This is a genomic window from Sorangium aterium (genome assembly GCF_028368935.1).
Classification (GTDB): Bacteria; Myxococcota_A; Polyangia; order Polyangiales; family Polyangiaceae; genus Sorangium; species Sorangium atrum.
This window is the reverse complement of the sequence record NZ_JAQNDK010000005.1, coordinates 748,897-864,239: the sequence shown is the minus strand read 5'-3', so window position 1 is coordinate 864,239 and position 115,343 is coordinate 748,897. Positions and strand designations below refer to the sequence as shown.

Genomic DNA, 115,343 nt, shown 5'->3' with positions numbered 1-115,343 from the left:
GCGCGCTGTCCGCGCGGATCGCGCGGGGCGAGCTGGTCGTCCCCTCGCGCTGACGTCCGCGGCGGCGGAGCGTCAGCGCGCCGCGCTCACCACTTCACCATGACCTTCGACGGGTTGACCTCCGCGGTGACGCGCGGAACGTCGACGAGCACGTCGAGGAAGTCGCTGCCCGGCTGGCTCAGATCGAGGTTCGCCGCCTTGGGCTCCACGCGCGCCACAATGGCGTCGGCGTTGACGGCGCCCACGTCCTCCGGCGTCCCCGTGATCCGCACCTGCACGACGGCCGGCGCGACCGTCGCGCGCGGGATGCCGATCACCTCGACCTTGCGCTCGAACGTCCGCGTGGCGAGCTCGCGCCCGATCTCCAGCGTCGCCATCACGCTCTCGAAGCTGTACGTCACGAGCTTCGGCGGCCGCTCGAGCGCCAGCTGCCGCTGGTAGGTGCCCTCCGTGAGGCCGCTGATGTCGAACGGCGCGGTGCGCGCGAGCTGCATCACGTCGACGACCGAGCGCGGGCCGCGGGCGCTGACCATCGGCGGCTCGACCGAGATCATCCCCTTCACGAGGAACCCCTGCGCGGCGTCCCCGGTGCGGGGTACGTGCACCGGGATGGCCCGGGTGACGACGTCGTCCCAGCCAAGCTCGATCGTCGACGGGTACATCTGCTCGACCATCAGCCCGGCCGGCACGTGGAACATCGAGGCGTCGAGATCGATGTGCGTCACCGTGCCGTTACGGAGATCGAGCCGCAGCGTCCCGAGGCTCTCGGCGCGCAGATCGTCGAGCTGCGTCCGGGAGCCCCGCACCGTGACCGCCACCTCGTTCGGGATCTGGGTCATGAGCTGCCGGTTGCTCGACTCGGGCGGGAGGATCGAGACGACGCTGAGCATGAGCGTGCGCTGCGCGTTCTCCGCGCCGTGGATGAAGGCGTAGAGGCACAGCGCGAAGGTGATCGAGAGCAGCTTGAGGCCGAGGTTGTCGAGCAGCGCCGAGCGGAGCGCCTCGCGGATGCCGGCAAGCGTCATGGCTCATCTCGCGGGGGCATCCCCTCCGCGCTCCCCTTGGATGCGGCGGTCGCCGCGACCTGCCCGGTCGGGACGAAGGTGCGCTGTGACGGGACGGGAGAGTCGGTCGCGGCCGCCGCGGGGACGTCGACCATGGCCGGCCGGCCGCGCTCGGACGGGCGATCCGCGTCCTGCGGCCCGGCCGTCCCCCCCGGGCCCCGCGCCTCGGCGCCGGCCCCGGCGCGCAGGTCGGCGCTGGATCCCATCGCGGCGCGCGCCTCGGCGCCCGAGCGCATCGGCGTGGACGTCGACATCCGCGCCATCGGCCGCGCGTCGGGGTCCACGGCCGCCTTGATCATCGAGGACGTCTTCGAGACCGGCGCTGCAGGTTTGGCCTCGATCGGCGCAGGCTTCGCGGCGGCGGGCTTACCGGGCTCGTGCGCCTGCCCGGCGCCTTGCGTCGCGCCCACGGCGGGGCCGCGCGCCGCCGGCGTGGGGAGGCTCGCGCGGCCGACCTGGGCGACCTTCTTGGCGAAGCGCCGCCTGCGCGACGAGCGGCCGAAGAGCCCGAGCAGCGCGTGCCGCAGCGACTGGCCGTCGAGGTTCGAGACGATGTTGCCGCTGAAGCAGAAGCTGATCGTGCCGCGCTCCTCGCTGACGACGACGACGACCGCGTCGGTCTCCTCGGTGATCCCGAGCGCGGCGCGGTGGCGGGAGCCGAGGCTGGCGTCGAGGATCTTGGTCTCCGGCATCGGGAAGAAGACGCCGGCGCGCGCGATCTTGAGATCGCGGATCAGCACCGCGCCGTCGTGCAGCTTGTTCACCGACTCGGGGACGAACAGCGAGACGAGCAGCTCTCGGGTGACGACCGAGTCGATGTGGATCCCCTCGCTCTTCACGAACTCCAGCACGTTGGCGTCCTGCTCGAAGGCGATGATCGCGCCCATGCGGTGGCGGGCGAGCTCGGTCGCGGCGGCGACCACCTCGTCGATGACGCGCGACTGCTGCTCGCGTCCGCTCGTGAACCAGTTGCTGCCGCCCACGCGGATGAGGGCGCGGCGGATGTCGTTCTGGAAGACGACGACCACGATGAGGATGATCGAGGAGAGGAGCCAGGAGAGGAGGTTGAGGAGCGTGGTCAGGCCGAAGATCTTCGCCCCGAGATAGATGAGGAAGACGATGCCGAGCCCGAGGCCCATCTGCATCGCGCGGGTCCCGCGCAGCACGAGGAGCGCGCGATAGACGACGTAGGCGACGATGAAGATGTCGAAGAAGTCCCGGATGACCTGCGTCGCCGGCCTCACCGAGAAGAGGCGGAGGAACCCTTCAACCATCGCCGCGCGCCCCCTGGGCGACGGGGCCATCCGTGCGCCGACGGTCGCCGGCGCCCGCGCGCTCGATCGCGCGCATCACGTCGAGGGCCTGGCGCACGGGGAGGACGTCGTGGACACGGACCGCCGCGGCGCCGCGCGCGACGCACGCGAGCGCGGCGGCGACGGTGCCGCCGAGGCGGTCGGGGGGCGGCGCGAGCGGCGCTTCCCCGCCGTCGCCTCGCCCCGCGGCCTCCGAGGCCGCGGCGCGCGCCAGGAACGACTTGCGGCTTGGCCCGACGAGCACGGGAAAGCCGAGGGCGCAGAGCTCGCGCAGCCGAGCGCACAGCTCGAGCGACTGCCGCGCGTTCTTGGCGAAGCCGAGGCCCGGATCGAGGACGAGCTCGCCCTCCGGCAGGCCCGCCTCGATCGCCCGCGCGGCGGCGCTCGACCACTCGCGGGCCACGTCGGCTACGACGTCGCCGTAGGCGTCGTCGGGGTACGCGGAGAAGCCGGCCATCGCCGACATCGGTCCGCGGCTGTGCATGAGCACGAGCGACGCCCCGCGCCGAGCGCAGAGCGCGCCGAGCTCCGCCGCGCTGTCGAGCGAGATCGAGTTGACCACGGCCGCGCCGTCGTCGAGCGCGCGCGCCGCCACGGCGGGAGAGGTCGTGTCGATGGAGACCACCGCTCCCCTCCTCACCGCGTCGCGCACGCTCCCGCCGATGCGCGCGATCTGCTCGTCATCCGGCACGGGCCGCGCGCCCGGCCGCGTCGACTCCGCGCCGATGTCGATCATGTCTGCCCCCTCGGAGAGCATCGCATCGATCTGCGCGAGAGCCGTATCTTCATCCGCAAAGCGACCGCCATCGGAGAACGAGTCCGGCGTGCGGTTCAGGACCCCCATGATCACCACGCTCCTGCGGCGTTCGAGCAGCATGCGCAGCGGGGACATTTCCTGTGGGTAGCAACTTTTGCGCCGAACGGCAATTGTCTGCTCGAATCGATGTTTTCCAGGAGCAATTGGAACATCGCGAGGGTGGTCCGGCGCCTTGCGCTCCCGCCAATGCCGGGTGGGCCGACGGGCGCGCGCCGGCGTTGGACGGCGCACCGGCGTCCACATTCGCTTCGGGCGCCGGCTTCCCGGCGGCCGCCCCGCCCTCGGGCGGGGACTCGGAGCGGACCATGGGGAAGAAAGGGAACCGAGGGAACGGACGGAACGCAGAGAACCGAGGCAATCAAGCAAGGGGGCGGCGTGCCCGGGGGCCCGCGCTCCGCGCGCCGCTGACTCGGCCTTGCTTCTTTGCTAGGGTCCCGCCTACACATCGACATCGGCGGCCCCTCGCGGTCGTCCGGTGGAGGCGGGGCGACGCGCGAGCGTGCCCTGTCAACCGTTTCTCAGGCTGCACCAGCGGACGATACCGAGCGGTTCCATGCTGCGCACGCGTATCCGGGCAGGTCCCCTCGCCGGCTTCGTCTTGAGCGCCCTCTTCGCGGCGTGCTTCGCCGTGCTCGGCGTTGGCGAGCTCTTCATCCCTGCGCTCAGCCCCGAGATGGGCAAGCCTGCGCCCGTGACGCTGCGCGTCCCGTACGGTCCACGGATCGTGCGCGACACGCACGACGGGAGCTTCACGCTCTCTTACGAGCACAGGCGCGTGATCGTGCCGCGCGGCACGTTCCTCTCGGAGCACAACGAGGATCACAACGCCGCGATGGCGTACGAGACGGTGCGGCGGATGAGGCGGCCCGGGCTCGGCGCGCGCCTCGCGAGCATGTACGCCATCTACCTCATCGTCTGCCTGATGCTGACGGTCTACCTGCGTCGCTTCGGGCAGAACCGGGTGCGGCTGCTCCGCACGCAGGTGGGCATGTTCGTCCTGATGACGGGCTCGCTCATCGTCGCGAAGCTCCTCCTGCTCTTCACGGCGCTGCCCGAGTTCTGGATGCCGGTCGCGGCGCTCCCGCTCTGGGTGGCGATCGCGTTCGATCGGCGGACCGCGTTCCTCGTCGAGGTCGGGGTGGCGTTCATCGCGTCGTCGCTGCTCCGGTTCGACGTGGTGCTCCTGTCGGTGCTGCTCGTGCGCGGCATCGCCGCGACGATGTTCTTCTTCAAGCGCAAGGGCTCGCGGCAGCTGCTCGTCGCGGGCAGCCTGGCGGGCATCGCCGGCGCGATCGGGTTCATCGCGCTGACCGTGCTGTTCGAGGGGAGCTTCGATCTCGGCGCCGATCTGAAGCGCTGGCTCGGCTCCAACGTCCTGGCCTGCGTCGGCGGGGGGCTGCTCGTCGGCGTGCTCGGCCGGAGCCTGAGGGAGCCGGCCGAGCGGGCGATGGGGCACGTGCCCCGCGACAAGCTGCTCGACCTCACCGACCTGGAACAGCCGCTGCTCAAGAAGATGGCGGCGGAGGCGCCGGGCAGCTGGGAGCACGCGCGCGCGATGGCGAACCTCGCCGAGGCCTCGGCCGCGGCGATCGGCGCCGACGCGCTGCTGACGCGCGTGGGCGCCTACTACCACGACCTCGGCAAGACCGTGCAGCCCAAGTACTTCATCGAGAACCTCCCGCACGGCGAGCGATCGCCGCACGAGGAGCTCGAGCCGGAGGTGAGCGCCGACGCGATCATGGCGCACGTCGTGATGGGCACGAAGATCCTGCGCGAGGGCAACATCCCCGAGCCGGTGGTCGAGTTCGCGTACACCCACCACGGCACGCAGGTCGTCGAGTATTTCTGGCACAAGTGCGTCGAGCACGGGAACCCGAAGGATCTGACGCAGGAGCACTTCCGCTATCCCGGCATGAAGCCGCAGACGAAGGAGACGGCCATCCTGATGCTCGTCGACTCCATCGAGGCGGCGTCGCGGACCATCTGGCCGCCCGAGCACAAGAAGTTCGAGGAGATGATCCAGCGGGTGATGTTCTCGAAGCTCGCGTCTGGCCAGCTCGATCAATCCGGGCTGACGATCGAGGACCTGCGCATCATGACGAGCCGGATGGCGTCGACGCTTGTCAACATGTACCACGGGCGCATCAAGTACCCGTGGCAGCGCGAGAGCGATCGCGCCGGGCACACGCCTGCGCCGCCGACGGTCACGCCGCACCCCACGCGCCCCGCCACGCCCACGCCCGTCCCGGCGTCCAGCGCGCCGGGTCGGGACGGCAGCGCTGCCCCGCCCTCCTCGAGCACACGGGGCGCCGCCCCCTCGCCCTCTTCGAGCGCGCGGGGCGCTGTCCCGCCGCCCCCCTCGAGCACACGGGGCGCTGTCCCGCCACCCCCCTCGAGCACACGGGGCGCCGTCCCGCCGCCCTCCTCGAGCGCACGGGGCGCTGTCGCGCCCGTCGTCGTCGACGAGGCCGGAGGGCCCGTGAAGGACGAGAGCCCGGCGGAGTCCGTGCGGACGCCGAGGAAGACGCACTGAGCAGGCCGGGCGCGCCGCGCGCTCCCGCGGAGGCCGAGCGGCCTGCTCCAGGAAAGGACGGTCCGATGCCTCCCACGATCGAGCAGAGCTTCATGAAGGCCCTCTTCCACGGCATCATCGCCGAGGACATCATCTTCCCGTATCCCGAGATGCCGGCGGAGGACCGGGAGACGACGTCGATGATGCTCGACAGCGTGCGGCGGTTCTTCGCGTCGAGCGTCGACAGCGGCCGGATCGACAGGGAGCACGCCATCGATCCGGACCTCCTGGCCGAGATGAAGAGGCTCGGCCTGATGGGCCTGCAGATCCAGGCCGAGCACGGCGGCGTCAACCTCAGCAACATGGCGTATGCGCGCGTGATGCAGGAGATCGGCGGGCTCGACGCGTCGATCGCCGTCACCCTCGGCGCGCACCAGTCGATCGGCTTCAAGGCGATCCAGCTCTTCGGGACGGAGGAGCAGAAGCAGCGGTATCTCCCGAAGCTCGCGACCGGCGAGTGGATGGCGGCCTTCGCCCTGACGGAGCCGGGCGCCGGCTCCGACGCCGCGGCGATCAGGACGCGCGCCGAGATGTCGGCCGACGGCTCGTACTACACGCTGAACGGGTCGAAGATCTGGATCACGAACGGAGGCTTCGCCGACGTCTTCACGGTGTTCGCCCGGACCTCGGCGCTCGAGGAGGGGAACAAGCCGAAGCTCACCGCCTTCATCGTGGAGCGGAGCATGGGCGTGAAGAACGGGCCGAACGAGCAGAAGCTCGGGATCCGCGGCTCGTCGACGACGGAGCTCTTCTTCGACGACGTGAGGGTGCCGCGCGAGAACGTGCTGGGCGAGGTCGGCAAGGGCTTCAAGGTCGCCGTCGAGGTGCTCAACAACGGGCGCCTCGGGCTCTCGGCGGGGTGCGTGGGCGCGTGCAACACGCTGATCCGGATGGCGCTCGACCGGGTCCAGGAGCGGCGCGCGTTCGGCCGGAGCATCGGCGACTTCGGGCTCATCAAGGACAAGATCGCGACGATGCTCGCGCACACGTATGCGCTCGAGTCCATCACGTACCTGACGGCGAGCCTCGTCGACGCCAAGGTCCCCGACTTCTCGATCGAGAGCGCGATCTGCAAGGTCATGGGGAGCGAGACCCTCTGGTTCGTCGTCAACGAGACGCTCCAGATCGCGGCCGGCATCGGCTACATGGAGGAGTACCCCTACGAGCGCCACCTGCGCGACGCTCGGATCAACATGATCTTCGAGGGGACGAACGAGATCCTGCGCTGTTTCATGGCGCTCTCCGGGATGAGCGGCCCGGGCAAGGCGCTCGCGGACGTCGCGAAGGCGATGCGAGAGCCCATCAAGGGCTTCGGGCTGCTCAGCGATTTCGCGCTCCGCAAGGCGCGGTCGGTGCTCGGGCGCGAGCGGATGTCGAAGGCGCACCCGCTGCTCAGCCGGGAGGCGGTGATCTTCGAGGACTGCACCGCCGAGCTCGCCACCCACAGCGAGGACATGCTCCGGAAGCACGGGCGGGAGATCGCGGAGATGCAGTATGCGCAGCGCCGCATCGCGGAGATGGCCATCGATCTCTACTGCATGGCCGCGTGCATCTCGCGCACGACCCGGGCCATCGAGCGGCGCGGGGAGGACGGCGCGCGGCGGGAGATCGATCTCACGACCGTGTTCACCGGCATGGCGCAGAAGCGGCTGCGGCAGCACGTCGCCGACTTCCAGAAGAACGACGACGAGCTGCGCAAGGCCATCGCGGTGCGAGCGTATGCGGATCGCGCCTACCCCTTCGACATCCTGTAATCGCAGGCTGCCGCACCTCGACAGACATCGATTCACCTCACGTCGCATCAAGCCACACATGCGCCATGCGCGTTTCAGCGCAGTACGCTCATTCGTTGTGAGCTGCGCTCTGTTTCGGGACGTTTTCGGCTCACCGTCCGGACGGATTGCTCTATAGTTTGATCAGGCGTAGTATTGGGGGTGGGCCCTTCGACAGGAATCGGGTGATCACTTGTCCCAGGCTAGAGCAGTGGGTGGCAGGTGCGGAGCCATGAACGAGACTGCTGAAGGTCGTGCCGTGATGGACAAGTACCGTCTCGAGCGCAGGCTCGGAGGCGGTGGGATGGGTGATCTGTGGCTGGGCTTCGATATCAAGCTCAGGAGGCGGGTCGTCATCAAGTTCATCCGCAGCTTCGCGGCGACGGAGCCCGAGCTCATCGCCCGCTTCGAGCGCGAGGCCCGCGCGTCCGCGCGAGTCCGGAGCCCCTACGTCATCGAGACCTACGATTACGGCGTCGACCGCGGCTGCGCGTTCATCGTGATGGAGTACCTCGAGGGAGAGGACCTGAATCGCCGCCTCGAACGCGAGGAGCGGATCCCGCTCGCGCAGGCGACGACCTTGTTCACGCAGCTCGGCAAGGCCCTCGACGCGATCCACGCCGCGGGGGTGATCCACCGGGATCTGAAGCCGGGGAACATCTTCATCACGTCTTCGGCCGGCGACGATCTGGTCAAGGTCCTCGATTTCGGCGTCGCGAAGTCGTCCTGCTCTCGCGATCGGATCACGAAGACGGGCATGGTCCTCGGGACGCCGAGGTACATGAGCCCCGAGCAGACCATGGCGCCCAGGCAGGTCGATTACAGGAGCGATCTCTGGTCGATGGCGGTGATCCTTTACCGCGCGATCACCGGCCAGTGTCCTTTCGCGGGCGCCAACATCAATGAGCTGGTCAGGCACATCTGCCAGACGTCGTTCCCGAAGGCGTCCGAGCTCGCGCCGGAGCTCCCGCCCGGGATCGACGCGTTCTTCGCCCGGACGTTCGAGTTCGAGCCCGAGGCGCGGTTCCAGTCGGGCAAGGAGATGATGGAAGCGTTCTCCGCGATCGTGCAGGCGCCGGCCTCCCTGCCGTCGTCGGAGTCGCTGCGCGCGATCCCGGTCCCGCCGCCGTCCGAGCGGAGCGCCATCGTGAAGCGGAGCGCGATTGGCGCGGTCGCGGCCCCGCTCCGCTGCGCGATGGATGATCAGACGACCATGGCCGCGATGCTGGCGACGCCGGCGAACGATCTCGGCAGCACCACGGCGACGGACGCGGCCGTCGAGCCCGCCTCCGCCTCGTGCGACCGGCAGAGCGAGGTCGTGCTGGACAGCCGCGTCCTTCCGCCGCTGCGGGTCCCCTGGATGGTCGCCGTCGGCCTGCTCATCGCGGCCGCCTGCGTCGTTGGCCACAGCGTGGCTCAGGGCGCGCCGTGGTCGCTCGAGGCCGCGGAGAGCCCGGCGCCCATGGGACCTTGATCTCGAGGGGCGCCGCGACGCCGCCGTGACGCTCGCATCACCGGCCATCGCCAGGGCGCGTCGGCGCCGCTACCGCGCGCTGGTCGTGGGCGCCTCGGTGATACTGGACGTCCACTTGAGCTTCGGGGCGCCCTCGTCGATCCAGCGGTCGCGCACCCGGCGCGCGAGCTCGGGGTGCTGGGTCGACTTCACGGCCATCGCGGCCACGAGGCATGTCCCCGGCCACGACTCGTAGACGGCGATCGCTCCGACGTACTCGTCGCTCACGAGCACCGAGTCGACGCTGCCCTCGAGGACCTTGAACACGAGCGGCCGCACCTCGCCGTCGATCTCCTGCGTCGTGCGGATGATCTGCGCCTCCCCGAGCCGCACGCCATAACCGTCGGCGAGCGGCGCGTTCTTCGCCCAGAACTCGTCGAGGCAGCTGTCGGGGTCGCTCGGCCCTGAGGTGGTCGTGTACACGACCGACAGGGCGGCGTAGTGCTCGTCGCCGTACCGGAAGGTCGCGCGCGTCGGGTAGGTCAAGATCCGCACCCTGCGCCAGCTCTTCCAGTCGACGAGCGGTACGTCGAGCGTGTTGAACCGGTCCTGCCGCCTCCCCCACGGCTCGGCCAGCAGCCGCTCTAGCGCGGCCCGCTCGGGGTCTGCCGCGTCGCCCCCCGGGTTCTCCCGGGTGACCGACGCCGGCGTCGGAGGCAACCCCGGCGGCCTCGTCGGGGGGGTGCTGCTGCAGGCGACGACCGCGAGGGACGCGACGAGCGGGACTACCGGCGCGGCCCTCCGGCGTGTGGACGAGCGCGCAGTCGACCTGGAGCAGGGCATGAGCAACACGAGCCTCGGCGGGCGGCCTCATCGACGGCGGTCACGCGGGCGGATCCCGCGGCGCCGCTACAATCCGACCTCGCGCATCGCGATTTTATTCTTGTCGAAGACGCCCAGACCGAGCTCGCCCGCGATGCGGATGTACGAGGGTTCACGGCTCGCCTCTTTCAGCGTGGGCAGCCCGTTCTCCTTGCGCCACGCCTCGACCACGCCCCAGCCGATCACATCCATCGCGACCGGATCGGTCGTGGCGTAGACCGACTCGTGGAGGACACGCCGCTTCGGGTTCTTGTCGAGCGGGCCCTGGTCGTAGATGAGCTTGAAGCCGTCCGTGATGTGCAGGCGGACACGGCTCTTCACGACGTCCTGCCCGTAGAGCTCCGCGATCTGCGGACTCGCGGTGTGCTCATGGAAGGAGTGCGGGTTGATCGTCGTGCCGTGGGTGATGTTCTTGAGGCAGCCGGTATAGCCGCAGATCGAGTGGTCCTTGATCAACGAGACGTTGATCACCGCGGTCGCCTCGGTGAACGGGCGCACGAACTTGGTGGGGATGCCGCAGACCGAGATGCTCGGCATCACCGCGTCCTTGTTCTCGTGAACCGCGGCGCGGATCCCGGCCGGGAACTCGGCAGCAGGCTTGGCGCTGCGGTCGGCGCAGCGGGTGCCAGCGAGGAAGGACGGGTACTGCTCGAAGATCTCCACGTTCTCCGCTGGGACGCCCGCCGCGATCACCCCGCGCACGATCTCGAGCACGAGCTCCTTGTTGGTGGCCATGGTCGCCCCCTTCTGGCCGGCGATCCCGTTCGTCTTGATCGCCACGCGGTCGTCCTTGTGGACGAACCGCGCGAAGGCGGCCCCGAGGTCGGCCTTCCCGGTGAGCTCGGCCATCGCCCGCTCGAGCATCACCTTCGCCGCGGACGCGTCGGGCCAGAGGCCGTTCGGCTGCATCGAGTTCGACTTCGTGACCTTCACGATCTTCCCCGGAATGGAGAGCGGCGTGAAGCCGGGGGGCGGCGTGGCCGCGAGGCTCAGGGGCTCCTCGGCGAACGCCGCGCGCGAGCCGAGGAGCGCGGCGCCCGCGGCGCCGGCGACGAGCCCGCCGAGGAAGCCTCGGCGCGAGCGCCCCGCGGGGCCGGGATCAACGAAGCGACGGGGATCGTGGGGCATAAGACCTCGTGGTGAGCGCCTTGCGGCGGTGGTGGATGCCGCCGGTCGCGGGGCGCCCGGGGCGGTGATGGTAGCCGAGCTTCTCGCTCGAGACACGGCGCTCGGCCGCCCGCCGGCGAGGTCGACCACGCCGCGCCGGCCGCGCCGCGCGCCTCCGCCATGGCGGCGCCAGGCCCCGGAGCGCCTGGCACCCGGGATTTGCTCGGGTTTCCAGGCGAGCGCGCGCCGGCACGCCGTTCGCCAGGCGACCACGCCGAGGAGACGAACGCCGCTCGCTGGTGCGCGGAGGGCGACGTCCTTGGCATGGGAAGGAGACGCGGAACGATGCAAACGACATCGAAGGGGACAGGCTCGCACGCCGGGCCGTCGGATGCAGTGCAGGACGACGAGGGGTGTCGCCCGTGGCGAGAGCGAGCGCTGGCAGCGCTGAGGGACTCGGCCTGGACCGCGCTGGGCGGCAAGGTCGCGGCCTACGTTGCGGGGTTCTTCGCGCTGGCGCTCGTGGGCTCCGGGCATGCGCTGAGCCTGCTCCCGGCCCGCCCGGCCAACCCGGGCAGCCCGGCAGACCCGACCGCAGGGCTGGCGATGGTCGCCGGCGATCCAGCGCCGCTCGGCTCCACCGGAAGCCCCCCGCCCCAGGCCACCTCCGAGCCGGCCGCCAATGCGGGGGCTGCAGCGGTAGAGCCGCCGCCGCCCAGCGATGGCGGGACGGGCGCTCCCGCTGGCGTGACCGCAGACGGAAAGGTCGTGCTGAACCTCGCGACCGAGGCGGACCTCATGCGCCTTCCGGGCGTCGGTCCAGCGAAGGCGGCCGCGATCCTGGCGCTCCGCGCCAAGCTCAAGCGCTTCCGGAAGGTCGATGACCTGCTCCGGGTCAAGGGGCTGGGCCGGCGGTCGCTGAAGCGGCTGAGACCGCTCGTGCTCGTCGATCCGCCTTGACGCTGGACGCGCGCCGCAGCGCAGCGGCCCGCTCGCCTCTTCGGTCGAGCCGCCTTTTCGGTCGAGCCGTCCAGACAAGGAGTCTGCAAGGACCGGTCAACGCGCCGAGCGCGAGATGTCGAGTCACGGGGCGCTCGCTGTCTTCGGTATCCCCGCAACGCGGTTGCGCGCGCGACTCCAGGCATCGCGGGCGTTGCGCGCGACGACTCCTGGGACCGGCGCGGTCTGGCGAGCTCTCGCGCGGATGCCCCCTTGCCCCCCCGGGGCGCTCGGGCACACTGCGCCGCGATGCACGTCCACTTCGTCGCCGTCGCGGGCACCGGCATGGGTGCGCTGGCGGGGCTCTTCAAGGCCGCGGGGCACGACGTCTCGGGCTCCGACGTCTCGTTCTACCCGCCCATGGGGCCGGCCCTCGAGCGGTGGGGCATCCGCCTCCTGACCGGGTTCGATCCCGCGCACCTCGACCCCCGGCCCGATCTCGTCGTGATCGGCAACGTCTGCCGCCCGACGAACCCCGAGGCCCGCGCCGCGATCGACGGAGGCATGCGGGTGACCACGATGGCGCACGCGCTCGCGGATCACATGCTCGCCGGCCGCTCCGCACTCGTCGTGGCCGGCACGCACGGCAAGACGACGACGAGCTCGATGTGCGCGTGGATCCTCCACGAGGCGGGCAGGGACCCTGGCTTCCTCATCGGCGGCCTGCCGAAGAACTTCGAGGCGAGCTTCCGCCTGCCCCGGAGCGCCTCCTCGGCGAGCGACCGCCGCGGCCTGCCGCTCCTCGGCGAGGCGGGCGCGGGTCGCCGCAGGACGCCGTTCGTCGTCGAAGGCGACGAGTACGACACCGCCTTCTTCGAGAAGACGCCGAAGTTCTGGCACTACCAGCCCGAGGTCGGCGTCGTCACGTCGATGGAGCACGATCACATCGACATCTACCCCGACGCCGCGTCCTACGAGGCGGCGTTCCGCGGGTTCGTCGAGCGGATCCCGGAGGCCGGGCTCCTCGTGGCGGCGGCGCACGATCCGCGGGTCGTCGAGGTGGTGTCGCGCTCGGCGCGCGCAGAGGTCGCGTGGTTCGCGCTCGAGGGCGACGACACGCACGGGCAGCCGCCGCACTGGCTCGCCGCGCCCGCGGAGGCCGGCGAGAGCGGCCAGTCGTTCGATCTGTACGCCGGCGGCGTCCTGGCCGGGCGCTTCGCCCTGCAGATGCCGGGGCACCACAACGTGCGCAACGCCATCGCCGCGATCGCGGCCGCGGCGCAGGGCTTCGGCGTGCCGCTCTCGACCGCGACCACGGCGCTCGCCGGCTTCACCGGCGTCCGGCGCCGGCAGGACCTCCTCTTCGAGGCGCGCGGGGTCCGCGTCTACGACGACTTCGCGCACCACCCGACCGCGGTGGACGAGACGCTGCGCGCGCTCCGGTCCAGGCACCCGGGAGGCGCGCTGTGGGCGGTGTTCGAGCCGCGCAGCGCGACCGCGTGCCGCGCCCTCCACCAGGAGCCTTACGCGCGCGCGTTCGACGCGGCCGACCGCGTCGTGCTGGCGCCGCTCGGGCGCCCCGACATCGCCGCCGGCGAGCGGCTCGATCTCGACAGGCTGGTGCACGACCTCGAGCGCGGGGGCAAGCGCGCGGAGGCGGCGGGCTCGGTGGACGCGATCGTCGCCGCGATCGCGCGCGACGCGCGGGAGGGCGACACGATCGCGCTCCTGTCCAACGGGGCGTTCGGCGGCATCTACGAGAAGCTCCGCGGCGCGCTGTCGGCGGGGGCGCGATGAGCGGGCGCGGATCAGCCGAGCTGCTCGAGCTCTCCGCGATCGCGCTGCGCGTCGCCGAGGAGGCAGCGGCGCTCGTCCAGGCCGGGTTCCGGGCAGGGCCGCGCGGCCTGCACGTGGAGGAGAAGGGGCCGCACGACCTCGTGACCGAGTTCGACCGGGCGAGCGAGGACCTGCTCGTCGCGCGGCTCGACGCGCTCACGCCCGGCGTCGCCGTCGTCGGCGAGGAGCGGAGCGCCGCGCGCCGCGAGGAGCCGCGCGGCGGGCTCGTCTGGTACGTCGATCCGCTCGACGGCACGACGAACTTCGTCCACGGCCACCCGTTCTGGTGCGTGTCCGTCGGCCTGATGGATGACGACGTGCCCGTCGCCGGCGCCGTCGTCGCGCCCGCGCTCGGGCTGCGCTGGACGGGCTTCCGGCCGCGCGAGCCAGGCCCGCGCGACGCTGCTCGCGCGCCGGTGAGCACGGCGGCGATCGACGGAGAGGCGCGCCGCAACGGCGAGCGATGCGCGGTCAGCGCCACGGCGTCGCTGCAGCGCGCGATGGTGGCGACCGGCTTCCCGCCGATCCGCGACCGGGCGCCGGACAACAACTTCGACGCCTTCATGACCGTCAAGCGCAACGCTCAGGCCGTGCGTCGTTGCGGCAGCGCGGCCATCGATCTCTGCATGGTCGCGGACGGAACCTACGATGCGTACTGGGAGCGCCGGTTGCATGCATGGGACGTCGCCGCCGGAAGCGCGATCGTGCGCGGCGCGGGCGGCGTCGTCACCGCGCTCGACGGCGGTTTGCCGAACTACCATACAGGCAACATCGTGGCGTCGAACGGCCTCGTCCATGCCGCCATCGTCGCGCTGTTCTCCCACCCGGGCCCGCCGACCTGCTAGGCGCCGGCCAGCTCGGGGCTACCCGTACGCCGTCAGGCTCTCATGCCTGACCCGTGCATGACTCGCGAGCGAATCGAGCGAGATCCGTGCGCGATTCATGCATGACCCGTGCGAGGCGAAGCGAGCGGCGTGAACGGCGAGCGACGTGCGACGTGCGACGTGCCGTGCGACGAGTGGCGAACGGCGAGCGTCAAGAGTCAAGAGCGTCAAACGGCGAGCGCGCCCATCCAAACATGAGCAAAACATGAGGACGTGCGGAAGAGCGGTTGACGGAGCCGCCCAGTGAACTATCCTATGGTTGTTCCCTCTGCCGACTTCGTGAGGCGCTGGACGATTGAATCCCGAGTAAGCAAGAACCAGGGAGCCAACAACGATACCGTGGTGAGCTAGGCCCGGAACCATTCACCGGGAAGCCTGAAGCGGTACTTAGGCTCCCACCTAGCAGCTATGCTAGGGGTTCAAGTCCTTCGGCCCACGTCCTCGGCGGTACGGAACATCTCTCTCCTGCGGGCCGTCCAAGCGGCCCGCAGTTTTTTGATGTCCTCGACATGCGCCCGGCGACCGGCGCACCGCGGCGTCACCTGACGGCGGGGGGTACCCCGCCTGGGCGCGGCGCTCGCGGCATGGAGCGCGGCCCGAAACAAGGCCGAGCACACCGCACAAGGAACGGGAGCCCGGGGGGCGGCTCAGGCGGGGCACGCGGAGCACGGCCCGGCTTTTGTTTCCGTTCTCATCCCCCTTCCGGTAGCTTCGGGCCTGCGATGGATACGAGATCCCCTCGATCTGCAGGTGCGCAGCACGGCGAGCAGCGCCCGCTCGTCGGCGCAGCGCGGTTTGGGTCGTCAGGCCACCTCGCGCGCCGCCTCCCCGGCAGCTCGCGCTTCGTCCGGCGCCTGGCCTTGACGCTCGCGATCCTCACCGTGCCCGGGGCCGCCCTGGCAGCGGTGACGATCAAGGGCCGGACCACGGGCATGCCCAAGCTCCTGAACCCGGTCTGGAACGAGGCCAAGGACCCGAAGACGAACCGGTACACCTTCCGCGAGCCGTCCCCGACCGTCCGCGCCGATGTCCGCGCGCTCTTCGGCTACGCGCCGAAGGAGCTGTGCATCGCCGCGCTCGGCGAGAAGGGCGCGCCGCTCAAGACGCCGCGCTCGATCGTCATCGCGGGCGGCCGCACCTCCCCGGTGACGGTCGTCGTCGCCGAGGGCCAGCAGATCCAGTTCGAGAACCAGGACCCGTTCCCGCACAAGATCTACGACGTCGGCAACAAGGGGCTCCAGCCGGTCGAGATCGCCGCGGCCAAGACCCGCGCCTGGACGCCGCCAGGCCCCGGCAAGTACGAGCTCCGCGACCAACTCGCCCCGAGCGTCCGGTCGTGGATCGTCGTCGAGCCGAAGGCCGTGGCCATCGCCTACCCGGATCGCCAGGGCAACTTCGCCATGGAGATCGAGGCCGGCACGTACACGCTGCAGGGCTACTTCAACGGCGAGCCGGTCGGGAAGGCCATCGAGGCGATCGTGAAGCCCGGGCCGGACGAGCAGTTCATCAAAGACGCGGTCGTCGTGGGCGAGACCGGCGGACCGAGCGCGGAGGCTGGAAAGTAGGCCATGCTGCTGTCGCGTTTCTGGTACGGGGTGCTCGCGCTCGCGCTCGGCGCCGCGGTCTTCGTCCTCTTCGTCGCCGCGCAGCTCTACAACCGCTCGAGCCACCGCGCGATGAGCGAGGCGCTCAGCGCCGACTCCAGCGCGGTCGAGTGGTTCCTCAACGACGACGCCCGGAAGCGCTCGAGCGCGCTCATCCGGGTCGCGCTGAACCCGGCCCTGCGGACCGCGCTGGCCAAGTCGTCGACCGAGGCCAAGCCCGGCGCCGAGCTGCGCGAGAAGGCCCGCACCGCGCTGCGCACCGCGACCGCGGAGGTGCCCCCGGACCTCAAGTTCGATCACGTGTGGGCCGTCGACGCGGCCGGGCGGGTGATCGCGTCGGTGGACTTCGAGCACCGCGAGGACTGGGAGCTCGGCGGCTACCCGCTGGTCGCCGACGCCCTCCACGGCTGGATCCGCGATGACGCGTGGGTCTGGAAGGGCCGCATCCTCCGCGTCGTGGCGCGCCCCGTCGAGCAGGACGTCAACGGCGAGCCGGTCGGCGCCGTGATCGGCGCCAAGATCATCGACGACACCTTCGCCCGCGCCGTCACGAAGCGCACCGGCGCCGCCGTCGGCTTCTACGCCGAGGGGGCGCGCGTCGCCTCGGGCGCGCCCGAGGGGTTCGACAAGGCGAACCTCGACCAGATCACGCAGGATCTGAAGCTGCTCGACGACAACAAGGACTACGTCGAGAAGGGGCGCTCCGAGGTCCGCGTCATCGGCCAGCACCTCGGCGTCGTCTACGCGCGGCTGCCCGGCGAGGCGTGGGAGCTCGGCGCCGGCTACGCGGTCGGCCGCCTCGCGGCGTCCGTCGACTCGCCGCTCAACTTCCTCGACAAGGCGAACAACGACGACAAGAGCGAGGTGCCGACGGTGCTGATCCTGGCCGGCGTCCTCGGCATGGCCGCGATCGGGCTGGTGCTCTCGTTCCTGGAGCACACGCGGCCGCTCCATGTCTTCCGCGGCGAGGCGGCGCGCTTCGCCAAGGGGGAGGTCGACGTGCTGGCGCCGAGCCGCTTCCGCGGCGCGTACCGGAAGATCGCGGCCGACATCAACGACGGCGTCGAGAAGGTGGCCGCGAAGGGCGGCGCGCCCCGGAAGGCCGCCGACCTCGAGCAGGTGCTCGGCCCGATCCCGACGCAGCCGGCGATGAGCGCGTTCTCGGTGCCGCTCGGCCCCGGCGAGCCGCGCCCCGACTCGCGCCCCTCCTACCCGAAGCCCATGGTGAGCCCGCGCGGCCCGACGCGGCGGCCCGGCTCGCACCCGCTCAGCGGTCCGCCGCCGGCCCGCGACTCCGTGGAGCCCGTCGAGGCGATCGAGGAGGTCTCGGACGCGGGGATGGCGATCTCCGCCCTCGAGCCCGCGGGCGCTCCCGGGCGCCCGCCGCCGCGGCGCCCGCCGCCGCCGCCGCCGCCCAGGGCGCCGGGGGCGCCCGCCCTGCCGAACCCGGTCCCCGAGGCGGCGAGCGCGCCGGCAGCGCCAGCGCCGCAGCAGGACGGCGCGGGAGATCCGGACGAGCTCACCGAGTGGAACGCCGTCTACGAGGAGTTCCTGTCGGTGAAGCAGCAGTGCGGGGAGCCCACGAACGCGCTCACCTTCGAGAAGTTCAAGGGGACCTTGCAGCGCAACAAGGACGCGCTCGTGGCTCGCCACAACTGCTCGCGTGTTCGCTTCACGGTCTACGTGAAGGACGGCAAGGCGGCGCTCAAGGCGTCTCCGGTGAAGTGAGGCCGCGCGGCGGGGATCGCCGCGCGGCGGGGACGGGGGGTCATGAGACGAGGATCTGCCGGCGCCGCGGGCGCCGCGTTCGCTGCGATGGTGGCCGCCGGCGCCGCGCGCGCGTCGTCGGGGCTCGACTCGCCTGACATCGGGGTGCTCCAGCTCGGCCGCGGCGGGGCGTGGGTCGCGCGGGCGGACGATCCGCTCGCCGCGTACTTCAACCCGGCTGGGCTCGCCGCGCAGCGGAGCGGCGCCCACGGCGGCGTCCACTTCATCCAGCTGGCCCAGTGCTTCACGAGGCTCGGCCCCGGCGGCCGCCCCGTCCCGCCGAGCGCCACGACGGCGATCCCGGCGCCCGGCAGCGACGGCGGCCCCGACCCCGAGGTGTGCGCCGAGGGCGGCCTGTTCCCGAACCCGCAGCTCGCGGCGACCCTGCGCTTGAGCGACGCGCTCGCCCTCGGCGTCGCGGTGCTCGGCCCGCACGGCGTCGGCGAGCGGGCGTGGCCGGAGTCGCTCCGGTACACGCACCCGAGCTTCGGCGACATGACGCAGCCGTCGCCCCAGCGGTACCTGCTCACGTCGCTCGACGCCCTGATGTTGATGCCCACGCTGTCGGTCGGGTTCACCCCCGCGGAGGGGGTCTCGCTCGGCGCCGGCTTCATCTGGGGCACGGCGGCCATCGATTTCGTCAATTTCAGTGAGGCCCTCTCGGGCGGAGGCGGCGACGACTTCAAGGCGCACGGCGATCTGCGCACGCGCGCGAAGGCGACCGACCTCTTCATCCCAGGCTTCGTCCTCGGCGCGCGCTGGGCGGCGGCGGCTCACCTCGACCTGGGCGCATGGTTCAAGTGGCAGGACGCCGTGCGGGCGAAGACCGATCTCACCATCGAGTCTCGCTACTGGACGCCGGCAGGGGCCAAGGACGAGGACCCCTGCAAGGGCGAGGCGCCGAAGTGCAACGTCACCGAGGAGCAGAACGCCGGCGATCTCACGATGCGGATCCCCATGGAGGCGAAGCTCGGCCTCCGGTACCACAGGCCCCGCGCCGGCGCGCGGAGCGCGGCGAGCGCGCGCCGCGCCTCCGCCGCCGAACCCCGCATCCGCGATCCGATGGCGGATGACGTCTTCGATGTGGAGCTCGATTTCACCTGGGCCAACAACAGCGCGGTCGACGCGATCGAGGTCCGGTTCCGCGAGGGCATCCCCGTCCGCGGCACGAGCGTGGGCACGGTGCCTCCCAACGCCGACGTCCCGCACCGCTGGCGTGACGTCCTGGGGGTCCGGCTCGGCGGCGATTACGTCGTGCTCCCGAGCCTCCTCGCGCTGCGCGCAGGCGGCTTCTTCGAGAGCAAGGGGCAGGACGACGCCGATCTGAACCTCGACTTCCACCTCGGCTACCGGATCGGCGTCGGGGCCGGCGTGACCGCGCGCGTCGGCCCTGTCGACATTTCAGCAGCGTTTCAGCACACGTCGTTCGGTGCGCTGGACAACGGCGGGAACGGGCGCCTCAAGGCCGTATCCGGCGCTGCGCTGAGCGGCTACCGCAGCATCCAGAGCGTCAACGGCGGCCGCTTCGAGAGCAGCCTGGACGAGTTCGGTCTGAGCGGAACCATGCGCTTCTGAGCGGGCGGCTGCTCGGGCGCGGCTCCGACGTACCTCCGGCGTGGCTCCGGCGTGCCCCCGGCATGGAGGAGCGGAGCGCAGGACGCGCGGAGCTGCGGCGCAGCGGCGGCGCGCCGGGCCGCCGGGGCGGTCGACGCGGAAGGCGGTCGCGCCTATAAGATGCCTCCATCATGAGTGAATCGAACGTCCGCAACCTGGTCATCATCGGCTCCGGCCCCGCCGGGCTCACCGCCGCCATCTATGCGGCGCGCGCCAACCTGAAGCCGCTCCTCATCGAGGGCTTCAGCGCCGGCGGCCTGATCCCGGGGGGCCAGCTCATGTTCACGACCGACGTCGAGAACTACCCCGGCTTCCCCGAGAAGATCACCGGCCAGGAGCTGATGCAGCGCTTTCGCGACCAGGCCGCGCATCAGGGCACGGAGATCGTGACGGCGGACGTGACCAAGGTCGAGCTGACGGGCCACCCCTTCAAGATCTGGGTGGAGGACACGCTCTACCTGACGAAGGCGGTGGTGGTCGCGACGGGCGCGCGCGCCAACTACATCGGCCTCGAGAGCGAGGACAAGCTCAAGAACAAGGGCGTCAGCGCCTGCGCGGTCTGCGACGGCGCGCTCTTCCGCGGCCAGGACGTCGTGGTCGTCGGCGGCGGCGACACGGCGATGGAGGAGGCCACCTACCTGTCCGGGCTCTGCAGCAGCGTCACGCTGGTGCACCGCCGCGACGAGTTCCGGGCGTCGAAGGCGATGGTCCAGCGCGTGGTCGAGAACCCGAAGATCAAGATCCTCTACAGCCACGTGGTGGAGGAGGTGCTCGACGTGAAGGCCGATATGGTGACGGGCGTCCGCGTGAAGAGCACGAAGACCGGCGACAGCCACCTCGTGCCGGCGGCGGCGATGTTCGTCGCGATCGGCCACACGCCGATGACCGATCTCTTCGTCGGGCAGCTCGACACGCACCCGAACGGCTACCTGAAGACGGTGCCGGGCTCGACGCGCACCAACATCCCGGGCGTCTTCGCCGCGGGCGACGTGCAGGACTGGAACTACCGCCAGGCCGTCACGGCCGCTGGCACGGGCTGCATGGCCGCCCTCGACGCGGAGCGCTGGCTCGCGCAGCAGGGCGGCCACTGAGGGGGCGACCATGGTCGAAGCGCTGCGCGAAGAGCTCGCCGATCTGACCGCCTCGGTTCGGGCGTTCCTGGAATGGCACGCAACGACCGGCGCAGACGGAATGCCGGGCCACCCTGCAGCGCTCCACGAGGCGCTGGGTGCGGCCTCTTCGGAAGGCGCTCCGCCGGCGCCTCGGCGGCCGGAACGCGGCTTCTCCGGGCTGGATGCGCCCTCGCCACCGGTGGCGCGAGGGGGCAGCGACGCGGCTTTCTCGCCGCCGCCGCGCGGTGGCGCCGCGGGCGCCCCTCTGCCGCCTCCGGAGCAGCGCGGAGCCGCCGCGAGCGCCTCCTTGCCGCATCCGGAGCAGCGCGGGAGCGCCGCGAGCGCCTCCCCGCGTCCTGAGCAGCGCGGCGGCCTCGAGTCGCAGGGGGCGTGGTCGCCGACGCAGGCGCAGCGGGGTCCCGAGCCGTCGCCCCGGCCTGCCGTGAGCGCCGCACCGGCGCCTCGCGCGGAGACGGCTGCGCGCGCGAGCGCAGCGCTGCCGGACACGAAGGAGGAGCGCGTGGCGCGCCTCGCGCTCCTCGCGGAGGAGGTCCGCACCTGCCAGAAGTGTCCGCTCCACGAGGGCCGCACCCACACGGTGTTCTCGCGCGGCGACCCGAGCTCGGAGGTCGTGTTCGTCGGCGAGGGGCCAGGGGCGGAAGAGGACCTGCAGGGGCAGCCGTTCGTCGGCGCGGCCGGGCAGCTGCTCGACAAGATGATCGCGGCGATGGGGTACCACCGCGACGAGGTCTACATCTGCAACATCGTGAAGTGCCGGCCGCCGAAGAACCGGAAGCCGGAGCCGGCCGAGATGGCGGCCTGCAGCCCGTACCTCACGGCTCAGCTCGCGCTGATCAAGCCGAAGGTGATCGTGGCGCTCGGCGCCACCGCGGTGCAGGGGCTGATCGGCACGAGCGAGGGGATCACGAAGCTCCGCGGCACGTGGAAGCTCTACAAGGGCTCGATCCCGATCATGCCCACGTTCCACCCGGCCTACCTGCTGCGCCAGCCGGGCGCGAAGCGAGAGGTCTGGAGCGATCTGAAAGAGGTGATGCGCCACCTCGGCAAGAGCGCGCCCGACAGAGGCTGAGGTGGCCGCGTGCGCTTCCGGGCGCGGGCAGGCAGCGGCGCAGGTACCCGCCGCTGTTGGCGCGGGCGCCGAGCCGCGCGCGCCCGGCGAATCGAGCCCGGCCGAGCAGCCCTCGCTGCTGTCGGTCGTGCGCTGCGCGCTGGTGCTCCTCGGCGCCCTGCCCTGGTGCATCGCCCTCGCGCGGAGCCGCGCGCCGCTCGGAGAGCTCGGCGCAGCGCTCGATCGTGTCTTCGCGCCGCTGTGCCACCGGATGCCCGAGCGATCCCTCACGCTCGACGGCGTCGTCATGCCGCTCTGCAGTCGCTGCGCTGGCATCTTCGCCGGGTTCGCCGCGGGCGCCGCGATCGCGCGCCCTCGCCTGGCGATCACGGCATGGCGCCCGATCCTCATCGCCCTCGCCGCGCTGATGGCGGTCGACGTGGCGACCCAGGACCTCGGGCTGCGCCCCGTCTGGCATGCGAGCCGCCTCGCCACGGGCGTGGCCTTCGGCTACGCCGCGTCCGCGGCGTTCCTCGCGCAGATCGCTCGCCGCCCGCTCTGAGCGCTACTTGCGGCCGCCCATGGCCCTGCACTCGTGGATGGGGCCCTTCGTGGCATTGCGAACGCAATCGCTGTACGCGGCGAGGCCATCCTTCCACTTGCCCGTGTCCTGGAGCGCCGAGCCCAGGTAGAGGTAGGGCAGCGCGTCGCTCGGATCGGCCGCGATGGCCGCGCGGGACGCCTCGATCGCGTCCTTGTACCTGCCGCGGTTGAGGAAGCTCAGCGCCTCCTTCTTCAGCTTGCCCGCGTCCTCGGCGCCGGCTGCCGGCGCCTCGGCCTTCTCCGCCGCCGCCTTCTCTGCCTCGGCCTTCTCCGCCGCAGCCTTCTCTGCCTCGGCCTTCTCCGCCGCAGCCTTCTCTGCCTCGGCCTTCTCCGCCGCAGCCTTCTCTGCCTCGGCCTTCTCCGCCGCAGCCTTCTCTGCCTCGGCCTTCTCCGCTTCGGCGGCCGCCTTCACCGGATCGGGAACGGCACCTGCCCCCTTCGCAGAGGGCTCCATCAGCGCCGACTCGGTCTGCGCGGGCGTCTTCGCCCGTCCTGGAGTGGGGGCACCCGCGGCGGCCAGGAGCTTTGTCTCGACGGGCGCTGGCTTCGGAGCCGGCGCGGCCATCGCGACCGGAGCAGGCGAGGACGGCTTGCTCGAGAACACCGCCTTGGCGACGACCGCCACGGAGATCACCCCGGCGAGCCCCGCGACCGCCGCGACGATCCGACGAAGGCGCGCGCGCCGGGCGAGGGTCTCGGGCGACAGCTGATGAACCACCACGAGGCGCTCGTCAGCGTGATCGTCGGGGCCGCTGGCCACCTCGGCGAGAGGCGGGAACGACTCCTCCTCCTCGCGGCGGAAGAACGCCGCCGTGGGCGAGGAAGGGTCGATCAGATCGAGCGCATCCGAGTCGGGCGCCAGCTCATCGGACGGGGACGCAAGGGCACCCGGCTGGTTCGGGGCGCCGGCTTGTCGAGCCACGATCAACAGGTCGTGATCCAGCGCCTTGTCAGGGTCCGCGTCGTCCGTACCACCTGGAACGGCGCGCTGCGCGGTGAGTGCCTCGGACGCCGGCGCAAGTGCGGCGACCGGCGCGGCCGCTGCGACCGGCGCGGCCGCTGCGACCGGCGCAGGCGCGGCGACCGGCGCTGCCGCAACGACCGGCGCAGGCGCGGCAACAACCGGCGCGGCCGCAACGACCGGCGCAGGCGCGGCGATCGGCGCTGCCGCAACGACCGGCGCAGGCGCGGCAACAACCGGCGCGGCCGCAACGACCGGCGCAGGCGCGGCAACAACCGGCGCGGCCGCAACGACCGGCGCGGCCGCAACGACCGGCGCGGCCGCAACGACCGGCGCGGCCGCGGCCACCTCCGCTACGATCGGTGCAGCGGGCGCCTCGAGAGCCGGCGACACGGCGGGAGCATCGTCCTCAGCGGCAGCCGCCGGCGCAGGAGCGGCGGAACACTCAGCTTCCTCGGCGACGACGTCCGAGCCGTTCGCGATCGGCCTCGCGGAGTCCCTTGTCGCGACGGCCTGCCCCTCAGGCGCCGCCGACACCCGCGGCTGGGAGGCCCGGGGACGGAGACTCCGGCCCCTGTTCGCGCGGGCCGATCCAAGAAGTCGCTTCGACATGTCCGAACCATCCTCCCGTGATTGTCACGCCCCCGATGGCGCAGGGGACCGGCGACTCGCCCTATTCATGATCCAGGCCGACCCCAACGGCGAGCGCTCAGCCGCGCATTTCCGTGCCTTCGCAGCACCATCGCGTGTGCCGGATCGTGCCGCGGTCACCCCAGCCAACCCTACCCGCGCTCGAACGAGCACACACGCGATCTCGCCCCGCCGCCTTTGACAGCCCCTCCGAAAAAATGCGCACCGAGCGCACCCGCTGCCCGATGTGGCCGGTGCGCCCCGAAGGCACGGCGGTCCAGGCGATGGGGCCCCCCGGCGCCATGCACGTCAGCCTCCACCGAGCTGCACCGGCCGCCCCGCGACCGGGGCAGCGCGGAGCAGGACGAGCGTGTCGAGCTTCTTCTTCGCGTCGGAAGCCATGACCGTGCCCGCCAGGTTGTGCGCCATCTCCCAGGGGACCTCGTCGTCCGCCGAGAAGAAGGCCACCGTCGCGCTGCACGCGGCGATGTCCTTCGTGAGCTGCTCGCCTGTGTTCGAGAGGTCCGGGCCGGCGAGCCCCTTGCGCTGCTTCTTGCCCAGGCCGCCGCCGAACGGCCAGATCGCCGTCGCGAGGTCCTTCAGCACCATCGTGCTGACGGCGCAGGAAGGCGGCTTCGACGCGCGCCCCTCGGGCACCACCGTGATCTCCTTCGGGAGGTCGTCTCGCCCGTCGGTCTTGATGACGACCTTCGGCGCGCCGGCCGCGCCGAGCTCCGTCACGACGGCGGCGACCGCGCTCGGCTTCGCCCTCTTGTCGGCCAGCAGCGTCACGGGCTTGCCCTCGATCGGCAGCTCGCGGATCACCTTCGTCAGCTTCTCGGGCCCCTCCTTCTGCGCCAGATCCACGCGCTGGCCACCGATGTAGGGGCCCATGGAGTCGACGAGCAGCTCGGGCATGCCCTTCGGCTTCGGCGGCTCGACGGGCGCCTCGACGCTCGGGGCCGCCGTCACGGCCGCGCCAGGCCCCGAGGGCTTCGGCGCGCTCTCGCACGCCCCCGCGGCGAAGATCAGGCCGGCGGCGACCGCGAGGCGCGGCGAGGCGCTGAAAAGGAGGCAGGAAGCTCTCATGACGTGGCAGTGTAACCAACCGGCCTGGCTCCGCGCACCTCCGCTGTGCGAGAGTCCGCGCGATGGCTTCCCCGCTCGTCGAACGGCTCGCGCAGCTCGGCTCGTCCGCCCGAACCGCCGTCGAGGACGAGCGGGGGCAGACCCCCTTCGCGGCGCTGCTGGAGCGAGCCCTCCGCGTCCGCGGCGCGCTGCTCGCCGGCGGCGCGGGGCGCGGCGCGGGTGAGGCCGACAACCCGAGCTCGCTGGAGGGGGAGCGGATCCTGCTCCTCGTTTCGCCCGGCGCGGCGTGGGTCTCGGCGTTCCTCGGCGCGCTCCTCGCCGGCGGGATCGCGCTGCCGCTGTCGGCGCTCTATCCGCCCGCAGAGCTCGAGTGGCTCGCGAGCGACGCCGGCGTGCGGCGGATCATCACCGACGGCGATCTCGCCGCCGTGGCCGCCCCGATCGCGCAGGGCCGCGCCGTGCTCCGCGTGGAGGATCTCGAGCGCGCCGCCCCGGGGCGCGACGCGGCGATCTCCGACATCGCCGCGGACGATCCGGCGCTCCTGCTCTACACGAGCGGCACGACCGGCAAGCCGAAGGGGGCGCTGCTCACGCACCGGAACCTGGCCGTGCAGGCGGAGCTCCTGCGCGCGGCCTGGGGCTTCTCGGATCACGACATGCTGCTGCACGCGCTGCCGCTGCACCACCTCCACGGCGTCGTCATCGCGCTCATGACGTCGCTGCTCGCGGGCGGCGCGACCAGGATGCTGCCGCGCTTCGACGCCCGGCGCGTCGCCGCCGAGATCGAGCGCCGCTCGGTGACGTCGTTCATGGCGGTGCCGACCATGTACCAGCGGCTGTTCGAGCACGTCGACCGGGGCGGCGCGCCCGGCTTCGCCGCCGGGGCGCAGGCCCTGCGGCTCGCGACGAGCGGCTCCGCGGCGCTGCCGGTGACGCTCGCCGAGCGCTGGCGCGACCTCACCGGCACGATCCCGCTCGAGCGCTTCGGGATGACCGAGATCGGCGTCGGCATGAGCAACCTGCTCGATCCAGGCGCGCGGCGGGCAGGCTGGGTCGGCTTCCCGCTGCCGACCGTCGAGGCCCGCATCACGGACGACGCGGGCAACGCGTGGGCGCCGGGGGAACGACCGCCGGGCGACCCGCCAGCGCCGGGCGGCAGCGCCGCGGTCGCGCGAGGCGAGCTCTGGATCCGCGGGCCCAGCGTCTTCAAGGGATACCTCGGGCGCGAGGACGCCACGGCCGCGGCCTTCCAGGACGGCTGGTTCCGCACCGGCGACGTCGCGGAGCGCTCGGCCGACGGGTGCTTCCGGCTCCTCGGGCGGACCTCGGTCGATATCCTCAAGAGCGGCGGATACAAGCTGTCCGCCCTCGAGATCGAAGAGGCGTTGAGGGAGCACGGCGCGATCGCCGAGGTCGCGGTGATCGGCGTCCCTGACGAGGCGTGGGGAGAGCGCGTCGTCGCGGTCGTCGTCGCCGCGTCCGGGCGAGAGGCGGAGTGCGCCACCGGACCGCTCCGCGCCTGGGCGAAGGAGCGCCTCGCGCCCTACAAGGTCCCACGCGAGTCGATCGTCGTGCGGGCCCTGCCGCGCAACGCGATGGGCAAGGTCGTCAAACCAGAGCTCGTGAAGGCCATCGCCGCGGGGATCGCCGTCGATGAGCGCGGCCCGCTCGCGCGGTAGACGCGCGGTGGAGACGCGGTAGAGACGCGGTAGTCGCCGCTTGACCGACGCGCTCGGCTCCGGCCTACTCGACGCCAATGCAGACTGCCAGCCCCATGGTCCAAGCCCAAGCCGCGTACGGCGGCCTCGCGGTTCAACCGTTCTCGCACCCCACGTACACGATCAAGCGGCCTTTCTGGTCGCTGCTCGGCCGCAAGTTCCACGTCTATGCGCCCGACGGCTCCCTCGTCTGCTTCGTCAAGCACCCGCTGCTCAAGCTGCGTGAGGAGTTCACCCTCTTCGCGGACGAGTCGGAGTCGCAGCCGCTGCTCACGATCCGCTCGCGGCAGGTCATCGCCCTCAACCGGTGCCTCGACGTCCTCGACGCGCGCACCGGCGAGCGCGTCGGCACCATCCGCTCGCGCGGGCTCAAATCGATCGTCCGCGACACCTGGGACATCCTCGACCCTGCGGATCAGCCGGTCGGGCTGATGCAGGAGGACGGCGCCGCGCTGCTCCGCCGCATGTTCCCGCTCCTCGTCGGGAAGTGGCACATCGAGCTCCACCAGCAGGAGGTCGCGAAGGTGAAGCAGGTGTTCCGGTTCTTCGTGAAGGAGTTCACGCTCGACCTGTCGATGAACCAGGGGCGACTCGACGCCCGGTTCGCCATCGCCTGCTCCCTGCTCGCCCTCATGGCCGAGACCGCACGCGAGTCCCGCTAAGCCCGCCGCGGCCTCGGGCGAGGCCCGCTGATGCCGCGGCCGGCGCGGTCGGCGGTCGCGCGATCGCCGAAACTTGGCCCATTTCCGCGAGCTCTGCGAGGGTCCCGCGCGATGCGCCTCGATCCTGTCTCCCGCCTCGACTCCGCCTCCGAGGAGGGCCGACCGACGTCCCCCCCTGCGCCCCCGTGCGGCACGGCCCGCTTCGCCCCGAGCGGGCAGGGCGCCGACTCCGAGCGCGAGCTCAGGTCACAGCGCTTCCTCTGGGCGAGCGCCCCGGCGGCGCCCGACGGGCAGCTCCGCGCGACGATCGAGGAGGCCGTCGAGCTCGCGCTGGCCCTGCGCGGCGCGCTGCCGCCGCGGGTCCAGGCAGGCGCGCCGGTCGAGGTGGTGATCGCGGACCAGATCTTCCGCGCCAGGGCGCTCGGCGCCGCGGGCCTCGCCGTCGCCCTGCCGCGCCTCGCGGGCGGGCGCGCAGCCTCGCCGCGCGCGATCCACCCGGACGACAGCGCGACGCTCCTCGCCTGGCTCGGCGCGGCGCGCGAGGCGCCCGTCGCGCTCGTCTTCGACGCGGACGACAGGTCCGCGCAGGTGCTCGCGCCGGTGCCCCTCGCGGATCTCGTCGAGAGGAGCGCGTGCGACGGGTACGGCGCCATCTCCTCCGTGTCCCCGCGCGGGCAGGCGCGGAGCCTCGCGGCGCGCGGGGAGGAGCGCCCCGTCGGGCCGGCGCAGCCGAGCGCCGCAGCGAGATCTCCGGTCGAGGCGCTCCAGGCCGAACCGACAGCGCTGGACGACGCGCGCCCGGCCGGACCGACAGCGCTGGACGACGCGCTGCAGGCCGGGCCGACAGCCCCGGACGAGGCGCTCCGGGCCAGGCCGACGGCCCCCGAGACGCACCGAGCCGCTGCGTCGCCCGCCTCCGCCGAAGGGCGGACGGAGGGGCGGCTGCGCGGCGTGCTGCCCCCCCGCTCCTCGAGGATCCGCCGCGCGGACGCGCCGGCGGCCGTCGCCGGGAGAGGCGCCGTCGCGGCGCGGGCGCCGGGCGCGAGCACGCCGCCCGCCGCGGACGAGGCGGCCGCGATGGCGCCCGCCAGCGCCGAGCCGGTCGCGCCGGCCGCCGAGCCCGCCGCGCCGCACGAGGAGCACGGCGCAGGGACGACGCTCAGGCCGCCGCGAGGGGCGCACGAGGCCGCGCCGAGCGCGCCGAGCGCGCCGAGCGCTGACGCGGCCCAGGCGGACGCCGACGCGCCCCCGGAGGCGCGGCGGGAGCGGAAGGCGCCGCGCGACCGGGTCCTCAGCGCGGCGGAGTGGCGCGCGCTCGCCGTCGAGCTCGACAACGCCCGCGGCCCGAAGCCGGTCCGGGTCATCGAGCAGCTGTTCGCGACGCACTACACGCCGCTGCTCGGCGCGACGCTCGCCGGCGAGACGGACGCTGCGGTGCGCGGCGTCGTCGACAGCTGGAGGACCAGCTTCGAGCACAGCTACCGCGAGGCGTTCTCGGCGCTGCGCGTGACCGGCAAGCGGCCGCCCATGGTGTTCGATGCGCCGGACATCGCCGCCCGCATCGCCCGGCTCAACGGGGCGCGCGGGGTGAAGCTCCTGCTCGTGGACGCGATGCGCTTCGACCTCGGCGAGCGGGTCGCCGCGCACCTGAGGGAGATGATGATGGATCGGGCCATCCTGGTGGAGCGATCGCTGCTCTGGGCGGCGCTGCCGCCGACGACGACGGCGCAGATCTCGCTGCTCGCCCGCGGGCCGGACGGGCTCCGCGAGACGATGCCCCCGAGCGAGGCGGAGCCCGCCATCGCCCGCGGGCGCGCGGTGGCGACGCTGCGGCGCGAGCGGGTCGGGTCGCGCGAGCTGATGAAGCTCGACCTCGTGGAGGCGCGCCTGCGCGCCGCGGGCCCGCCGCTCGCCGAGCGGATCGAGGCCATCGCGGAGGAGGTCGCCGACGTGGTCGCGCGGTTCATGGCCAGCCTGCCGCCGCGGACGCTGCTGCTCGTGTTCGGCGACCACGGGTTCCGCATGACGCCGATGGGAGACGGCAGCGCGACCGGCCCGGCGTCGCAGGGCGGAGGCTCGCCCGAAGAGGTGCTCGTCCCGGCGCAGGCGTGGCTCGTCGGCGGCGTGCACTGAGGCCCTCGACGGCGATCCTCCCATCCCGGACCGCGATCCTCCCATCCCGGACCGCGATCCTCCCCTCCTGAACGGCGCGGCGGTGTCGCGCCATCGCATGAGGGCTACGGGGATAAGGCTGCTCCGGGCGAGAGAAAGGCCGTGAGCGCCGGGAGGACGAGCGCCGGCTCCTCCAGGTGGGGCGCGTGCCCGAGCGGCACCATGTGCAGCGTGGCGCGGGGGATCGCCGCGGCCGCGGCGATGCCGATCGGCGCCGGGAACACGTCGTCGCGCTCGCCCCAGAGCACCAGCGTCTCCGCGTCGATCTCGCCGAGCCGCGGGAGGCGATGGGGAACAGCGCCGAGGGCGGGGAACAGCGCGTTGAACGCGGCGACGGGCGCGACCCGGCCATCGGGCACGGCGTAAAACTCGCTGTGCAAGGCGGCCAGACGCTCGCCGAGCGGGGTGGGCCGCGGCGGATGGCTGCGGCGGAAGAGCGCGGGCCCGAGCACCCGCGCCAGGCGCTCCGGCGGGGCGCGGAAGTAGGCGCGGCTCCACGCGGTCATGACGGGACCGACCCCCATCGCGCCGATGAGCACGAGCCTCCGCGGGCGCGCGCGCTTGCGGAGCGCGATCTCCGCCGCGACCAGCGCGCCGAGGGAGTGGCCGACGAGCGCGGCGTCGCCGAGATCCAGCTCGAGGAGGAGCTCCTCCACGGGATCGGCGAAGAAGCGGAGCCCTTCCTCGAAGCCCCCGCCCTCGAAGGGCGGAGACGACGCGTGGCCGAAGCCCGGCAGATCCACAGCGACGACGCGGTGGCGCCGCGCGAGCTCGGGGAGCAGCGGGAACCACGTCGTCGCGGCGTTCCCGCGGCCGTGCAGGAGGACCACCGGCGAGCCGCTGCCGCCCTCCAGGTAGCGGAGCGTCGAGCTCAGCGCGGCGCGGCGGTGCACCGCGAACGGGGGCGCGCCCGCGGTGAGCTCCGCAAGGATCGCGCTCTCGACCGGGCCAAGGCGGGAGACGACGGCGTGGACGTTCGTCACAGGCGCATGCCGTAGCGCGATCGAATCGGCGCGGGAATGCCGCAGCCCGGAAGCAGCCCAGAACCAGAAGGACCGCGAGGCGAGGGCTGCCGTCGCGCCCCCTGCTTCAGTCCTTGCCGTGCCCGGGGCCGAGGATGAGCTGCATCTTGGCCACGGGGTCGAAGCCCTCCACGTGCGGCGGATGGTGACACTGCGTGACGCAGCTCTGGGGCGGGGGCGAGAGCACGATGAGCCCCTTCTTGTCGGGATCCTTCGCGTGCAGCGAGCCGGGACCGTGGCACTCCTCGCACTGCACGTTCTGCAGCGAGGCGTTGTGCGTCACCGTGGAGCCGCCCGGCTTGCCGTACCCGGTCACGTGACAGCTCACGCAGTCCAGGTTGAACTCCTTGAAATCCTGCTGCAGCGTGGCGTAGGCGCGCGCGTGCGCGGTGCCGTCGAAGACCTTGCGCTCCTCGTCGTGGCAGTTCGTGCAGGCGTCGATGCCGATGTAGCTGGCCTCGCCCTTCGCCGGCTTCTCGGGGACGCGATCCGCGAAGGCCTGCTTGTTGTGGTCGTTGACCCGCTTGTAATAGGCGAGGAGCTGCCCGGCGACGTCCTTGTCGGCCCCGAGCTTCTCGCGCACCTCGATCGAGCTGTAGCGGAAGAAGCTGCCCGTCACCTTCGTCTCCGCCGCCTCGAGCCGCGCCTTCTCGGCCCGGAGCTTCTCGAGATCCGCCTTCCGCGCCTCGACGTCCTTCGCCGCGACCCGCTTGTCGCCCTCCCAGCCGTTGAGGCGGATCTCGAGCTCCCGGATGCGCTCCGACAAGCTGATGAGCTCCCCGGCCTTCGCGACGCCGCCCGCGTCGGCGAACACGAGCGGGCCGCTGCCGCCGCCTCGGACGAAGAGATCCACGACCGCCACCGACTGGAGGTGGTTCGGCGTCTCCACGACCAGCGTCGACCCGATGATCTCCGGCGGCTTCGGGCCGTCGTTGCCGTCGCCGCGCTCGCTCGGCTTGCCGAGCACCAGCACGTGCAGCTCCGGCACGTTGTCCGCGAGCCGCAGCGCCTCGCCCCTGGGCAGCGCCGCGAGCCCCACGAAGACGCTCGCGCCCTGCTTCTTCGCCTCCTCGACGCCCGCCTTCATCGCGTCGATCGCCGGGGCGGCCTTGACGCCGTCGGGGTAGGCGCCGGCGCGGCCCTTCGGGTCGCTCACGCCGATGAGGCCCACCTTCACGCCGGAGACGTCGCGCACGACGACCCCCTGGGCGCCCTTCGCGCCCTCGAGGTTCTTGCCGAGCAGCGCCGCCCCGGACTGCTCCTGGTACTTGCCGAGCGCCTCCGCGCCGAGCGCCCAGTCGTTCTCGCCGGGCGCCCACGCCGTCAGCCCGATCTCCTTCGCCGCCAGCGCCATCGCCTCGGCCTTCCATGCGTCCTGCGAGGTGCGCTCCGGCTTCACCTCGGGGTCCGTGAAGAGCAGCGGCCCCGCGCCGACAACGAGCCGATCCGGGGCCTCGCCGCGCTGGGCCTCGATCAGGGCGGCGAGGTGGTCGATGCCTCCGAGCTGATCCTTCGTGCAACCGCACGGCTCCAGCGCGCCAGCCACGGTGCTGAGCACGTAGAGGCGCACCGTCGGTCTGTTGACGTTCGCGTTCGCGTCCACGTCCGCGTCCGCGGTCACCGCGGCCGTCGCAGGGAGCTTGCACCCCTGACAGGCCGAAGCGAAGGCCGCCGCCGAGATCGCGGCGAGAGGGATCAAGAGCGCGTATCCGCGACGCACTTCACGAAGAAGCGAGCGCTTCATGCTCGCGCTATAGCACAGGGGCTCGTGCGCACCGCCGGCGCCGCGCCGAGAGGGCGGGGGCGCGATCAGAAGCTCGACGGCGCGAAGGGCAGGACCGTCTTCAGGTCCGCGTCGTTGAACCGGAGCTGCAGGCCGATGAAGTAGTCCCGGCGATCGGCGTTCAGGATGTCGTCCATCCCGCCGAGCAGCCACAGCTTGCGGATGAACTCGTACGCGAGCGCGACGCGCCAGCGCGGCGACAGCTCCTCGCCGAAGCCGAAGAGGTCCTGGCGGAGCTCGAACCGATCGTCGAGCAGGTGGAGATCGAGGCCGAGGCCGCCCGTCGACTCCTTGATGCCGAACCGGCCCGTGAAGGGGCCGAGCCGCTTCGCGAACTGGAACGAGAACCGGAAGGCGTTCGTCGTGATCGTGCGGACCTCGCGGTAGTGCGCGGGCTCGTTCGGGTTGGTCGTGTCGATGTCGATCTGCTGGAAGTCCGTCTTGCCGCGCGGGTCGTTCACCAGCTCGACGACGTAGTACTTGTCCTCCGCCGGCTGGAGCCTGAGCTCGACGTAGCTCTTGATGGTGTTCGCCAGGAAGTTGTAGTCGGTCCGCAGCCCGACAACGGTCTGGAACCGGCTGAGCCCGCCGACGAGCTCGCCGACGTTCTCGACGACCGTCTCGACCTCGTTGATCAGCGTCTCGTCCCGGGTGATGCGGCCGAGCGTCCCCTCCCCGCGGTCGACGCGCGCGGCGACGCTGTCCACGTGCTTCAGCGCCGACTCGAGGCTCTCGGTCGCGCGGCCCACGCGCTCCGCGGCGCTGCGGAGCTCCCCGGGCTGGCCGTTCCGGCCGGGCACCTCGGCCGCGGCCGTCATCGTGCGGATGTCGCGGGTCACCTGCTCGACGTTGCGCAGGATCTCCCGCAGGCGCGGGCCGGACTCGCCGGTGATCTGGTTGATGTTGTTGATCGTCTGCGTGACGCCGGCGCGGTTCTCGCGCACGGTCGCGTTCATCTGCTCGGTGACCTCGGCGAGGTTGTCGAGGATCTGGGCGAGCCGCTCCTGCCCGTTCTCGGAGCCGACGGTGTTCCTCAGCGTCTCGGTGACCGTCTTGACGTCCTTCAGGATCTCGGCGACCTGCCCCTGCATCGACTGGATCGTCGGCTCGTCGATGTAATAGAGGACCCTCCCCTCGTCGGGGATGCGCGGCTTGCCCTCGGTGCCGGGCGAGAGCACGACGAACGACTCGCCGATGAGGCTCGTCGCGCGCTTGCCGATGGCCGCGTCCTCGTAGAGCGGGACGTCGGGGCTCATCTTGATGTCGATGCGCGCCTGGCCGTTGTAGAGCGAGATCTTGTCGACGACGCCGACCTGGATGCCCGAGATCATCACCCGCGACTGCGGCGATACGCCGATCGCGTCGGGCAGCGTGGCCCAGACCCGGTAGCCGCTCCCGCCGCCGACGTCGCGCGAGACGAAGCGGTAGCCGCCGTAGGCCGCGCCCGCGAGCACGATCGTCATCACGCCGACCTTCGCGGCCTTGGAGACCTCAGCCATGCTGCGCGACGGCCACGGTAGCACGAGCCGCCCGCGGGAATGCGCGGCTTTCGCGGCGACGCAGGTGGATGCGGGGAACGCGGGTGAACGAGCGCCGGGGCGGGAAACCTGCTAGCCGAGTCGAATGCGGTCATGGTGGGCCAGCGGGGTGCTCGGCGCGGCGCTCGCCTCCGCGGGCGCGGCGGCAGCGGAGCCGCCGGCGCTCACGTGGGAGGCGACGACGCGCTCGCCACAGCCCCCGAGGGCGGTCTCGCCGGAGATCGCCGCGCTCGCGGCGCGCTGCGGCAGCGCGGACACGGCGCTCGCCGCCGTCGCCCAGCGCAACGTCGAGCGGCAGCTCCAGGGCGGGGAGATCATGCCGCCCGACGAGCTCGCGTTCACCCTGCGCGCCGCCGGCGCGCCGCACGCCTGGCCGAGGGGATGGTCCATCTCCGGCCAAGGGCTCGGGCCGGCGGAGATCGGGGCGCGGATCGACGGGTGGCTCTCGGGCTGGCCCACCCTCGGGGTGCGGCGATGTGGGGTGGCCCAGGCGAAAAAGCCGGACGGGACGGTGATCGTGGCCGCGATCGGGGTGGACGCGCTCGCGGATCTGTCGCCGCTGCCGACGACCGCGCGGGTGGGGCAATGGGTGACCCTCGAAGGGACGATGCGGGTCCCGGCGACCGCGGCGAAGGTGGTGCTGCTGGGGCCGCGGGGCGCGCCCAAGACGGTGCTGAGCTCCCTGTCGGGCGCGCGGCTCCGCTCGAGCTTCGCGGTCGACCAGCCGGGGAGCTGGCTCGTGCAGGTGCTGGCCACGGTGTCGACAGGGCCGAGGCCCGTGCTGGAGGCGATGATCTTCGCGGGGAGCGCTCCGCCGGGGCGGTTCGTCCGCGCGGCGGCGCCTGGCGAGGAGGCCGCGAAGGGGGCGCAGGGCGACGACGACGCGATGCTGCGGATGATGAACGCCGCGCGGGCGTCGGAGCGCCTGCCCGCGCTCGCGCGCGACGCGGCGCTCGCCGCGCTGGCGCGGGCGCACTCCGAGGAGATGATCAAGGCGAAGATGGTGGGCCACGACGTGGGCTCGGGCGATCCGGCGGCGCGCCTCAGGGCGGCCGGGTACGAGGCGACGATCGCGGGGGAGAACGTGGCCAGCTCGGGCACGACCGAGGGAGCGCACCGCGCGATCTGGGCGAGCCCGTCGCACCGGGGCAACCTGCTCGACCCGCGCTACCGGAGGACCGGCGCGGCGGTCGTGCGCGACCCGAGCGGCCGGGTCTGGGTGACACAGCTGTTCGCAGGGTGACCGCGGGCGTCGCGGCGCTGCGCCGACGTACGCTGTCCCCGTACCCCGAGGGCGGACGCGCCTCGCGGCGAGCGGGCGCCCGCGGCGAGGCGCCACGCGGGCGCTTCGCCGGGCGTGTTCCGTGCCTCACCGGGCGGCCGCCGTTCCGCGCGTGTATCCTTGCGAGCGATGGCTGCACGCCCGCTTTACGTCGGCATCGACCTCGGCACCACGAACTCGACCGCCGCCGCCTTCGACGGCGAGAAGGTCACCCTCGTCAGGAACTCCCAGGGCGCGACGCTCACCCCGAGCGTCGTGCGGATCGACGCGCGCGGGACGATCACGGTCGGCGCGCGCGCGCGCCGGTTCCTGGAGAGCGATCCGCAGAACACCCGCGCTGAGTTCAAGCGGCTGATGGGGACGGCCCAGCCGATCGAGTTCGCGGCGGCGAAGGTCGCGAAGAAGCCCGAGGAGCTCGCCGCCGAGGTGCTGCGCTCCCTGCGCGCCGACGTCGCGGAGCACCTCGGGGTCCTGCCGGCCTCGGCGGTGATCTCCGTGCCCGCGCTCTTCGAGCTGCCCCAGAGCGCGGCGACGTCGGAGGCGGCGCGGCGGGCGGGGTTCGAGCGCGTCGAGCTGATCCAGGAGCCTGTGGCCTCGGCGCTGGCCGCCGGCTGGACGGCCGAGGAGTCCACGGGCAGCTGGCTCGTCTACGACCTCGGCGGCGGGACGTTCGACGTCTCCCTGCTCGAGACGCGCGACGGGCTGCTGCGCGTCGTCGGGCACGACGGCGACAACTTCCTCGGCGGGCGCGATTTCGACTGGGCGATCGTCGACTGGGCGCTCGCCGAGATCGCGCGCACCCAGGGCGCGACCGTGAGCCGCGCCGACCCGCGGCACGCCGCCGCGCTCCGCAAGCTCAAGCTCGCGGTCGAGGAGATCAAGATCGAGCTCACCCGCGCCGAGGAGGCGGCGCTCGCGGTGCCCGCGGCGTTCGAGGTGGACGGCGCGCCCGTCGACGTCGACCTTGTCCTGCGGAGGTCCACGCTCGACGCGCTCTGCGCGCCGATCATCGACCGCTCGATCGGGGTGTGCCGGCGGCTGCTCGCGGCGCACGGGCTCGATGCGTCGCAGCTCGCGCGCGTCGTGCTCGTGGGCGGGCCGACGGTGATGCCGGCGCTGCGCGAGCGCGTCCGGGAGGCGCTCGGCGCGCCCTTCGGCGAGGGGCTCGACCCGATGACCCTCGTCGCGCAGGGCGCCTCGATCTACGCGGCGACGGCGGGGCTCGACGCGCGGGCCTCCTCCGCGGGCGCGCGATCCAAGGAGGAGGGTCGTCGGCTGTGGCTCCAGTACCCGGCCATGTCGAGCGATCTCACGCCCCACGTTGTCGGCCGCGTCATGGAGGGGCCGGGGGCCGCGCCCGAGCGGATCCGGCTCGCGCGCGAGGGCGACGGGTGGACGAGCGCCGAGGCCCCGCTCGACGCCGAGGGGGCGTTCGTGGTGACCGTCGACCTGCTCCCGCGCCGGCCGAACGTCTTCAACGTCGAGGCGAGCGCGGCCGGCGGCGCGAGGGTGCCGGTGCACCCGCAGACGATCACGATCGTCCAGGGGCTCACGATCGGCGATCCGCCGCTGTCGCGCACGATCGGGGTCGCGCTCGCGGACAACTCCGTGCGCGTCTACTTCGAGCGGGGCGCGCCGCTGCCGGCCCGGCGGACGTTCGTGCACCACAGCGTGGAGAGCGTCCCGAAGGGCTCCAGCGCGTGCGTGCTGAAGATCCCCGTCGTGCAGGGCGAGCTCGACGTCGCGCACCTCTGCCGCGTGGTCGGGGCGCTCGAGATCGACGGGAGCGGGCTCACCGCGACCCTGCCCGCGGGCTCGGCGATCGAGCTGACGCTCGAGCTCGATCGGGGCGGGCACCTCTCGGCGCGCGCGCTGATCCCGTCGCAGGGGCTGGTGTTCGAGCGCGTCGCGCACCTCCTCGTCCCCGAGGCGGCGCCGGAGGTGCTCGACGCCTCGCTCGCGGCCATGCGCGAGCGGCTCGCGGCGGTGCGCCAGGCCGCCCTGCGCAGGGACGCGCCGCACGCGCTCGGCAAGGTCACGTACGTGGAGTGCGCGCTCGCCGAGGTGGAGCGCGACGCCGCCGCGGCGCGCGGCGGCGACGCCGACGCGGGGCAGAAGGCGCGGCGCGCGCTGCTCGAGCTCGACGTCCTGCTCGAGCAGGCCGAGGCCGACAAGCGCTGGCCGGAGCTCGACGCCGAGGCCCAGGCCGCCGTCGCGAACGCGTCGACGTGGATCTCCCAGCTCGGCTCGAGCACCGAGAAGGCGCTCCTCGAGGAGGCCGCGCAGGGCGTGGCGCGGGCGCGCGCCGAGAAGAACCAGGTCGAGCTGCAGCGGCAGCTCCGCCTGGTCCGCAACCTGAGCAGCGCGGCGTTCCACCGCCACCCGAAGGCGTGGGAGTGGATGTTCGAGGACGCCGCCTCCGAGGCGCACCAGGCCTCGGATCTGGTCCGCGCGCAGCGGCTCGTGCGCGACGGGCGCGGCGCGGCGGGGCGCGGCGACACGGCGGCGCTCCGGACGATCACCGAGGAGCTCTGGCGCCTCCTGCCGGTCGACGCGCAGAAGCGCAGGCTCGGCCACGAGTCCGGGGTGCGGTGATGGACGACGCGCTCGGCCGCATCCGCGACAACCCGTTCTACGTGCTCGGCCTGCGCCCGAGCGCGAGCCGCGCGGAGATCGAGCGCGAGGGGCAGAAGCTGCTCGGGATGCTCGAGCTCAAGCTGGCGAGCGCCGCGACGTACCCGACGCCGGTCGGCCCCGGCGCGCGGACGGCCGACAAGGTGCGGCAGGCCATGGCGGCGCTGCGGGACCCGGAGCGCCGCCTGGCGCACGAGGTCTGGGCGCGGCTCGACCCGAGGCCCCCGCCGAAGGACGACCTCGACGACGATCTCGGCGAGCTGCCGCCGCCGGAGCCGCCCGGGGAGGATCCGCGCGCGCCGTGGCCCGAGGCGCTGTCCGCGCTCGGCTGGAGGGCGCGATGAACTGGGGCGGCCTCTTGGTGCTCGCCCTCCTCGCGCGGGTGATCAGCGAGGCTGCCGCGCGGAAGGCCGCGCCCTCGGCGCCGCCGCGCCCCCCGATGCTCGGCCTGGGCCACTGGAACACCGTCGTGGTGATCGTCCTCGTGCCGATCGCGTTCGCGCTCGCCTCGGGTCAGCTCTGGTGCGCGCTGCCGCTCGCGCCGCTCGCGGTGCTCATGGCGCCCTGGCCCTTCGCTCGCCACGTGATCATCCCGCTCGGGTTGCCGCGCGCCGCGTACTGCGTCGCGTGGCTGTCGGACTGGACCTTTCGCGCCGACCGGCGCGGCGGCGCGGCGCTCGCGGCCGCGTGGGCGCTCTGCCGCGCGCGGAAGCCGGACGCCGCGGTGGAGGCCTGGGTCAGCGAGCGGATCGAGCGCGGCGGCGAGCGCATCGGCGCGGGGCCTGCGCCGTCTCCGACGTCGCCGAGCGCCGTTCCGCTGCGCGGCGCGGGGATCGCCGCCGGCGCGATGCTCGCGGCGCACCGCGGGGACGTGGAGGGCGCGCGGGCGCTCTTCGACAGCGTCGCCAGCCTGGACGAGCGCGCGTGCCCCCGCGAGGCCCGCCGCATCGCCGCGGGCTGGCTCGCCGCCGAGGCGGCCTCCCGCGGCGACTGGGCGGCCGTGTCCGCGCACGCGTGCGTGAGGGGCGGCCGGGCGCTGTCGCTGCTCGGCGCGGTCGCCGCGCGGCTGCTCGGCGAGGAGCCCGCGCCAGGGGCGCTCGAGCTCTGGCTGCGCTGGCTCATCGCGCCCCACCGCCGCGCCACGCTGCCGCTCGTGCGCCGCGCCCTGGCCGCGGGCGCGGGCGCGCCGCGCCCGGAGCCGGAGGCGCCGGAGCCCTGCGCCGCGAAGGTCGCCGAGGGGGACCTGTGGAGCCGGGCGGTGCTGCTCCACGCCGCGCTTCTGCTCCGGCCTCGGGGCCAGGTCTCGGGCGACGACCTCAGGCGGCTCGGCGGCGCGTGGGACGCGGCGCTCGACGACGAGCGCGCGCAGGCCGAGCTCCGCGAGCGGGCGGCGTCGCTCGGCGCCTCGGGGGCGCAGGCGGCGCTCGGCCCGCTCGCGCGCGCGGTCGAGGAGGATCTCGCGGCGACGCTGCGCGCGGCGCGCGTGCCGCGCGAAGCGTGGGACGACCTCGGCGCGACCATCGGCCGCACGCACCGGCGCCTCCGGGACGAGCTCCTGTCCGAGGTGGAGATCGCGTGCGACGCCCTGCGCCGCCGCGTCGACGAGCGGCGCGAGCTCCCGCCGCTCTCGGAGTGGCGCGAGTGGACCTCGCTGCGCGCGCAGTACGAGGCCGCGGCGGTGCTCGTCGGCACGGAGTTCCGCCGCCTCGCGTTCCCCAAGCTGCACGCCGACGTGTGCCACGCCGCCGTCTGGCTGTTCAACACGCGCAAGGAGCGGGCGATCGCGAACGGGATGTTCCGCTGGCTCCTCGCCGAGGCCGAGGCGCTCGGCGACTCGCGCCTCACGGGGCTCCAGCGCGGCAACGTCGAGTGCGGCGTGTGACGCGGAGCGGAGAGCCGGATTTAGAGCGGCGCTCAGCCGCCCCTGATACACGCGTCGCCGAGCGGCGGTCACCCGCACAGGAGACGGGCCCAGATCGGCGTTTTCGGCGCGGAAGCGCACGGAAGGGCGCTGAGCACCGAAAACGTCGAGATGGGCCCGTATCCGACGCGGGTGACCGCCGCTCTAAGCGCCGCTCCGGTCGCCCGCGGGCCCGTCCCCGCGCGGCGCCTCGGCGCCCGGCCGCCTGAGCGTCACCAGGTGCTCTTCCTGGAGCGGCTCCGGCTGGATCGTGCAGTGGTTGAGCGCGTGCTTCTCGCGCAGCCGCCGGGCCACAGCGGCGGCCACGTTCGTTCCGTGGTGCCCCTTGGCGAGGACCACGTGCACGGTGAGCACGTTGAAGCCGTCGGAGATCGACCAGACGTGCAGATCGTGGAAGTCGACGACGCCGGGCACGCTCCGGATGGTGTCCTCGACGTGGGCGAGATCGATCTCGATCGGGCTGCCCTCCATGAGCACGCGGGACGTGTCGCGCACGAGCCGCCAGCCGCCCCAGAGCACGAGGGCGCCGATGGCCGCGCTGATCACGGGATCGGCCCGCGTCCAGCCGAAGGAGAGGATGAGCACGCCCGCCGCGATGGCGCCGATCGAGCCGAGCGCGTCCGACACCACGTGCGCCAGCGCGGCCCGCGTGTTGATGTTGTGCCCGTGCTCGCCGGTCGAGAGCAGCAGCGCCGCGACCACGTTCACGATGAGCCCCAGCGCCGCGGTGATCGCCAGCGCTTCGGCGTGCACCGCCTGGGGCGCATGCCAACGGTGGGCCGCCTCGATGAAGATCCAGATCGCCGTCAGCGCGAGCGCGACGCCGTTGGCGAAGGCCGCGAGCACCTCCGCGCGCCGGAATCCGTACGTCCGCTCGCGCGTCCGCGCCTGCGCCGCGATGCGCTGGGCGATGATGGCGATGCCGAGCGCCGCGGCGTCCGCGAGCATGTGGCCCGCGTCGGCCAGCAGGGCGAGGCTCTTCGACCACCACCCGACCGCCGCCTCGACGACCAGGAACGACGCCGTGAGCGCGAACGCCGCGATCAGCCGGCGGAGCGGCGCGCGCCGGAGATCGTGGCTGTGGTCATGGTGGTGCGGGTCGCCGTGGTCGTGGTCGTGGCCGTGATCGCTCCCTGGAGCGTGGTGATGCCCGTGATCGTGCCCCTCGCCGCGCCGAGCGCCGCGCCCGTGCCGGTGCTCGTGAGACGCGCCCTCGTGCTCATCGCGCACCTCCATCACCGCGCCGGAGCGGCTCACACCCGCTCGATGATGGTGGCCACGCCCATCCCTCCGCCGATGCACAGCGTGATCAGCCCGGTCGCCTTGCCGGCGCGCTCCAGCTCGTCGAGCGCCGTCCCGATCAGGCAGGCCCCGGTCGCGCCGAGCGGGTGCCCGAGCGCGATCGCGCCGCCGTTCACGTTGACGCGGTCGAGGTCGATGCCGAGCTTGCGCGCCGTCTGCAGCGGCACCGCCGCGAACGCCTCGTTGATCTCCCAGAGATCGACGTCGCGCGCCTGCATGCCCGCCTTCTTGAGCGCGCGGTCCGACGCAGGCGCAGGGGCCGTCAGCATGATCACCGGCTCGGCGCCGGCCGTCGCCGTGGCGCGGATCCTCGCCCGCGGGGCGAGCCCGTGCGCCTTCACGTAGTCGCCGGAGGCGAGCAGCACGGCCGCCGCCCCGTCCACGATGCCGCTCGAGTTGCCCGCCGTGTGGACGTGCTGGATCGACGCCACCTGCGGATAGCGCGCCAGCGCCAGCGCATCCACGGTCTCGCCGGCGGGGCCCATCGGCGTCGACCCGAGGCTGGCGAACGCGGGCTCGAGCTTCGCGAGGGCCTCCATCGTCGCCCCGGCGCGCGGGTGCTCGTCCCTGTCGAGCAGCGGCTTGCCGTCGAGATCGACGACCGTGAAGAGGCTCTTCGCGAAGCGCTCCTCGCCGGCCGCCCGCTCGGCCTTGCGCTGGCTCTCCAGCGCGAAGCGGTCGACGTCCTCGCGCGAGAAGCCCTCGATCGTGGCGATGAGGTCCGCCGAGATGCCCTGCGGGACCATCGCGAGCTTCTTGCGGAGGGCGAGGTTGTTCCCGTCGAGGGGCGCGCCGTCCGAGCCCATCGGCACGCGCGACATGCTCTCGACGCCGCCGCCGATGGCGACCTCCTGCTGGCCGGACATGACCCCCATCGCCGCGAAGTTCACCGCCTGCGCGCCCGAGCCGCAGAAGCGGTTGACGGTCACGCCGGTCACGGCGTCCGGCCAGCCGGCCGCGAGGATGGCGGTGCGCGCGATGCACGCCCCCTGCTCGCCCGCCTGCGTCACGCACCCGACGACCACATCCTCGACGTCCTGCTTGCGGATGCCGGTCTTCGCGGCGAGGCGATTGAGCGTTTGCGCGAGGAGCTCTTGCGGGTGCACGCCCGAGAGCGCTCCCTTGCCCGCCTTGCCTCGGCCGCGCGGCGTGCGAACGGCATCCACGATGAAGACGTCTCGCATGACAGGCCTCCGAGCCCGATGTCCGGCCCGTGCTTAGCACACCGTCCGTTCCCGGGGCAGCCTCGGTCGCGCCGAGTCTCGGTGGACCGGAGCCGGCGCGGATCGGCTATGCTCGCGGCCGATGACGGACCGGTCGCAGCGCATGGTGTGGGTCGATCTCGAGATGACGGGGCTCGACGAGAGCTCGTGTGCGATCGTGGAAATCGCGACCATCGTTACGGAGCCCGACCTGACCGTGGTCGCCGAGGGGCCGTGCCTCGTCATCCACCAGCCGGAGAGCGTCCTGGCGGGGATGAGCGACTTCGTCCGCGATCTCCACGAGCGCTCGGGCCTCCTCGAGCGCATCCGCGCGTCCACGCTCTCGGTCGGCGACGCGGAGTCCCAGACGCGGGCGTTCCTCGAGGCGCACTGCGACAAGGGAACGGCCGTGCTGTGCGGCAACTCCGTGTGGAAGGACCGCGCCTTCCTGCAGCGCTACATGCCGGAGCTCCTCTCCTTCCTGCACTACCGCATCGTGGATGTCTCGACCCTCAAGGAGCTCGTGCGCCGCTGGTACCCGACGCGCGCCGCGCCCAGGAAGCGCGAGATCCACCGCGCGCTCGACGACATCCGCGAGTCGATCGAGGAGCTCAGGTGGTACCGGGCGAGCGTGTTCCAGCCGCTCCCTGGGAACGAGCTCCGCTGAGCGCTCGCGGAGCGCCGAGGGGAGTCTGAGGGTCGCCCGCGTCCTCGGGCTTGCGGTTCAGCGTCCCCGCTCGCCGGCGTCCTCAACCTCGGTCGGTTCGCCCGCCCGACGCCTCAACCCCGGTCGATTCGGCCCGCCGGCACCTCAACCTCGGTCGGTTCGCCCGCCCGGCGCCTCAACCTCGGTCGGTTCGCCCAGCGCCCCGCCCTCCGAAATCCGGCTGAAAAGGCGGCTCTGCTGGCAATCGAAGAAAAATTCTCCGCGAAGTGAGAAAATACGATCGATCGAGGCAATGCTTTTAGTAGGGTAGCCATGCGTCCAGGCCTCCGGCACGAGGTCTGCGGCGTAGACACCCCGGCGGCCCCAATCCGCCGGGGTGTCGTTTGCTACCGGACTTGCGGCATTGCCTTAGAAAAGCTGGTCGCCGTACCACCGTGGCCCGGGGCTGCCCTTGGCTTCCACGGCCGGAGTCGCGACCAGCGGGGCCGGCTCGACACGGTGCGTCGCCCCGGACTTCGTCACCGGCGCCTCGACGGAAGGACCTACCGCCTCCGAGGCGCCGGGGTCGCACTGTGCCGGTGAGGCTGTCGACTCATCGCGATGTGAACCACTTGCGTGCGCCGGCGGCTCGGCCGGCGGGAGCGGTGTCCCCCGTTGGGCGATGTACGAGCTCAACGGCACCGCGACGGCGGCGCTCGTCAACGCGACGAGCAGCAGCGCTCCACCGGCCAGCAGGACGTTGTTGCGCGAGCGCGGTGCGGCGATCTCGACGACGGGGTGCCGCATGGCCTCCGGAGGGAAGGTCCCGGTGGGCAGCGTGTTGCGGGACGCCGGAGCGGGCACGCTCCGCTCCGTATCCGGCGCCGACTCCTGCAGCGACGGGGCCCCCGCTGCTTGCGGGCGCGCCGCCCTCGGCGGCGGAGCGCCCCCCGCGAGCGGCGCCGCGGCAACGAGCAGCGGCCGCACGGCGGCCATGAGCTCGTGGACCGTCTGGAATCGCGCGTCAGGGTCCTTGGCGAGCGCCCGGGTCAACGCCTCGTTCACCTGGGCCGACACCCCCCCGAGCGGCGGCGGCACCTCGTCGAGCGCGCACACATCCAGATCGTCGCGGCCGTCGAACGGGCGCTGACCCCCGAGGAGGCAATACAGCAGCATGCCGAGCCCGTAGACGTCGGTTCGTTCATCGATCGCACGCGAGTCGAAGAGCTCCGGCGCCCGGTACCGCGCCGCGTCCGCCATGGCGTCCTCGGGCGCCCCGAACAGCAGGTGCAGTCCGAACGCCCTCAGGACCGCGGCGCCTTGACCGGTGACCACCACCGTGTGCGGGCCGAGATCCCCGTGCGAGAGCCCCAGCGCGTGCGCCGCGCCGAGCGTCCGCGCGACGTCGACGACGAGCTCGTACGCGACGGAGCGAAGCCGGGGCAGCAGATCCTCCACCGAGGGATCGTCGCTCTGCCGGGCAGCGATCCACCCCGCGTCTCCCTCCATCCCGCCCGCGATCACAGGCACGATGCCGTGCACCCCCGCAGACAGCGAGAGGAGCCTCTCCAGCGCGCCGCGGAACGCATCGGCCTCGGTGCCCATGCCCTCCTGGACATAGAGCGTCACCTCGCGGCCATCCGCGTCGAGCGCGCGATACGCCTCCGCCGGAGCGGGAGAGTCGAGGCTCGCGACGATGGTGTAGCCCGCGAACTCCTGCCCCAGGATCACCATGGCCCCTCCGCCTCGGCCAGCGCGATGGAGACGGAGGATTCAGGCCTCGCGCGCGGGAAGGAGAAGAAGAGGGAGAGGACGGCGCGGCGCGCGCTCTTCAATGCTGGCTGCGGTGTTGGATCAGCCCAAAAGATTCTGCTCACTGCGTCGGACCTCCGGCACGAGGTTCGAGTCCATGACACCCCCGGACACGGCGCGGGGAACATCGGTTGGCGGGGACAGTAACAGAGGTCTCAGGCGCGCGGAAGCCGTCGCCAGCGCGGACCGGCGCCACGGAGCGCGCGAGGTAGGTCTATCACTTTCCGGAACGACGGCTCGACGGCGGAGTAATACGCCCTGAAAAAGCGCGCTCCGGCCGGGGCGACTTGGGCGGAGCTGCCGGGCGTGCGCGCTCCGGGTCTTCGCTGGCGAGGGCGAGCATTGCTTGCTTTCTCGGTGAATCGTCAGGCTCCATGAGCAGAAAGAGGATCGCGCTCTGGAGCGTCTCCTCGGCCTGGTCAAAGCGCTCTGCCACGATGGACGCGACAGGGCTGCGCCCGTCGCCGGGGAGCAGGAGGCGCGGCTCGCACTGGAGCCCCTGGGCGATCAGGCCGAGCGCGCCGAGCCCGAGATCCCGCTCGCCTCGCTCGACCTGCCGCAGGTACGTGGCCGAGAGCTGCGCCCGCTCCGCGAACTCCTGCATGCTGAGCCCACGGAGCAACCGGAGGATGTGGACCGCCTGGCCGACCTCCTTGGGGAGCGTGTCGCGCATGAGCGCGAGCCTAGCAGGCAGAGCTCGCCTGAGCCCCCGAGAAGGCAGGCCGCCTCGCGTGAGCAGCGCGCCGCTCGCTCGCCGGCGCACCGAACGCGCCGCGCCGGCGGCGCTACAGGTACCCTTCGGCCTGCAGCGCGAACATGCGGGCATAGCGCTGGCCACGGGCGACGAGCTCGTCGTGGGTGCCTTCCTCGACGATGCGCCCGCCGTCGAGCACGACGATGCGGTCGGCCATGCGCACGGTCGGGAAGCGGTGAGAGATGACGATGGTCGTCCGCCCCTTCGACAGCGACCGGAACCGCTGGAAGACCGCGTGCTCGGCCTCGGCGTCGAGCGCCGCGGTCGGCTCGTCGAGCACGAGGATGTCGGCCTGCTCGCGCATGAAGGCGCGCGCGAGCGCCACCTTCTGCCACTGCCCGCCGCTCAGCTCGACGCCGCCCTTGAACCAGCGCCCGAGCTGCGCGTCGAGGCCCCCGGGCACGGTCGTCACGACCTCGTCGGCGCCGCCCTCGGCGACCGCGCGCGCGACGCGCGGCTCGTCCGCGAGGTGCTCGACGCTGCCCAGCCCGACGTTCTCGCGCAGCGTGAGCTGGTATTGGTTGAAGTCCTGAAAGACGACACCGATCCTCCGGCGGAGCGCGTCGGGCTCCCAGGCGCGGAGATCCTTGCCGTCGAGCAGGATTCGCCCCTCGGTGGGCTCGTACAGCCGCGCGAGCAGCTTGATGAACGTGGTCTTTCCGGCGCCGTTGTGCCCGACGAGCGCCAGGCTCTGGCCGCTCGGGATGTGGAGATCGATCCCCCGGAGCGCCCAGCGCGACTGGCCAGGATACCGGTAGCCGACGCCCTCGAACCGCACGCCCCGGTCGTGCGCGCCGTCGGCCGACAGGGGCGCAGGCGCGCCTCCGCTGCCGGCCGGCAGCGCGGTCGGCTCGCCGGTCGGGATGGCCAAATACTGAAAGAGATTCGACATGTAGAGGTTGTGCTCGTACATGCCGCCGACGCCGGCGAGGACGGCCTGGAACGCCTGCTGGCCTTGCCGGAAGGCGGCGACGTAAAGGACCATCTCGCCGAGCGAGAGCCTCCCCGCCGCGGCGCCGGCCGCCATGGCGCCATAGCAGCCGTAGAACGCGGCGGTGCCGAGGAGCGACAGGCCGTAGGACCACCCGGCGCGGCGGACCGCGAGGGCGCTGTCCTCCCGGTAGAACGACGTCGCGAGCGCCTTGTACCGCTCGAGGAACATCGGCCCGAGCCCGAAGAGCTTCACCTCCTTGGCGTGGCCGTCGTTGGCGAGCACGTATTCCAGATAGTTGAGCTGGCGGGCCTCGGGAGAGCGCCAGTTCCGGAGGCGGAACGCCGCGCCAGAGAAGCGAGCCTCGGCGACCGTGGCGGGGACGGCCGCGAGCACGAGCGCGATCACCGCGAGGGCGCTGAACCCGACGAGCAGCGCGGCGTACCCCGCGAGCGTGATCAGGTTCTGCACGAGGGAGAAGCTCTCGGTCACGACGGAGGCGGGGCGAGACGACGCCTCGCGGCGCGCGCGGGTGAGCTGGTCGTAGAACTCCGAGTCTTCGAAATGGACCAGCGAGAGCGAGAGCGCCTTCTCGAGGATCATCCCGTGGATGTCGATCGAGAGCCGCGCGCCGAGCAGCTGCCGCATCAGCGAGAGCCCGCGCTGCACGAGCGCGAGCGCGGCCACGAGGCCGAGCTCGACCGAGACCCACACGATCGCCGCGCGCTCATCGCGGGCGACCACCGCGTCGGTGATCGCCTTTCCCACGTAGGCCACCCCGAGCGGCAGCCCCGCCGCGGCGAGCGTGAGCGCGCCGAGGGCGACGCTCGCCGCCTTCGACGAGCGCCAGACGAGCTGGAGCGTCCGTGGGGTGTAGGCAAAGCTGTCCCGCAGGCGGGAGAGGCCGAGCATGGACGGCAGATTCTAACCACGCCGCGGCGCCCCGCCCGCGAAGACCCGCGAGGGCGCGAGGGCGCGAGGGCGCGAGGGCGCGAGGGCGCGAGGGCGCGAGGGCCGAGGGACGCGAACGCGGCGACCACGGGCAGCCCCCCGGACCGGGTGATGACGAGCGCGCGAGCGCGGACGCTCGACGGGCGGGCGAGCAGGCAGGACGCGGTGGCGGGCGCGCGCCCGGCGCGGTATCCCGGGGCTCCGAAAAGGAGGCTCTTCATGTCGAGCATGTCCACGTTGACCATGGGCTACGGAGCGCTGCTCACAGCGCTCGGCGTCGGAGGATTCGCGGCGACGAGCGCGCCGACGGCGCTCATCCCGGCCGGCTTCGGGGTCGTCGCGATCGGGCTCGGCCTGCTCGCGCGACAGGAGAGGTACCGCATGCACGCCATGCACGCGTCGGCCATGGTCGGCGTCCTCGGCTTCCTCGGCTCCGCGCGCGGCCTGGCCCAGCTGCCGACGCTGCTCTCCGGCGGCGACGTGGCGCGCCCGCCGGCCGTCATCGCCCAGTCCGTGATGGCCGTCCTCTCGGCGGGCTACGTCGCGCTCTGCGTGCGATCCTTCGTCACGGCGCGCCGCGCCGCCGCCCGCACCTGAGCGCGGCGCGCGCCGCCTCGCGTGAGGAGCGCGCCGCCCGCCGCCCGCCACGCGCCGCCTCGCGTGAGAGCGCGCCGCCCGCCGCCCGCCACGCGGCGCGCGCCGCCTCGCGTGAGGAGCGCGCCGCCCTGCCAAGGAGCCAAGGCCCCCTCACAGCCCGCTCCACCCATCGCCTTCCCATCGCCGCCCAGCCGGCGCGCTCCGTGCGGTCCTGTCGGGCGCGAGAGCCATCGAACGGCGCGCTCCTGCCGATCCGTAGAGAACGGCCGCTGCGGCTCCTCTCGCGTGGCGTGTGGTGGATGAGCCTCGTCCCCTCTCCTCACCCGCCTTACTCTGCACGTCCCATCTCTGCGTGTCCGATCTCCGCTCGTCGGATCCAGGCGCCCGCGCACCGAGGAGCTCTTTCATGTCGATTATTTGGCAATCCGGACCGGCAGTCCGGAATGCTATAAATCCGCTCGCAAAAAGCCAGATCGGTGCCCTCGATGCCCGTGCATGATGTACTGTCATCGTCACCAGACCATCAACTACGAGAAGAGCGAGCACCATGCTTCGACGCGTCATTGCATTGGGGCTGACGGCGCCTTTTTTCCTTTCCTGCGAGGGGAGTGGTGGTGTCATCCAGATCTGGAATTGCGAGGAGTGCCTCAAGGGCTGGACCTGCACGGCGGACGCTTGCATCCCCCCGCACTGCAGCAATGACGTCACGGATGAGGACGAGGGAGAGACCGACCGCGACTGCGGCGGCTCGTGCCAGCCGTGCGGCTTCGGCGCCTCATGCGAGACGGGCATCGACTGCAAGGAAGGCGTGTGTCGTCAGGGGGTTTGCCAGGCTCCGACCTGCGTCGACGGCGTGGCGAACGGCTTCGAGACCGGCATCGACTGCGGCACGCGCTCATGCCCGCTCTGCCCCGCGGGCGAGGGGTGCCTCACCGGCGAGAACTGCGCGTCCGGCGTGTGCAGGGAGCGTGTCTGCCAGGCGCCCTCGTGCGACGACGGGGTCCTGAATGGAAGCGAGCTCGCCGTGGATTGCGGGGGGGACTGCCTGACGTGCCGGTAGCCCGGAGCGCCCGGCGAGGCGGCCAGGCCTCGCGACCCCACCCCGACGAGGCGCCGGCGCGAGGGAGGAGCGCCCCTCGCCTCAGAGGGGATTGACCGCGGGCGCCGTCTCCAGGCTGACCGTGCCGCCGGTCGCGATCCAGCGGAAGCCATCGATGAGCGCGGTCGAGTCGAAGCGATCGTCGCCGGTGTCGAACAGGATGAACCGGAGCGAGATCTCCTCGCCGCCGCGCACCGGCGCGCGGGTCTTGAGCCACCGGGTGCCGCCGTCGTGGCGCGGGCTGAACCCCGTCCCCACGAGCTCACCCGAGCCGAGCGGACATCCGTCGCAGACATCGAAGAACGCGATATTGACGCTGACCGGCCTCCCCTCCCCGTCGAACGAGAGATTGCCGTTGTACGACCCGGGAGGCGCGGGCGTCGCCAGCGCGACGAATTGATCGTTGAAGTCCTCGCAGACCCACTCCGGGTATTCGAACGTATAGAACTTGAAGAGGAACTCGTAGCCCGTCGCGTTCGTCGGAGCGCGCAGGACGACCTCGAGGCCGATGTCGTCGTTGATGAAGCTGGACGGAGGACAGGCAGGGTTGTCCTGAGGGAACCCGGGGGGCGCTGTGCCGGCACCGTAGCTCGAGCAGCTCCCGGACCAGCAGGCGTCGGGGTGGCCAGGCAGGCGTGCGCTCCCCGTCGAGAGCGCGAGCAGGCGCGCGCCGCCCTGCACGTGCACGTTGGGTCCGAACCCATCGAAGACGCCAACCGCGGGCGACCGCTCTGCAGACGAGCCGTCCCCGCGGATATACCTCGCGGAGAGCACGCCCCACCGCCTGTCCTCGCGGGACGCCACGGCGCAGAGGTCGATCGCCTTGGCCCCGTCCACCGGATCGAAGTCCTCCAGCGCGAGGCCCTCGTCGCACGGTGGCGGCACGTTGTCGATCACACCGTCGCAATCCTCGTCCGCCGGCGCGGGGATATGGCCGCTCGCGTCGGGCTCGGTGACCTCGACCTCGATCGCGCCTGGATTCACATTTCCATCGACATCGTTGCAGTCGCCCTCCGCGGGCGTGAACCCGTCCCCGTCGCCGTCCACGTTGGGATCGGTGACAGGGATTGCGCCACCGGGGCCGAGCCCTGGCTCGCCCGGCTCATCGAGCCCGTCGGAGGCGTCCTCGCCGATGGTCCCCGCGGGCTCACCGCGCCCGTCTCCCCCGCCCCCCTGCGCGGACGCGCCGCCCACCGCGGAGCACCCGAGTGCAACGGCGAGCACCGCCATCACGGCCATGCCGGTGCAGGGGAGAGCGATCCGTCGTTCGATCATGCTGCACTTTGCCATGGGGAACGGACCGACGTCCCACGCAACCTCGAGCGGGCGAGCGCAACCTCGGTTCGAATACGCGCAGCTCACGCGAGCGCGGAGCTCACGCAGACGCGCAGCTCACGCTAGCGCGGAGCTCACGCAGACGCGCAGCTCACGCTAGCGCGGAGCTCACGCAGACGCGCAGCTCACGCAGACGCGCGCCCGCCGAACGCAGACAGGGACGGGCGCCGTTGCCGGCCGCTCTACATCCGCTCCGGCGCCTCGATCCCGAGCAGGCCGAGGCCCTTCGCCAGCACCTCCGCCGTCAGATCGCACAGCGCGAGGCGCGAGCGGCGCACCTCGTCGCTCTCGGCGCGGAGCACCGGGCAGCGCTCGTAGAAGGTCGTGAACGACCCCGCGAGCTCGAACAGGTAACCGCACAGGCGGTGCGGCTCGAGCGTGGCGGCCACGTCCTCCAGCACGGCGCCGAACCGGAGCAGCTCCAGCGCGAGCGCCCGCTCCGCCGGCTCGCTCAGCACGATCCCGGCCTCGCGCGGCGACTCGACGCCGGCCTTCCGGAAGATCGACCGGATGCGGGCGTGCGCGTACATCAGGTAGGGCGCCGTGTTCCCCTCGAACGCGAGCATGCGATCCCAGTCGAACACGTAGTCCTTGATCCGGTCGCTCGAGAGATCGGCGTACTTCACCGCGCCCACGCCGACCGCCCGCGCCACGGCGTCCGCGGCCTCGGCGTCGAGCTCGGGGTTCTTCTCCCGCACCACCTTCGACGCGCGCTCCGTGGCCTCGTCGAGCAGGTCCGAGAGCTTCACGGTGTCGCCGCTCCTCGTCTTGAACATCTTCTTGTCGGCCCCGAGCACCGAGCCGAACGCCACGTGCTCGGCCCGGGCCGGCGGCGCGAGCCAGCCCGCCTCGCGCGCGGTCGCGAAGACCATCGCGAAGTGCTGGCTCTGCGGCGCGCCGACGACATAGACGATCCGGCGCGCGCCGACCGTCGTGAGGCGGTGGCGGATCGCCGCGAGATCCGTCGTCGCGTAGCCGTAGCCGCCGTCCTGCTTGCGCACGATGAGCGGCAGCGGCGCGCCGTCCTTGCCCGTGAACCCGGCCGGGAAGACGCAGAGCGCGCCCTCGCTCTCGCGCGCCAGCCCCTTCTGGCCGAGCTCCTCGAGGACGTCGGGCAGCATCGGGTTGTAGAAGCTCTCGCCGGCGAAATCCGCGTCGGTCAACGTCACGCCGAGGCGGCGGTAGACCGACTCGAAGTAGCGCGTCGACTCGCGCACGAGCTGCCGCCAGAGCGCGAGGGTCTGCTCGTCGCCGCCCTGCAGCCGCACGACCCGCCGGCGCGAGCGCTCGGCGAACGCCGGGTCGCCGTCGAACTTGGCGCGCGCCTGGCGGTAGAACGCGTCGAGATCGCCGACCGAGAGCTCCTGCGAGGCCGCGGCCTCGCCGAGATCGAGCATGTGCTCGATCAGCATGCCGAACGGCGTGCCCCAGTCGCCGAGGTGGTTCTGGCGGATCACGCGGTGGCCGAGCGCCTCGAGCACGCGCGCGAGGGCGTCGCCGATGATCGTGCTGCGGAGGTGGCCGACGTGCATCTCCTTCGCGGCGTTGGGGCCCGAGTAGTCGACGATCACCGTCTCGGGCTGCGCCGCGGGCGCGATCCCGAGCCGGCCGCCGCCCGCCGTCTCGGCGAGCTCGCGCGTGAGGTACGCGTCCTCGAGCGTCAGGTTCACGAACCCGGGGCCCGCGATCTCGACCTTCCGGCAGATCCCGTCGAGCTGTAGCGCCGCGACGATCGCCGCAGCGACCTCGCGCGGCGGCCTGCCGAGGCGCTTGCCGAGCGCCATGGCGGCGTTCGCCTGGTAGTCGGCGTGGGTGGAGCGGCGCAGGGAAGGATCAACCGCGGCGTGCTCGGCGCCGAACGCGGCGGTGATCGCCGCCTGCAATGCGCGGGCGAGGGCGTGGACGGGATCGGCCATGGCGCATCCTTTGGCCCGGGCGCCCGGCCAATTCAATAGGCAAGCCGGAGCGGCACCGCCACATCAGCGCACCTTTGACAAAAATCGGGGTAGGCCGGACAGTTCACGCCTCACGTGAGCGCTTCCCCGCCCCCTGCCCCCGGCGATCCGCCGCCCGCCGCGAGCAACGCGCTCGCGGAGAGCGCGGCGGCCCAGCTGGTCGGGACGGTCATCTCGGACCGGTACCGGATCGTGGAGCTCGTGGCGACGGGCGGGATGGGCGCGGTCTACAAGGCCGAGCACCTGCTTCTGCGCAAGTGGCTGGCCGTGAAGCTCCTCCTGCCCGAGGCGAGGGGATCCGCGGAGCTCACGGCGCGGTTCGAGCGCGAGGCGATCGCGGGCGCGCACATCCAGCACCCGAACATCGCCTCGGCGACCGACTTCGGCACCCTCCCCGACGGCTCCCGGTTCCTCGTGCTGGAGCACGTCCGCGGCACGACGCTCGATCGCATCATCAAGAAGGGCCCCGTGCCCGCCCCGCGCGCCGCGGAGATCGCGCGGCAGATCGCGGCGGCGCTCGCCGCGGCCCACGAGCGCGGCGTCATCCACCGCGATCTGAAGCCGCGCAACGTCATGGTCGAGGACGGCACCGACGCGGTGAAGCTCATCGATTTCGGCCTGGCGAAGGTGCCGATCGAGCGCCTCTCCACGACGGACGCGCACAGCAGCGAGGCGCGGCCCGACGCCGGCCGGATCACGCTGAGCGGCATGGTCTTCGGCACGCTCGCGTACATGGCGCCCGAGGCGGCGCAGGGCATGGATCACGTCGACGAGCGCTCCGATCTCTACGCGCTCGGGCTCATCCTCTACGAGATGCTCGCCGGAAAGCACCCGTTCGACGCGATCCTCCCCGTCGAGATCTTCCGCGAGCAGATCCACACGGCGCCGCCGCCGCTCCGGCTGCGCGCCCCGGGCACGGCGGCGCCGCGCGAGCTCGAAGCGCTCGTGATGCGCATCCTGCGCAAGGACCCGGCGGAGCGCCCCGCGAACGCCCGCGCGCTGCTCGCGGCGCTCGACGCGGCCGTGCCGAGGTCCGAGGCGCTCGGCCTCCTCCCCTGGAAGGAGCCGCTCTCGAGCGGGGCGTGGCGGCTCAGCGACCCGCTGCGCGCGATCCCGCACGCCGCGCCGCCCGAGCTGCCGGCAGGGCAAGACCGCGCGGGCGCGACCGGCGGCGCCGCGTCCAGGGGCGCCGCGGCCGGCGGCGCGGCGACCGGCGGCGCCGAGGCCGATGCGTTCGGCCTGCAGCTCGGAGCCGCCGGAGCCGACGGCGGGGCGCCCGGGAAGGCAGCGCGCGGGGCGGCAGGAGGCCGGCCGCGAGCGCGGAGGCGCGCGTGGGGCTGGCTCCTCGGGGTGGCCGCCGTGGCCGCGATGGGCGCGGCGGGCGCGCTGCTCCTCGGCCGGCTGCCCGCGGGCGCAGGCTGGCTGCGCGCGGGCGCCCCGGCGGCCGCCGGCCCGGAGCTCCAGGCGGCGCCCGCAGCGGCGCAGGCGGCCCCCGCCGGGGCGCCGGCCGCCCAGGCGCAGGACGCCCTCGCCCCCCCTCCGCAAGCGCCCTCCGCGGCGCCCGTCGCGAGCGCCTCGGCCCCCGGGTCGGCCGACGCCGCGGCGGCGCAGGACGCGGGCGCGGCGGCACCGGAAGCGGATGCCGCGGCGCCGGACACGGGCGTGGCGTCGGCCGGCACGGCGCCGATCGAGGGCGCGGGCCTCCCGGCCGAGCGCGAGCGCCTCGTGGCGGCGGTCCGGGCGAAGCGGTGGGGCGACGCGGAGAGCGCGCTGCTCACGCTGCTCGAGAAGGATCGCGCCGCCTTCGAGCAGCGCGACGTGATGACGGCCGCGGCCGCCGTCGCCGTGAAGAGCTCGTACCGGACCGACGGCCGCGCGGACGCGATCTTCGACGCGCTGGAGGGCCGTCTGGGCCCGGAGGGCCTCGACATCGCCTACGAGATCGCGAGCGGCTACGGGGGCACTCAGGGCGGAAAGCGCGCGGCGGCGCTGCTCCGCCGCCCCGAGGTGCTGAAGCGCGCGAGCGTCCCGCTGCGCATCGCCGTGGCGCTGCGCGAGGCCCCCTGCCGGCGCAAGGAGGCGCTCTTCGAGCGCGCGGCGCTCGAGGGGGACGCGCGCGCGCTCGTGTTCCTGGAGATGCTCCGCTCGTCGCAGTGCCAGCCGCGCATCGGACAGTGCTGCTTCCACCACCACGCGGGGCTCGAGAACGCGGTGCGCGCCCTGCGGGACCGGCTGCGCTACTGAGCCGACCGCGCCCGCGCGTGTGCCGACCGCGCCCGCGCGGCGCGGGCTCCCGGCGCGAGGCGGCCCCGAGGGCCGCCGAGATGGGCTAGGCTCGCGCCCCCGGGTTCCACGGCGCCCAGGAGGCCAGAGCACGGCGACGGGGCGACGGGCGACCTGCGGACGACAAGAACGAAGGAACAGGAATGAGCGACAAGACGAATGAGGAGATCTACAGGGCGTATCTGCTGGGTTACGCGTGCACCGGCGACGCCTCGAAGGTCGCGGTGCTCCAGGACGCGCGCCCGCTGACGTCGGTGATCGCCGCCGCGCTCGCCCTCGCCGAGCGCGACCGCCAGGCGAGCGAGCCGCCTGATACATGGGATTCCCTGTCCGGGCGCCTGCAGGCCATGTTCGATGAGTTCGACCCGCACGGGTACGACCTGGCGGGCGGAGGCGACGAGTCGCTCGAAGACGAGGACGAGGACGAAGAAGAAGACGAGGACGAAGACGGCGACGAGCCGATCGCCTCCTGAGGCGCGCCTTCGAGGCACGGACGCGCAGCGTGCGCCGGTGACACGGCCATTCGCCCGGCGAGCCCGGGCGAATGGCGGTTCCTCACACCACCTTTGCTGCGGGCGGCGTAGATCACGACCCTCCCCTCGGCCTGAATCAAGCTCGCGCCGCGTTCTCCTACATCCGAACGTTTACGTAGTCGTGGTCGTAGTCGTAGTCGTGAACGTTCACGTGGTCGTGGTCGTGGTCGTTCACGGCCTGCCTTTGACGACCACGACCACGACCACGACCACGACTACGACCACGTAAACGTTCACGTTCACGTTCACGTTAGTGACTGGTGGAGGGGGGGGGGCAGCATTCGTGCCCTGAACGTGACCGAACGAGCCTCGTTAACGCCACAGATCATCGAGGCGCTGCGCGCGACGCGGCCCCGCTCACCCCCCGAGCGTCGCGCCATTCGAGGCGATGACCTCACGATACCAGTGAGCCGAGTCCTTGAGGACCCGCCTGCCCGTCGGGTAGTCGACGAAGACGAGGCCGAAGCGGTGTTTGTAGCCATGCGCCCACTCGAAGTTGTCCATGATCGACCAGTGGAAGTAGCCGTTCACGACCGCGCCCTCGGCGATCGCCCGGCGAAGCTCGATCAGGTGGCGCGCCATGAAATCGATGCGCTGGGGGTCGTGCACCTTCCCGTCGAGCGAGATCCAGTCCCGGGTGGACAGGCCGTTCTCTGTGATCACGATGGGCCGCTTGTACCGCTCGTAGAAGAACCTGGGCCCCCAGTAGAGGCACTCGGGGGTGACCGACCACTCGAACGCGGTGATCGGGTGCCCCACCGGGTGGGGCACCACCTCGGCGGCGCCGTTCGCCCCGGCGCGCACCGGGACTCCCCAGTAGACGTTCACGCCGCAGAAATCGACCGGCTGCGCGATGATCTCCATGTCGCCGCTCCGGACCTCGGGGAGCTCCTTCGCGAACAGGCGGAGCCCGTCCTCGGGATACCTGCCGAAGAACACGGGATCCATCCACCACGTGTTGGTCCACGTGGTCCGAGCGTTCACCGACCACGTGGCCGCGCGCGCCGCCTCCAGATCCTCCGGTGACGAGGTCGCGGGGTATTTGACCTGCGCGACGGGCGCATAATAGACGTTGCATTTCCCGGGGCTCGACGCGCGGATGGCCTGCACCGACTTGCCGTGCGCGAGCAAGACGTGGTGGCAGACCCGGAGCACCTCGGCGAAGCGCAGCCGGTCGCCGGGCGCGTGGCGACCCTCGTAGTGGCCGGCGCCGGCGAACACCTGCGGCTCGTTGAGCGTCATCCAGTCCTTCACCCGATCGCCGAGCTTCCTGACCACGACGCTCGTGTACTCGGCGAACCAGTCGGCGCTGTCGCGGTTCAGCCACCCGCCCTTGTGGTAGAGCGCGAGAGGGAAGTCCCAGTGGAAAAGCGTGGCGTGGGGCTCGACGCCCGCCTCGAGCAGCGCGTCCACGAGGCGATCGTAGAACGCGAGCCCGCGCTCGTTGACGGCGCCCGTGCCCTCCGGGAGGACACGCGGCCACGAGATGCTGAGTCGATAGGCGCGGAGGCCGATGTCGCGCATGAGGGCGACGTCCTCCGGGTACCGGTGGTAGTGGTCGCACGCGACGTCGCCCGTCTGGCCGTTCCACACGGCGTCCGGCTTCTTGCAGAACATGTCCCACACGGACGGCCCCTTGCCGTCCTCGTACGCGGCGCCCTCGATCTGGTACGACGCCGCGGCGGCGCCCCACAGGAACCCTTCCGGAAAGCCCTCTTCGCTCTGCTGTCGCGTCATGGTGGCCGCCACCATACCAAAGGCGGCCGAGCTCCGGCACCGCGGCGTCAGCCGGCGTCGCGCGCCTCGTAGCCGGCCTCGCGCACGGCCGCGAGGAGGGCCTCCTCCGTCGCGCTCCCCTCGACGACCGCCTCTCCGCGCTCGAGGCTCACCTCGCTCACCCGCGTCACGCCAGGGACCTTCGCGAGCGCCTTCGAGACCGCCTGGACGCAGTGGCCGCACGTCATCCCTTCGATAGCGATTCTGCGCATCTCCCCCCTATGCCCGCTCGAGGTGGCAGCGTCAACGAGGGCACGCCCGGCGCGCCAGCGCGGATCGCCGTCGACGCAAGAGTCCTCCGGAACCGCCCAGGAAATGCCCTCTCCAGCGCGCGCCGGCGCTCCGCTGCTGCGTGGTTGCGCCAGTTGCATCGGTCGCATCGGTCGCATCGGTCGCATCGGTTGCGCCAGTTGCATCCGTTGCGCCGCCCGCGCCCCGGTGATGTTCTCTCGAGCGTGACGGCTCTCGAGCACACGGCGCTTGTCGGCCACGGCGGCGTGCACATCATCGAGGGCGCCGGGGGGACGCGCCGCCATGCGCTCCACCTGGTCAAGCTGGTGGTGCCGGTCGAGGGTCCTCTCGAGATCGAGGCCGAGATCGGGCGGCCGTTCGAGGTGCGCGCGCCCGTGCTCACCGGCGCCGGGGTCGCCCATTCCATCGGATCTCCCGGCGCGACGGTGACGGTCTTCCTGGCGCCCGACGGGCTCGGCGCCGGCGCCCAGGCGGCCGCCCGCGGGCGGGTGCTCGCCCTCGAGGGTGCGCAGGCCGAGCGGGCGCGCGCGGCGGCGCGCGACGTGCTCCGCAGCGGGCTCGATCACGCGGCGACGCACGAGCTCATGAGGACGTGCGCCGGCGCGTTCGCGCGGGGCGGCCCGCCGGTCGATCGCCGCGTGCTCCGCGCCATGCGCCGCCTGGCGGAGCAGGCGCCGGGCCGCCCCGCGCTGGGCCCGCTCGCCGCCGCGGAGGGCCTCTCACGCTCGCGGCTCTCCCACCTGTTTCACGGCGCCTTCGGCCACCCGCTGCGCGACTACGTGACCTTCCTGCGGGTGATGACGGCCATCCGGGCGCTCATGGAGGGCACCCCGCTGGCGCAGGCGGCGCTCGCCGGCGGCTTCCACGACCAGGCCCACCTGGCGCGCGCGGTCGTCGCGACGCTGGGCCGCACGCCGGGCTCGGTCGCTCGCAGCCACTTCGTACAAGCCACAGCCACGGCCAGGGCCATGGTGATCCCCTGAACCCAAGGAGGATCCATGCCCCCCCGCGCTGTCGGCGCAGCCCGCGTCGCCCTCGGCCTCATCGTCCTGCTCGGCGGCATCAACGGATTCGTGCGCCTCGTCCCGGTCCCCGAGCCGCTCCACCCGTTCATCCAGCTGCTCGTCGACAGCGGCTACATCTACGCGGTCAAGGTCGTCGAGATCGCCGCCGCGGTCCTGCTCCTGCTCGACCGCCGCCGCCCGCTCGCGCTCGCGCTGTTATGGCCTGTCGTGGTGAACATCGCCCTGTTCCACCTGCTGCTCGACCCCCGCGCCGGCATCAACGCCGTCATCCTTCTCGGCCTGCTCGGCACCCTCACCTGGCATGATCGCCACGCGTTCGCGCCGCTGCTCGCCGAGGGGCGCTCCGGGTCGCGCGCCCGCGCGCCGATGGGCGGCGACGCGGCGCGCGGAGAGCGCGCCTCGCCCGCCTAGAGCCCGATCACCTACGGCGCGCTGTCCTGGAGCACGCCGTCGGGCACGAGGCGGAGCGAGCGAACCGCGCCCTCGCGCGCGAGCAGGAGGGCGCCGAGCACCCCCGCCTCGCTGCCCAGCGGAGAGGCGACGACCGGCACGTCCGCGCCGCGGACGGCGTGGCGCGGCAGCTCCTCTCGCACGCCGGCGAGGAGGATGTCGGGCGCGGCGAGCAGCTCGCCGCCCAGCACGACGAGCTGGGGGTTGAGCAGGTTCAGCAGGACCGCGATGCCGCGCGCGAGCTGCGTGCCCGCCTCGTGGAAGATCGCGCGGGCGCTCTCGTCGCCGGCGAGCGCCGCGCTCGCGATGGCGCTGACGGCGTGCGGGCGAGCGAGCGCGGCGAGCTGGGGTGAGCGCGCCGACGCCGCCTCGGCGGCGCGCCGGAGCGCCATGACCGAGGCGAACGTCTCAAGACATCCGCGGCGCCCGCAGCCGCAAGGCGGGCCGTCGTCCGCAATGCGGCAATGGCCGATCTCACCGCTGTACCCCTGCATCCCGAAGAACAGGCGTCCATCGGCGACGAGGCCCGCGCCGACGCCGAGCCCGACGTAAATCCACACGTACGACGCCTGCCCCCGCGCCGCGCCGAGCTCCCCTTCCGCCACCGCCGCCGCCTGAGGCAGGTTGTACACAGGCACCTGCATGCGGAGCGCGCGGCTGAGCTCCGCGCGCACAGGGAACCGCTCCCAGCCCAGGTTGGGCGCAAGCACGCAGACGCCGCTCGGCCGCTCGATGAGCCCAGGCAAGACCGCGCAGGCGCCGCGCAGCCGCTTCCGCGGCACCCCGCTCAGCTGCAGCACCTTTGGCAAGAGCTCGACGATATCGCGGACCGTCCGGTGCGGATCGCGCAGGACGGTGGGTTGCTCCAGGCGCGCCCGCAGCCGCCCGCGGGCGTCGGCCACGGCCACGGCCGTCTGCTCGACGCCGATCTCGATGCCGAGGAAGGCGGCGCTGTCGTCGTTGAACTCGAGGAGCCGCGCCGGGCGCCCGCCGCGCGATTCGCTCCCGACATCGCGGACGCTGCCGCTGTCGAGGAGCTCCTCGATGATGGCCGAGACCGTCGGCTTGGTCAGCCCGCTCAACCGCGCGAGGTTCGTGCGGGAAATCGGGCCGTGCTCTTGCACGAGGTCAAGGACGAGGGAGCGGTTGAGCTCCCGAGGGGTGCGGTTGTTCGCCGTCTTGTCGCTGGCACGGACCATTCGAGCAAAACCAGACTTAGCCGTCCTCGCACAGCAAAAGCAAGGGGGGTCGCAACCGAGCTGTCACGAAAACGCGCGCGGCGAGCGCTCGTGGTCTCCCGCGCTTCCCCGCCCCTCACGCGCGTCACGCGCGCTTCCCGCTCCTCCCCGCCTCTCCGCCACGTCTTCCCGCTTCCTCTCGCTCACCGCGCGCATCGCTGCCTCGACGCCCCCACCCCGCGGCGCGTCAGAGCTGCTTATGTCAGCATCACAATCGCCGCTGCCCGAGACGGCCGCGCGCAGCGCCCCTCCCGCCTTCCACGTAGCAAACTGCCCCGCTTCGGGGGATGGGCTCCTACAGCCCGCACCTCCGTGTGGCGGAACGCCGCATGGCCCCTTGTGAGGTAGAAACAGGGAGCGCGCGGTCCTCTCGGCGTTCGACCCGCCCGGACCTGGCGATCGCCGCGCTCCCCGCTCCCGCGACGCCGCAAAGTTCCGCGGCGGGCGGGCTCATCTCTTCTCGCAGGGAACACCGATTGCAGACGGCAACGAACAACAAGCGGTGGATGACAGACGGCAGACGCTCATCGGCCATCGACGTCCAATGAACGACAAACGGCAAACGCGGGAAGCGAGCAGACATCGAGTCGATGAGCGCAGACGCCGTGGGGCGTGAAGGAGAGCGATCGTCGAGGCGCTGGAGTCCTGACATGCCGACGCACTGTCGTCCCAGGTCGAGCGAGGGCTCGAGGGGTTGGAGGACACGGCGACATCGCGCAGCGACGCTTTGCCCAGCTCGCGCGCGATGCGCAATGCCGAGGAGACGCCCGGAGCGCCGGGCGGCATCCTCACGAGGAGTTTTCACGATCATGAAGATGGCAGACGTTCTGGGTGCAGTGTTCGCTGTGACGCTCGCCGCCTGCACGGCGACATCCGATGAGGTCGCGGATGCGGAGGAGACCGGGGCCGACGAGGGCGCGCTCGGGGTGAGCGACGTGGCGGCTGCACCGGCGACTTCCGAGCACGAGAGCCGCTTCAGCCTCGCGCGGCCCGGCGCCATGTGCGGGGGCATCGCCGGCATACGCTGCGCGGTGGGCCTCTATTGCGACTTCGCCCCCGAGGCGAACTGCGGCGCGTACGACCGGAGCGGCACGTGCGCGCTCATGCCCGACGCGTGCCCGCAGGACTACGATCCGGTGTGCGGCTGCGATGGCCGCACGTACAGCAACGGCTGCGTCGCGGCCACGGCCGGCGTCTCGGTGAGGAGCGCGGGGGAGTGCGGCCCCACGATCGTGGGGGTCGGCGAGAGCTGCGGCGGCTTCACCCTCGGCGGGCCGCGCGTGTGCGGCGAGGGGCTCTACTGCAAGTACGCGCCTTCCGCGATCTGCGGGCGCGCGGACGCGTCCGGCAGATGCGCGGAGAAGCCCGATGTCTGCACGAAGGAGCTCGCGCCCGTGTGCGGCTGTGACGGCCAGACGTACGCCAACGCGTGCACGGCGGCCGCGAGCGGCACCTCCGTCGACGCGCGGGGCGCGTGCGTGGACGCGCCGATCGAGTGAGCGAGATCGCCGCCCCGCTCCGCGGCTGCTCGAGCGCGAGGAGCGCGGGCGGCGCGCGGTCACGGCTTCTTCTCGACGGATTGCACGTCGAGCTGGATGAACTGACCGTTGAACGGCTGGGGCGCCGGGGGGACGCCGTCCACGACCAGGTGCTTGAAGTTGGTGATGCTGATGTCATTCGGATCCTCGCCCTTGAAGGACACCTTGGATCCGCCCCGGATCGGAATGGTCTTCGTGTGGTCGATCTTGAACGTGTCGTGCCCCACGTTGGGGCTATCGTTGAGCCAGTAGACCTCGGCCGGATCGGAGACGGAGATGCTGTAGCGGTTGTACTCCCCGTGGTCGGGCGCACCGCCCACGCGGAAGTGCATGCCGTCGGACGTGCCGCCCTTGTAGGTCTCCGGCTCGACGACGCCGCGGAGCCGGACGGTCACCAGATAGACCGTGTCGGGCGAGCCGCCGAACGTCTTGGTCTCGTCGACCTGCGCCGAACACGCACACTCGTCGCTGTTGCCCGGGTCCCGGTCGCACGGCATCTCCCAGCGGAAGCCGTCGATGCTGTCGGCCGCGGCGAGCAGGTTCTCTTCTTCGCCGCCGCCGCTGCCGCCGACCCCGCCGCTGCCGCCGCTGCCGCCGGCCCCGCCGCTGCCGCCGGCCCCGCCGCTGCTAGCGGAGCTCGTGCTGCTGCTGCTGGAGGCGCTCGTGCTGGCTGCCGTCGAGGCTCCCCCGCCCGAACCCGCAGCGCCGGTCGTGCTGGCGCTGGCCTGGTCGTCCGCGGGCGGGTCGGAATCGGAGCCGCAGGCGAGAAGGACCATCATCGCAGGAACCACGATCAAAGAGATTCTCATTTTACACCAGTCCGGCGAGGGCGCCGGCAGTTGAGGCTCGGGACGCGAAACGTCGTTGCCTTGGTATCACGGCTCGTTCGCGTGGCCATGTCAGGGTCGTGAGCGGCCCGGTGCACTACCGGACGAAGCCAAAGGAGGACGTGCGACCGACAATGTGAACGTTCACATGTCGGGCGTCAACGCGAATCGACCGACCCGCGGGGTTCCTCGAGCGGGCGGGGGAGCGAGACCGAGGACATGCGGACATGGGCGTGCGCTCGCGGTAGGATGCCATGGCGCCCGGGGCGCCGCGCTCCGCCGCGCCGCCTTCGCGCTTTGCAGCGAGGTTGAACGTGAGATCCTGGATCTCTGCCCGTCGAATCCTGTGCGTCCTCCTGCTCGCGCCGCTCGTCCTCGGGATGGGCATCAGCGAGCAGGAGTTCCTGTGCGAGAACGCGGCTGCGCATCTCGAGGAGTGCTGTCCGTCGTTCTCCGCGACTCCCGCGCTCTGCCGGCAGAACGTCGGCTGCAACGGGGACGAGGAGCTGTGGCTCACGGCCGACGAGAGCCGGTGCATCCAGGACAGGGAGTGTGGCGACCTCGTCGCGAGCAACGTCTGCGAGCAGGCCGCCACGCGCATGAAGCTCGCCGAGGGCGGGAGCACGGGCGTCGCGCGCCCGGTGGTGTGCCGGTGAGGCGGCGTATCCGCTCGTCGAGGCGACGATGGGGCGTCGCGGCCGCGCTCTGCGGGCTCCTCGCCCCCGCCCTCGCCAGCGCGCAGGCGCCGCAGCCTCCTCCGGGGGCGCCCGCTCCCGAGGGCCCGGAGGGGTGGAGGCGCGGCTTCGGCGCCAAGTTCTACGCCGGGGGCTCGTGGCAAAGCTTCTATTCCCTCGCCATCTATGGAGCGAGCTTCGGCGCCGCCGCCGGGGGCACGCTCGAGCACGTCGCGCTCTGGGGAGGGTGCGAGGGCTTTGTCGGCGTCACCGAGTTCGGCCTCCCCGCGCGCATGATCCGCCCGAGCTTCGCGGTGGAGACCCACCTCGGCGATTTCCGGCTCGGCGGAGGCGCCGGCATGCTCGTGCTCGCGGTGACCCGCGCGACGTCAACGTCGTCGATGACCTCCGCGGCGTTCGGGTTCAGCGGGCACCTGAGCTACGACCTCGTCACCCTCGATCAGCACGCGATCTACCTCGAGGCTCGGATGAACGTCGATCTCGCCTCGGCGATCCTCTGGGGGCCCTCGGGAGCCCTGGGCTTTCGCTACTAGCGCTGCTGCGGGAAAGTCGGACGAGGGAGCGAACCGCCATGACGCCAAGGGCGCCAAGAAGCCAGGGAGATGGGAGGGGACAGTGCCGAGACGGCGCTTCCTCTCTCCCCTTGGCGGCCTTGGCGCCATGGCGGTCTTCTGCCGATCCGGGGTAACTTCCCGAAGTCGTGTTCAGCGCCGCGGCGCTACGGCTCTCCGCCGCCGGCGCTGCCCTCGCCGTGCCGGTGCACCCGCGCCCGCCGCTCCCGGTTCCTCGCCACCTTCGCCGCGCGGCTCGCCATGAGCTCCGGCGACGGCTTGCGCCCCAGGTGCGGCGCCTGCTCCGCGTGGTGCTCGTCGAACGACCCCGGCTCGCTGCCGAGCTCGAAGATCGCGACCTCCCGCTGGCCCCGCTCGCCGAGGCGCAACGGCATCACCGCCGCGCCGATCCCCGCACCGACGTAGACCGCCCCCTGGCCGGGCTCCCCCCGCTTGCGCGTGCCGTAGAGCCCGTGAATGTACCGGTGCCCCGCGATCTTGCCGATCGAGAGCTCGTTCAGGCGGGCGACCGTCACCTGGCCCGCGTGCGTGTGGCCCGACAGCACCAGCGGGATGCCATGGCGCCAGAGCCCGTCCGCCTCCTCGGCGATGTGCGAGAGGCCCAGCGTCGGCAGGTCGCGCCGCACCCCCTTCACCGCCTTCTCGAGCGACGCATGGCCGGTATACGCGTCGTCGAGCCCCACCACCTGGAGCCGCTCATGGCCCAGCGTGATCACCGTGCTCGCGTTGCAGAGCACCGCGGCGCCGCCCCGCTCGAGCGCGCGCTTCACCGCGTCGGCGCCCGACCAGTGATCGTGATTCCCCAGCACGGCGATCACCGGCGCCTCGAAGCCGCGCACCACCTCTTCCAGCTGATCGAGGTAGAGCTGGCTGTGACACACGAAATCGCCCGTGAGCACGACGAGGTCGGGCCGCTGCAGGTTCGTCAGCGCGACGGCCGCGCGCTGCACCCGCACCGACGTCACGCGACCGACATGCTGATCCGTCAGGTGGGCAATCCGGAGCGACGACACCTGATCGAGGTAGGCCGCAGGCCCCGCGAAGCGCCGGAGCCGAATCCCCATGGTCGGGTCCGCCCCCTCGGGCGCTGGCACCCCCCCGGAGGCGCCAGCGCCTCGCGTGAAGAGCCTCCGCCACCGCTCCCTCGCAGGTACTGCGCTGCTCACGATGGCCGAGTGTAAGGGTGAGGCCGAGTGGCCGCCACCTTTTCTTTCGTCGAAGACGCCTTGACACCTCGATTCAGAGGAACGCAGCAATCTGTCTACATGGGTTACATGGGCGACGTGAACGCCGTGATCGTCGCCATCCGCCAGGACGCACACGGGGAGAGCGCCGATCTTGGAAAACTCCGCGCTCGTGCGACTCAGGCATCCATCACCGCGCCTGAGCTCGTCGGATCAGGTCGCGATCGATGGATGCCAGGGTAGGACAGCCGGCGAGCGCCATGGCGATCGAGAGCTCATCGCGCAACCCCGCGAGCACGCGCGCGACGCCCTCGCCGCCGAGCGCGGCGAGCCCCCACAGGACTGGGCGTCCGACCAGCACCGCGCGGGCGCCGAGCGCGATCGCCTTCAGCACGTCGGTACCCCACCGGATACCGCCGTCCATCAGCACCAGGCACCTCCCGGCGACCGCCTCGGCGATCGCCGGGAGCACCTCGATCGTCGCGGGGGCGCCGTCGAGCTGCCGCGCGCCGTGGTTGGAGACGACGACGCCGGCCGCGCCCGCGTCGAGCGCGCGGACCGCGTCGTCCGGCCTGACGATGCCCTTGAGCAGGAGGGGGAGCCTCGTGAGCGAGGCGAGCCACCCGACGTCGCGCCACGTCAGCGAGGCGTCGTGTCGCGAGGCCACGTAGGACGCGAGCAGAGAGCCCCGCTCCTCGGCCGGCGCGGCCGACGCGGCGTCGACGAGGTTCGCCATCACGAGCCCCTCGGGCAGCGCGAAGCCGTTGCGCACGTCCGCTATCCGGCGGCCGAGGACCGGTGTGTCGACGGTCAGCATCAGCGCCCGGTAGCCGGCGGACTCGGCCCGCTCGACGAGGGCGCGCGTGAGGCCGCGATCCTTGTGGACGTAGAGCTGGAACCACTTCGGCCCTGAAGACGCGTCCGCGACCGCCTCGAGGCTCGTCGTCGAGAGGGTGGAGAGCGTGAAGATGGTGCCGAGCTCGGAGGCCGCCCGCGACGAGGCGATCTCGCCGTCGGGGTGCGCGAGGCGCTGGTAGGCCGTCGGCGCCACCAGAATGGGGAACGGCACCCTCGTGCCGAGCACCGTCGTGCTCATGTCCCGCTCGGCCACGTCGACGAGGACGCGGTGATGGATCTCGAGGCGGCGGAAGGCGCGCCGGTTCTCGCGGAGCGTGCGGCCCTCGTCGGCGCCCGATCGGTAGTAGTCATAGGCCATCTTCGACAGCCGGGCGCGCGCTGCGCGCTCGAAGTCGTCGACGGTGAGCAGCGACGGGGCGGGGCGAGGGTCTTGCACGGTGTTCTCCTGGAGATCCCGGCGGCGCGTCCGCCCGCAGGGGGCGGTCATCCTACCAGCTGGCCCCGCGACGAGCCGGCCGGCGAGCGCGCTTCCCCGCATCCCGGGCGCGGTCGCGGCGCTCGGGATGCGGGGAAGCGCGCTCGGCCGCGCCGCGCGACGCGCGCGGCCACCACCGGGCCTCCGGGCGGCCGCGCTCGAGCAGGGGGCGCAGGCCTCGGGCTCAGTTGCAGGCGGGGAACTGCGCGCTCGCGGGCTGGTTTCCGGCCTTGAGCTCCAGCATCGCTTCCACGGTGGAACCGTTGATGTCGGTGACGCGGACATGGTACGGCGCATTCCCCATGTTGCCGTCGCCGACGACGAAATAGTTGTACGGCTCCCGCGTGGCCGTCTTCCACGTGCCGTTGATCTCCACCTCCAGCTTCTCGATCGGGTGCGCGTGCCCCTCGACGAGGATCTGGTTCCAGTTCTTGTTTGTCGGCTCCTTGAGCCGGAAGGAGACTGCACCCGTCGTCGGGCACGGGATGTACCGCCACGAGATCTTCCCCGCCGCGCCGCCGTGGGTGGTCCCCAGATACCCCTCGCGCTCTTCGCCGATCTTGAGAAAGGCGCTCTTGCTGAGATCGATGTGGCCCGCAGTGCACTTCGGGTTCGTGGCGATCGGGCACTGGTCCACGACCATGGCCTGCACCTTGCGCCCGTCGTCCCGGGAGACCTCGACGCACGCGCCGCACATCGCCGCCGCGTTGTAGTCGGCGGTGTTCATGGCGGCGAAGAACTTGCCTCCTTCGAACGGGACGTGCCCGACGACGTCCGGGTTGCGCCCTACGATCGGATAGCTGCAGTTCACCTCGGTCGAGCCCATGTCGAGCGTGTAGAAGGTGACGGAGCCGTTCTCGTACGCCGCGGGATAATCGCAGCTCACCGCCTGCTCGCCGCCGGTCGCCGCCGTCGTGGTGGTCGCGCCGGTGGCCGTCTCGCCGGGCTCGCCGCTGCTCGTCGACGTGGCGCTGCTCGTCGTGGAGCCGCCAGAGCCAGCGCCCGCGCCCGTCGTGGCGCCGCCGCCCCCTGCCCCTGCGCCGGTTCCGCCGCCGGAGCCGACCGCGCCCGCGCCGCCCGGCCCGCCGGCGGCGGACGAGGCGCTCTCCGCGCTGCCGGCGTCACCGCCGCCGCCGTCGCTGCAGCCGGCGACGAAAAGCGCGATCAGCGACACGAGCGGCCATGAAATGCCCCTGGGCATAGAACCTAGCTTCATCTCGACTCCTTAAGATTTACGATAGGGATGGATTCGCGAATCCACGCGATTGGCTTATCACGGCCCTGCGGCGCGCTGCTCGATGAAGGTGCCGGCCGCCGTCGTGTACGCGATCCACAGCGAGCCGCCGCGATCCGCCTCGATCGCCACGTGCTTGAACGACTTGCCCTCCACCGCGACGCAGCGCGCATGAAACCGCCCTTCGCCGTCGAGCTGCCCGAGCTCGAGCGCGTGCCGCGCCCCGGGCTCGCGCGAGACGGGTCGGACCCGGGCCACATGGATCGGCGAGACGCCCTGCGTGGCCGCGATCGGCGCGGGGCTGAGCCCGTTCGGGTAGAGCGACCAGACCGCCGGCATGTCGTCGCGCGGCGCCTCGTCGATGCGGATCGCCGCCATGCCGAACGCCGAGATGTCCTTGGCCGCCGGCAGGAGCACATATGCAGGCCCTGCGGCGCCGATGGCGAGCGCGCCGCCCATCCGCGATTCCCCCGCGTCGCCGACGAAGACGACCGCGTCGGGGCCGAGCTCGAGCTTGCCTTCCGCCGTGAGCCCCAGCGTGCGGGCGTGCACAGGCGTCAGCGCCGAGCGCGCGTCGATGTACATCGCCAGCGCGCCTCCCTTCCAGGGCGACAGCGCGACGAAGGTGGCGCCGCTGCCCTCCTCCGAGAGCGGCACGGCGGCCCTGTCGTCGAGCACCGCGAAGGCCTGCGTCACGGCGCCCTCGCTCGTCTTCCGATCCGAGAGAAAGGCGAGCAGCGTGTGCCCTCCGGGCAGGGCGACGGCGGAGATCCCCGTGCCGCGGCGCCCGGCGCCGATGGGCGGTCCCTCGCCGCCGCCGAGCGGGGTCCTCCGGATCGTGCCGCCGTGATCCATGCAGTACACGAACCGAGAGGCCACCGCGCACGCCGGCCACGAGGCGCGCTCTGGATCGCCGCTGCCATCCCCGGCGTCGGGCGCGGCCTCCGCGGGCGGCGAGCCCGGCGCGGTGAGACCGCCGAACGAGGGCGCGACGTGCTGCGCCACGCCGTCGCGGTTGAAGATCACCCGGAAGTCCGCGCGCTCCGCCTCGTCAGGAGACCACAGCAGCGCCGGCCCCCGGAGCGTGAGCGAGAGCGGCCCTCGGCGCAGCTTGCAGCCCGCGCCCAGCACGGCGGCGTCCGGAGCTGCCGCGTCTGGCGCTGCCGCGTCTGGCGCTGCCGCGTCTGGCGCTGCTGCATCTAGCGTTGCCGGATCTGCCGCTGCTGCGTCCGGTGCCGCTGCGTTCGCCACCCCCGCGTCCAGCGACGGCGCGCTCGGGGCGCTTGCCTCGCTCGCGGTGGGCGCAACGGAGGGCGCCGGCCCGGCGCCCGGCGTACCCGAGCCGTCACGGCAGGCGGCGAGCGCCGCCAGCACGAGCAGGCGCGCGCGCAGGGGGGGATAGCTCACCACCGCAGCCCGACTCCGAGCAGGGCCAGGATGTTCCCCGAACGCATGCTAAAGCTATCGGGCGGACGGCGTGTAGCGTCAACCGGGGAAGCATCGCCGGGTGCCGCGACGGTCCGTGGAACAGATGGGGAGTCCACGCGAAGAGCGAAGGCTGGTGTTCTCACCACCTCTGGCGAGCCGGTAGCGCGAAGAAGAAGAGCGTTACGACGGCTCGAACGATCCCAGGACATCACTGCCTGAGCTGCCTCCTGGAGCCGCACGATCCTATCGAATCGTTCGAGAAATCCGGCGCCCGCGGCGACACCGGCGGTCCGGCGCCGGGGAGCTCGACGGTGAACGTGGCGCCGGCGCCGGGCGCGCTCTCGACACGGATTGAGCCGCCGTGCGCCTGCGCGATCTGGCGGCTGATGTAAAGGCCTAGCCCCAGCCCGCCGTAATGCCTGTCGGACACGGCGCGCTCGAAGCGATCGAAGATCCGCTCCTGGCGCGCCGGGTCGACGCCGATCCCGTGATCCTTCACGGACAACCGCGTTGTCCCGGCCTCCTCGCCGACCACGATCTCGATGGGCTTGCCCGCGCCGAACTTGATCGCGTTGGCGACGAGGTTCGTGACGATCTGGTCGACGCGGGAGCGATCCCAGAGGCCCACGTTCCGGCCGCTGGTCCTCAGCGAGACCGAGCACCCGGCGCGCGCCAGATCGAGCTCGAACCGCGCGATCACGTCGCGCACGACCGCACCGAGGTCGACCTCGGCGACGTCGAGCGAGACCCGATCCGTGTCGATCCTCGAGACCTCGAGGAGCTCGCTGTTCAGGCGGGCCAGGCGCATGGCCTGCCGCAGCGCGCGGTCGACCTGCCTGCCCATCGCCGGCTGGTCGCAGGGCCGACCGGAGCGAAGGCTCCGATCCATGGCCTCGAGCGAGAGCGTGAGCGACGTCATCGGCGTGTTGAGCTCGTGCGTCGCCACGGTCAGGAACTCGTCCCGCATGCGGATGGCCTCCTGGGCAACGCGGTACAGCCGCGCATTGTCGATAGCGAGCGCGGCCCTGTGCGCCACGTGCCGGACGAGCTCCAGGTCGGCCTGCCCGTAGCGGCGCCCCGGCGCGGACGAAACGACGCTCAGCGCCCCGATCGGCCGTCCCCGGGCCATGAGCGGCACCGCGATGGCGCTCTGCACCCCGAGCTCGCGGATGAGCCTCGCATGCTCGTCGTCTTCGCAGTATTTCCGGAGCTCTTCCTCGCAGCACCCGGAGATCAGCAGCGGCTCACCACACCGCAGCGCCCTGGCCGCCGGATGGGGCGAGTCCAGGGCAGGAGAATACCGCCGCCGTAGCTGCTCGAGCAGCGATTCCTTCGCAGGATCCGTGTGCGCCCAGATGCTTCGCCGGATCTGCTCGCCTTCAACGACGTCGGTGATGCACCAGTCGCAGAGCGATCGCACCGCGAGCTGCGCGACGCGCGCCAGCGTCTCCTCGTAATCGAGCGACCCGGAGAGGATCTCCCCGGCCTCGGCCAGGAAGGCCGCACGCCGCTCCGCCGCCTCGGCCCCGGTCCTCGCGGCCTGCTCCTTGGAGAGGAGCCGCGCGTTCTCCAGGGAAATCGCGGCCTGCGCGGCGAGCAGCGACAGGGCGGTGAGCCGCTCCGGCGGGAACGCGCCGGCGAGGAGGTCGTTCTCGAGATAGAGCAGGCCTGCCACCTCCGCCTGCCTCAGGATGGGCATGCAGAGGATCGATTTGGGCTTGTGCCGCGCGAAGTACTCGTCGCCGGAGAACTTGCCGGCGAAAGCCTCGGTAGGACTCAGGATGACGCGCTCCTTCGTTCGTTGCGCGTAACGGACGAGCGACATGGGGACGCGCTGTGGAGCGCCTTCCGAAGAGCACGGGAGGAGGGTCTTCACCTCCCCGCTCTCCTCCAGGATGGCCTCGGCTCCGATGGAGAGGCGCTCGTCCTGATACAGGACGAGACAAGCTCGCTGCGCGCCGCCCTGCTCGAGGACCACCGTGAGCAGCGTCCGCAGGAGCTTGTCGAGGACGATCTCGCCCGAGATGGTCTGGGACGCCTTGACCATCGAGAGCTGGTCGAGCTGATCGAACCGCGCCGCGAAGGAGGCGGTCGGGGCGAGCGGCCTCGCGTCCCAGAGATGCGGATTCTGCTGATCGATGTGCCGGACCTTGCCGTCCGCCCCCCAGCGGACATAGCAGGCGCGGGCCTCGCGGAGGTAGGTGTCGGCGATCAGCTCGAACCGTCGCTCGCGGTAGAACCCCGACGCGATCTCGTAGGCCAGCGCCTCGTCGTGGACGAAGCCGCTCGCGCGCGCAGCGCCGATCGCCTGCTCGTAGAGCTGGGCCGCGTCGTCCCATGCGCCGCGGAGGCGCGCGATCTCGGCGCCGATCAGCGCCGCCCGGTCGCCGAAGTTCTCGGGGCAGCTCTTCGCCCAGGTGTCGATCTGTCTCTGGTGGGCGGCGAGCACCTCGAGGTGCAGGCGCCGCTCGGCGGCGTCCGCCGCGCGGCAGCGCGCCGTACGCACGAGCGCTCCATAGAAGTGGTACTCGGCCACCTCGAAGAACGAGCCCGACGTCCAGAGGAGCGGCCGCGCCTTCTCGGCGGCCTCGAGCGAGCCGTCGAGATCGCCGGCGTGGAAGCGCGCTTGCAGCTTGCGTATCCAGTACCAGCAGGCGGCGATCGCGAGGCGCGGATCGCCCTCCAGGCGCTGCTCGAACCGGCGCTCGTCGAAGTCAGCGTCGTTGAACGAGGAGGGATCGGGCAAGAGGCCTCGGAGGGCCCGGATGAGCCTGAGCTGCGCGGTGACGATGTCGACCTCGAGGCCGAACCGCGCCCGCTGCACGAAGTCGAGCGCGCGCTCGGCCTCTCGCTGCACCTCGCAGAGGGGCTCTCCCGCGGCGAGGAGGATCGTGATCAGGCAGCTCTTGTTGTACGACGCATACGTGAGGTCCCCGGTCTCCTGCCCCGCCTCGAAGCCCCGTCGCAGGAGCTCGACGCCGGTGCGCATGTGCCTCACCCACGGGTTGACCCGGTGCCCGAAGCCCAGGTAAACGCGGGATTTGAAGCGCAGGGCCCCGCGGCGCTCCAGGAGGTCGAGGCCGAGCCTGGCGAACCGGTAGGCCATGCGGTAATCGCCGAAGCGCGGCCCGAGGAGCATGCCGAACCAGGTGTACGCGAGGCATGATGCGTCGCTATTGCCACACTGGAGGCTGAGGGTCGTCATGCGCATCACGACGAGGCAATTCAGGTTCGCGTCGGTGAACAGGGCCGGCGATTGCGCGTGGGTCAGGACCTCGAGGATCGCGCCGCACACCGGGTCCGTCATCCCGGGCGAGTCGATGAGGTCCTCGACTGGACGGCTCCCGAGCAGCTCCCAGACTCGCTCGTATTCCTTCCGTACCTCCTCGTCCGTGGGGTGCGGCGACCACGCGATGCCGACGCTGCGGAGGTAGTCGAGGCCCACGTCGACGCCGCGATCGCTGCGGTCCATGGTCGTGTAGAGGCCGAGGCGCACGCACGTGACGGAGGCCAGATCGACGAGGCTCACGGCGCGGCGCGAGAGCGCCGAGAGCCGCTCCTCGGCCGACGAGAGATCGCCGGTGAGGTACTCACACTCGGCCCGATGGAGCTCGAGCTCGAAGGTGAGCTCGTACCGTCGCTCCCAGCAATCCTCCGGGAGCAGCGCCCTGCCGACGGCGAGGTACCTCAGCGCCAGGACGCAGGCGTTCGACCCCCTGGCCCGCTTGCCCGCGATGAGGTTGAGCTCGGCCACCCGCTCGCGCTCCGGCCCTGAGGTGATCAGCGGAGCGCCGCGGTCGAGCTGATTGACGATCTCGAAGATCTTCTCCTCGACCTCCTCCGGCGCCGCGCGCGACGCGAGCAGCCGGCCGACTTCGAGGTGCATCGCCGGCCGCTCGTCTTCGGGGATGAGCGAATAGGCGACCTCCTGGACCCGGTCATGGAGGAACCTGTACGAGACGTCCCTGCGCAGGACCAGCCCCACGCGGACGGCATCCCAGAGGTCCGCGTGCGTCTCCTCCACCGATCTTCCGCGGACCATCGCGAGGAGGTCGACGTCGGCGGTGCTTCCGAGACAGGCGAGGTGCTTCAGCGACTCCTGGGTGCCCGGAGGGAGCCGCACGAGCTTGCCGACCATCAGGTCGATCACGTTGTCCGTGAAGCCCTTTTGGCGGATCTTCGCCACGTCCCATCGAAAGATCTCGGCGCGCTCGTCGAGCTCGATGAGCCGCTCCTCGTGCAGCGCGGTGAGGAACTGGATCGCGAAGAAGGGGTTGCCGGCCGTCTTCTCGTGGACGAGGGCCGAGAGCTGCGCGGCGTCCTCGCTGCGGCAGCGGAGCGCGTCGCCGACGAGCGCGCCCAGCTGCTCCCGGGAGAGCGGGCCGAGCACGATGTCCGAGACGCGCGCGCCGTCCTTTCGCGCCTTGTCGAGCGCCACCATGAGCGGGTGTGAGGGCGTCACCTCGTTGTCGCGGTACGCGCCGACGAAGAGGAGGTGGCGCACCTCGGGGTGGGTCACCAGATCATGGAGGAGCCCGAGGCTCGCGGGGTTGGTCCACTGGAGATCGTCGAGGAAGAGCACGAGCGGGTGCTCCTTCCGGGCGAACGCCCCGATGAAGCTCCGGAACACGACGCGGAACCGGTGCTGCGCCTCGGCCAGCGGGAGCTCAGGGACCTGCGGTTGCCGGCCGATGACGAGCTCGAGCTGCGGAATGACGTCCACGATGAGCTGTCCGTTGCGCCCGAGCGCGCCGAGCAGCCGCTGCCGGAAGGCCGTTATCCGGTCCTCCGGCTCGGCGAGGATCTCGCACACGACCTCCCGGAAGGCCTGGACGAGCGCGAAGTGAGGGACGCCGCGTTTGCATCGTTCGAACTTCCCCGAAAGAAACAGGGCTCGTTCCCGGATGATCGGCTTGCAGAGCTCGTGAACCAGGGCCGACTTTCCGCTGCCGGAATAGCCAGAGACCAGGACGAGCTCGGGGGCTCCCGTGTCCACGACGCGCTCGAACGCGCGCCGCAGGGCGCTCACCTCGCGCTCGCGGCCGTAGAGCTTCTGCGGGAGCTGGACGCGGCCGGAGACGTCGCGCTCGCCCAGGGAGAACGGCTCGATCCTGCCGCACGCTCGGTGCTGCGAGAGGCACCGCTCGAGGTCGTGCCTGAGGCCGCGGGCGGTCTGGTAGCGATCCTCCGCCATCTTGGCGAGGAGCTTCAGGACGATCGCCGAGAGGACCTCGGGCACCCCCGGGACGACCGCGGAGGGAGGCGGCGGGGCGAGGGCGACGTGGCAATGCACCCACTCGAGCGGATCCCGCGCCTCGAACGGCAGGCGCCCCGTGAGCATCTGGTAGAATGTGACGCCGACCGCATAGAGATCTGCGCGGCTGTCGATCGCCCGGTTCATTCGCCCCGTCTGCTCCGGAGACAGGTACGGCAAGGAGCCTTCGATGAGCGGTGGAGTCCCCACCGGGGGCTGCTCGCGCGGGAGCCGGGAGGCAAGACCGAAGTCGGCGAGCTTCACCTCGCCCGTGGTCGCGTTGACGAGGATGTTCTGGGGCTTGAGGTCCTTGTGGAGGATGTCCCGCTGGTGGAGCTCCGCCACGCAGGTGACGAGGCGGACCGCGAGCTCGAGGAACCGCCCGGCGCTCATGGGCGCATCGATGACGATGAGGCGATCGAGCGACTCGCCGCCGAAATCCTCCATGACGAGCGCCGGCAGCCCTCGAACGTCTCCAGGGCGAGCGGCTCGACGAAGGCCTCGTGGCGGAGCGTCTTGCCCATCGTGTACTCGCGCCGGAGGCGCTCGATGTCCTGCGAGCAGCCGCTCCTCGGGTCGACGACCTTCAAGATCACCGGGCGGCCATCGGCGTTCCGGACCGCGCGAAGCAGGCGAGTTCTGCCGCCCTCGTGGAGGGTCCCGGAGATCGTGTATAGGCAAGGAGCGCGCATCTCCTCGGGCAGCCTCACGAGGACGACACGCCTCGAAGCGCTGGCGCCGGTCGGCCGGGTGGAACATCGGAATCGTCGGCAAACCCCGAGCTGCCGAGCCCGTGTGCCGCCCCGAGGCGGCTCAGCCACACGATCGGCCTGCGCGCGCGGCTCCCGCCGGACACCGCGCCCCCCGCCCCCTGCTCCCGCGATCGCACCAACGTCGGGTCCCTCCCGTATCGATACCCTATCGATACCACGACAACCCCGCTGCGCTCGTCCCTGCGCGGCCGGCGCCCGGCAGGAGGGGATTCACGAAGCGATCGGTCGGCTGCTCGGGCCGCCGGATGCACCGGACGGGCGGGCCGGCGCCGGAGACGTCCGTCACCCGCGCGCCGCGGAACGTCGGAGTCACACGCCGGCCCTCCAGAGGAGCCGCGGGCGCGCTCCGCGCGGAGCGCCGCCCGCCGCCGCGGCCGGGCTTACTGCTCGAGCACCGTGATCGACCGGTCCCAGTACGACGCGACAACCGCCCGCGCGCCGTCCTTCGAGACCGCCACGGCGCACGCGCCCTTGCCCGTGGGAAGCGACGCGACGACCCTCGGCGGGTCGCCAGCGATGACCGCGACGCCGCTGCCGACAGGCGGCCACTGGGTCCCGCCGAGCGCCACGAAGAGCGTCTTCCGGTCGGGCGACGTCACCCCCGTCAGCGGCACCCCGCGGAGCGGGAGCGTGCTCTTCACCTCCATCGTCGAGAGGTCGATGACGCTCGCGGTCCGCGCCTCGGCGTTGAGCGTGATGCCGTACCGGTCCTCGTCGAGCAGAAAGCCCGCGGTCGGCCCGACGCCGACCGGCGTCTTCCTCGTCTCGGTCACCCCGGCGACGCTCAGCAGGATCGCCGTGTTGGACAGCCGATCAGGGAAGAACACGGCGCCGCCGTCCCTCGTGATGTCGCCCTCGCGCGGCTCGCGCCCGACCGCGATGCTCCGCCGGGTCGCGCCGAACGGCGACTCGCTCGGATCGAACAGGTCGATCCACGCGCCCGCCGGCCGGCCCGCGTGCGTCAGCGCGCCGAGCGCCGCGATGTAGGGGCGCCCCTCGGCCTGCACGAGGAACAGCTGCCCCGTGGCGTGCGGGAGCGTGATGTTCGCGAGCCGCACCCCCGTCGGCAGCTCGAACTTCGTCACGCGCTTCGTGTCCGTCGTCGCCGCGACCACCGTCCTGCCGTCCGGCAGCGCCACGATGTCGCCCGGCGTCCGGCCGACGTCGAGCAGGACCGGATCGCGATCCCACGCGGTCGTGTCCATCACCGGGATCCGCGCGGCGTCCTCGTGCCGCAGCACCGCGACGTAGCGGTCGAACAGGAGCCGGATGTGGTCGCCCTGCGCCGGCATCGACGCCTTGTGGATGAGCTCGCCGCTCTGGAGCTTGTACTCGCGCAGCGAGGCGTCGTCGGCGCTGACGTAGATCGACGCGCCGCTCGGGTTGAAGACCACGTCGAGCGGGTGCACGTCCCCGATCCGGAACTCGCGGGCGCGCCAGCGGCCCTTCTGCTCCGCCGGGGGCGGCGCGGGCTCGGCGGCGTCGGGGCCGAACGCCGCGGGGTCCGGCGCGTCGTCAGGCGTGTCGCGCGCGGCGCGCGAGGCGGCGCCCTCCGGCGCGAGCGCTGTCAGCGGCGGCGCCTCGCCGACGGGCGACTTCAGGCTGGTCAGGGTGGCGATGATCACGGCCGCGACGCCGCTCGCCACGGTCACCGCGGCCCGCGCCAGGCGCGGCTCGCGGCCGGAGAGCGACCCCACGGAGCCGCGGTGGCCCTCGCCGAGCCACCCCTTGCAGGCGCGGCACTTGCGCGCCCCCTCGACGATCCGCGCGCCGCAGCTCGGGCACGGGACGCGACGCTCGCTCATTGCAGCACCCATGCGACCTTCGCGCGATCGCCGAGCGCGAGCGCCGAGCCGCCGTCCGGGGCGAGGCGGACCCGCGTCGGCTCGCCGCCGAGCGGGTGGACCTTCGCCGCATAGCTCTTCAGATCGACGAGGGCCACCGAGCCCGCCCCGTCGCCGCTCAGCGCGACGACCGCCTGCGCCCCGTCCGGAGCGACGGCCATGTCGAGCGCGCGGCCGGGGAACGTGACGGCGCGGAGCAGCTCGCGCTTCGACAGATCGAAGACCTGGATCGCCCGCCCCTCGTTGCACCGCACGATCGCGCGCCGGTCGCTCCGGACGAGCGCGATCTGCTCCGGCTCCCGGCACGTCGTGATGCGCGCCTCCTGCCGGACCGCGCCCGACGGGAGCCAGGTGAGCGGCACCAGGGTGTTCTCGGCCCGGAGGGCCACGAAGCCCGCCGAGCCGTCGGGGATCATGAGCGCGCTGGCCGGGTTGCCCACCATCGAGGTGCGCACGCGATCCTGCTCCGAGCCGAGCCGGCTCGGGTCGAACGGATAGGCGACGCCGCCCGCCGGCTCGCGCTGGCCGGGCAGCGGGAGCTGGCCCGTCGTCGTGATCGCCCGGCTGCCGCTGTCGTCCACGGCCACGGGGCCCACGGCGTCGTCGCCGAACTGGATGCGCTCGATCTCGGCGTGGTACTCGGTCGCGAGGATCGCCACCGCGTGCGCCGCCGGCAGCGAGGCGAGCGCGCGCCGGCCCGAGGCGCCGACCTGGATGTCGCCCACGGCCTCGCCGAGCTCGATCGTCTTGAGCAGCCGCGTCGTGGCGGCGTCGATCACGTAAATGCGCGAGGGCGCGGTCGCGTAGACGACATCGCCCACGCGGTGCAGGCGCCGGACGTGGGGCGCCTCGGAGACGAGGCTCAGCGCCTCGCCGGTCCGGGAGCTGCGCACCTCCAGGCCGGCGGACAGCGCGACCACGAAGCGGTCGCGGTCGAGCGGGAGCGCGTCGAGCGCGTCCTTGGGGAGCGAGAAGGGCCCGGCGATCGAGGGCGCGTGCTCGTCGGCCAGGTGGCCGACGTCGTTCGGGCGCTGCCAGACGCAGCGGCCGAGCTGGCACGACTCGCCGCTCCAGCACGGCGCCCCGCACACCGGGGCCGGGGGAGCGACAGGCGACGCGGCCCGGGACGGCGCGAACCGGTGGGGCGCCAGGTAGCGGAGCGCGCCGCCGGTGCTGATGAGCCCCAGGATCGCGCCGATCGTGACGAGCGGACGCCAGTGGAGGGCGAGCCAGCTCGCGTCCTTGGGGGCATCGGGGATCGAAGGCGCCGTCGCTGGCCGCCTGGGCGCGTCGGGCGGCTCCCCGCACTCGGGGCAGAGGGCGACCCCGGCGGCGATGCGCTCGAGGCAGACAGGACAGACCGCCTGGCCGGCGCCGGTCGATCGCCGGGGCGGCGGCTCCCGCCGGGGCAGCGGCTCCGTCCACGGGACAGGCACCGGGCTCGCCTCGGCGGCGTGGCGAGCCTCCCGCGCATCAGCGTCGCTGGAGCCGGGCTCGATATCGCTCCGCGTCTCGTGGTCCACTGCGCACCTGCGTCTCTTCCGTGTCCGTGACGAGCGGTCCTCGCGTAACCCGAGCGTGCCCGGAAGTCGAGCCCCTCGTGCCGGCGCAGCCGCTCCGGCGACGTGGCCCAAGCCACGAACGACCCGCGCCGTGGACGAAACGACGTGGCTGGAGATCGCACCGCCGCGAAAGGCGCCTCGCGCGGCAGGCGAGGGTCGCCGGCGCAGCAGAGGGGAACATGGTTGTGGCCGTCAGCTCGGGAGTCGGCCGGCGGCCGTCAGCTCGGGAGTCGGCCGGCGGCCGCCGGGTGACCGAAGCGTCGGTATCGCCGAATTCACGTGCTCCCCGCTCCCGGGGCGCCTGTGCGCCATGACTCGTCCGACGAACACCGTCGAAAGAAAATGCCAGCACCATCAAAAGAATAGGCACATTTGCCGGGTGCAATTCCATCAGATAACGCACCACGTCAGCACGCCGGGAGGACGTTATCATGCTAATTTGCCGTCGGGGTCTTGGGACGGCGTTCTTAACACGAGGTTGGCGATGAAAAAGACGGCTGGGTGCGTGGCGGCGCTTGCGCTTATGGGTCTGCTGAGTGCGTGCAGCGCGGTGGACAATCAGGGGAACAGCAGCGGAGGCGATACGTCGTCGCAGGCAGCTGGGCCCGGCGGGACCAGCGGGCCCGGCGGGACCGGTGGGCCCACCGGGACGGGCGGCTACGATGACAGCTTCGGCTCGGTCAACCCCAGCGTCGGCAGCAGCGGTGTCGGCGGGAACCCCGGGGACGACCAGGAAACCGGCAAGTCGTGCGACGGCAAGTTCACCGGCCGGGTGCGCGACTTCCAGGAGGCGCACCCCGACATGGAGCCGCAAGACGAGGGCAAGTGCATCAACTGCGACGATCACATGATCGTCACGGACACCCTCGGAGCGGACCTGAAACCCGTCTATGGCGGCGGGGCCGAAGGCACCATGACCACGACCGGCAAGGAGAACTTCGACGTGTGGTTCCGCGACACCGAGGGCGTGAACATGCCGATGAACCTCACGCTGCAGTTCGAGGACCCCGAAGGCGACGGCGTGTGGACGTACAACAACCGGGAGTTCTTCCCGATCGACGAGGCGCTGTACGGCAACGAGGGGCGGCCACACAACTACCATTTCACCTTCGAGATGCACATGGGCTTCCAGTACAAGGGCGGCGAGCAGTTCACGTTCGCCGGCGACGACGACGTCTTCACGTTCATCAACGGGAAGAAGGTGGTCGACCTCGGGGGTATCCACGCCGAGGAGCTCGAGGTCGTCGACCTCGACGAGCTCGGGCTCGAGATCGGGAAGACGTATCAGCTCGACTTCTTCTTTGCCGAGCGCCACGTGACCGACTCTCACTTCCGGATCGACACCTCGATCGAGTTCCTCAACTGCGGCATCCAGGTCAACTGACGCCGGCGAGGGGCGCGCGCCGAGCCGTCGTCGCCTCCCTTCGAGCCACCAAGCCTATCCGAAGCGCCGCGGCAGAGCGCGCCTCCCCCCGCGCGCTCAGCCTTCCGCCGGCCTCGGCACCGTGACGAGCCCGTACGTCCCTGCGCCGCTGACCTGGATCCACGCGCGCACCACCTGGATCGACCGCCCCGCCCGCGCCACGGCGGCCACCGCGTCGCCGAGGTCGCGCGCGCACGCGGCGTGCAGGTCGTCGGTCGTCTCGTGATCCTCCGCGGAGCGGCGGATCCAGACCGCCGTCGACGGCATCGCCGCGCCCTCGTGCCTGTCCTGCCAGCGCCTGCCAACGAGGTGCGCCCGCAGGAGCTTCCTCGCTTCCGGGGGCGTGTCCGGGTGGAGCTCATACACCATCGTCGCGATGAACGACCTCATGCGCCCGAGCCTGCCGGAGCGGCGCGCGCCCGTCCAGACGGCGCGCTGCGTGCGTCCGCCGAACGAGCGGGCGGGCTCGCGCGGAGTTCCTGCGGGCGGGGGCTGCGGAACGGTGAAATAGTGTCCCGCCGATGCCTCCGAGCGACCTCGACCCCAGGCGTATCCTGCCCATCGCGGACCGGCTCCACGCGGACCCTGGCTACGCCGGCCGCGGCGTCACCATCGCCTTCCTCGACTCCGGCTTTTACGCCCACCCGGACCTCACAACGCCCCGGAACCGCGTCCTCGCCTACCACGATCTCTTCGCGCCCGAGGCGGGGCCGTCGGCGCTCGAGCACGGCGACGCCTCGTCGTGGCACGGCATGATGACCTCGGTGGTCGCCGCCGGGAACGGCGCGCTCTCCGACGGGCGCTTCCGCGGGCTCGCCTGGGAGGCGAACCTCGTGCTGGTCAAGGTCGGCTTCGCCCACCGCATCGTCCACGACGACATCCGGCGCGGCATCGAATGGGTGATCGCGCACCGCGAGCAGTACGGGATCCGTGTGCTCAACATCTCCTGCGGAGGCGATTACGAGGAGTCGTACCTGACCGGGAGCCTGTCGCGCGCCGCCGACGACGCCACCCGGCACGGCATCGTCGTCGTGGCCGCCGCGGGCAACGCGGGGCACGACCCGGGGCACCGCGTCCTGCCGCCGGCGAGCGCGCCGAGCGTCATCGCCGTCGGGGGGCTCGACGACGGCGGCGCAGGAGAGCAGACGTGGAACTACCACTCTTCGTACGGCCTCACCCTCGACGGGCTGCAGAAGCCGGAGATCATCGCGCCGGCGATATGGCTCGCAGCGCCCATCCTGCCCGGGACGCCGACCGCGGCGCAGGCGCAGCTGCTCTCGCTGCTCGACAGCGCCCTGGACGAGGAGCTGCCCGGGCTGCTCGTCGAGCACGCGTGCGTCGATCCGGACCTCGACGCCATCGCCGGCCGCGAGCCGTACCTCGTGCGCCAGCTCGCGGCGGCCAAGCTGCGCGATCAGAAGGTGATCTCCGGCCATTACAAACACGTGGACGGGACGAGCTTCGCCGCGCCGATCGTGAGCAGCGTCGTGGCGCAGATGCTCGAGGCGAACCCGCGCCTCTCCCCGCAGCAATGCCGGCGCATCCTGATGAAGACCGCGCGCGGGCTGCCCGGCATCGCGGCGGAGCGGCAGGGCTTCGGCGTCGTGCAGCCCCGCGCCGCCGTGGCCGCCGCGCGCGCCGCCTGAGCGGGAGGCCCGGCGGCGAGCCCCTCTCCTGCCTCGCTCACTGCGGCACGGGGAGCGCCTTCTCGGCCCATTGCGGGATATGGTTGCCCGTCGGATGGGCCATGTCGTCGTTCTGCCGGGGCATCCACACCGGCGCGAAGCTCGGGTCGCCGCCCTGCGCCCCTCCCGGCGAGAGCGTCACGGCCGCGAACCAGAGCTGCGGCGTGGTCGTGCCGTCGCTCGACCCGGCGAGGCGCAGGCCGTAGGGGCGCCGCGACGAGAACGCGACCCAGTAAAGGTTCTTGCCACGGTAGGTGTCGTGGCTCGGCCCGAAGCGCGGCCACGAGTTCGCCCAGGTGTCATCGCCGTTCGCCCGGGCGAGATCGACGGGCGCGCCCCCCTCGACCGGGATGATCTGGAGCCGCGCGGAGTTGTCGTCATAGGTGTCGCACGGGTCGTTGCCGTAAGGCCCGTTGCCGGGCGGCCCGTCGCAACGCGACGTGTTGAACACAACGAAGGCGCCGTCGTCCGAGATGGCGGGATAGTAATGGCTCCTGTCCTGCGCGCGCGGCACGAGGGCCCGCGGCGCCTCGAACGCGCCCGCCCCGTCCGAGCGCGCGATCAGGATCTGCGCGCCCCGGACCGTGTCGCCGTAAAGCTCGTCGCCCGCGCCGTTCTCCCCCGGCTGCCACGCGACGAAGGCGAGGTGCTTGCCGTCCGGCGACCAGAACGGCTGCGTCAGCCGCTCGCCCTCGTCGATCGTCGGCGCGAACAGATCGCCGAGCGCCTCGAGCGTCTCGTCCGCGCGGCGGAGCGTCAGCGCGCCGCGGAAGGCGTTGACCATGAGCTCGCCGTCCGGCGAGAACGTGGTCATCGTGGCGAATCCGGCGGCGTCGGTGTTGCGGAGGGCGATGATGTCCGCGGTCGCGACGTCCACCAGCGCGAACGAGGACGGGCCGCTGCCGCCGAAGGTGAGCGCCATCTTGTCGCCGGCCTGCGCGAGGGCGTGGCAGCCCATGCAGGGCATCTCCTGCCCGTTCGCCAGCGGCGGCGACTGCTCGTTCTCCCAGAACAGCTCGGGCGGGCTCGCCGCGTCGTCGAGATCGTAGCGGTAGATGGCGGCCGACTGGAGCGTGGTCCCGTCGGTGCGCCAGTAGTACAGGCCGCCGGAGAGCGCCGCGCTCGCCCACCGGACGTCGATGGCCGCGCTCTCCCCGAGCTCGGCCCCGTCCTCGGCCGCGAGGCGGACGCGCGTCTCCATCACCTCGCCCTCGCTCGTGCGCACGAGCATCGGGACCACCTCCGCGGGGAGCGCCATCGCGCACCCGCCTTCGTCCGGCAGCGGCTCGCAGGCGCCGACCAACCTCAGATCGATGAGATCACCCACCATCTCGATCCGGCCGACGCGCTGCCCGGCGCTGCCCTTGCGCACGTGGACCTCGACCTCGCCGATGTTCGACGGGAAGAGCGCGCCGTCGAGGGGATAGGCGATCGCGGGGGCGCTCGCCGCCTCGGGCGCGCCGTCGAGCGCGGCGCTCGCGCCGGGGGGAGCTCCGGGCAGCGCGATGGTGCCGGCGAGCTTGACGGTGACGTCGGCGCTCGCCGTGAGGGGCCCGTCGGCGGCGATCACCCGGACGCGGCCGGGCGAGGCGGTCGTGAGCTCGCCGGCGTCCACGCGGGCGAAGAGGTCGCTGGTCCCCCAGCTGACCTGCGCCGTGACGTCGCGCTCGGAGCCGTCCTGGAAGCGGCCGATCGCCGCGAGCTGCACGACGGCGGACTCGCCGTAGGCGAGCGCGACCGAGGCGGCGCCCGGCTCGACGCGCAGCGAGACGAGCCCCTCCACGGCGCCGCTGCCCGAGGAGCCGCCGCCGCCCTGCGCCCCGCCCGAGGGCGCGCCGGCGCCGTCGCCCGAGGAGCACGCCGCCGCGGAGGCCGCGATCGCCGTCGCCAGGGCGAGGAGGAGCGCCCCTCGATTCACCGTGCGCGGGCCCGCCCCCGCCGAGAACACGCGTGGCCTCATGATCTGACCTCCAGGTCGAGCTCCGAACAGGCAGGGTACCATGCCGATCTGGCGGCCGGCTCGCCGGGCCTTCAAGCACGAACGGTTGGAAGAGGGCCCGGAGCCCTTTTCGTCCACATCGCACGGAGCATCGCGGCACGAGGCGCACGCCGTATCCCGACGCGGGTTCGCGCTGTCGCCCGCCGCCCGCCGCCGCCGCCCGACGCCCGGCGCCCGATGCGCGGCGCGCGGTCATGAACAGGCAGACGCGGCCAGCCTGGGGGAATACCTTGCGTACCCCGTCGCCGGCCGGTAGCTTCCGGAGCGCCTCAAGGCTCGTTCGTCCTCGACCTCTGATCCGGCCGCCTGCTGCAACGTGGTTGCCTCGTCCGAACGTGGGGTGACGGCCGGTCGTCGGGGAGCGTTTTCGCGTGCGGCCCGCGGCACGATCCGGGCCGTCCGCGAGGGAAGCGGGGATCGTGCAACGGGATTGGCGGCAGACATGAGCAAGCGGCTTTATGTGGGGAACCTGGCGTTCCATTCGACGGAAGACAGCCTGCGCACCGCGTTCGAAGGGGCCGGCGTCGAGGTGCTCTCGATTCAGTTGATGACGGACCGCATGACCGGGCAGTCGCGCGGGTTCGGGTTCGTCGAGGTGAGCGATGCCCAGGCGCAGGCGGCCATCAATGCGCTGCACGGCAAGGACCTCGACGGCCGTACCCTGACGGTCAACGAGGCGCGTGAGCGCACCGGCGGCCCCGGCGGCGGCGGCGGCGGCGGCGGTGGCTTCCGCGGGGGTGGTGGCGGCGGCGGCCGTGGAGGCGGCGGCGGCGGGCGCGGCGGTGGCCGCGGCGGCGGCGGCGGGCGCGACCGCTGGTAGCGCTGCAAGGTCGACCCCGGCGGCGCGGTCAGCGCCGCGCGGGGCTCCTCGCCGCCTCGACGGCGGACGCCGGGGCGCGGAGCGCAGGGGAATCCCCCAGCAAATAAAGCAAGAAACGCCAGCGCGAAGGCGCGGCGCCCCGCGCAGGAGCCCGGCCATCCGTGGCCGGACTCCTGGCGGGTGGGACTAGCTGGAGCGCTTCGCCCCGGCGCGGCGGAACGGCGCGCGGCCGGCGAAGACCTGGCCGTCGCCGAGCGCGTAGGAGATCCGGAGTAGCTGGTTGTACTTCGCGACGCGATCCGAGCGCGACGCGGAGCCGGTCTTGATCTGGCCCGCGTTCGTCGCGACCGCGAGGTCGGCGATGAACGTGTCCTCGGTCTCGCCCGAGCGGTGGGAGATGATCGACCGGTAGCCGCCCTCGGCCGCCTGGCGGATGCAGTCGAGGGTCTCGGTGACGGTGCCGATCTGGTTCAGCTTGATGAGGATGGCGTTGGCGAGGCCGTCCTCGATGCCCTTCGCGAGCCGCGCAGGGTTCGTCACGAAGAGGTCGTCGCCGACGAGCTGGACCTTCTTGCCGAGGCGCTCGGTGAGCAGGCGCCAGCCCTTCTCGTCGTTCTCGGCGACGCCATCCTCGATGGACACGATCGGGAACGCCTTCGCGAGCTCGTCGTAGATGGCGACGATCTCCTCGCGGGTCTTCGACTGCTTGTCGAAGGTGTAGCGCTCGGTCTTCGCGTCGTAGAACTCGCTGAGCGCCGAGTCGAGCGCGACGCCGACGTCCTCGCCCGGGCGGTGGCCGGCGGCCTCGATGGCGCGCACGACGTACTCGAGCGCCGCCCGGTTCGACGGGAGGCGCGGGGCGAAGCCGCCCTCGTCGCCGACGGCCGTGACCATGCCGTCCTTCTTGAGCAGGCCCTTCAGCGTGTGGAAGATCTCGGCGCCCGTGCGCAGCGCCTCGGCGAACGACTCGGCGCCGTAGGGGACGATCATGAACTCCTGGATCTCGAGGCCGTTGTCGGCGTGCACGCCGCCGTTCAGGATGTTCATGAGCGGCGTCGGGAGGACGCGCGCCGCGGCGCCGCCGAGGTAGCGCCAGAGCGGCAGGTCGACCGTGTCCGCGGCGGCGCGGGCGGCGGCCATCGAGACGGCGAGGATGGCGTTGGCGCCGAGCTTCGACTTGTTGGGGGAGCCGTCGGCCTGGATGAGCACCTTGTCGAGCTCGGCCTGGTCGAGCGCATCCATCCCGAGGACGGCCGGACCGAGGACGGTCTCGATGTTCTTCACCGCGGTGAGGACGCCCTTGCCGAGGAAGCGCTTCTTGTCGCCGTCCCTGAGTTCGACGGCCTCGTGCTCGCCGGTCGACGCGCCGCTCGGCACGGCCGCGCGGCCCGTGCCGCTCAGCGTGGTGACCTCGGCTTCGACGGTGGGGTTGCCGCGCGAATCGATGACTTCGCGCGCGATGACGCTCTGGATCTCCGACATGACCTCTCCTCAAGGGGGTCGCCTTCGCGCGACCCCGGCTGCTCTCGAAGGGGGCTCGAGAAGCGGGCGGAGCATAGGCACGGCCCTCCCCGGATGTCGACGCTCCGGTGCACCCGCGGCGCACGGCGCGGCCCGGCGCCACCGTCGACGGTGAACGCGCGCCCGGGTCGACGGTCGGTGCGCGCCTGGCGTAAGCTCGGGCCCGCGTGGAAACGTCCATCGGCGTCTTCGGTGAGGAGATGCTCCTCTGGCTCTGCATGCTCCGCCAGTCCCCGCGGCGGCCGCCGGCCGATCACGTGCTGCGACAGGCGAACCTGCTGCTTGAGGAGCTGAAGGGGTCCAGGCTCGCGCAGGAGATGCCGGTCGCGTCGGTCGACGACGGGATGTTCGCGATCGCCGCGTGCGCGGACGAGATCGCGATGTCGCTGCCGGACCTGCGGCCGGTCTGGGCGCAGCGCCCGCTCCAGGCGTCGCGGTGGACGACCAACAACGCGGGCGTCGAGTTCTTCGAGCGGCTGGAGCGCGTCCGGAAGGGCCCGCTCCCGGTGATGGCGACGTACGCGTGCGTGCTCGGGCTCGGCTTCCGCGGCCGCTACGGGCTGCCCGGGCAGAACACCGACGAGCTGCTGCGGATCCGCCGCGATCTGTCGCTCAAGCTCGGCGTTGATCCCGATCGGGACTGGAAGGGCGGGGTGCTCAAGCCGGTGCAGGTCGAGGGCGTCACGGTCCAGCACCTCCCCACCCTGTCGTTCTGGCGCTCCATCCTGGTCGGGCGGGCCCTGGCGTCGCTCGTCGCGATCGCCGGCGCGCTCGCGCTCGCGTGGACGATCGCCCAAAGGGTCCGATGAGCGGCTCCTTCGTTTACGAGCTGGCGAGCGTCCACACGCTCGTCGAGCAGGCGAACCTGGACAGCAGCCAGGGGATCTACGCGGTCCCCTGCTACCTGGTGCTCGGCGAGCCCGGGTCGGGCCGCTCCACGGTGATCCGCTCGATGAACCTGACGTGGCCCGTGAGCGGCGGGCAGCTCCCGATCGGCGTGCCCGGGGCGCGGTGCTCTTACTGGCTGGCGAAGGAGGCGCTCTTCATCGAGCCGGAGGCGTCGGTGCTCGGCCCGCGGCGGGAGCCGGCCGAGCTCTCGCGGCTCTGCGACGAGCTGCGCCGCTCGCGGGAGCGCGAGCCGATCGACGGCATCCTGCTCGTGCTGAGCATCGCGGAGTTCGTCGAGCTCGACGAGCAGGGGCTCGACGCGTACGCGAACCGCATCCGCGCGTACCTCGTCGAGGTCGGCCGCGCGCTGCGCGCCGACGTGCCGACGTACGTGGTGCTGTCGCGCTACGACACGCTCTGGGGCTTCGCCGAGGTGTTCCAGTGGACCGCCGAGCGCGGGCGCGAGGAGCCCTGGGGCTTCACGCTCCCCCTCGAGACGAGCCCGGACAACGCGGGGCCGCGGATCCTCCAGGAGCTCGAGGGGCTCAACGCGCGGCTGGAGTCGACCTGCCTCGCGCGGGTGAGCTCGGAGGACGCGCCCGAGGCGCGGACGCGGGCGTTCCAGCACCTGGCCGAGGTGCGGGCGCTGATGCCGCGGCTGCGGCAGCTCTTCGGGGTGATCGCGATGGCGAACGCGTTCGAGCGGGCGCCGTGGCTCCGCGCGGTGGCGATCGGCAGCGCGATGCCCGGCATGGGGGACCGGCTCCGCGCGGGGGTGACGCGGTTCATGAACATGGGGCTGGCGCAGCCGCCGAGCGTGGCGGTCGCGATGCGGCCCGGGGGGCTGCCGATCCACGCGACCCTGAGGGCCGTCGTGCTGCCGGAGCGGGACATCGTGCCGCTCCGGCAGCGGTGGCGGGACGACCGGTTCACGCTGGTCTGCTTCGTGGGCGGGCTCCTGCTGCTGCTCGCGGCCGGGCTCACCGAGATCATCCTGCGCTACGCGATGTGAGCGGGCGCCGAGGGCGGCCCTGCCGGCCCCGGCCGTCCAGTTGACATGGCAACTCGTGGGCCCAAACGCCTCCGATATGCGGGGCACGTCGGAGGCATGGGATCGACCTGCTGTCCAGCAGGCTCGCTCCGTTGAGCCTGGGCGCGCGCCACACCTCTCGCTGCGGCCGGGCACAGCCCATCTCAAGGGGTATCACGTCACCGCGAAGACCGGCGAGGGCCCGGGCTCCGCCACGTATCGAGCCTATCGGGACGCCGACGGCATCGACGTGGCGATCAAGATGCTGCACACCGATTACGCTCGAGCCGGCGATATCATGCGCGTCAGGCACGCCTACCGCGCGATACGGCAGGTCGACTCGGCGAGGGTCGTCAAGGTGTACGCCGTCGAGGAGCACGAGGACGGCCTGGCGCTCGTCACCGAGTATTTCCCGGGCGCCCCGCTGTCCGCGAGGGCGGCCTGCAGGCTGGGCGTCTGCGCGTCGCTGGACATCTTGATCCCCGTGGCCGAAGCCCTGGCCGACATCCATCGCCATGCCCTCATCCATGGCGACGTGAGGCCTCCGAACATCCTGCTCGGAGAGGACGGTCAGGTGAAGCTCACGGGCTTCGGCGTGGATTCCATCGTGACGCGCGAGAAGGAGGAGATCTATTGCCGCCGCGTCCTCTCGAAGGTGCTCCCCTATACATCGCCGGAGCAGACCGGCCGCATGAACCGCAGCGTGGACTACCGCACCGACATGTACTCGTTCGGCGTCGTCCTCTACGAGATGCTCGCCGGGCAAAGGCCGTTCGAGGCGACAGACCCCCTCGAGCTGATGCACGCGCACATCGCCGTGACGCCCGTCGCCCCCTCGGAGCTCAACCCGGAGGTGCCCGACGCGCTCTCCGCCGTCGCGATGAAGCTCCTCAGCAAGAACGCCGAAGACCGCTACCAGTGCGCCGAGGGGCTGAAGGCCGATCTGGAGGAGATCCGGGCGCGATGGCGGCGCAGCGGCCAGATAGGAGCGTTCAGCCCTGGCCGCCACGACAGGAGAGACCTCTTCCGGCTTCCCCAGAAGCTCTACGGCCGCGAAGGCGACATCCGGAAGCTCGTCGGCGCGTTCGACGACGTGCTGCGGGGCAAGCGGACGATCGTCCTCGTCTCGGGCTATTCGGGCATCGGCAAGTCGTCGCTGGTCCAGGAGATCTTGAAGCCGCTGGTGCGCGAGAAGGGCTATTACATCAGCGGGAAGTACGATCAGTACAACCGCGATGCGCCCTACAGCGCCATCGTCCACGCGTTCGACACGCTCATCAAGCAGCTCCTCTCCGAGAGCGAGGAGCGGATCCTACGGTGGCGGGACGCCATCCTGTGCGCCCTCGGGGCCAATGGACAGGTGATCTGCGACGTGCTCCCGTCGCTCAAGCACATCATCGGCGAGCAGCCGCCCGTCCCCGCGCTCGGGCCGGTCGAGGCCCAGAACCGCTTCATCCTCTACTTCCACAACTTCGTGTCCGTCTTCGCCCGGCACGCCCACCCGCTGGCCATCTTCCTCGACGATCTCCAGTGGGTGGACTCGGCCAGCCTGAGCCTGCTCACGAGCGTCCTCGCGAGGGACGACGTCGAGTCGCTCTTCTTCTGCGGCGCTTACCGCGACAACGAGGTGAGCCCGACCCACCCCTTCCTCGTCGCCCTGGAGCAGCTCACGAAGGGCGGCCTCGAGGCGCGCGGCATCATCCTCGCGCCCCTCGGCCTCAGGCACCTGACCGAGCTCATCAACGACAGCCTGCAGATCGGCGGCGGCGAGGCGCTCGCGGGCGCGATCCTGAAGAAGACCGGGGGGAACCCGTTCTTCGTGAAGCAGTTCATGCGGCACCTCTACGACACGAAGGCGCTCGTCTTCGACCCTGCGGCGGGCTGGGGCTGGGACCTCTGGCAGATCGAGCGGCTGGAGTGCACCGATAACGTCCTGAGCCTCATGGCGGAGACCATCCGGCGCCTGCCGCAAGCGACGCAGCGGGTGCTCCGGCTGGCCTCGGCGATCGGCAACACGTTCGAGATGGACGTCCTGAACACCGTCAGCGAGCGGCCCCCCGACGAGACGTACGCGAGCCTCGACGACGCCCTCGCCGAGGGCCTGATCGTGAGCGCGGACGAGCAGGTTCGATTCGCGCACGACAAGATCCAGGAGGCCGCATACTCGCTGATCCCGGAGAGAGACAGGCCGGCGTTCCACTACCGGATCGGGAAGCTCCTGCTCGGCAAGCCGCGCTCCGACGACCGGCGCGATCTGTTCGACGTCGTCAATCACCTGAACAGCGCCGGTGATCTGATCCGCGCGCCGGACGAGCGCATGGAATCGGCCAGGCTCAACCTAGAGGCCGCCGGGCGCGCCCAGGAGTCGGCGGCCTTCACCGCGGCCCTCAGGTACCTGGAACATGGCATATCCATGCTGCCCGGAGACGCGTGGGCCTCCAGCTACGAGCTGGCCTTCACCTACCACACGAAGAAGGGGCTCCTGGAGTCGCTCTGCGGACGCCACGACGACGCGCTCTCCACCCTCGCGGGGAGCTTCGATAGAGCGGTGGGGCGCCTCCACAAGACGGAGGTGCGCCGCCTGAAGATGAACGTGGAGATCCTGAAGAACGATCTGCCCGCCGCCATGGAAGAGGGCCTCGCCGCGCTCCGGGCGTACGACATCGACCTGCCGCCCTATCCGGGCGACGACGCGCTCATGACCGAGATGGAGCGGACGATCGCGATGATCGGCGACCGCCCGATCGCGTCGCTGGTCGATCTGCCCGCGCTCGACGATCCCGAGATCGCCGCCCTGCAGGACGTGCTCCAGGAGATGTTCTCGCCGACCTACCAGCTGGGCACGAACAACTTCGGCATCACGGTGATGAAGGCGCTCCAGAACTCGCTGAGACATGGCATCTCGAGGAACTCGATCTACGCCTACGTGAACTTCGGGACGCTCCTGTGCGCCAGGCGCGACATCGAGAAGGGGTACGAGTTCGGGCGGGCGGCCGTCCGCCTGAACGAGCGCCACCCGGACGTGAAGTCCGAGTCCATGCTGTGCAACATGTGGGGGGCGTGGGTCCAGCACTGGATGGATACCTACGAGAGCTCGAAGGCGTCCCTGCGCAAGGGCGTCCACGCCGGCGTGGAGACGGGGCAGTACATCTGGGCCTTCTACAACGCGTGCAACGCGAGCATGAACGGGCTCCTCCGGGGGGAGCACCTCCACGACGTCATCGAGGAGGCGAGGCTGTATCTGCCGCTCTGCAGGCTCGACAAGTTCAACGCGATCACGTGGATCGTCGGGGCCGTCGGGCAGCTCTGCGAACACCTGAGCACGCAGGACGAGGGCGACTGGAGGCGCGGGGCGTGGGTCGACATCGCCGCGGTCACCGAGGACGCCCGCAGCATCGACAACCGGGCGTCGCTCTACTTCGTGAACGTCTTCGAGGTCCTCGCCGGCGTGTTCCAGGGCGCGTACGAGGAGGTGGCCGAGAGGTGGGGCTCCACCGACCCGGGCAGCCTCGGCATGCTCGCCGCGTGGCACGCGAGCCCCTGTTATCACTTCTACGGCGGGCTGGCCTTCTCGCGGGCCGCGGGCGCCGCCGCCCCCGCGCGCAGGGCGGCGCACCTCGCGAGGCTCGGGGAGTGCGCGCGCAAGGTGGAGTCGTGGGCAGCGCTCGGCCCGGAGAGCCACGGCCACCGCAGCTTGATCCTGAAGGCCGAGGTCGCCCGGAGCGAGCGGCGAGACGGCGCGGGCGCCCTCTACGATCAGGGGATCGCGGCCGCGCGGGAGGGTCATTTCCTGCACGACGAGGCGCTGGCCAACGAGCTCTGCGCTCGACATTACCTCGACCTGGGCAGGGCCTTCATCGCGCGCGCCTACATGACCGAGGCGCACAGGCTCTATGGGCGCTGGGGCGCCGTGCGGCCGATGCTGCGCCTCGAGAGGGACTTTCCGCACGCGCTCGGGCCGGAGGCGCTGCGCAGGCGGACCGACCTCGCGCGGGACGGGTACGCCGACGTCCGCGCCGCCGCCGTGGGTCACGGCGCGCGCCCGGGGCTCGACTTCATGGCCATGCTCAGGGCCTCGCAGGCGGTCTCTGGCGAGCTGAACCTCGACCGGGTGATCGAGGCCCTTCTGACGATCGCGGTCGAGCACGCGGGCGCCGAGCGGGGGCTGCTGATCCGCGCGTCCAGCGCCTCGCGCGCCGCGCACACGGCGCACGTCATCGAGGCCGAGGTCGTCACCCGGCACGGCCGGGTCGAGGTCACCCTTCGCCAGGCGCCCGTCACCTCGAGCGATCTCCCCACCGCCATCCTCCAGTACGTGGTCCGCACGCGAGAGCGCGTGATCCTGGACGACGCCGCCGTGCCTAACCTGTACTCGGAAGACGCCTACGTGCGCGGGCGGCGCCCCCGCTCCGTGCTCTGCCTCCCCCTGGTGAAGCAGGGCGCGCTGGTCGGCGTGCTCTATCTGGAGAACAACCTGACCCCGCGGGCCTTCACCGCGGATCGGGTCGAGGTGCTGGAGCTCCTGGCCTCCCAGTCCGCCATCTCGCTGGAGAACGCGCGCCTCTACACCCAGCTTCAGCAGGAGAACGGCGAGCGCAGGCGGGCGGAGCTGGCGCTGAGGGAGAGAGAGGCGCGCATCCGGCGCCTCGTGGACTCCAACATCATCGGGATCGCCGTCTGGGACGTCGACGGCAGGGTCATCGACGCGAACGACGCGCTCCTCTGCATGCTCGGCTACAACCGTGAAGACCTGACCTCGGGGAATATCCGCTGGGCAGATCTCACGCCGCAGGAGTTCAAGGAGATCACCCAGCTGGCGCTCGAACAGATCCGCACGACGGGTGAGTTCGGGCCGCAAGAGAAGGAATTTTTCCGAAAGGACGGCGGCCGCGTCCCGGTGGTGATCGGCGGCGCGCGGTTCGAGGGATCCGAGAGCCAGGGGGTGGCGTTCTGCCTCGACGTGACCGAGCGCAAGCAGGCGGAGGAACGCCAGAAGCTCCTGATGAACGAGCTGAACCATCGGGTGAAGAACACGCTGGCGATCGTGCAGGCGATCGCCGTGCAGACGCTCCGCATGGCGGACTCGCCCAAGGCCTTCACGGACGCCTTCCTGGCCCGGTTGCTCGCCCTGTCCCAGACCCACAACCTCCTGAACCAGACAGCGTGGCAGGGCGCCGACCTCCACGACGTCATCCGCGCCGAGCTGGCGCCGCGCGCCCATGGCGACGCCGATCGGGTCCGCCTGGCCGGCCAGGACGTCCACCTCCGCCCGGAGGCGGCGGTGACGCTCGGCATGGTCTTTCACGAGCTGGCGAGCAACGCGGCCAAGTACGGAGCGCTATCGCAGCCGTCCGGCCGCGTCGCGGTCACATGGGACGTGATCACACAGGCGCACGAGCGCCTGCTCCACCTGGAATGGCAGGAGACGGGCGGGCCTCCGGTCCGGCCGCCGCACCGCAAGGGCTTCGGCTCACGCCTGATCGAGCGCGACCTCGGGCGCCAGCTCGCCACGGAGGTGCGCCTCGACTACCTGCCTGGGGGCGTGGTTTGCGTGATGGACCTGCCCCTCGAGCGCGTGGGCGTAGGATGAGCTCGGCCCCTGGAGGCGAACGCGGGCTGGAGGGGCTCCGTGTCCTCATCGTCGAGGACGAGCCCATGATCGCCTCGTCCCTCGAGGACGTCCTGACCGACCTCGGCTGTGTGGTGATCGGCCCGGCGCTGAACATGAAGGACGCGATGCGCCTGGCCCGCGCGGCCGAGATCGACGGGGCGAGCCTCGACGTCAACATCGCCGGCGAGAAGGTCTATCCGGTGGCCGACATCCTGAGCGAGCGAGGCATCCCGTTCGTCTTCCTGACGGGGTATGGCAAAGCTGGGTTGCGCGAGTCCGATCTCAGCCGTCCGGTGCTGCAGAAGCCGTGCAGTCTGGAGCGCTTCGAGGAGATCCTGGTGGGGTGGCGGTGAGCGATTTTACCGGGCTCCCGGGCGCAGCGGCGCGGCGTCGACAGGCCACGTCATCCACGTTGGTTCACGCTCGCGACACGGCACTACACTTGCAGGTCACATGTGCGAATGCTCGAAAGGAGGTTCTTATGGCGGAACAGCAGCGTCAGCCGACAGGCCAGGACGTGTCCGTGAGCAAGTCGCAGCAAGGCAAGCCCGGCAGCCAGGCGACGGGTCAGCCCCCTTCCCAGGGCGGTCAATCGACCGGGATGCAGCGTCAGCAGGGCGGCGGCCAGATGGGGCGGTACGGCGCGGCGGGCGGCGTCTTCAACCCGTTCGCGATGATGAGCCGGATGATGGAGGACATGGATCGCATGTTCGACGACTTCGGCTTCGGAGGGTTGCTCTCGCCGTTCAGGCAGGGCCGCGCGATGGGTGAGCCGGGTGGCGGCCGGGGTCTCTCGTCCCTCGGGGGCGGCCTCTGGTCGCCGCGCATCGAGCTCAGCGAGCGCAACGGTCAGCTCGTCGTCAAGGCCGATCTCCCCGGCGTGACGAAGGACGACATCCGGGTGGAGCTCCGGGAGGACACCTTGGTCATCGAGGGTGAGCGGCGGCAGGAGCAGCAGGAGCAGCGCGAGGGGATGAGCTACACCGAGCGCAGCTATGGGTCGTTCACGCGCGCCATCCCGCTGCCCCAGGGCGTGCAGGCCGACGACGTGGACGCGAGGTTCGAGAACGGCGTCCTCGAGGTCTGTCTGAAGCTGCCGCAGCAGCAGCAGCGCAGCCGCTCGGTCGAGATCAAGAGCGGCGGGCCCTCGCAGGGGACGAGCGCTGGCGGCGGCCAGATGCCCGAGAAGAACCGGCCCAGCTAGCCGATCGCGACGTGGGTCCCACCGGGGCGACGGTGCGCCGTCGCCCCGGTGTCGCCTGGCGGAGGGGTCGGTCGTCAACCGAGCGCGACTCGCAGGCGCGCGATGCCAAGGCGCGTCGCGCGGCGTGCCGCCTCAGGGCGCCGCCGCCTCGCGCCCTCCGAGGATCGCGAGCTCGGTCTCGATCCACCGGTCGAGCTCGCCCTGGAGGCTGAACAGCGCCAGATCGAACTCCCGCCCGTTGATGACGATGAACGGCGTCCCCGAGAGCCCTGCGCGGTCGGCCTCGGCCCTGTCGCGCGCGACCACCCGGGCGGCGGGCTCGCCCGCCATGTCGGCGCGGAACCGGGCCATGTCGAGGCCGACCTTCTGCGCGTAGCCGAGCAGGTCCTTCTCCTCGAGCCGCTGCTGGTTCTCGAACAGGAGGCGCTCCATCGGCCAGTAGCGGCCCTGGCGGTGCGCCGCGATGGCCGCGCGCGCCGCGGCGTCGGCGTGCGGGTGCGATCGCAGCGGATACACCTTGTGGATCAGCCTGACGTAGGACGCGTGGCGCTCGACGACCTCGTCGATGAGCGGGACCGCGCGCCCGCAGGAAGGACACTCGAAGTCCGACCACACGACGATCTGGATCGACGCGCGCTCCGGCCCGCGAGAGGGCGAGTCGGCGAGGTCGATCCGCTTCACGTTCGGACCGAACCTCACGCCGTACGCGGCCTGCGCCTCCGCGCCGCTCGCGCCGCCGCGGATCTTGTCGGCGAGGAGCTGCGCGGCGGGCGCGCAGGCCGCGCAGGAGCGCGACTCGCGGACGCACTGCGCGAGCGACACCGCCTGATCGGGGCACGGCGCGTAGAGCTGCGAGACGAGCTGCCACCAGGTATCGCGCTCGCGGCGGACGAGCTCGGCCGTGTCGACGCCGGGCAGCTCCTCCGGCGCGCCACCGCGCGCGTCGAGCGGCGCGGCGCCCGGGGGCCCGGGGAGCGGGACCTCGGGGGAATCGGCGAACTGGGGTTCCTGCCGCTCCGCGCCGCCGCAACCCGCGAGCGCGGCGAGCGCGGCGAGCACGAGCCGTCGTCGCGCACCTGATCTCGGAATGAACACGCGCGGATGCTACACCCGCGCCGCGGCCCGGCCAGGCCGAACCGCGGCCCGAGGCGCGCGGCCGGCGTCGCGGCCCCTCAGAAGGCGCCGCTGAGGCCGAAGGTGGTGCCGCCGGGCGCGAGGGCGACGTGCGGCGCGAGCCGGAGCCGGAGCGGGCGAAGGCGGATGTACTCGTAGCTCTCGGCCGTCGGAGGCTCCTCGTATTCAAGGAGCGTGACGTCGAGGATGTTCGCCGTGAGCGCTCCGAGGACGCCGCCGAAGACGATGCCAGTGAACTCGCCCCCTCTGCTGGGGGAAGCGCTGCCGACGAGCTGGCCGACAAGGCCGCCGCCGAACGTGCAGCCGACGTTGAGGCCGAGGCTGGCAAAGCCCTTGACGAGGTGGCCGTTGGCCCAGTGGGTGATCGGACCGCCGAGCACGAACGGGCCGGCGGTCATCCAGGCGAACACCTCGTTCTCCGTGGCGACAGCGAGGGGTCCGAACGCGATGGTCCCGCTGAGCACGAGGAGGTGCTGCCAGCCATACCAGACGCGCTCCTGCTCGCGCCGGTCGCGCCAGGGAGAGCTCCCGGGCTGCCAGGGACCCGGGCTCACCGTCCACCTCAGGGGCGCCTGGGGATCTCCGGGCGGCGCAACCCCCGCAACCCCGGCCGGTGGCGCGTCACGGTCGCCCGGAGCCGGCGACGGCAGGAGGGGCGCTGCCGCCGCGTCGCCCGGAGCCGGCGCAGGCGGCGCGACGGCCGACCCGCTCGGCGGCGCAGGCGCAGGGAAGACCTCGGACGCGGCCTGCATGGCGCTCGCCGGCGCCGCCGTGACCACCACGGCTGCGGCACAACCGATCCACAGCCCGCCGCGAAGCATGCCTGTCATCCTGCGATCCTCTCTTCCTTCTTTCCGCGCTCAGAACCTCTTTACTTCGTTTCGCTCGGCCGCCGCGTGCAAATCCGGCCCCGCATTCCTGCGAGCGGCGATGGACGGCTGCTCCGCCGGCGGCGCGCGCCGAACGCCCGCGGACCGGCCATGGGCGCAGAGGCGGGAGCGCGCGGGACGCCGCCCGTACAGCCATGCTCCGTCCGGTCGACGATGGGCCCGCGACAACTTGCCGCATATTCCGCGCGCACCAGCCGTGCCACATGTCGTGCGCCGGGCAGCCTGCAGGCGCGCCCTGCGCGTTTCTTCGGAGGCACGACGAGCACCATGACCCAATCGCCGAGATCCACCTTGCTTGCGCTGGCGCTCGCCAGCTTCGCCGCCTTTGCTCCGGCCTGCGGCGACGATGACGGCGTGACGCCGATCGGGACCGGCGGCGCAGGCGGCGATCCCCCCGCCGGGACCGGCGGCGCAGGCGGCGAGGAGCCCGCCGGGACCGGCGGCGCAGGCGCGACGGGCGCGGGTGGCCAGCCCGTGGGCGACGAGGACAGCGACCACGACAGGGACGGCCTCACCCCGCGCGCAGGCGACTGCGACGACTTCAACAACACCGTCCACCCCGGCGCCGAGGAGCGGAATTTCGATAACATCGACTCGGACTGCGATGGGTCCGACGCGCCGGGCAAGACCCTGGTGTGGAGCGCTGGCGAGGATCCCGCTCAGCCCGATCTGGTGGACGCGCTGGCCCTCATGGACGCCGACGGCGACGGCCAGATCTCCTTCGAGGAGTTCTCCGCGGCGTGCGCCGAGTCCGCCATGCTGGCCGGCACCGCGCGCCCCGGCGTGGTCCAGGTCCACGCGTCCTGCTCCGGCAACAACAGCTGTCGCGGCATGGTCTATCAAAGCTGGAACGAGCTCTACGAGCACTCGTGTCGCGCCGTGAACGGCTGCGAGGGCTGGAGCTGCGTGGAGACCGCCGAGGACCAGGATCGAGACGGCCCCGCGGCGTTCAAGGCCGCGACATGCGACCATTGCCACAGCGCCGCGGCGGGTAAGTTCTCGGTGAAGGTGCCGCCAGGCGAGGACGTGAGCGCCTTCCTCGCCGACTTCTGGGAGCGCCGCTCCGATCCGTACCTGCAAGCGATCATCGCGTTCGGGATCGACGGCGCCACGCCCGAGGGCACCGCCTACGCGAACATGCCCGGCTCCTATCATGTGCTCTCGCGCTCCGAGATGGACCGGCTGATCGCCTATCTCCGCACCCTGACGCCGGAGGGCGACAACTTCGAGCAGGTGCCGACGCCAGACCCGATCGACCCGGGCAACTGACCCTCCGACCGATGAGCGCGCCCCGAGACACAAGCGACGATCGGGCGCCCGGTGCGCGGTCCATCCCGCGCGACGCGCTCGGCCTCGGGCTGCGCCCGCCGCACCACGAGGCGATCGAGCGGACCAGGCCCGAGCTCGGCTTCTTCGAGATCATCGCGGAGAACTACCTCGGCGCGTCTCCCCTGCCCCGGGAGCGGCTCCGGCGCATCGCCGAGCGCACCCCGATCGTCGCCCACGGCGTCTCCGTCAACCTGCTGGGCGAGGCCCCCCTCGATCGCGACTACCTGTCTCGGCTCAGGGATCTGATCCAGGAGCTCCGCATTCCCTACTTCACGGATCACCTCTGCTGGACGGCGTTCGAGGGGGTGACGCACCACGACCTCTTGCCGGCGCCCTACGATCCGGAGCTCATCCCCTACGCCGCGGGCCGGGCGTTCGAGGTCCAGGAGGCGCTCGGCGTCCCGTTCGGGATCGAGAACCTGTCTTCCTATGTCGCCTGGGAGCGCGACGCGCTGCCCGAGTGGGAGTTCTACCGCCGCGTGGTGGAGGAGTCCGGCTGCTGGGCCATGCTGGATCTCAACAACGTGTTCGTCTCCAGCGAGAATCACGGGTTCGATCCGCGCGCGTACCTCGACAGCGTTCCCTGGCGCCGGGTCTTGCAGGTCCACCTGGCTGGCCACCAGACATTGCCCTCCGGCTTGCGGCACGACACGCACGATCGCCCGGTGTGCGACGAGGTATGGTCTCTTTACGAAGAGGCGTGGCGCCGGGGCGGTCCCTTCCCGACGCTCCTCGAGTGGGACGCGGAGATCCCGCCCTTGCACGTGGCGCTCGCGGAGCTCGGCAAGGCGCGGCGGGTGCGGCCTTCATGAGCCCGAGAGGCGGGGCTCCTCCGGGCTGGCTGCGAGAGCTCCAGCGCGACTTCACCGCCGTCCTCCGCGCGCCGCTCGACTCGAGCGCGGGCCGGTTCCGGGAGCTGCAGGAGCGGTATCCCGCGGGGCTCGTGGCGCAGGTGAAGGGCGGCCCCGGGGGCCTCGCGCCGGCGGAGCGGCTCGCGGTCTATCACCGCCAGTACTGGATGCGCCTGTTCACCGGCCTGCAGACGAGCTTCCCGCGCGTGTCGCGGGCGCTCGGATTCTGGCACTTCAATCACCTGGCCGCGCTGCACTTCGAGGCGTGCCCGCCCCGCCACTTCGACATCGACGAGAGCACGCGCGGGTTCGCCGAGCGGCTCCGCAGCGCGCTGCGCGGCCCTGACGGCGCGCGTCGCGGTCGACAGCCGGGGCGCCCGGCGCGCGGGCACGACGACGCGTGGCGCCGGCGGATCGAGCTCTCCAGGGCGCCGCTCGCGATGATCCGCCAGGCGCTGCGCATGGACGAGGCGGAGCGGCGCGCCTACGAGTCGCCGTTCGAGGGCCTCTGGCGGCCGACGCCGGAGGAGCTCGCCACGCTGGCCGAAGCGCGGCTGCGCTTCGCTGTGTCGTTCTCGTTGACCCACGAGGACTGGGACCTCGCGCGCTTCTCGCGGCTCGCGGGGGGCGACCTGGACGAGGGCCCCCTGGACGCGAGGCGTCGCCACGCGTCGACCCGCGCGTGGGTCTTCGCCCGGAGCGCCGCCGGCACGACCACGACCTCGGTGGATCCGCTGTTCGCCCGCCTGCTCGAGCGCTGCCGGGAGCTGCCGTTCGGGCAGGCCCTTGCCGCCGTCGAGCAGGGCTGCACGGCGACTGAAGCGGCGCAGCTGCAGGCAAACCTGCAGGGCTGGATCGCGCTCGCCCTCTCGAGCGGCTGGTGGACGGGCATCGACAGCGCCGAGCCACGCGCGCAGGGCTAGCCGCCGTCCGTCTTCTTCAGCTCGCCTTTGAACCGCCACTCCACCGCCGCCTTCACGGCCAGCGTGATCACCGACACGCCGGCGAGGAGGCTGGCGACGGCGAACGCGGGCACGACGCGGACCATGTTGGCGTAGTAGACGCGCTCCACGTGCAGCGGCAGCGTCACCTGATCGGACGAGCCCGCCGAGACCACGTACACGGCGCCGAACTCGCCCATCGCCCTGGCGGTGCACAGGATGACGCCGTAGAGGAGGCCCCAGCGGATGTTGGGCAGCGTGACGCGCCAGAAGATCTGCCATCCGTTCGCGCCGAGGACGCGGGCGACCTGCTCCTCCTCGGTCCCCTGGGCCTGCATCAGCGGGATGAGCTCTCGGGCGACGAACGGGAACGTGATGAACACCGTGGCGAGCACGATGCCGGGAAGGGCGAAGATGACCCGGGTGGAGACCTCGAAGCTCGTGAACCCGAGGCTCACCGCATAGGTCCTGTTCACGAACGCGCCGAAGAACCCGTTCGCCCCGAAGAGCAGGACGAAGCACAGGCCGGCGACCACCGGAGAGGTCGAGAACGGCAGATCGATCAGCGTGACGAGCAGGCTCCTGCCCCGGAACTCGAACTTGGCGATGGCCCACGCCGCCGCGACGCCGAAGAGCGTGTTGAGCGGCACCGCGATGGCCGTGGTGAAGAGCGTGAGCTTCACCGCGTGGAACGTCGCGCGGTCGAAGACCGCCTGTCCGTAGGCCCTCAGCCCCTCGCTGAAGGCGTGCCAGAACACCACCCCCAGCGGGAGGACGAGGAACACGGCGACGAGCGCCACGCACAGGCCGATCAGCAGCCGGCGCGCGCCGCTCTCGGCGGAGACCGCATTGCCTGCACGGGAGCGCGCGGTGAGCATCTCGTGCCTCGGGTCCGCCGGCCGCGGGCGGTCAGCCCGCCGCCCTGCCCGCGTGGACGCGCGCGGCGGCGCGCTGGAGCAGGTTGATCGCGAGCAGGAGCGCGAAGGACGCCGCGAGGAGCAGGACCGCGACCGCCGTCGCGTCGGCGTAGGTGCCAGTCTCGTTCACCTCGATCATCTTGATGATCACCTGGGACGCGATCTCGGTGTCCGGCCGATTGCCCGAGATGAAGATCACCGACCCGTACTCGCCGAGGCCGCGCGCGAGCGCCAGCGCGAACCCCGTGAGGAGCGCCGGCGCGAGCTCGGGCAAGACGACGGCGCGGAAGATCTGGAACCGGCCGGCGCCGAGCGTCGCCGCCGCCTCCTCGACGTCCCGGCTCAGGTCCTCGATCACGGGCTGCACCGTGCGCACGACGAACGGCAGCCCGACGAAGGCCATCGCGATCACCACCCCGAGCGGCGCCAGGGAGATCCTGTCGTACACCGTCCACTCGATCGGCGACTCGCGCCATCCCCCGTGCGCGAACCCCCGCCACGAGGGCCACGGATACCGGAAACCCAGGCCGGAGAGCCACCCGCCGAGCAAACCGCTCTCGGCGTACAGCGTGGAGAGCGCGATGCCGGCCACGGCCGTGGGCAGCGCGAAGGGCAGGTCGATCACCGCGTCGATCACGCGCGCGAACGGGAACGTGTACCGGCCGAGCACCCACGCGATGAGCAGGCCGACGACGACGTTGAGGAGCGCGGCGACGAGCGAGGCGCCCAGCGTGAACCGCACGGCCGCGGTGACCCAGCCGCTCGTGATCACCCCGAAGAACCGCTCCCACCCGAGCTCCGCCGTCTTCAAGAACAGCGCGGAGAGCGGCAAGAGGACCACGAGGCTCAGGTAGAGCACCGTGACGCCCAGCGAGAGCGAGAGCCCAGGGAGCACGCGCGCGCGGCGCGACATCACTTCTTCCGCATCTTGTCGAGCTCGGCCCCCTGGCTGAAGTGGACGTTCATCACGGTCGGCCAGTCGCTGAATTCGTCCTTGAACCGGAACAGCGAGAGCGGCTTGAGGCGCTCCGCGTGCTTCTTCGCGATCGCCTCGCTGTACGGGCGGTTGTAGCGCTTCGCGATGAGCTCCTGGCCCTCGTCGGAGAAGTGGAACTGGACGTACGCCTCGGCGACGTCCTTGACGCCGTGCCGCTCGGCGACCTTGTCGACGACCGCGAGGGGGACCTCGATCGTGATCGAGTCCGAGGGGACGACGACCTCGAACTGGTCGGCCGTGGCCGGATCGGCCGCGATCTGGAGGATCTCGTTCTCCCAGCCGAAGAGGACGTCGCCCGTGTGCTGTACGATGAAGCGGGTCGACGAGCCGCGCATGGCCGGGTCGAGGATGGCGTCGTCATAGACCTTCGCCGTGAACTCGCGCGCCGCGGCCTCCGCGTCCGTCCGGCCCTCGGCCTTCGCCTTGCGCGCGGCGTGCGCCCACGTCGACAGGTAGATCCACCGCGCCCCGCCGCCGGTCTTCGGATCCGGGCACAGCGCCACGACCTCGGGTCGCGCGAGGTCCTCCCAGCCCTTCACCTGCTTGGGGTTGCCCTTGCGGACAAGGAAGATGACGGCGGACGTGTACGGCACCGAGCCGTTCGGCAGGCGCTCCCGCCAGGTCGCTGGGAGCAGGCCCGCCTTGGCGATGGTGTCGATGTCGAAGTCGACCGACAGGGCGGCGACGTCCGTCTCCTTGCCGGCCGCGATGTCGCGCGCCTGCTTGCCCGACGGGCCGTGATCGGTCTCCACGTCGACGTCCCTGCCGGTCTTTTGCTTGTACCACCGCTCGAACGCCGGGTTGAGCTCCTGGTAGAGCTCGCGGGTGGGGTCATAGGACGCGACCGAGAGCTTCGCGACCCGGCCTTCCGCGCTCGCGTCGGGCGCGGCCGCCGTCGTCTTCTCCTCGCATCCGGCGACGGCCAGGAGCAGGGCGCCCAGCGCGAGCGCGGAGCGGAGCAGGGCTGTCTTCATCGATCGTCGCCTCCGTGGGGGAGAAGGGCGGCCACTCTACCGCCGAACAAGGCGCTTGTCGCGACGAGAGCGCCCGGATCGCATCATCTATCCGATCTCGATCCAGCCCCGGAGCCTCATGGTTCGCAGCAGGACGACGAAGTCGTCCTCGGTGAGCGCTTCGCCGGCGGCCGTGCCGAGAGCGGCCAGGACCTCGCGAGCGGCCCGCTTGCCGTCGATGGACGACAGGAGCTTGTGCAGGAAAGCGCTCAACGGGCCCGGGATCGGCGTCGCTCTGCTGTTCGCGGAGGTCAGCTCCACACGAGGCCTCGGGCCCCCGGAGCCGAAGGACCACCCCTCGAGCAGCTGGATGCGGCGGCCCGCGATGAACCGCGGGATCATGTCCAGGATCGCGCTCCCGCGCCGGGCAGCGTGATCCACGAAGGCGCGTGCGACGGGATCGGGCTCGAGGTCTCCGCGCTTCCGGGCGGCGAAGAAGATGGTGGAGTGAACCAACCCAGGGAGCCACTCGTCGAGCGCAGAAAGGTCGTGGAACATGGCTCTCCTCCGGCGTATCTCCAGCGCGTCGAACGCGAGATCATCGAGGAAGGCCGGCATGTCGTCGCTCCTCAGGGGCCCGGCCGCCGGTGGGTCCGAGGAGCGGCGGAAGGGCAAGCCGAGATTGAGCCATACGCCCCCGGGGGACAGGACCCGGTTGATCTCCTGCGCGATGAACGTCGGCGCCCCGGCGATGTCCAGCAGGTACTGGGTCACGACGAGCGATACCGATCCGGGAGCGAAGGGCAGCGCGGCGGCGTCCGCCACGATGAAGCCTGCCCCTCTGGGAGGCGTCGCCGGCCCCCGCATCGAGACCTGGCGCCAGCGCGCCTCCGGGATCTGCAGCGAGATCGCGCCGCCCCGCACCAGGTGGTCGGCGAGCAGCAGCTGCGGCAGCGAGACGTCGAGCCCGAGGCTCGTGGGGAAGGCCGTCGCCAGGCTCGCGACGAGCCCTCCAGCGCCGCAGCCGAGCACGGCCGCGACGCCCCGATCGGGGCAATGCCGCAGAACCGCGTCGAGGAAGAACGCGCGGTCGGCGCGGAATTCCTCGGTGTCGGCCCAGTCGATGTACAGGTATGGCAGCCTCGTTTCCCAGCCGGCCATCTGCGACGTCATGAAGTCGCTCATGCCGACAGGGCGCTGAGGGAGCCCCGCCGCTTGCGCGAGCGCGGGCTCCAGGACGCGCTTCAGCGCCTCGCGGTTCCCCGGCTGCGCCGCGTCGGGCTCGGGCAGCGAGGCGAGCTGCGTCTGCAGCGCGTCAATCCACACGTGCGGCTTGAACGTCAGGATGGGAACGCTGAGGATGGAGGGGGCCTCCGTCCCGCATACGACACAGGCATCAGGCCGCGCGGGGCCGAAGGCTCGGCCGCAGCACACGCAGCACCATGAGACATCGCCGCTTCCCATGTCGATGCTCCTTGGGCAGCGCGATGAAGGGCGTAAGGGGGCAGCTGGCGATGCTCGCCAGGGCCATCGCCGAGCTCATCTGGGGTTCGAGCCCCCTCCGGGCCCCGGGCTAGTGCGAGAGCCCGCTGCTCCCCGACGGCGCAGCGGGGCGCGTCTGGACCAGGTGACGTGCTAGGCGGCCGCGCTCCCGCGGCCGGCTGCGCCGTTTCCCCCTTCGTTGAGCTTCGCCTCGTGCTTTGCGACCCACTTGCGGAGCCGCTGCGACAGAGGTGACCGCCCGTTTTCGTAGTTGGCGACCGAGCTGCGCGCGAGGCCGAGCTTTTCGCCGAGCTCGGCCTGCGAGAGCCCGAGCTTCTCGCGAAGCACCTTCAGCGTCGTCGAGTCTGTCGCCGCTTTCGGGCGCGCCGATGCGCTCGGAGGGGTGGCCGGCACGGCCTCGACCGCGCGCCCGGCCCGCTGAGGGCGCTCGGCCGCCACCGGCGGCGACTCGGCGCGAGCGCCTTCCGGAGCGGCGCGCCGCGCGACGGGCGCTCGGACGCTGCTCGTGCTCCCCGCGAGCTTCTCGCCGCAAAACGGGCAGAAGTCGAACGCGAGGACCTTGCCCGAGTCGTTGCGGAACTCGACTCCCTGGATCGACGCTGGAATCCCTTGCGCGCGGCGCTCTTCGCTCGCCCACCCGTACACGAGCGTGAGCCCGCGCTCCTCTTGATTCACCGGTAGACCGGTCTGACTCATCCGAAGGCAGACCGTCCTGCCGTCGCGCGTGCACTGTCGTCCGATCATGGGCATCGTCATCTCCTCTTTTTCGTGCGGGCGCAGGCGTATCCGGTCCAACTTTTGCGCAGTACTGCTCACCTGTCAAGGTGGACACATGCCCGGTCGAACATTTGCGCGATACTGTTCATTTGTCAAGGCAGATAAACGGGAAGCCTGGGCGAGGAAGAGGCGATGATGTAGGGATCGTCGACGAGCTCGTTCCCGCCCTCTTCAGCGTGGAACCCGCGCGTGGAACCGCGCCCGGCCTGTCTACGTTTCCTTTCCTCGCGTCCTCGCGCTCCTGGGGGAGCTTGCAGCCGATGAGCCCCGTCAACGTTTACCACTGCCAGCGATGCATCGCGCCGCTGGAGGTCCCGCCGGGCATCCGCACGATCGTGTGCCGTTACTGCGGAACACACAACGAGCTGCAGCGCCCAGGCCCGCCCGCGGCCGCGCCTCACCCCGCTGCGCCGCCGAGCCGCAGCCTCGCCGCTGCGGCGCCGAGCCGCACGCTCGCCGCGATCCTCATCGGGGTCGCCATCGCCGTCGCCATGATCGTGAGCGTCGCCATCCTCGCCCCGCGGCGCGTCCGGGTCCCCGGAGCTCTCCGCGGCCCGCTCGATCTCGAGTGGTCGAACGAGCGCAAGTTCGTCGTCAAGTCCGACGAAGCGCTCTACGGCGAAGTCTCCATCTTCGAGGGCACGTACCAGATCACCTTTCACGGCTTCCCACAAGGCACCAGGTGGAAGGTCGCGGAGAAGAGCGGGCGCATCGAGAGCGACATCTATGACATCATCAAGCTCGACAATGTCGAGGGCCAGCTCGGAAGAATACCAGTCGCCAGGTACCGCGATACCCTGCTAGGGCCCAAGGCGAAGCTCGAGATCGAGCTCCCCTCCGGACAGGCAGCTTCCATCGAGCTGCGCCAGGCCGACGCCGCCATGTCCCTCCTGTCGGTGCTCGATCGGGTCAAGAATGGTCCGGTCCTCTTCGAAGGTGAGCCGAAGCAGGAGGGCGATCTAAGCAGCGTGCTCCTCCTGGAGACGGCTTCCATGAAGCTCTTCGGCCAGGCGGTCCTGCTGCAAGACGTCGATCTGGTGGCGTTCACGCGCCGGCTCCCGGAGATCAAGGGCCGAAAGACGTGCACCGGGTACAAGGACCGAGCGGGCGAGCCGCTCCCTGACCTGACGATCCGGTTCAAGGAGACCGAGGCCACCGTGCTCGATAGGCGGACCGGGGCCGTCGTGCAGAAGAAGGTCTTTCCGCCGGATGAAGAGTGCCCGATGTTCAGGGTTTCGATCGGCGACGATCGCGAGCGAGAGCAGGACAGCTACCCGCCGACGCGGGACATCGAGTCATGGCTGAGCGCCTTGGTCCAGCGTTAGGCGACCGAGACGACGGGCCATGTACCGCGCCGGCGACGCGCCGAGCGCCTTGCGGAACATGGTGACGAAGCTGCTCGCGCTCTCGTAGCCGAGGTCGCTCGCGACGCTCTGCACGCTCGCGCCGCGCGAGAGCCGCTGGAGGGCCAGGACGATGTGGAGCTGCTGGCGCCAGCGACCGAAGCTGAGGCCGGTCTCCCGGACGAGCAGCCGGTTGAGGGTCCGTTCGCCGACGCCGATCCGGCGGGCCCACGTCCCCATCGTCGCGCCGTCGGCGGGGTTCTCCGCCATCGCGTCGACGAGCTTTCGGAGGCGCTGGTCGGCCGGCATCGGCAGGCGGTGTTTCTCGATCGTCGCCGCCGCCAGCTCGTCGAAGAGGACGGCCACGAGCCGCGCGTCCGGCCCGTCGAGGTCGTAGAGCGCGGGGCGCGCCGCGAGACGGACGAGCAGCTCGCGAAAGAGCGGCGTGACCGAGACGGCGCAGCACTCGGCCGGCAGGTTCGGAGCCGCGTCCGGCTCCATGAAGACGCCGTAGCCCTCGAGCGGCGCGCGCCCTCGTATCTTGTGGAGCACTCCGCCGGGGATCCACAGCGCCGAACGCGGCGGGATGATCCACAGCGCGTTCGACGCCTCGCACGTGACCTCGCCGCGCTCGAGGAAGAACAGCTGTGACTCGCGATGGCTGTGGAACTCGCTCTCCAGCCCGCCGGTGACCATGCTCAGGCCGACGGCGTTGGCGGGCCGGGCGAGCGTGCTTCGCCAGCGGCCACGATCCTCGAACGCGAAGCGGCGCGAGAGCGACTCCATCGCTTCGGCCATCGATGCGCGTGGCTCGTTTGCGAGCTGGACCTCGCCATGAAAGGTCCACCCGGGGGAAGCGCTCGACGGCGACGCGGGCGGGGCCGACGAGCCTTTCGTGGTGGAGCCGGCGGAGGGCGAGGCCGGTGCCGGCGATGCCGTCGATGACACGGACGACGCGGGGCGCTTCCTTCGCTTCGAATCCATGGCCGGTTTGCGAAACAAAATGTCTTCATTTCGGAATGCGGTCAAGGTCGCCGGCTGCGATGGTTCCTCTGCGCGCTCCGGCAGCCGTGCCGGAGCCCGGGAAACCGCGCTTCGGCGGACGGGAACGAGGAGGCTCTTCGATGCGGAAGGTGATGACCGCGCAGCAGCTCGAGGCGATCGTCGGCGCCCCGATCCCGGCCGTGCGCATGAAGCAGATCGGCGCCCTGGACGAGGGTTGTCGGCGCGTCCTCGCCAATGCACCGATCGCCGGCTTCGGTTTTCGTGATGAACAGGGAGGCTGGCACAGCACCTTCATCGGAGGCGCCCGCGGCTTCGTGCACGTGGAATCGCCGAAGTGCATCCGGTTCGAGCTACCGGCGAGACACCCGACGCCGAAGTCCGGCAGCGGCGCCTCCTTCGTCTTCCTCTTGCCGGGAATCGGCGAGACCCTTCGGCTCAACGGCTCCGTGGCGGAGCGACGCGGCGGCCGGATCATCGTCACTGTCGAGGAGGCCTTCGTGCACTGCGCGAGGAGCATCCTCCGATCCGGCCTCTGGGAGGGGCCGCGCGCTCCCGCCGCCACCGCCGTCGAGCCGCCGTTCCCGCGTGACGGCGCGCGTCAGGAAAGGGAAGGTGGACTGCTCGGTGATCCGAGCGTTGCCCGCTTCCTCGCGTCGAGCCCCTTTGCCGTCGTCTCGTCGTGGGACGCTGCGGGCTCGGGCGATACGAGCCCGCGAGGGGATTTCCCGGGCTTCTTGCGGATCCTCGACCACGAGACGCTCGTCATCCCCGATCGCCGGGGAAACCGGCGGACCGATACGTTCCACAACGTCATGACGTGCGCCCAGGTCTCCCTCGCGGCCGTGGTTCCAGGGCGCGACGACGTTCTCCACGTCAGCGGCACGGCGTACGCCACCGACGAGCCGGCGCTCCTGTCGACCATGGCGCTCGCGGGAAAGCCGCCGCAGGCGGCGCTCGTCATCCGCGTGGAGCGCGCGGAGCTCCTGGCGAACGAGGCCCTGCAGCGGTCGAAACTCTGGCAACGCGCCGCCCACGGCGACGCGGCCGCCATCCCCGATCTGATGGCCCTGGCGACCCAGCATCTCGCGCTCAACAAAAGCGGCGGCGCGAAGGCGGCGATGATTCGCATCCTCGGCAGCGGCGCCGGCGCCTTCCCGAGGCTCCTGCGTTGGCTCATCGATCTCGGTTACCGCAAGGGGCTGACGGACGAGGGCTACGACCGCGGCGCGGCGCTCCGAAGCGGCGACGAGGCGATCCGCCCGCGAGGATCTCGCCGTCGAGCCGTTCGACAACGAGGCTCATGAAACTCCGGCGGGCCCGAGGGCCCGGATGGTGCGCATCTTCGGCGCATTTCGTGAGACCGCGAATGCCGCCGCGACGAGGGTCGACGGGAGCGCGTCGACGGGCGCTCAGCTCGGACAGCGGAGCGATTCGGTTCAATCCACGCGAACCACGGCGACCTGCGCTATCTTGCCGGGAGGCTCGACGTCGACGGTGACGAAATGGCGCCCGATGCCATCGAGCCGCTCGGGGATCGCGCCGCCGCCGCCCGAGATGTACGCAGGGATCCCCGCGTTCTCGAAGGCATAGAACGAGTGGATGTGGCCGTAGAACGTGAGATCCACGCGCCCGTCCGCGAGCATCGTGAGGAGCTTGTTCGCCTCGGCGCGGCTCGCGAACGCGCCGTTCCGGGAGCCCACCGGGTCGAGGGGCGCGAGGTGCATCGTGACCACGTGCAGGAGATCCTGCCCCTCGGCGAGCCAGCCGTCGAGCCACCCGTAGGCGAGCGGATCGATCGTCGCGCTCGCCGAGTCGAGCATCGTGAACTGCACGCCCCGGAACACGAAGCGGTAATTCCCGCGGCCGAACCACTCGTGGTAGAGGTCGTCCCGCGTTCCGAGCTCGTGGTTGCCGAGCGTCGCATAGCAGGGAAAACGGAGCGTCTTCATCTCGCGCTGGAATCGCTCGAGCTGCTCGGGCGAGCCCCGCGACGTGAGATCGCCGCTGATGAGCGCGAAGCGAATGCCCTCCGCCTCGTTCATCCTCGCGTAGATGTCCTGAACGCGGTCGATGTCCTCCTGGACGTCGGCGAAGACCGCGAACCGCCACGGCTCGCGCCGCGCCTCGTCCGGCGGGCGCAGCGAGAGGGTCGCCTCGACGCCGGGCGGCAGGGAGAGGCGGAAGGTGCGCTGGGTCGGAAACGACGTTTGGACGAGCTCCACGGGCACGCGCTCGTCCCCGACCCGCGCCGAGAGCTCGGCGTCGGCGAGCATGTTTTCGATCGTGATCTTCCACGGCCCGCCCGCCTCGTCGGTGAGGCGGATCGAGAGCGCGGGCGCGCTCGCCCAGAGCGCGAGCTCGCCCGGGTCGAGGCGGCGGATCGCCGCGAGCCCCTCGTCCACGGCGACGCGCGCCTGTCCCCGTGAGGTCTTTCCCACCTCCAGGTCGCGGCGCGCGCGGCCCTCGGCCACGTCCAGGCAGGACAGGGCGAGCGGCGCGGTGAGGGCGAGCAGCGCGAGGAGAGCATTTCTCAGGATCATGGCGAGTCTCCGGAGCGAAAGAGCAGCGCGAGGCGCCCTACGTACGCGGAGCCCGCCTTGACGTCGGCGAGCAGGCCCCAGCGGGGCGAGGCATAGAGCCGACCCTCCAGGCCGAAATGGCCCGGGACGCCGCTGCCGAGGCCGGGGAGCTTCGCGCCGCCGACATACCCGTCGTGCCGGTGGTCGTAAACCACCTTGGCCTCGCCGCGAGGATACCCCGCGTGCCCGAGGTACGCGCCGAAGGCGAAGCGGGGAATCAAGAGCTCATTCCCCTCGAGCGGGCGGCGGCCATAGCGGTAGCCCTCGATCGCGATCCCCCAGCCCATCTCCGCGAACGAGCCCCGCAGCGTGCGCCCGATGTGGGCGAGATCGAGCCGGCCCTCGAGGCTGACCTCGCCGGTGGTGATCGAGAAGCCGTCGGAGATATAGCGGTGATGGGTGAGCGCGCCCTCGATCTCGAGGAACGAGCCGTCCGCCGCGCGCGGGCCGTCCGGCGTGCCGGGGCCGATGAAGCGATGCGCGGCCTCGGCGCGGAGGCGCGCATTGTCGTCGTTCAAGGCAAACCAGCCAGAGCCCGAGAGGCGGACCGAGCTCAGGCGCAGATCCATGCCCGGCACGAGAAACGTGCGGTAGGCGAACGTGGGATCGTGGACGTAGGCCAATCCGAGCTGCGTCTCGATCCAGGGCAGCGACGAAGGAGGACTGCCGGTGCCGCCCTCCGGGGCGAGCACGCCATAGAGGTCCGCCAGAAGGGAGATCCCGAACAGGCCCACGCCCGTGACGGTGGTGAGCACGATGGGCGCGATGACACGCCGCGAGGCCCCTGAGGCCGCCGCGCCCGCGAGCCCGCCCACGGCGAGACCGGCGCCCGCGCCCTCGAGCGCCAGGAGGGCCCAGCCCGTGCGCGGCTCACCCAGGATCAGGTGCCCGGTGCCGTGTGCGATGACCCCGGGGAACACCGCGCCGGCCGCGGCGAGGGCGCGGCGCCCGGTGGAGACATCCTTGGTCGCCGGCGCCGAAATCGCTTTCGCCTCGCCTGGCGCGGCCATGGCCGGGGAGCCTGGCGCGCCGTCACCCGCCTCGACCTCGGCCGGCGCGACCACGAGGAGGAGCACCAGGGTGACGACGTGGCCTGTGGTGCGCGGGGGCCTCAGCATCGAGCTCTGCGTGGCGGGCGCCTACCGTGGCACGGCCGTGCCGGCTTTGCACGCGTCGAGAGCATCCCGATCCCCGCCGCGGTCGACGCGCGGTCCTGAAGAGCTCGCGGCGACCGAGGGCTCGTCGATCGCATCGAGATGACCTTCGTTCACGTCGCGCCGGACTCGACGTGGCCGACCGGGCAGCGCCTCCAGCACACGGGGCCCGTGACGCTTTGGCCCGCACCGCAGGTCGGATAGTGTTGTTCGACAACCAAGGAGAAGCCGCGAAGATGATCCGTTCCTCACGCGCCGCGACGGCGGCCATGACAAGCCTGTTCCTGCTCCCGCTCGGAGCGTGTGTCGCGGAGTCGGGGGCGCGGCCTCCCGCCGCGGCCACCGCCCCCTCACCCGGCCCAGAGCCCGCGGCCCCTGCGACGAGCCCCGCTCCTGCCGCGACCTCGCCGGCGACGGCCGCCACCGCGCCGGCAACAGCCGCACCCGGCCCGGCGGCCCCCGCGGCGGTGGATCTCGATGCGCTCTACAGCGAGGCGATCTTCAAGTCCGCCGTCGTCACGCCCGCTGCCGCGCGCAAGCTCGTGCCGCTCAAGCCCGACGCGAACGGCACCTACACCGTGACAACCTGGGCCGGCTGCCGGGGCGACGGCGGACCGAACAAGTGCGGCGCGTACGTGGCGCAGCAGCCCGTGAACGTGAAGTGGGACGTGTGGGTCACGAGCAACGGCGAGCTCCAGAACAAGTGCAAGACATGGACAGGCGATGTGGTGCTCCAGATCCACCAGGTCCTCGGCATGTCCGCCCCGCAGCCGCCGCTGCCCGCGGACACGATGGAGCGGCAGTTCGTCACGTTCTCGGGGGTGCCGGCCGCGAGCATCTTCCGCCCGTGCACGGACGCCCGCGTCGACACCGACTCCTGCAACGGGACGAAGCTGCCTGAAAAGCAGCCTGCACCGGCTCCGGCCGATTACTACAGGTGGTTCACGAACCAGGCGATGTCCTCATGGCAGGTGCCGGAGAAGGGTCAGACGCCCACGGGCTTCCCCTGGACCAGGCTGGGCTATTCGTACAACTGGGCGCCGGGCGCGGACATCTACGGGGCGTCCGAGTACGTCATCTCCGGCAGCGCGAAGGGGGTGAAGCTTACCGTCGCCGCCGTCCAGACGGCCAAGGATTTCTGCAAGCCTTGAGCAGTGGGCAGACCCCAGCGAGCTCGAGACCGCCACGGTAGCGCTGCCGGAGGCGAAGCCAGGATGGAAGGCCTGGACCTGTGGCGAGCGGACCGTTGCTCGATCTCCCGCAAACCGCGGAGCTATGCCTGCGGCTCGGGGGCGTCCTCGCTCTTCTTTTCGGGCACGAGATAGATGCCAGGCAGGCTTATCAGGGTCATGGCGAATTTGGTCGCCAGATTGATGGCGAAGATCTGCCGGATCACGTCGAACGGCAGCACAAAGGCAAAGGCGCCGAAGCAAAACAGCAGGTTGTCGACCGGAACGCTGACCGCGTTGCTCGCGAGGACCGCGAGCCACTGGCGCCTGGGGCCCGCTTTTCTCAGATAGGCCTCGCGAACCCGATGAAAAACCTCGGTGTCCAGCAGCTCGCTCACGACCTCCGCGACGATGCTCGCGAACACGATTCGCCACACCGGGCTCAGGATCGCCGAGAACTGCTCGCCGAGCCCCCAGGACGGGTCGGACGGCACCTGTGCGGCCCAGAGGAGATAGAGGGCCATCAGGAGATTGACCCCGCCGGCGCAAAGGATCAGCGTCTGGGCGCCGCGCTTGCCGATGGTCTTGTGGACCATGTCCCGCAAGGTGAAGGTAAGGGGATAGATGAAGGTCCCCATGTCCACGGCCAGCGAGAAGACGACGCCGATCTTGAGGCTTGCGATCTGGCTGATGAGCTGCGCCGCGATATAGAGCGAGATGACGATGATGGCCGCCGGTCTGACGGCGTTCGCCAGATCTTGGCTCGCGCTCCTGGACGACAATTCGGACATGAGAATCGCCTCGTTTTTTAAGGCGGGCGTGGGGACCGCCGCAGTTGTGAGCCCGGGTGCCCAGGGCAGCGAGACATCCTGGTCAACAAACAAGACAAAAGTCGGCTGAATCTAGATAATAAGCTTGAATCTTCGCACAACATCAAGCCGAACTTAGAATCTAATCTCTCAAATCCGGCCAATTCAAAGCAAAAAAAACGAGGAATTACCTCAGGCAGCTCCTACCCCAGCAGCGACGCCGCCACCCTCGGCGCCTCCCGCGCGGGGCACCCCATCCAGCCCGAGAGCCGCTCCGCCGGCTCGCCGCTCGCGAGCGCCCGGAGCACCCGCTCCGCCACGTCCGCGCGGAGCGCCCGCGTCCCGAACACCGGGTAGCCGATCGCCGCGTACGCCCGCGGATCCACGCCCTTCGCGACCGCCATCGACACCGCGCCGGGCGGCGGGCACGCGGGCACCCGGCCGCGGTCGAACCAGGCGGCGCACAGCGCGAGGCGGCGCTCCAGCGCGCCGCGCCGGAGCAGCGGCTGCACGTAGAGCACGCGCTCGCCCACCTCGATGCCGTGCGCCGCGAGCAGCGCCCGGCCCTCCGGCGCGAGCTCCGCGACCTGCTCCTCGGCGTCGCGCGCCGCCGCCGTCCCGAGCCCCTGCTCCAGCTGGTAGACGATCCCGCGCGCCGCGGCCGGCAGCGCGCGCACCTCGGGCGCGCGCAGCGGCGCGAGCAGCGCCTCGACGAGATCGCGCGCGAACGCCACGAGCCGCCGGAGCACGCGCGAGCGCGCCCCCGCGCCGAGGTCCTCGAGCGCGGCGAGCCGCACGTCGGGCAGGAGCAGCGTCGGGCCGCGCGCGAGCTGCCCGAGCAGCCGCTCGCCGTCGAAGATCCGCCCGCCCACGTCGACCGAGAACCGCTCGTGCGGCGCCCCCACGAGCGCCTCGACCCAGCGCGCCCGGTCGTCCTCGGGCGCCGGCGCGGCAGGCCCCGGCGCGAGCCGGGCCCGCAGCGCCGCGATCGGCGCGAACGGGTGCCCCTCCGCCACCGCCGGCGGCTCGGCCTCCTCCCGGCGCGCGCCCGGCGACGACCGCGCGCCCGACGCCGCCCGCAAGCGGCGCGCCGCCCCGCCGCCCCGCTCGACGAAGCGCTGCACCAGCCGCTCGTGGAGCGCGTCGCTCAGGCGATCCTCGATCGCCCGCGTGCGCTCCTGCCACGCCGCCGCGTCGCGGACCCAGCGCGCGTGGTTCGAGATGTACGTCCACGTCCTGATCGACGCGATCCGCGTGATCAGCGTGTCGATGTCGCCGCCCACCTCGTCGATCTCGGCCACCCGGGCGGCCATCCAGCCCGCGTCGAGCGCCGCGCTCGGGCCCGAGAGCTGCCCGTAGATCTCGGCGAGGAGCGCGACGTGCGACTCGAACAGGAGCTTGCGGAAGTCGGGGATGCGGCAGACCTCCCAGAGGAGCCCCACCGCCTCTTCACCCCGCGCGCGCGCTCGCACCTCCGGGTCCTCGGCGAGCCTCGCCAGCGCGGCCGTGTCCTCCGCGTCGTCGACGAGCCTCAGCGAGCGGGCGCGCGGGCGCGCCCGGAGCGACCCGAGGAGCGCGTCGATCGAGCTCATGTCGAGCTCGCTGCTCCGCCAGAGCAGCCTCCGCACCGGCGGGAACCTGTGCGCCTCGATCGCGGCGGCCACGCCGTCGGGGAGCGACAGCGGCGCGACGGTGCCGAAGGTCCCGTCCGCGAGGTGCCTGCCCGCGCGGCCGGCGATCTGCGCGAGCTCGGCGGGGTCGAGGTCGCGCACGGCGCGCCCGTCGAACTTGCGGAGCGCCGCGAACGCGACGTGGCGCACGTCGAGGTTGAGCCCCATGCCGATCGCGTCGGTGGCGACGAGGTAGTCGACCTCGCCCGACTGGAAGAGGGCGACCTGCGCGTTGCGGGTGCGCGGCGAGAGCGCGCCGAGCACCACGGCCGCGCCGCCCCGCTGCGCGCGCAGCCGCTCGGCGATCTCGTAGACCTGCGGGGTCGAGAACGCGACGACGGCGCTGCGCGGCGGCAGCCGCGAGAGCTTACCGGCCCCGGCGCTCGCGAGCCGCGAGAGGCGCGGGTGCTGGACGATGCTGGCGGTCGGCACGAGCTCGGCCACGAGCGGCCGCATCGTGTCGGCGCCCAGGAACCAGGTCTCCCGCCGGCCGCGCGAGAGGAGCAAGCGCTCGGTAAACACGTGGCCGCGCTGGTCGTGCGCGGCGAGCTGGATCTCGTCGATGGCCAGGAAGTCGACCTCCAGATCGACCGGCATCGCCTCGACGGTGCACACCCAGTAGTCCGGCCGCCTCGGGACGCGCTTCTCCTCGCCGGTCACGAGCGCGACGCGGGCCTCGCCGACCCGGGTGGTCACGCGGTCGTAGACCTCGCGCGCGAGCAGGCGCAGCGGCAGGCCGATCATGCCCGAGTCGTGCGAGAGCATGCGCTCGATGGCGCGGTGGGTCTTGCCGGTGTTGGTCGGGCCCAGGACGGCGGTGATGGGGGAAGCGTCGACCATGGCGCACGCAGCTTAGTACCGGACGCCGCAGTTACGCCTCCGCGCGAGACGCCGAGGGCGTGCGCCTCGGGTCCTTGCTGCTGGGCGGGCTCGTCC

At 71.9% G+C, this 115,343-nt stretch carries 89 protein-coding genes and 1 other RNA gene (1 of these 90 running past the window's edge); 45 read left to right on the top strand and 45 right to left on the bottom strand.

Translation table 11 applies throughout. The features are described from left to right. Window positions 1–53: the 3' end of a BMP family lipoprotein gene (locus tag POL72_RS41560; protein ID WP_272102406.1), read on the top strand. The gene continues 982 nt to the left of window position 1, outside the view; 53 of the gene's 1,035 nt are visible here — the last part of the coding sequence; its start codon lies off the left edge, out of view; it ends in the stop codon at window positions 51–53. Between the two features lie 33 nt (window positions 54–86). Here POL72_RS41560 and POL72_RS41555 read toward each other — a convergent pair whose 3' ends face one another. Genes POL72_RS41555 through folP form a run of 3 tightly spaced genes read right to left on the bottom strand, consistent with a single transcriptional unit; the run spans window position 87 to window position 3,254 of the window. Further along, window positions 87–1,025: a CdaR family protein gene (locus POL72_RS41555; RefSeq protein ID WP_272102405.1), complete on the bottom strand. Its 939-nt coding sequence runs from the start codon at window positions 1,023–1,025 to the stop codon at window positions 87–89. Continuing rightward, window positions 1,022–2,338 (bottom strand): diadenylate cyclase CdaA, encoded by a 1,317-nt coding sequence (gene cdaA, locus POL72_RS41550; protein ID WP_272102404.1) that lies wholly within the window; start codon window positions 2,336–2,338, stop codon window positions 1,022–1,024. The genes POL72_RS41555 and cdaA overlap by 4 nt, the downstream gene beginning before the upstream one ends. After that, window positions 2,331–3,254, bottom strand: coding sequence for a dihydropteroate synthase (gene folP, locus POL72_RS41545; RefSeq protein ID WP_272102403.1), 924 nt, complete (start codon window positions 3,252–3,254; stop codon window positions 2,331–2,333). The genes cdaA and folP overlap by 8 nt, the downstream gene beginning before the upstream one ends. A gap of 493 nt (window positions 3,255–3,747) precedes the next feature. On the opposite strand from folP, the gene POL72_RS41540 reads away from it, so the two are divergent. From POL72_RS41540 to POL72_RS41530, 3 genes are all read left to right on the top strand, one after another. Continuing rightward, on the top strand, window positions 3,748–5,727 hold the full coding sequence (locus POL72_RS41540) for an HDIG domain-containing metalloprotein (RefSeq protein ID WP_272102402.1): 1,980 nt from the start codon (window positions 3,748–3,750) through the stop codon (window positions 5,725–5,727). A 65-nt stretch (window positions 5,728–5,792) separates the two neighbouring features. Next, window positions 5,793–7,520: an acyl-CoA dehydrogenase family protein gene (locus POL72_RS41535; RefSeq protein ID WP_272102401.1), complete on the top strand. Its 1,728-nt coding sequence runs from the start codon at window positions 5,793–5,795 to the stop codon at window positions 7,518–7,520. A gap of 250 nt (window positions 7,521–7,770) precedes the next feature. Then, window positions 7,771–9,012, top strand: coding sequence for a serine/threonine-protein kinase (locus POL72_RS41530; protein ID WP_272102400.1), 1,242 nt, complete (start codon window positions 7,771–7,773; stop codon window positions 9,010–9,012). Window positions 9,013–9,081: 69 nt separating this feature from the next. On the opposite strand, the gene POL72_RS41525 is transcribed toward POL72_RS41530, so the two are convergent. Together POL72_RS41525 and POL72_RS41520 are read right to left on the bottom strand one after the other, a co-directional pair. Next, window positions 9,082–9,711 (bottom strand): hypothetical protein, encoded by a 630-nt coding sequence (locus tag POL72_RS41525; RefSeq protein ID WP_272102399.1) that lies wholly within the window; start codon window positions 9,709–9,711, stop codon window positions 9,082–9,084. 189 nt (window positions 9,712–9,900) lie between these two features. Next, window positions 9,901–11,001 carry a DUF362 domain-containing protein gene (locus POL72_RS41520; protein WP_272102398.1) on the bottom strand — a complete coding sequence of 367 codons (1,101 nt, stop codon included), beginning with the start codon at window positions 10,999–11,001 and terminating at the stop codon, window positions 9,901–9,903. 324 nt (window positions 11,002–11,325) lie between these two features. Here POL72_RS41520 and POL72_RS41515 point away from each other — a divergent pair, with 324 nt between their 5' ends. The 10 genes from POL72_RS41515 (at window position 11,326) to POL72_RS51440 (ending at window position 22,367) form a co-directional block, all read left to right on the top strand. After that, on the top strand, window positions 11,326–11,940 hold the full coding sequence (locus tag POL72_RS41515) for a ComEA family DNA-binding protein (protein WP_272102397.1): 615 nt from the start codon (window positions 11,326–11,328) through the stop codon (window positions 11,938–11,940). 288 nt (window positions 11,941–12,228) lie between these two features. Continuing rightward, on the top strand, window positions 12,229–13,716 hold the full coding sequence (locus tag POL72_RS41510) for a UDP-N-acetylmuramate--L-alanine ligase (RefSeq protein WP_272102396.1): 1,488 nt from the start codon (window positions 12,229–12,231) through the stop codon (window positions 13,714–13,716). After that, window positions 13,713–14,600: an inositol monophosphatase family protein gene (locus tag POL72_RS41505; RefSeq protein WP_272102395.1), complete on the top strand. Its 888-nt coding sequence runs from the start codon at window positions 13,713–13,715 to the stop codon at window positions 14,598–14,600. The genes POL72_RS41510 and POL72_RS41505 overlap by 4 nt, the downstream gene beginning before the upstream one ends. Window positions 14,601–14,901: 301 nt before the next feature. Further along, a non-coding RNA gene (gene ssrS / locus POL72_RS41500) (6S RNA) lies at window positions 14,902–15,094 on the top strand. Between the two features lie 267 nt (window positions 15,095–15,361). Next, window positions 15,362–16,204 (top strand): cupredoxin domain-containing protein, encoded by an 843-nt coding sequence (locus POL72_RS41495; RefSeq protein WP_272102394.1) that lies wholly within the window; start codon window positions 15,362–15,364, stop codon window positions 16,202–16,204. Window positions 16,205–16,207: 3 nt separating this feature from the next. Further along, window positions 16,208–17,971, top strand: coding sequence for an MXAN_5187 family protein (locus POL72_RS41490; RefSeq protein WP_272102393.1), 1,764 nt, complete (start codon window positions 16,208–16,210; stop codon window positions 17,969–17,971). A 42-nt stretch (window positions 17,972–18,013) separates the two neighbouring features. Next, window positions 18,014–19,585: an OmpP1/FadL family transporter gene (locus POL72_RS41485; RefSeq protein WP_272102392.1), complete on the top strand. Its 1,572-nt coding sequence runs from the start codon at window positions 18,014–18,016 to the stop codon at window positions 19,583–19,585. 170 nt (window positions 19,586–19,755) lie between these two features. Next, the gene (gene trxB, locus POL72_RS41480; protein WP_272102391.1) at window positions 19,756–20,715 is read left to right on the top strand and encodes a thioredoxin-disulfide reductase; all 960 of its coding nucleotides are present in this window, start codon (window positions 19,756–19,758) and stop codon (window positions 20,713–20,715) included. Between the two features lie 10 nt (window positions 20,716–20,725). Further along, window positions 20,726–21,826, top strand: coding sequence for a uracil-DNA glycosylase (locus POL72_RS41475; RefSeq protein WP_272102390.1), 1,101 nt, complete (start codon window positions 20,726–20,728; stop codon window positions 21,824–21,826). Between the two features lies 1 nt (window position 21,827). Further along, the gene (locus POL72_RS51440; RefSeq protein ID WP_272102389.1) at window positions 21,828–22,367 is read left to right on the top strand and encodes a DUF2085 domain-containing protein; all 540 of its coding nucleotides are present in this window, start codon (window positions 21,828–21,830) and stop codon (window positions 22,365–22,367) included. 3 nt (window positions 22,368–22,370) lie between these two features. Here the strand turns inward: POL72_RS51440 and POL72_RS41465 are convergent, their stop codons facing one another. Together POL72_RS41465 and POL72_RS41460 are read right to left on the bottom strand one after the other, a co-directional pair. Further along, a complete protein-coding gene (locus POL72_RS41465; RefSeq protein ID WP_272102388.1) occupies window positions 22,371–23,762 on the bottom strand; it encodes a hypothetical protein in 1,392 nt (463 codons plus the stop codon). Window positions 23,763–24,308: 546 nt separating this feature from the next. After that, entirely contained in the window at window positions 24,309–25,088 is a 780-nt protein-coding gene (locus tag POL72_RS41460; RefSeq protein ID WP_272102387.1) for an ExbD/TolR family protein, read from the bottom strand. 62 nt (window positions 25,089–25,150) lie between these two features. Here POL72_RS41460 and POL72_RS41455 point away from each other — a divergent pair, with 62 nt between their 5' ends. The 3 genes from POL72_RS41455 (at window position 25,151) to POL72_RS41445 (ending at window position 29,601) form a co-directional block, all read left to right on the top strand. Beyond that, window positions 25,151–26,767, top strand: coding sequence for an AMP-binding protein (locus POL72_RS41455; protein ID WP_272102386.1), 1,617 nt, complete (start codon window positions 25,151–25,153; stop codon window positions 26,765–26,767). A gap of 95 nt (window positions 26,768–26,862) precedes the next feature. Further along, window positions 26,863–27,468 (top strand): hypothetical protein, encoded by a 606-nt coding sequence (locus POL72_RS41450; RefSeq protein WP_272102385.1) that lies wholly within the window; start codon window positions 26,863–26,865, stop codon window positions 27,466–27,468. A 111-nt stretch (window positions 27,469–27,579) separates the two neighbouring features. Beyond that, entirely contained in the window at window positions 27,580–29,601 is a 2,022-nt protein-coding gene (locus POL72_RS41445) for a hypothetical protein (RefSeq protein WP_272102384.1), read from the top strand. 104 nt (window positions 29,602–29,705) lie between these two features. On the opposite strand, the gene POL72_RS41440 is transcribed toward POL72_RS41445, so the two are convergent. The 3 genes from POL72_RS41440 to POL72_RS41430 all read right to left on the bottom strand — a co-directional run bounded on the left by POL72_RS41440 (window position 29,706) and on the right by POL72_RS41430 (window position 33,944). Then, window positions 29,706–30,623: an alpha/beta fold hydrolase gene (locus tag POL72_RS41440; RefSeq protein WP_272102383.1), complete on the bottom strand. Its 918-nt coding sequence runs from the start codon at window positions 30,621–30,623 to the stop codon at window positions 29,706–29,708. Between the two features lie 106 nt (window positions 30,624–30,729). Beyond that, window positions 30,730–32,361, bottom strand: coding sequence for a multiheme c-type cytochrome (locus POL72_RS41435; RefSeq protein ID WP_272102382.1), 1,632 nt, complete (start codon window positions 32,359–32,361; stop codon window positions 30,730–30,732). Window positions 32,362–32,471: 110 nt separating this feature from the next. Beyond that, the gene (locus tag POL72_RS41430) at window positions 32,472–33,944 is read right to left on the bottom strand and encodes an MlaD family protein (protein ID WP_272102381.1); all 1,473 of its coding nucleotides are present in this window, start codon (window positions 33,942–33,944) and stop codon (window positions 32,472–32,474) included. A gap of 124 nt (window positions 33,945–34,068) precedes the next feature. Here POL72_RS41430 and POL72_RS41425 point away from each other — a divergent pair, with 124 nt between their 5' ends. The 4 genes from POL72_RS41425 to POL72_RS41410 all read left to right on the top strand — a co-directional run bounded on the left by POL72_RS41425 (window position 34,069) and on the right by POL72_RS41410 (window position 39,781). Then, window positions 34,069–35,226 carry a CAP domain-containing protein gene (locus POL72_RS41425; RefSeq protein ID WP_272102380.1) on the top strand — a complete coding sequence of 386 codons (1,158 nt, stop codon included), beginning with the start codon at window positions 34,069–34,071 and terminating at the stop codon, window positions 35,224–35,226. A 168-nt stretch (window positions 35,227–35,394) separates the two neighbouring features. Continuing rightward, window positions 35,395–37,860, top strand: coding sequence for an Hsp70 family protein (locus POL72_RS41420; protein ID WP_272102379.1), 2,466 nt, complete (start codon window positions 35,395–35,397; stop codon window positions 37,858–37,860). Further along, window positions 37,860–38,243 carry a hypothetical protein gene (locus tag POL72_RS41415; RefSeq protein ID WP_012240257.1) on the top strand — a complete coding sequence of 128 codons (384 nt, stop codon included), beginning with the start codon at window positions 37,860–37,862 and terminating at the stop codon, window positions 38,241–38,243. Before POL72_RS41420 ends, POL72_RS41415 begins: the two co-directional genes overlap by 1 nt. Next, window positions 38,201–39,781, top strand: coding sequence for a hypothetical protein (locus POL72_RS41410; protein WP_272102378.1), 1,581 nt, complete (start codon window positions 38,201–38,203; stop codon window positions 39,779–39,781). The genes POL72_RS41415 and POL72_RS41410 overlap by 43 nt, the downstream gene beginning before the upstream one ends. A gap of 183 nt (window positions 39,782–39,964) precedes the next feature. Here the strand turns inward: POL72_RS41410 and POL72_RS41405 are convergent, their stop codons facing one another. Both POL72_RS41405 and POL72_RS41400 read right to left on the bottom strand, forming a co-directional pair. After that, on the bottom strand, window positions 39,965–41,077 hold the full coding sequence (locus POL72_RS41405; RefSeq protein ID WP_272102377.1) for a cation diffusion facilitator family transporter: 1,113 nt from the start codon (window positions 41,075–41,077) through the stop codon (window positions 39,965–39,967). Continuing rightward, the gene (locus POL72_RS41400) at window positions 41,074–42,306 is read right to left on the bottom strand and encodes an acetyl-CoA C-acetyltransferase (protein ID WP_272102376.1); all 1,233 of its coding nucleotides are present in this window, start codon (window positions 42,304–42,306) and stop codon (window positions 41,074–41,076) included. The genes POL72_RS41405 and POL72_RS41400 overlap by 4 nt, the downstream gene beginning before the upstream one ends. A 121-nt stretch (window positions 42,307–42,427) precedes the next feature. On the opposite strand from POL72_RS41400, the gene orn reads away from it, so the two are divergent. Continuing rightward, window positions 42,428–42,991: an oligoribonuclease gene (gene orn / locus POL72_RS41395; RefSeq protein ID WP_272102375.1), complete on the top strand. Its 564-nt coding sequence runs from the start codon at window positions 42,428–42,430 to the stop codon at window positions 42,989–42,991. Between the two features lie 408 nt (window positions 42,992–43,399). Here the strand turns inward: orn and POL72_RS41390 are convergent, their stop codons facing one another. From POL72_RS41390 to POL72_RS41380, 3 genes are all read right to left on the bottom strand, one after another. Continuing rightward, entirely contained in the window at window positions 43,400–44,704 is a 1,305-nt protein-coding gene (locus tag POL72_RS41390) for a serine/threonine protein kinase (RefSeq protein ID WP_272102374.1), read from the bottom strand. A gap of 295 nt (window positions 44,705–44,999) precedes the next feature. After that, window positions 45,000–45,455, bottom strand: a complete 456-nt coding sequence (locus POL72_RS41385) for a helix-turn-helix domain-containing protein (protein ID WP_272102373.1) — start codon at window positions 45,453–45,455, stop codon at window positions 45,000–45,002. Between the two features lie 112 nt (window positions 45,456–45,567). Beyond that, entirely contained in the window at window positions 45,568–47,379 is a 1,812-nt protein-coding gene (locus POL72_RS41380; RefSeq protein ID WP_272102372.1) for an ABC transporter ATP-binding protein, read from the bottom strand. A gap of 258 nt (window positions 47,380–47,637) precedes the next feature. Here POL72_RS41380 and POL72_RS41375 point away from each other — a divergent pair, with 258 nt between their 5' ends. Then, entirely contained in the window at window positions 47,638–48,015 is a 378-nt protein-coding gene (locus POL72_RS41375) for a hypothetical protein (protein ID WP_272102371.1), read from the top strand. A gap of 547 nt (window positions 48,016–48,562) precedes the next feature. Further along, the gene (locus tag POL72_RS41370; protein WP_272102370.1) at window positions 48,563–49,075 is read left to right on the top strand and encodes a hypothetical protein; all 513 of its coding nucleotides are present in this window, start codon (window positions 48,563–48,565) and stop codon (window positions 49,073–49,075) included. An 81-nt stretch (window positions 49,076–49,156) separates the two neighbouring features. Here the strand turns inward: POL72_RS41370 and POL72_RS41365 are convergent, their stop codons facing one another. Both POL72_RS41365 and argS read right to left on the bottom strand, forming a co-directional pair. Next, window positions 49,157–50,389, bottom strand: coding sequence for a choice-of-anchor L domain-containing protein (locus POL72_RS41365; protein ID WP_272102369.1), 1,233 nt, complete (start codon window positions 50,387–50,389; stop codon window positions 49,157–49,159). A gap of 242 nt (window positions 50,390–50,631) precedes the next feature. Next, window positions 50,632–52,365, bottom strand: a complete 1,734-nt coding sequence (gene argS / locus POL72_RS41360) for an arginine--tRNA ligase (RefSeq protein WP_272102368.1) — start codon at window positions 52,363–52,365, stop codon at window positions 50,632–50,634. Window positions 52,366–52,479: 114 nt separating this feature from the next. On the opposite strand from argS, the gene POL72_RS41355 reads away from it, so the two are divergent. Continuing rightward, the gene (locus tag POL72_RS41355) at window positions 52,480–54,648 is read left to right on the top strand and encodes a serine/threonine-protein kinase (RefSeq protein ID WP_272102367.1); all 2,169 of its coding nucleotides are present in this window, start codon (window positions 52,480–52,482) and stop codon (window positions 54,646–54,648) included. 182 nt (window positions 54,649–54,830) lie between these two features. Next, the gene (locus POL72_RS41350; RefSeq protein WP_272102366.1) at window positions 54,831–55,160 is read left to right on the top strand and encodes a hypothetical protein; all 330 of its coding nucleotides are present in this window, start codon (window positions 54,831–54,833) and stop codon (window positions 55,158–55,160) included. Between the two features lie 417 nt (window positions 55,161–55,577). On the opposite strand, the gene POL72_RS41345 is transcribed toward POL72_RS41350, so the two are convergent. Next, complete coding sequence (locus POL72_RS41345) at window positions 55,578–56,957, bottom strand: GH1 family beta-glucosidase (protein WP_272102365.1); 1,380 nt, start codon at window positions 56,955–56,957, stop codon at window positions 55,578–55,580. A gap of 47 nt (window positions 56,958–57,004) precedes the next feature. Continuing rightward, window positions 57,005–57,208: a CopZ family metallochaperone gene (locus POL72_RS41340; protein WP_272102364.1), complete on the bottom strand. Its 204-nt coding sequence runs from the start codon at window positions 57,206–57,208 to the stop codon at window positions 57,005–57,007. A 243-nt stretch (window positions 57,209–57,451) separates the two neighbouring features. Between POL72_RS41340 and POL72_RS41335 the strand changes: the two genes are divergently transcribed. Both POL72_RS41335 and POL72_RS41330 read left to right on the top strand, forming a co-directional pair. After that, window positions 57,452–58,231, top strand: a complete 780-nt coding sequence (locus POL72_RS41335; protein WP_272102363.1) for an AraC family transcriptional regulator — start codon at window positions 57,452–57,454, stop codon at window positions 58,229–58,231. Between the two features lie 15 nt (window positions 58,232–58,246). Then, window positions 58,247–58,684, top strand: coding sequence for a membrane spanning transport protein (locus POL72_RS41330; protein ID WP_272102362.1), 438 nt, complete (start codon window positions 58,247–58,249; stop codon window positions 58,682–58,684). Window positions 58,685–58,695: 11 nt separating this feature from the next. Here POL72_RS41330 and POL72_RS41325 read toward each other — a convergent pair whose 3' ends face one another. Beyond that, window positions 58,696–59,922: an ROK family transcriptional regulator gene (locus POL72_RS41325; protein ID WP_272102361.1), complete on the bottom strand. Its 1,227-nt coding sequence runs from the start codon at window positions 59,920–59,922 to the stop codon at window positions 58,696–58,698. An 848-nt stretch (window positions 59,923–60,770) separates the two neighbouring features. Between POL72_RS41325 and POL72_RS41320 the strand changes: the two genes are divergently transcribed. Beyond that, entirely contained in the window at window positions 60,771–61,460 is a 690-nt protein-coding gene (locus POL72_RS41320) for a Kazal-type serine protease inhibitor domain-containing protein (RefSeq protein WP_272102360.1), read from the top strand. Between the two features lie 59 nt (window positions 61,461–61,519). Here POL72_RS41320 and POL72_RS41315 read toward each other — a convergent pair whose 3' ends face one another. Further along, window positions 61,520–62,278 carry a hypothetical protein gene (locus tag POL72_RS41315; RefSeq protein ID WP_272102359.1) on the bottom strand — a complete coding sequence of 253 codons (759 nt, stop codon included), beginning with the start codon at window positions 62,276–62,278 and terminating at the stop codon, window positions 61,520–61,522. Window positions 62,279–62,640: 362 nt separating this feature from the next. On the opposite strand from POL72_RS41315, the gene POL72_RS41310 reads away from it, so the two are divergent. Both POL72_RS41310 and POL72_RS41305 read left to right on the top strand, forming a co-directional pair. After that, window positions 62,641–62,982, top strand: coding sequence for a hypothetical protein (locus tag POL72_RS41310; RefSeq protein WP_272102358.1), 342 nt, complete (start codon window positions 62,641–62,643; stop codon window positions 62,980–62,982). Next, window positions 62,979–63,554, top strand: a complete 576-nt coding sequence (locus tag POL72_RS41305) for a hypothetical protein (RefSeq protein ID WP_272102357.1) — start codon at window positions 62,979–62,981, stop codon at window positions 63,552–63,554. Before POL72_RS41310 ends, POL72_RS41305 begins: the two co-directional genes overlap by 4 nt. 185 nt (window positions 63,555–63,739) lie before the next feature. Here POL72_RS41305 and POL72_RS41300 read toward each other — a convergent pair whose 3' ends face one another. The 9 genes from POL72_RS41300 to POL72_RS41260 all read right to left on the bottom strand — a co-directional run bounded on the left by POL72_RS41300 (window position 63,740) and on the right by POL72_RS41260 (window position 78,166). After that, window positions 63,740–64,657 carry a metallophosphoesterase gene (locus POL72_RS41300; protein ID WP_272102356.1) on the bottom strand — a complete coding sequence of 306 codons (918 nt, stop codon included), beginning with the start codon at window positions 64,655–64,657 and terminating at the stop codon, window positions 63,740–63,742. 310 nt (window positions 64,658–64,967) lie between these two features. Beyond that, entirely contained in the window at window positions 64,968–66,071 is a 1,104-nt protein-coding gene (locus POL72_RS41295) for an alpha-hydroxy acid oxidase (protein WP_272102355.1), read from the bottom strand. A 223-nt stretch (window positions 66,072–66,294) separates the two neighbouring features. Continuing rightward, on the bottom strand, window positions 66,295–67,326 hold the full coding sequence (locus tag POL72_RS41290; protein ID WP_272102354.1) for an expansin EXLX1 family cellulose-binding protein: 1,032 nt from the start codon (window positions 67,324–67,326) through the stop codon (window positions 66,295–66,297). Window positions 67,327–67,383: 57 nt separating this feature from the next. Beyond that, window positions 67,384–68,751, bottom strand: a complete 1,368-nt coding sequence (locus tag POL72_RS41285; RefSeq protein ID WP_272102353.1) for a hypothetical protein — start codon at window positions 68,749–68,751, stop codon at window positions 67,384–67,386. Between the two features lie 229 nt (window positions 68,752–68,980). After that, entirely contained in the window at window positions 68,981–74,473 is a 5,493-nt protein-coding gene (locus tag POL72_RS41280; protein WP_272102352.1) for an AAA family ATPase, read from the bottom strand. Further along, window positions 74,416–74,736: a hypothetical protein gene (locus tag POL72_RS41275; RefSeq protein ID WP_272102351.1), complete on the bottom strand. Its 321-nt coding sequence runs from the start codon at window positions 74,734–74,736 to the stop codon at window positions 74,416–74,418. The genes POL72_RS41280 and POL72_RS41275 overlap by 58 nt, the downstream gene beginning before the upstream one ends. 208 nt (window positions 74,737–74,944) lie before the next feature. Next, window positions 74,945–75,112, bottom strand: coding sequence for a hypothetical protein (locus POL72_RS41270; RefSeq protein ID WP_272102350.1), 168 nt, complete (start codon window positions 75,110–75,112; stop codon window positions 74,945–74,947). A gap of 67 nt (window positions 75,113–75,179) precedes the next feature. Further along, window positions 75,180–76,604: a YncE family protein gene (locus POL72_RS41265; protein ID WP_272102349.1), complete on the bottom strand. Its 1,425-nt coding sequence runs from the start codon at window positions 76,602–76,604 to the stop codon at window positions 75,180–75,182. Then, window positions 76,601–78,166 carry a YncE family protein gene (locus POL72_RS41260; protein ID WP_272102348.1) on the bottom strand — a complete coding sequence of 522 codons (1,566 nt, stop codon included), beginning with the start codon at window positions 78,164–78,166 and terminating at the stop codon, window positions 76,601–76,603. The genes POL72_RS41265 and POL72_RS41260 overlap by 4 nt, the downstream gene beginning before the upstream one ends. A 562-nt stretch (window positions 78,167–78,728) precedes the next feature. On the opposite strand from POL72_RS41260, the gene POL72_RS41255 reads away from it, so the two are divergent. Further along, window positions 78,729–79,589 (top strand): fibro-slime domain-containing protein, encoded by an 861-nt coding sequence (locus tag POL72_RS41255; RefSeq protein WP_272102347.1) that lies wholly within the window; start codon window positions 78,729–78,731, stop codon window positions 79,587–79,589. A gap of 96 nt (window positions 79,590–79,685) precedes the next feature. Here POL72_RS41255 and POL72_RS41250 read toward each other — a convergent pair whose 3' ends face one another. Then, a complete protein-coding gene (locus tag POL72_RS41250; protein ID WP_272102346.1) occupies window positions 79,686–80,018 on the bottom strand; it encodes a hypothetical protein in 333 nt (110 codons plus the stop codon). 131 nt (window positions 80,019–80,149) lie between these two features. Here POL72_RS41250 and POL72_RS41245 point away from each other — a divergent pair, with 131 nt between their 5' ends. Continuing rightward, on the top strand, window positions 80,150–81,274 hold the full coding sequence (locus POL72_RS41245; protein WP_272102345.1) for a S8 family serine peptidase: 1,125 nt from the start codon (window positions 80,150–80,152) through the stop codon (window positions 81,272–81,274). A 37-nt stretch (window positions 81,275–81,311) separates the two neighbouring features. Here POL72_RS41245 and POL72_RS41240 read toward each other — a convergent pair whose 3' ends face one another. Continuing rightward, window positions 81,312–83,273 carry a hypothetical protein gene (locus POL72_RS41240; RefSeq protein WP_272102344.1) on the bottom strand — a complete coding sequence of 654 codons (1,962 nt, stop codon included), beginning with the start codon at window positions 83,271–83,273 and terminating at the stop codon, window positions 81,312–81,314. Window positions 83,274–83,754: 481 nt separating this feature from the next. On the opposite strand from POL72_RS41240, the gene POL72_RS41235 reads away from it, so the two are divergent. Next, window positions 83,755–84,132: an RNA recognition motif domain-containing protein gene (locus POL72_RS41235; protein ID WP_272102343.1), complete on the top strand. Its 378-nt coding sequence runs from the start codon at window positions 83,755–83,757 to the stop codon at window positions 84,130–84,132. A 186-nt stretch (window positions 84,133–84,318) separates the two neighbouring features. On the opposite strand, the gene eno is transcribed toward POL72_RS41235, so the two are convergent. After that, complete coding sequence (gene eno / locus POL72_RS41230; protein WP_272102342.1) at window positions 84,319–85,614, bottom strand: phosphopyruvate hydratase; 1,296 nt, start codon at window positions 85,612–85,614, stop codon at window positions 84,319–84,321. Window positions 85,615–85,820: 206 nt separating this feature from the next. On the opposite strand from eno, the gene POL72_RS41225 reads away from it, so the two are divergent. The 5 genes from POL72_RS41225 (at window position 85,821) to POL72_RS41205 (ending at window position 94,386) form a co-directional block, all read left to right on the top strand. After that, complete coding sequence (locus POL72_RS41225; protein ID WP_272102341.1) at window positions 85,821–86,462, top strand: DotU family type IV/VI secretion system protein; 642 nt, start codon at window positions 85,821–85,823, stop codon at window positions 86,460–86,462. Then, the gene (locus POL72_RS41220) at window positions 86,459–87,553 is read left to right on the top strand and encodes a type VI secretion system protein (protein ID WP_272102340.1); all 1,095 of its coding nucleotides are present in this window, start codon (window positions 86,459–86,461) and stop codon (window positions 87,551–87,553) included. Before POL72_RS41225 ends, POL72_RS41220 begins: the two co-directional genes overlap by 4 nt. A gap of 76 nt (window positions 87,554–87,629) precedes the next feature. Continuing rightward, window positions 87,630–93,161, top strand: coding sequence for an AAA family ATPase (locus tag POL72_RS41215; RefSeq protein ID WP_272102339.1), 5,532 nt, complete (start codon window positions 87,630–87,632; stop codon window positions 93,159–93,161). Between the two features lie 65 nt (window positions 93,162–93,226). Beyond that, window positions 93,227–93,535, top strand: a complete 309-nt coding sequence (locus tag POL72_RS41210; RefSeq protein WP_272102338.1) for a response regulator — start codon at window positions 93,227–93,229, stop codon at window positions 93,533–93,535. Window positions 93,536–93,663: 128 nt separating this feature from the next. Further along, a complete protein-coding gene (locus POL72_RS41205) occupies window positions 93,664–94,386 on the top strand; it encodes an Hsp20/alpha crystallin family protein (RefSeq protein WP_272102337.1) in 723 nt (240 codons plus the stop codon). Window positions 94,387–94,518: 132 nt separating this feature from the next. Here POL72_RS41205 and POL72_RS41200 read toward each other — a convergent pair whose 3' ends face one another. Both POL72_RS41200 and POL72_RS41195 read right to left on the bottom strand, forming a co-directional pair. Beyond that, the gene (locus tag POL72_RS41200) at window positions 94,519–95,481 is read right to left on the bottom strand and encodes a DsbA family protein (protein WP_272102336.1); all 963 of its coding nucleotides are present in this window, start codon (window positions 95,479–95,481) and stop codon (window positions 94,519–94,521) included. Window positions 95,482–95,558: 77 nt separating this feature from the next. Then, window positions 95,559–96,350, bottom strand: coding sequence for a hypothetical protein (locus tag POL72_RS41195; protein WP_272102335.1), 792 nt, complete (start codon window positions 96,348–96,350; stop codon window positions 95,559–95,561). Between the two features lie 327 nt (window positions 96,351–96,677). On the opposite strand from POL72_RS41195, the gene POL72_RS41190 reads away from it, so the two are divergent. Genes POL72_RS41190 through POL72_RS41180 form a run of 3 tightly spaced genes read left to right on the top strand, consistent with a single transcriptional unit; the run spans window position 96,678 to window position 99,513 of the window. Further along, window positions 96,678–97,679 (top strand): MopE-related protein, encoded by a 1,002-nt coding sequence (locus POL72_RS41190; RefSeq protein WP_272102334.1) that lies wholly within the window; start codon window positions 96,678–96,680, stop codon window positions 97,677–97,679. Window positions 97,680–97,690: 11 nt separating this feature from the next. After that, window positions 97,691–98,551, top strand: coding sequence for an MbnB/TglH/ChrH family RiPP precursor modification enzyme (locus POL72_RS41185; RefSeq protein ID WP_272102333.1), 861 nt, complete (start codon window positions 97,691–97,693; stop codon window positions 98,549–98,551). Next, entirely contained in the window at window positions 98,548–99,513 is a 966-nt protein-coding gene (locus POL72_RS41180) for an HvfC/BufC N-terminal domain-containing protein (protein ID WP_272102332.1), read from the top strand. The genes POL72_RS41185 and POL72_RS41180 overlap by 4 nt, the downstream gene beginning before the upstream one ends. Here POL72_RS41180 and cysW read toward each other — a convergent pair. From cysW to POL72_RS41155, 5 genes are all read right to left on the bottom strand, one after another. Further along, window positions 99,510–100,409 carry a sulfate ABC transporter permease subunit CysW gene (gene cysW, locus POL72_RS41175; protein ID WP_272102331.1) on the bottom strand — a complete coding sequence of 300 codons (900 nt, stop codon included), beginning with the start codon at window positions 100,407–100,409 and terminating at the stop codon, window positions 99,510–99,512. The genes POL72_RS41180 and cysW overlap by 4 nt on opposite strands. 31 nt (window positions 100,410–100,440) lie before the next feature. Next, a complete protein-coding gene (locus POL72_RS41170; protein WP_272102330.1) occupies window positions 100,441–101,361 on the bottom strand; it encodes an ABC transporter permease subunit in 921 nt (306 codons plus the stop codon). Then, complete coding sequence (locus POL72_RS41165) at window positions 101,361–102,419, bottom strand: sulfate ABC transporter substrate-binding protein (RefSeq protein ID WP_272102329.1); 1,059 nt, start codon at window positions 102,417–102,419, stop codon at window positions 101,361–101,363. Before POL72_RS41165 ends, POL72_RS41170 begins: the two co-directional genes overlap by 1 nt. A gap of 87 nt (window positions 102,420–102,506) precedes the next feature. Then, on the bottom strand, window positions 102,507–103,724 hold the full coding sequence (locus POL72_RS41160) for a methyltransferase domain-containing protein (RefSeq protein WP_272102328.1): 1,218 nt from the start codon (window positions 103,722–103,724) through the stop codon (window positions 102,507–102,509). A 309-nt stretch (window positions 103,725–104,033) separates the two neighbouring features. Continuing rightward, a complete protein-coding gene (locus tag POL72_RS41155) occupies window positions 104,034–104,645 on the bottom strand; it encodes a helix-turn-helix domain-containing protein (RefSeq protein WP_272102327.1) in 612 nt (203 codons plus the stop codon). 293 nt (window positions 104,646–104,938) lie between these two features. Here POL72_RS41155 and POL72_RS41150 point away from each other — a divergent pair, with 293 nt between their 5' ends. After that, entirely contained in the window at window positions 104,939–106,003 is a 1,065-nt protein-coding gene (locus tag POL72_RS41150; RefSeq protein WP_272102326.1) for a TFIIB-type zinc ribbon-containing protein, read from the top strand. On the opposite strand, the gene POL72_RS41145 is transcribed toward POL72_RS41150, so the two are convergent. Beyond that, window positions 105,974–106,819 carry an AraC family transcriptional regulator gene (locus POL72_RS41145; protein WP_272102325.1) on the bottom strand — a complete coding sequence of 282 codons (846 nt, stop codon included), beginning with the start codon at window positions 106,817–106,819 and terminating at the stop codon, window positions 105,974–105,976. The two genes, POL72_RS41150 and POL72_RS41145, sit on opposite strands and share 30 nt — an antisense overlap. 326 nt (window positions 106,820–107,145) lie before the next feature. Between POL72_RS41145 and POL72_RS41140 the strand changes: the two genes are divergently transcribed. Next, window positions 107,146–108,330: a pyridoxamine 5'-phosphate oxidase family protein gene (locus POL72_RS41140; protein ID WP_272102324.1), complete on the top strand. Its 1,185-nt coding sequence runs from the start codon at window positions 107,146–107,148 to the stop codon at window positions 108,328–108,330. Window positions 108,331–108,462: 132 nt separating this feature from the next. Here POL72_RS41140 and POL72_RS41135 read toward each other — a convergent pair whose 3' ends face one another. Next, window positions 108,463–109,566, bottom strand: a complete 1,104-nt coding sequence (locus POL72_RS41135) for a metallophosphoesterase family protein (protein ID WP_272102323.1) — start codon at window positions 109,564–109,566, stop codon at window positions 108,463–108,465. Next, window positions 109,563–110,723 (bottom strand): hypothetical protein, encoded by a 1,161-nt coding sequence (locus POL72_RS41130; protein ID WP_272102322.1) that lies wholly within the window; start codon window positions 110,721–110,723, stop codon window positions 109,563–109,565. The genes POL72_RS41135 and POL72_RS41130 overlap by 4 nt, the downstream gene beginning before the upstream one ends. Window positions 110,724–110,995: 272 nt before the next feature. Here POL72_RS41130 and POL72_RS41125 point away from each other — a divergent pair, with 272 nt between their 5' ends. Further along, complete coding sequence (locus POL72_RS41125; RefSeq protein ID WP_272102321.1) at window positions 110,996–111,910, top strand: hypothetical protein; 915 nt, start codon at window positions 110,996–110,998, stop codon at window positions 111,908–111,910. Between the two features lie 122 nt (window positions 111,911–112,032). On the opposite strand, the gene POL72_RS41120 is transcribed toward POL72_RS41125, so the two are convergent. Together POL72_RS41120 and POL72_RS41115 are read right to left on the bottom strand one after the other, a co-directional pair. Beyond that, window positions 112,033–112,719 carry a queuosine precursor transporter gene (locus POL72_RS41120; protein WP_272102320.1) on the bottom strand — a complete coding sequence of 229 codons (687 nt, stop codon included), beginning with the start codon at window positions 112,717–112,719 and terminating at the stop codon, window positions 112,033–112,035. Window positions 112,720–112,940: 221 nt separating this feature from the next. Next, window positions 112,941–115,247, bottom strand: coding sequence for a helicase-related protein (locus POL72_RS41115; protein WP_272102319.1), 2,307 nt, complete (start codon window positions 115,245–115,247; stop codon window positions 112,941–112,943). Between the last annotated feature and the right edge of the window lie 96 nt (window positions 115,248–115,343).

Coding starts and splice junctions, on each gene's coding strand:
- POL72_RS41215 (WP_272102339.1), top strand. CDS start 87,630: ATGCGGGGCACGTCGGAGGCATGGGATCGACCTGCTGTCCAGCAGGCT.
- POL72_RS41450 (WP_272102385.1), top strand. CDS start 26,863: ATGGTCCAAGCCCAAGCCGCGTACGGCGGCCTCGCGGTTCAACCGTTC.
- POL72_RS41150 (WP_272102326.1), top strand. CDS start 104,939: ATGAGCCCCGTCAACGTTTACCACTGCCAGCGATGCATCGCGCCGCTG.
- POL72_RS41445 (WP_272102384.1), top strand. CDS start 27,580: ATGCGCCTCGATCCTGTCTCCCGCCTCGACTCCGCCTCCGAGGAGGGC.
- POL72_RS41180 (WP_272102332.1), top strand. CDS start 98,548: ATGAGCCCGAGAGGCGGGGCTCCTCCGGGCTGGCTGCGAGAGCTCCAG.
- POL72_RS41475 (WP_272102390.1), top strand. CDS start 20,726: ATGGTCGAAGCGCTGCGCGAAGAGCTCGCCGATCTGACCGCCTCGGTT.
- POL72_RS41460 (WP_272102387.1), bottom strand. CDS start 25,088: ATGAGAGCTTCCTGCCTCCTTTTCAGCGCCTCGCCGCGCCTCGCGGTC.
- POL72_RS41375 (WP_272102371.1), top strand. CDS start 47,638: ATGTCGAGCATGTCCACGTTGACCATGGGCTACGGAGCGCTGCTCACA.
- POL72_RS41115 (WP_272102319.1), bottom strand. CDS start 115,247: ATGGTCGACGCTTCCCCCATCACCGCCGTCCTGGGCCCGACCAACACC.
- POL72_RS41555 (WP_272102405.1), bottom strand. CDS start 1,025: ATGACGCTTGCCGGCATCCGCGAGGCGCTCCGCTCGGCGCTGCTCGAC.
- POL72_RS41535 (WP_272102401.1), top strand. CDS start 5,793: ATGCCTCCCACGATCGAGCAGAGCTTCATGAAGGCCCTCTTCCACGGC.
- orn (WP_272102375.1), top strand. CDS start 42,428: ATGACGGACCGGTCGCAGCGCATGGTGTGGGTCGATCTCGAGATGACG.
- POL72_RS41350 (WP_272102366.1), top strand. CDS start 54,831: ATGAGCGACAAGACGAATGAGGAGATCTACAGGGCGTATCTGCTGGGT.
- POL72_RS41420 (WP_272102379.1), top strand. CDS start 35,395: ATGGCTGCACGCCCGCTTTACGTCGGCATCGACCTCGGCACCACGAAC.
- trxB (WP_272102391.1), top strand. CDS start 19,756: ATGAGTGAATCGAACGTCCGCAACCTGGTCATCATCGGCTCCGGCCCC.
- POL72_RS41315 (WP_272102359.1), bottom strand. CDS start 62,278: ATGATGGTCCTTCTCGCCTGCGGCTCCGATTCCGACCCGCCCGCGGAC.
- POL72_RS41485 (WP_272102392.1), top strand. CDS start 18,014: ATGAGACGAGGATCTGCCGGCGCCGCGGGCGCCGCGTTCGCTGCGATG.
- POL72_RS41235 (WP_272102343.1), top strand. CDS start 83,755: ATGAGCAAGCGGCTTTATGTGGGGAACCTGGCGTTCCATTCGACGGAA.
- POL72_RS41330 (WP_272102362.1), top strand. CDS start 58,247: ATGCCCCCCCGCGCTGTCGGCGCAGCCCGCGTCGCCCTCGGCCTCATC.
- POL72_RS41425 (WP_272102380.1), top strand. CDS start 34,069: ATGCGGTCATGGTGGGCCAGCGGGGTGCTCGGCGCGGCGCTCGCCTCC.
- POL72_RS41205 (WP_272102337.1), top strand. CDS start 93,664: ATGGCGGAACAGCAGCGTCAGCCGACAGGCCAGGACGTGTCCGTGAGC.
- POL72_RS41520 (WP_272102398.1), bottom strand. CDS start 11,001: ATGCCCCACGATCCCCGTCGCTTCGTTGATCCCGGCCCCGCGGGGCGC.
- POL72_RS41170 (WP_272102330.1), bottom strand. CDS start 101,361: ATGTCGCGCCGCGCGCGCGTGCTCCCTGGGCTCTCGCTCTCGCTGGGC.
- POL72_RS41135 (WP_272102323.1), bottom strand. CDS start 109,566: ATGATCCTGAGAAATGCTCTCCTCGCGCTGCTCGCCCTCACCGCGCCG.
- POL72_RS41495 (WP_272102394.1), top strand. CDS start 15,362: ATGGATACGAGATCCCCTCGATCTGCAGGTGCGCAGCACGGCGAGCAG.
- folP (WP_272102403.1), bottom strand. CDS start 3,254: ATGCTGCTCGAACGCCGCAGGAGCGTGGTGATCATGGGGGTCCTGAAC.
- POL72_RS41390 (WP_272102374.1), bottom strand. CDS start 44,704: ATGGTGATCCTGGGGCAGGAGTTCGCGGGCTACACCATCGTCGCGAGC.
- POL72_RS41195 (WP_272102335.1), bottom strand. CDS start 96,350: ATGACAGGCATGCTTCGCGGCGGGCTGTGGATCGGTTGTGCCGCAGCC.
- POL72_RS41220 (WP_272102340.1), top strand. CDS start 86,459: ATGAGCGGCTCCTTCGTTTACGAGCTGGCGAGCGTCCACACGCTCGTC.
- POL72_RS41130 (WP_272102322.1), bottom strand. CDS start 110,723: ATGCTGAGGCCCCCGCGCACCACAGGCCACGTCGTCACCCTGGTGCTC.
- POL72_RS41530 (WP_272102400.1), top strand. CDS start 7,771: ATGAACGAGACTGCTGAAGGTCGTGCCGTGATGGACAAGTACCGTCTC.
- POL72_RS41320 (WP_272102360.1), top strand. CDS start 60,771: ATGAAGATGGCAGACGTTCTGGGTGCAGTGTTCGCTGTGACGCTCGCC.
- POL72_RS41345 (WP_272102365.1), bottom strand. CDS start 56,957: ATGACGCGACAGCAGAGCGAAGAGGGCTTTCCGGAAGGGTTCCTGTGG.
- POL72_RS41240 (WP_272102344.1), bottom strand. CDS start 83,273: ATGAGGCCACGCGTGTTCTCGGCGGGGGCGGGCCCGCGCACGGTGAAT.
- POL72_RS41125 (WP_272102321.1), top strand. CDS start 110,996: ATGATCCGTTCCTCACGCGCCGCGACGGCGGCCATGACAAGCCTGTTC.
- POL72_RS41325 (WP_272102361.1), bottom strand. CDS start 59,922: ATGGTCCGTGCCAGCGACAAGACGGCGAACAACCGCACCCCTCGGGAG.
- POL72_RS41190 (WP_272102334.1), top strand. CDS start 96,678: ATGACCCAATCGCCGAGATCCACCTTGCTTGCGCTGGCGCTCGCCAGC.
- POL72_RS41380 (WP_272102372.1), bottom strand. CDS start 47,379: ATGCTCGGCCTCTCCCGCCTGCGGGACAGCTTTGCCTACACCCCACGG.
- POL72_RS41385 (WP_272102373.1), bottom strand. CDS start 45,455: ATGCGCGACACGCTCCCCAAGGAGGTCGGCCAGGCGGTCCACATCCTC.
- POL72_RS41370 (WP_272102370.1), top strand. CDS start 48,563: ATGCTTCGACGCGTCATTGCATTGGGGCTGACGGCGCCTTTTTTCCTT.
- POL72_RS41210 (WP_272102338.1), top strand. CDS start 93,227: ATGATCGCCTCGTCCCTCGAGGACGTCCTGACCGACCTCGGCTGTGTG.
- POL72_RS41120 (WP_272102320.1), bottom strand. CDS start 112,719: ATGTCCGAATTGTCGTCCAGGAGCGCGAGCCAAGATCTGGCGAACGCC.
- POL72_RS41300 (WP_272102356.1), bottom strand. CDS start 64,657: ATGGGGATTCGGCTCCGGCGCTTCGCGGGGCCTGCGGCCTACCTCGAT.
- POL72_RS41145 (WP_272102325.1), bottom strand. CDS start 106,819: ATGGCCGAAGCGATGGAGTCGCTCTCGCGCCGCTTCGCGTTCGAGGAT.
- argS (WP_272102368.1), bottom strand. CDS start 52,365: ATGGCCGATCCCGTCCACGCCCTCGCCCGCGCATTGCAGGCGGCGATC.
- eno (WP_272102342.1), bottom strand. CDS start 85,614: ATGTCGGAGATCCAGAGCGTCATCGCGCGCGAAGTCATCGATTCGCGC.
- POL72_RS41280 (WP_272102352.1), bottom strand. CDS start 74,473: ATGGAGGATTTCGGCGGCGAGTCGCTCGATCGCCTCATCGTCATCGAT.
- POL72_RS41165 (WP_272102329.1), bottom strand. CDS start 102,419: ATGAAGACAGCCCTGCTCCGCTCCGCGCTCGCGCTGGGCGCCCTGCTC.
- POL72_RS41185 (WP_272102333.1), top strand. CDS start 97,691: ATGAGCGCGCCCCGAGACACAAGCGACGATCGGGCGCCCGGTGCGCGG.
- POL72_RS41265 (WP_272102349.1), bottom strand. CDS start 76,604: ATGAGCGAGCGTCGCGTCCCGTGCCCGAGCTGCGGCGCGCGGATCGTC.
- cdaA (WP_272102404.1), bottom strand. CDS start 2,338: ATGGTTGAAGGGTTCCTCCGCCTCTTCTCGGTGAGGCCGGCGACGCAG.
- cysW (WP_272102331.1), bottom strand. CDS start 100,409: ATGCTCACCGCGCGCTCCCGTGCAGGCAATGCGGTCTCCGCCGAGAGC.
- POL72_RS41140 (WP_272102324.1), top strand. CDS start 107,146: ATGCGGAAGGTGATGACCGCGCAGCAGCTCGAGGCGATCGTCGGCGCC.
- POL72_RS41490 (WP_272102393.1), top strand. CDS start 16,208: ATGCTGCTGTCGCGTTTCTGGTACGGGGTGCTCGCGCTCGCGCTCGGC.
- POL72_RS41505 (WP_272102395.1), top strand. CDS start 13,713: ATGAGCGGGCGCGGATCAGCCGAGCTGCTCGAGCTCTCCGCGATCGCG.
- POL72_RS41250 (WP_272102346.1), bottom strand. CDS start 80,018: ATGAGGTCGTTCATCGCGACGATGGTGTATGAGCTCCACCCGGACACG.
- POL72_RS41365 (WP_272102369.1), bottom strand. CDS start 50,389: ATGATCGAACGACGGATCGCTCTCCCCTGCACCGGCATGGCCGTGATG.
- POL72_RS41510 (WP_272102396.1), top strand. CDS start 12,229: ATGCACGTCCACTTCGTCGCCGTCGCGGGCACCGGCATGGGTGCGCTG.
- POL72_RS41515 (WP_272102397.1), top strand. CDS start 11,326: ATGCAAACGACATCGAAGGGGACAGGCTCGCACGCCGGGCCGTCGGAT.
- POL72_RS41415 (WP_012240257.1), top strand. CDS start 37,860: ATGGACGACGCGCTCGGCCGCATCCGCGACAACCCGTTCTACGTGCTC.
- POL72_RS41430 (WP_272102381.1), bottom strand. CDS start 33,944: ATGGCTGAGGTCTCCAAGGCCGCGAAGGTCGGCGTGATGACGATCGTG.
- POL72_RS41340 (WP_272102364.1), bottom strand. CDS start 57,208: ATGCGCAGAATCGCTATCGAAGGGATGACGTGCGGCCACTGCGTCCAG.
- POL72_RS41245 (WP_272102345.1), top strand. CDS start 80,150: ATGCCTCCGAGCGACCTCGACCCCAGGCGTATCCTGCCCATCGCGGAC.
- POL72_RS41455 (WP_272102386.1), top strand. CDS start 25,151: ATGGCTTCCCCGCTCGTCGAACGGCTCGCGCAGCTCGGCTCGTCCGCC.
- POL72_RS41400 (WP_272102376.1), bottom strand. CDS start 42,306: ATGCGAGACGTCTTCATCGTGGATGCCGTTCGCACGCCGCGCGGCCGA.
- POL72_RS41540 (WP_272102402.1), top strand. CDS start 3,748: ATGCTGCGCACGCGTATCCGGGCAGGTCCCCTCGCCGGCTTCGTCTTG.
- POL72_RS41290 (WP_272102354.1), bottom strand. CDS start 67,326: ATGAAGCTAGGTTCTATGCCCAGGGGCATTTCATGGCCGCTCGTGTCG.
- POL72_RS41255 (WP_272102347.1), top strand. CDS start 78,729: ATGGGTCTGCTGAGTGCGTGCAGCGCGGTGGACAATCAGGGGAACAGC.
- POL72_RS41155 (WP_272102327.1), bottom strand. CDS start 104,645: ATGATCGGACGACAGTGCACGCGCGACGGCAGGACGGTCTGCCTTCGG.